General features: G+C 62.2%; 85 protein-coding genes, 1 tRNA gene and 5 pseudogenes. 55 read left to right on the plus strand and 36 right to left on the minus strand.

Annotation, left to right across the window (positions count from 1 at the left end; translation table 11 throughout):
• Positions 1 to 589 precede the first annotated feature (589 nt).
• The 6 genes from ACF8EF_RS07425 to ACF8EF_RS07450 all read left to right on the plus strand — a co-directional run bounded on the left by ACF8EF_RS07425 (position 590) and on the right by ACF8EF_RS07450 (position 7,342).
• Positions 590 to 1,285: a 3-oxoacid CoA-transferase subunit A gene (locus ACF8EF_RS07425; protein WP_103469815.1), complete on the plus strand. Its 696-nt coding sequence runs from the start codon at positions 590 to 592 to the stop codon at positions 1,283 to 1,285.
• Between the two features lie 8 nt (positions 1,286 to 1,293).
• Positions 1,294 to 1,935: a 3-oxoacid CoA-transferase subunit B gene (locus ACF8EF_RS07430; RefSeq protein ID WP_176682313.1), complete on the plus strand. Its 642-nt coding sequence runs from the start codon at positions 1,294 to 1,296 to the stop codon at positions 1,933 to 1,935.
• A 429-nt stretch (positions 1,936 to 2,364) separates the two neighbouring features.
• A complete protein-coding gene (locus ACF8EF_RS07435) occupies positions 2,365 to 3,819 on the plus strand; it encodes a TrkH family potassium uptake protein (protein WP_176682312.1) in 1,455 nt (484 codons plus the stop codon).
• Between the two features lie 104 nt (positions 3,820 to 3,923).
• On the plus strand, positions 3,924 to 4,874 hold the full coding sequence (locus ACF8EF_RS07440; RefSeq protein ID WP_176682311.1) for a TAXI family TRAP transporter solute-binding subunit: 951 nt from the start codon (positions 3,924 to 3,926) through the stop codon (positions 4,872 to 4,874).
• 27 nt (positions 4,875 to 4,901) lie between these two features.
• Positions 4,902 to 6,929 (plus strand): TRAP transporter permease, encoded by a 2,028-nt coding sequence (locus ACF8EF_RS07445; protein ID WP_176682310.1) that lies wholly within the window; start codon positions 4,902 to 4,904, stop codon positions 6,927 to 6,929.
• Complete coding sequence (locus ACF8EF_RS07450; RefSeq protein ID WP_209967007.1) at positions 6,926 to 7,342, plus strand: DUF1850 domain-containing protein; 417 nt, start codon at positions 6,926 to 6,928, stop codon at positions 7,340 to 7,342. The genes ACF8EF_RS07445 and ACF8EF_RS07450 overlap by 4 nt, the downstream gene beginning before the upstream one ends.
• A gap of 27 nt (positions 7,343 to 7,369) precedes the next feature.
• Here ACF8EF_RS07450 and ACF8EF_RS07455 read toward each other — a convergent pair whose 3' ends face one another.
• Positions 7,370 to 9,343, minus strand: a complete 1,974-nt coding sequence (locus ACF8EF_RS07455; RefSeq protein ID WP_176682493.1) for a choline BCCT transporter BetT — start codon at positions 9,341 to 9,343, stop codon at positions 7,370 to 7,372.
• Between the two features lie 303 nt (positions 9,344 to 9,646).
• Between ACF8EF_RS07455 and nhaA the strand changes: the two genes are divergently transcribed.
• Both nhaA and ACF8EF_RS07465 read left to right on the plus strand, forming a co-directional pair.
• Entirely contained in the window at positions 9,647 to 11,008 is a 1,362-nt protein-coding gene (gene nhaA / locus ACF8EF_RS07460; RefSeq protein ID WP_176682308.1) for a Na+/H+ antiporter NhaA, read from the plus strand.
• 138 nt (positions 11,009 to 11,146) lie between these two features.
• Entirely contained in the window at positions 11,147 to 12,508 is a 1,362-nt protein-coding gene (locus ACF8EF_RS07465) for a chloride channel protein (protein ID WP_392529061.1), read from the plus strand.
• A 62-nt stretch (positions 12,509 to 12,570) separates the two neighbouring features.
• Here ACF8EF_RS07465 and ACF8EF_RS07470 read toward each other — a convergent pair whose 3' ends face one another.
• The 3 genes from ACF8EF_RS07470 to ACF8EF_RS07480 form a co-directional block, all read right to left on the minus strand.
• Positions 12,571 to 13,176: a TetR/AcrR family transcriptional regulator gene (locus ACF8EF_RS07470; protein ID WP_176682307.1), complete on the minus strand. Its 606-nt coding sequence runs from the start codon at positions 13,174 to 13,176 to the stop codon at positions 12,571 to 12,573.
• A gap of 153 nt (positions 13,177 to 13,329) precedes the next feature.
• Positions 13,330 to 14,538 carry an MFS transporter gene (locus ACF8EF_RS07475; RefSeq protein WP_392462033.1) on the minus strand — a complete coding sequence of 403 codons (1,209 nt, stop codon included), beginning with the start codon at positions 14,536 to 14,538 and terminating at the stop codon, positions 13,330 to 13,332.
• Between the two features lie 435 nt (positions 14,539 to 14,973).
• A complete protein-coding gene (locus tag ACF8EF_RS07480; protein WP_392529063.1) occupies positions 14,974 to 17,190 on the minus strand; it encodes a TonB-dependent siderophore receptor in 2,217 nt (738 codons plus the stop codon).
• 206 nt (positions 17,191 to 17,396) lie between these two features.
• Between ACF8EF_RS07480 and ACF8EF_RS07485 the strand changes: the two are divergent.
• Positions 17,397 to 17,512: pseudogene (locus ACF8EF_RS07485) on the plus strand (single-stranded DNA-binding protein); the annotation flags it as partial.
• A gap of 625 nt (positions 17,513 to 18,137) precedes the next feature.
• On the opposite strand, the gene ACF8EF_RS07490 reads toward ACF8EF_RS07485, so the two are convergent.
• The 4 genes and pseudogenes from ACF8EF_RS07490 to ACF8EF_RS07505 form a co-directional block, all read right to left on the minus strand.
• On the minus strand, positions 18,138 to 18,590 hold the full coding sequence (locus ACF8EF_RS07490; RefSeq protein WP_176682304.1) for a PACE efflux transporter: 453 nt from the start codon (positions 18,588 to 18,590) through the stop codon (positions 18,138 to 18,140).
• A gap of 665 nt (positions 18,591 to 19,255) precedes the next feature.
• Positions 19,256 to 19,609 (minus strand): RidA family protein, encoded by a 354-nt coding sequence (locus tag ACF8EF_RS07495; RefSeq protein ID WP_176682303.1) that lies wholly within the window; start codon positions 19,607 to 19,609, stop codon positions 19,256 to 19,258.
• Positions 19,610 to 19,646: 37 nt separating this feature from the next.
• Positions 19,647 to 19,814: a hypothetical protein gene (locus ACF8EF_RS07500; protein WP_392529064.1), complete on the minus strand. Its 168-nt coding sequence runs from the start codon at positions 19,812 to 19,814 to the stop codon at positions 19,647 to 19,649.
• 329 nt (positions 19,815 to 20,143) lie between these two features.
• Positions 20,144 to 20,569: pseudogene (locus ACF8EF_RS07505) on the minus strand (FAD/NAD(P)-binding oxidoreductase); the annotation flags it as partial.
• Between the two features lie 281 nt (positions 20,570 to 20,850).
• Between ACF8EF_RS07505 and ACF8EF_RS07510 the strand changes: the two are divergent.
• A pseudogene (locus tag ACF8EF_RS07510) lies at positions 20,851 to 21,135 on the plus strand (transposase); the annotation flags it as partial.
• A gap of 203 nt (positions 21,136 to 21,338) precedes the next feature.
• Here the strand turns inward: ACF8EF_RS07510 and ACF8EF_RS07515 are convergent.
• The 4 genes and pseudogenes from ACF8EF_RS07515 to ACF8EF_RS07530 form a co-directional block, all read right to left on the minus strand.
• Positions 21,339 to 21,920 (minus strand): MliC family protein, encoded by a 582-nt coding sequence (locus ACF8EF_RS07515; protein WP_392462030.1) that lies wholly within the window; start codon positions 21,918 to 21,920, stop codon positions 21,339 to 21,341.
• 185 nt (positions 21,921 to 22,105) lie between these two features.
• Positions 22,106 to 22,942, minus strand: a pseudogene (locus ACF8EF_RS07520) (transposase); the annotation flags it as partial.
• Between the two features lie 75 nt (positions 22,943 to 23,017).
• Entirely contained in the window at positions 23,018 to 23,854 is an 837-nt protein-coding gene (locus ACF8EF_RS07525) for a PhzF family phenazine biosynthesis protein (protein ID WP_339536171.1), read from the minus strand.
• A gap of 161 nt (positions 23,855 to 24,015) precedes the next feature.
• Positions 24,016 to 24,897: pseudogene (locus tag ACF8EF_RS07530) on the minus strand (DNA polymerase V subunit UmuC); the annotation flags it as partial.
• A 141-nt stretch (positions 24,898 to 25,038) separates the two neighbouring features.
• Between ACF8EF_RS07530 and ACF8EF_RS07535 the strand changes: the two are divergent.
• Complete coding sequence (locus ACF8EF_RS07535; RefSeq protein ID WP_392462028.1) at positions 25,039 to 25,275, plus strand: hypothetical protein; 237 nt, start codon at positions 25,039 to 25,041, stop codon at positions 25,273 to 25,275.
• 110 nt (positions 25,276 to 25,385) lie between these two features.
• On the opposite strand, the gene ACF8EF_RS07540 is transcribed toward ACF8EF_RS07535, so the two are convergent.
• A tRNA-Ser gene (locus ACF8EF_RS07540) sits at positions 25,386 to 25,473 on the minus strand.
• 133 nt (positions 25,474 to 25,606) lie between these two features.
• On the opposite strand from ACF8EF_RS07540, the gene ACF8EF_RS07545 reads away from it, so the two are divergent.
• Positions 25,607 to 26,278, plus strand: a complete 672-nt coding sequence (locus ACF8EF_RS07545) for a Bax inhibitor-1/YccA family protein (protein WP_176682290.1) — start codon at positions 25,607 to 25,609, stop codon at positions 26,276 to 26,278.
• Positions 26,279 to 26,471: 193 nt separating this feature from the next.
• Here ACF8EF_RS07545 and ACF8EF_RS07550 read toward each other — a convergent pair whose 3' ends face one another.
• Positions 26,472 to 26,624 (minus strand): hypothetical protein, encoded by a 153-nt coding sequence (locus tag ACF8EF_RS07550; protein WP_176682289.1) that lies wholly within the window; start codon positions 26,622 to 26,624, stop codon positions 26,472 to 26,474.
• Here ACF8EF_RS07550 and ACF8EF_RS07555 point away from each other — a divergent pair.
• From ACF8EF_RS07555 to ACF8EF_RS07585, 7 genes are all read left to right on the plus strand, one after another.
• Positions 26,615 to 27,994: a nucleobase:cation symporter-2 family protein gene (locus ACF8EF_RS07555; protein ID WP_003251186.1), complete on the plus strand. Its 1,380-nt coding sequence runs from the start codon at positions 26,615 to 26,617 to the stop codon at positions 27,992 to 27,994. The two genes, ACF8EF_RS07550 and ACF8EF_RS07555, sit on opposite strands and share 10 nt — an antisense overlap.
• 95 nt (positions 27,995 to 28,089) lie before the next feature.
• On the plus strand, positions 28,090 to 28,482 hold the full coding sequence (tusD, locus tag ACF8EF_RS07560) for a sulfurtransferase complex subunit TusD (protein ID WP_176682288.1): 393 nt from the start codon (positions 28,090 to 28,092) through the stop codon (positions 28,480 to 28,482).
• A 1-nt stretch (position 28,483) separates the two neighbouring features.
• Entirely contained in the window at positions 28,484 to 28,843 is a 360-nt protein-coding gene (tusC, locus tag ACF8EF_RS07565) for a sulfurtransferase complex subunit TusC (RefSeq protein WP_176682287.1), read from the plus strand.
• A complete protein-coding gene (tusB, locus tag ACF8EF_RS07570) occupies positions 28,843 to 29,139 on the plus strand; it encodes a sulfurtransferase complex subunit TusB (protein WP_252458284.1) in 297 nt (98 codons plus the stop codon). The genes tusC and tusB overlap by 1 nt, the downstream gene beginning before the upstream one ends.
• Positions 29,136 to 29,471 (plus strand): TusE/DsrC/DsvC family sulfur relay protein, encoded by a 336-nt coding sequence (locus ACF8EF_RS07575; RefSeq protein ID WP_392462026.1) that lies wholly within the window; start codon positions 29,136 to 29,138, stop codon positions 29,469 to 29,471. Before tusB ends, ACF8EF_RS07575 begins: the two co-directional genes overlap by 4 nt.
• A complete protein-coding gene (locus ACF8EF_RS07580; RefSeq protein ID WP_392462024.1) occupies positions 29,468 to 30,469 on the plus strand; it encodes a glycosyl transferase family protein in 1,002 nt (333 codons plus the stop codon). The genes ACF8EF_RS07575 and ACF8EF_RS07580 overlap by 4 nt, the downstream gene beginning before the upstream one ends.
• A 94-nt stretch (positions 30,470 to 30,563) precedes the next feature.
• Positions 30,564 to 31,523 (plus strand): glutathione S-transferase family protein, encoded by a 960-nt coding sequence (locus tag ACF8EF_RS07585; protein WP_176682284.1) that lies wholly within the window; start codon positions 30,564 to 30,566, stop codon positions 31,521 to 31,523.
• A 33-nt stretch (positions 31,524 to 31,556) separates the two neighbouring features.
• Here the strand turns inward: ACF8EF_RS07585 and cysG are convergent, their stop codons facing one another.
• From cysG to ACF8EF_RS07615, 6 genes are all read right to left on the minus strand, one after another.
• On the minus strand, positions 31,557 to 32,948 hold the full coding sequence (gene cysG, locus ACF8EF_RS07590; protein WP_209967035.1) for a siroheme synthase CysG: 1,392 nt from the start codon (positions 32,946 to 32,948) through the stop codon (positions 31,557 to 31,559).
• On the minus strand, positions 32,949 to 34,229 hold the full coding sequence (serS, locus tag ACF8EF_RS07595) for a serine--tRNA ligase (protein WP_101196159.1): 1,281 nt from the start codon (positions 34,227 to 34,229) through the stop codon (positions 32,949 to 32,951).
• Positions 34,230 to 34,259: 30 nt separating this feature from the next.
• Entirely contained in the window at positions 34,260 to 34,634 is a 375-nt protein-coding gene (crcB, locus tag ACF8EF_RS07600; RefSeq protein WP_392462022.1) for a fluoride efflux transporter CrcB, read from the minus strand.
• Entirely contained in the window at positions 34,631 to 35,956 is a 1,326-nt protein-coding gene (locus ACF8EF_RS07605) for a replication-associated recombination protein A (protein ID WP_176682281.1), read from the minus strand. The genes crcB and ACF8EF_RS07605 overlap by 4 nt, the downstream gene beginning before the upstream one ends.
• 12 nt (positions 35,957 to 35,968) lie before the next feature.
• On the minus strand, positions 35,969 to 36,592 hold the full coding sequence (gene lolA, locus ACF8EF_RS07610) for an outer membrane lipoprotein chaperone LolA (protein WP_176682280.1): 624 nt from the start codon (positions 36,590 to 36,592) through the stop codon (positions 35,969 to 35,971).
• 62 nt (positions 36,593 to 36,654) lie between these two features.
• Positions 36,655 to 39,147 (minus strand): DNA translocase FtsK, encoded by a 2,493-nt coding sequence (locus ACF8EF_RS07615; protein WP_176682279.1) that lies wholly within the window; start codon positions 39,145 to 39,147, stop codon positions 36,655 to 36,657.
• Positions 39,148 to 39,542: 395 nt separating this feature from the next.
• On the opposite strand from ACF8EF_RS07615, the gene aat reads away from it, so the two are divergent.
• The 3 genes from aat to infA all read left to right on the plus strand — a co-directional run bounded on the left by aat (position 39,543) and on the right by infA (position 41,307).
• Positions 39,543 to 40,223: a leucyl/phenylalanyl-tRNA--protein transferase gene (aat, locus tag ACF8EF_RS07620; RefSeq protein WP_176682278.1), complete on the plus strand. Its 681-nt coding sequence runs from the start codon at positions 39,543 to 39,545 to the stop codon at positions 40,221 to 40,223.
• Between the two features lie 56 nt (positions 40,224 to 40,279).
• Positions 40,280 to 40,987, plus strand: coding sequence for an arginyltransferase (locus ACF8EF_RS07625; RefSeq protein ID WP_176682277.1), 708 nt, complete (start codon positions 40,280 to 40,282; stop codon positions 40,985 to 40,987).
• Between the two features lie 101 nt (positions 40,988 to 41,088).
• Positions 41,089 to 41,307: a translation initiation factor IF-1 gene (infA, locus tag ACF8EF_RS07630; protein ID WP_002553999.1), complete on the plus strand. Its 219-nt coding sequence runs from the start codon at positions 41,089 to 41,091 to the stop codon at positions 41,305 to 41,307.
• An 85-nt stretch (positions 41,308 to 41,392) separates the two neighbouring features.
• Here infA and clpA read toward each other — a convergent pair whose 3' ends face one another.
• Positions 41,393 to 43,663: an ATP-dependent Clp protease ATP-binding subunit ClpA gene (gene clpA / locus ACF8EF_RS07635; RefSeq protein ID WP_012051826.1), complete on the minus strand. Its 2,271-nt coding sequence runs from the start codon at positions 43,661 to 43,663 to the stop codon at positions 41,393 to 41,395.
• A gap of 30 nt (positions 43,664 to 43,693) precedes the next feature.
• Positions 43,694 to 44,056 carry an ATP-dependent Clp protease adapter ClpS gene (clpS, locus tag ACF8EF_RS07640; RefSeq protein WP_003251220.1) on the minus strand — a complete coding sequence of 121 codons (363 nt, stop codon included), beginning with the start codon at positions 44,054 to 44,056 and terminating at the stop codon, positions 43,694 to 43,696.
• A gap of 230 nt (positions 44,057 to 44,286) precedes the next feature.
• Here clpS and cspD point away from each other — a divergent pair, with 230 nt between their 5' ends.
• A complete protein-coding gene (cspD, locus tag ACF8EF_RS07645) occupies positions 44,287 to 44,553 on the plus strand; it encodes a cold shock domain-containing protein CspD (RefSeq protein WP_176682276.1) in 267 nt (88 codons plus the stop codon).
• A gap of 71 nt (positions 44,554 to 44,624) precedes the next feature.
• On the opposite strand, the gene icd is transcribed toward cspD, so the two are convergent.
• A complete protein-coding gene (icd, locus tag ACF8EF_RS07650; RefSeq protein WP_176682275.1) occupies positions 44,625 to 45,881 on the minus strand; it encodes an NADP-dependent isocitrate dehydrogenase in 1,257 nt (418 codons plus the stop codon).
• A gap of 413 nt (positions 45,882 to 46,294) precedes the next feature.
• On the opposite strand from icd, the gene ACF8EF_RS07655 reads away from it, so the two are divergent.
• The 12 genes from ACF8EF_RS07655 to ACF8EF_RS07710 all read left to right on the plus strand — a co-directional run bounded on the left by ACF8EF_RS07655 (position 46,295) and on the right by ACF8EF_RS07710 (position 60,881).
• The gene (locus ACF8EF_RS07655) at positions 46,295 to 48,520 is read left to right on the plus strand and encodes an NADP-dependent isocitrate dehydrogenase (protein ID WP_392462020.1); all 2,226 of its coding nucleotides are present in this window, start codon (positions 46,295 to 46,297) and stop codon (positions 48,518 to 48,520) included.
• Positions 48,521 to 48,722: 202 nt separating this feature from the next.
• Positions 48,723 to 49,163 carry an NUDIX hydrolase gene (locus tag ACF8EF_RS07660; RefSeq protein ID WP_176682273.1) on the plus strand — a complete coding sequence of 147 codons (441 nt, stop codon included), beginning with the start codon at positions 48,723 to 48,725 and terminating at the stop codon, positions 49,161 to 49,163.
• A gap of 59 nt (positions 49,164 to 49,222) precedes the next feature.
• Positions 49,223 to 50,347, plus strand: coding sequence for a tRNA 2-thiouridine(34) synthase MnmA (gene mnmA / locus ACF8EF_RS07665; protein ID WP_176682272.1), 1,125 nt, complete (start codon positions 49,223 to 49,225; stop codon positions 50,345 to 50,347).
• Complete coding sequence (hflD, locus tag ACF8EF_RS07670) at positions 50,344 to 50,970, plus strand: high frequency lysogenization protein HflD (RefSeq protein ID WP_010954818.1); 627 nt, start codon at positions 50,344 to 50,346, stop codon at positions 50,968 to 50,970. Before mnmA ends, hflD begins: the two co-directional genes overlap by 4 nt.
• Before the next feature lie 215 nt (positions 50,971 to 51,185).
• On the plus strand, positions 51,186 to 52,556 hold the full coding sequence (gene purB, locus ACF8EF_RS07675) for an adenylosuccinate lyase (RefSeq protein ID WP_003251234.1): 1,371 nt from the start codon (positions 51,186 to 51,188) through the stop codon (positions 52,554 to 52,556).
• Between the two features lie 81 nt (positions 52,557 to 52,637).
• Positions 52,638 to 53,804 (plus strand): cupin domain-containing protein, encoded by a 1,167-nt coding sequence (locus ACF8EF_RS07680; protein WP_176682271.1) that lies wholly within the window; start codon positions 52,638 to 52,640, stop codon positions 53,802 to 53,804.
• Positions 53,797 to 54,225, plus strand: coding sequence for a GNAT family N-acetyltransferase (locus ACF8EF_RS07685; RefSeq protein WP_003251237.1), 429 nt, complete (start codon positions 53,797 to 53,799; stop codon positions 54,223 to 54,225). Before ACF8EF_RS07680 ends, ACF8EF_RS07685 begins: the two co-directional genes overlap by 8 nt.
• Positions 54,226 to 54,432: 207 nt before the next feature.
• On the plus strand, positions 54,433 to 56,394 hold the full coding sequence (locus ACF8EF_RS07690) for a DNA topoisomerase III (RefSeq protein ID WP_392462018.1): 1,962 nt from the start codon (positions 54,433 to 54,435) through the stop codon (positions 56,392 to 56,394).
• 192 nt (positions 56,395 to 56,586) lie between these two features.
• Positions 56,587 to 57,876: an NAD(P)/FAD-dependent oxidoreductase gene (locus ACF8EF_RS07695; protein WP_392462017.1), complete on the plus strand. Its 1,290-nt coding sequence runs from the start codon at positions 56,587 to 56,589 to the stop codon at positions 57,874 to 57,876.
• 194 nt (positions 57,877 to 58,070) lie between these two features.
• On the plus strand, positions 58,071 to 58,901 hold the full coding sequence (locus ACF8EF_RS07700; RefSeq protein ID WP_392462015.1) for an alpha/beta fold hydrolase: 831 nt from the start codon (positions 58,071 to 58,073) through the stop codon (positions 58,899 to 58,901).
• Positions 58,902 to 59,103: 202 nt separating this feature from the next.
• The gene (locus tag ACF8EF_RS07705) at positions 59,104 to 59,967 is read left to right on the plus strand and encodes an RHS repeat-associated core domain-containing protein (protein ID WP_176682266.1); all 864 of its coding nucleotides are present in this window, start codon (positions 59,104 to 59,106) and stop codon (positions 59,965 to 59,967) included.
• A gap of 134 nt (positions 59,968 to 60,101) precedes the next feature.
• Positions 60,102 to 60,881: a TSUP family transporter gene (locus ACF8EF_RS07710; RefSeq protein ID WP_176682265.1), complete on the plus strand. Its 780-nt coding sequence runs from the start codon at positions 60,102 to 60,104 to the stop codon at positions 60,879 to 60,881.
• Here ACF8EF_RS07710 and nudC read toward each other — a convergent pair.
• Together nudC and ACF8EF_RS07720 are read right to left on the minus strand one after the other, a co-directional pair.
• On the minus strand, positions 60,849 to 61,679 hold the full coding sequence (gene nudC / locus ACF8EF_RS07715) for an NAD(+) diphosphatase (RefSeq protein ID WP_176682264.1): 831 nt from the start codon (positions 61,677 to 61,679) through the stop codon (positions 60,849 to 60,851). The genes ACF8EF_RS07710 and nudC overlap by 33 nt on opposite strands.
• Positions 61,680 to 61,715: 36 nt before the next feature.
• Positions 61,716 to 62,528, minus strand: a complete 813-nt coding sequence (locus ACF8EF_RS07720; RefSeq protein WP_339535134.1) for a crotonase/enoyl-CoA hydratase family protein — start codon at positions 62,526 to 62,528, stop codon at positions 61,716 to 61,718.
• A gap of 150 nt (positions 62,529 to 62,678) precedes the next feature.
• Here ACF8EF_RS07720 and nhaB point away from each other — a divergent pair, with 150 nt between their 5' ends.
• The 3 genes from nhaB to ACF8EF_RS07735 all read left to right on the plus strand — a co-directional run bounded on the left by nhaB (position 62,679) and on the right by ACF8EF_RS07735 (position 65,920).
• A complete protein-coding gene (gene nhaB / locus ACF8EF_RS07725) occupies positions 62,679 to 64,181 on the plus strand; it encodes a sodium/proton antiporter NhaB (protein WP_176682262.1) in 1,503 nt (500 codons plus the stop codon).
• Positions 64,182 to 64,327: 146 nt separating this feature from the next.
• Positions 64,328 to 64,873: a lipocalin family protein gene (locus ACF8EF_RS07730; RefSeq protein ID WP_176682261.1), complete on the plus strand. Its 546-nt coding sequence runs from the start codon at positions 64,328 to 64,330 to the stop codon at positions 64,871 to 64,873.
• Positions 64,874 to 64,960: 87 nt separating this feature from the next.
• Positions 64,961 to 65,920 carry a ribonuclease Z gene (locus ACF8EF_RS07735; RefSeq protein WP_176682260.1) on the plus strand — a complete coding sequence of 320 codons (960 nt, stop codon included), beginning with the start codon at positions 64,961 to 64,963 and terminating at the stop codon, positions 65,918 to 65,920.
• On the opposite strand, the gene ACF8EF_RS07740 is transcribed toward ACF8EF_RS07735, so the two are convergent.
• Together ACF8EF_RS07740 and ACF8EF_RS07745 are read right to left on the minus strand one after the other, a co-directional pair.
• Complete coding sequence (locus ACF8EF_RS07740; protein ID WP_209967059.1) at positions 65,917 to 67,200, minus strand: Zn-dependent hydrolase; 1,284 nt, start codon at positions 67,198 to 67,200, stop codon at positions 65,917 to 65,919. The two genes, ACF8EF_RS07735 and ACF8EF_RS07740, sit on opposite strands and share 4 nt — an antisense overlap.
• An 11-nt stretch (positions 67,201 to 67,211) precedes the next feature.
• Complete coding sequence (locus ACF8EF_RS07745) at positions 67,212 to 68,729, minus strand: NCS1 family nucleobase:cation symporter-1 (protein ID WP_209967060.1); 1,518 nt, start codon at positions 68,727 to 68,729, stop codon at positions 67,212 to 67,214.
• Positions 68,730 to 69,070: 341 nt separating this feature from the next.
• Here ACF8EF_RS07745 and hydA point away from each other — a divergent pair, with 341 nt between their 5' ends.
• The 3 genes from hydA to preA all read left to right on the plus strand — a co-directional run bounded on the left by hydA (position 69,071) and on the right by preA (position 73,315).
• Entirely contained in the window at positions 69,071 to 70,510 is a 1,440-nt protein-coding gene (gene hydA / locus ACF8EF_RS07750; protein ID WP_176682257.1) for a dihydropyrimidinase, read from the plus strand.
• A 162-nt stretch (positions 70,511 to 70,672) separates the two neighbouring features.
• Positions 70,673 to 72,040: an NAD(P)-dependent oxidoreductase gene (locus ACF8EF_RS07755; RefSeq protein ID WP_392529066.1), complete on the plus strand. Its 1,368-nt coding sequence runs from the start codon at positions 70,673 to 70,675 to the stop codon at positions 72,038 to 72,040.
• On the plus strand, positions 72,041 to 73,315 hold the full coding sequence (preA, locus tag ACF8EF_RS07760; protein WP_176682255.1) for an NAD-dependent dihydropyrimidine dehydrogenase subunit PreA: 1,275 nt from the start codon (positions 72,041 to 72,043) through the stop codon (positions 73,313 to 73,315).
• Positions 73,316 to 73,448: 133 nt separating this feature from the next.
• On the opposite strand, the gene ACF8EF_RS07765 is transcribed toward preA, so the two are convergent.
• The 5 genes from ACF8EF_RS07765 to gnd form a co-directional block, all read right to left on the minus strand.
• Positions 73,449 to 74,069, minus strand: a complete 621-nt coding sequence (locus tag ACF8EF_RS07765) for a TetR/AcrR family transcriptional regulator (RefSeq protein ID WP_176682254.1) — start codon at positions 74,067 to 74,069, stop codon at positions 73,449 to 73,451.
• Positions 74,069 to 74,425: a VOC family protein gene (locus ACF8EF_RS07770; RefSeq protein ID WP_003251273.1), complete on the minus strand. Its 357-nt coding sequence runs from the start codon at positions 74,423 to 74,425 to the stop codon at positions 74,069 to 74,071. The genes ACF8EF_RS07765 and ACF8EF_RS07770 overlap by 1 nt, the downstream gene beginning before the upstream one ends.
• A 67-nt stretch (positions 74,426 to 74,492) precedes the next feature.
• Positions 74,493 to 76,289, minus strand: coding sequence for a glycoside hydrolase family 15 protein (locus tag ACF8EF_RS07775; protein ID WP_392462013.1), 1,797 nt, complete (start codon positions 76,287 to 76,289; stop codon positions 74,493 to 74,495).
• 116 nt (positions 76,290 to 76,405) lie between these two features.
• On the minus strand, positions 76,406 to 77,911 hold the full coding sequence (gene zwf, locus ACF8EF_RS07780) for a glucose-6-phosphate dehydrogenase (protein ID WP_176682252.1): 1,506 nt from the start codon (positions 77,909 to 77,911) through the stop codon (positions 76,406 to 76,408).
• A complete protein-coding gene (gene gnd / locus ACF8EF_RS07785) occupies positions 77,908 to 78,891 on the minus strand; it encodes a phosphogluconate dehydrogenase (NAD(+)-dependent, decarboxylating) (protein WP_176682251.1) in 984 nt (327 codons plus the stop codon). Before gnd ends, zwf begins: the two co-directional genes overlap by 4 nt.
• A 203-nt stretch (positions 78,892 to 79,094) precedes the next feature.
• On the opposite strand from gnd, the gene ACF8EF_RS07790 reads away from it, so the two are divergent.
• The 9 genes from ACF8EF_RS07790 to ACF8EF_RS07830 all read left to right on the plus strand — a co-directional run bounded on the left by ACF8EF_RS07790 (position 79,095) and on the right by ACF8EF_RS07830 (position 92,948).
• Positions 79,095 to 79,262: a DUF6026 family protein gene (locus tag ACF8EF_RS07790; RefSeq protein ID WP_176682250.1), complete on the plus strand. Its 168-nt coding sequence runs from the start codon at positions 79,095 to 79,097 to the stop codon at positions 79,260 to 79,262.
• A 652-nt stretch (positions 79,263 to 79,914) separates the two neighbouring features.
• The gene (gene glgA, locus ACF8EF_RS07795) at positions 79,915 to 81,474 is read left to right on the plus strand and encodes a glycogen synthase GlgA (protein WP_176682249.1); all 1,560 of its coding nucleotides are present in this window, start codon (positions 79,915 to 79,917) and stop codon (positions 81,472 to 81,474) included.
• Positions 81,475 to 81,488: 14 nt separating this feature from the next.
• A complete protein-coding gene (treZ, locus tag ACF8EF_RS07800; protein ID WP_176682248.1) occupies positions 81,489 to 83,231 on the plus strand; it encodes a malto-oligosyltrehalose trehalohydrolase in 1,743 nt (580 codons plus the stop codon).
• Entirely contained in the window at positions 83,228 to 85,297 is a 2,070-nt protein-coding gene (gene malQ / locus ACF8EF_RS07805) for a 4-alpha-glucanotransferase (RefSeq protein WP_392462011.1), read from the plus strand. The genes treZ and malQ overlap by 4 nt, the downstream gene beginning before the upstream one ends.
• On the plus strand, positions 85,294 to 88,068 hold the full coding sequence (locus tag ACF8EF_RS07810) for a malto-oligosyltrehalose synthase (RefSeq protein ID WP_176682246.1): 2,775 nt from the start codon (positions 85,294 to 85,296) through the stop codon (positions 88,066 to 88,068). Before malQ ends, ACF8EF_RS07810 begins: the two co-directional genes overlap by 4 nt.
• Before the next feature lie 14 nt (positions 88,069 to 88,082).
• The gene (locus ACF8EF_RS07815; RefSeq protein ID WP_176682245.1) at positions 88,083 to 88,349 is read left to right on the plus strand and encodes a DUF2934 domain-containing protein; all 267 of its coding nucleotides are present in this window, start codon (positions 88,083 to 88,085) and stop codon (positions 88,347 to 88,349) included.
• Positions 88,350 to 88,485: 136 nt separating this feature from the next.
• Positions 88,486 to 90,639: a glycogen debranching protein GlgX gene (glgX, locus tag ACF8EF_RS07820; protein ID WP_176682244.1), complete on the plus strand. Its 2,154-nt coding sequence runs from the start codon at positions 88,486 to 88,488 to the stop codon at positions 90,637 to 90,639.
• Between the two features lie 121 nt (positions 90,640 to 90,760).
• Complete coding sequence (locus ACF8EF_RS07825; RefSeq protein WP_176682243.1) at positions 90,761 to 91,555, plus strand: endonuclease/exonuclease/phosphatase family protein; 795 nt, start codon at positions 90,761 to 90,763, stop codon at positions 91,553 to 91,555.
• 316 nt (positions 91,556 to 91,871) lie between these two features.
• Positions 91,872 to 92,948 carry an autotransporter outer membrane beta-barrel domain-containing protein gene (locus tag ACF8EF_RS07830; protein WP_176682242.1) on the plus strand — a complete coding sequence of 359 codons (1,077 nt, stop codon included), beginning with the start codon at positions 91,872 to 91,874 and terminating at the stop codon, positions 92,946 to 92,948.
• 211 nt (positions 92,949 to 93,159) lie between these two features.
• Here ACF8EF_RS07830 and glgB read toward each other — a convergent pair whose 3' ends face one another.
• The 3 genes from glgB to ACF8EF_RS07845 all read right to left on the minus strand — a co-directional run bounded on the left by glgB (position 93,160) and on the right by ACF8EF_RS07845 (position 100,860).
• Positions 93,160 to 95,370 carry a 1,4-alpha-glucan branching protein GlgB gene (gene glgB, locus ACF8EF_RS07835; protein ID WP_176682241.1) on the minus strand — a complete coding sequence of 737 codons (2,211 nt, stop codon included), beginning with the start codon at positions 95,368 to 95,370 and terminating at the stop codon, positions 93,160 to 93,162.
• Complete coding sequence (treS, locus tag ACF8EF_RS07840; RefSeq protein WP_392462007.1) at positions 95,367 to 98,687, minus strand: maltose alpha-D-glucosyltransferase; 3,321 nt, start codon at positions 98,685 to 98,687, stop codon at positions 95,367 to 95,369. The genes glgB and treS overlap by 4 nt, the downstream gene beginning before the upstream one ends.
• A 154-nt stretch (positions 98,688 to 98,841) precedes the next feature.
• Positions 98,842 to 100,860: an alpha-1,4-glucan--maltose-1-phosphate maltosyltransferase gene (locus ACF8EF_RS07845; protein WP_392462005.1), complete on the minus strand. Its 2,019-nt coding sequence runs from the start codon at positions 100,858 to 100,860 to the stop codon at positions 98,842 to 98,844.
• Positions 100,861 to 100,999: 139 nt separating this feature from the next.
• Here ACF8EF_RS07845 and ACF8EF_RS07850 point away from each other — a divergent pair, with 139 nt between their 5' ends.
• Complete coding sequence (locus ACF8EF_RS07850; RefSeq protein ID WP_015271006.1) at positions 101,000 to 101,161, plus strand: hypothetical protein; 162 nt, start codon at positions 101,000 to 101,002, stop codon at positions 101,159 to 101,161.
• A 216-nt stretch (positions 101,162 to 101,377) separates the two neighbouring features.
• On the opposite strand, the gene ACF8EF_RS07855 is transcribed toward ACF8EF_RS07850, so the two are convergent.
• On the minus strand, positions 101,378 to 103,060 hold the full coding sequence (locus tag ACF8EF_RS07855; protein ID WP_392462003.1) for an AMP-binding protein: 1,683 nt from the start codon (positions 103,058 to 103,060) through the stop codon (positions 101,378 to 101,380).
• A 320-nt stretch (positions 103,061 to 103,380) separates the two neighbouring features.
• On the opposite strand from ACF8EF_RS07855, the gene ACF8EF_RS07860 reads away from it, so the two are divergent.
• Genes ACF8EF_RS07860 through ACF8EF_RS07875 form a run of 4 tightly spaced genes read left to right on the plus strand, consistent with a single transcriptional unit; the run spans position 103,381 to position 108,939 of the window.
• Positions 103,381 to 104,544 (plus strand): isovaleryl-CoA dehydrogenase, encoded by a 1,164-nt coding sequence (locus ACF8EF_RS07860; protein WP_003251317.1) that lies wholly within the window; start codon positions 103,381 to 103,383, stop codon positions 104,542 to 104,544.
• A gap of 19 nt (positions 104,545 to 104,563) precedes the next feature.
• Complete coding sequence (locus ACF8EF_RS07865; protein ID WP_176682237.1) at positions 104,564 to 106,171, plus strand: carboxyl transferase domain-containing protein; 1,608 nt, start codon at positions 104,564 to 104,566, stop codon at positions 106,169 to 106,171.
• Positions 106,172 to 106,174: 3 nt separating this feature from the next.
• Complete coding sequence (locus ACF8EF_RS07870) at positions 106,175 to 106,990, plus strand: gamma-carboxygeranoyl-CoA hydratase (RefSeq protein ID WP_176682236.1); 816 nt, start codon at positions 106,175 to 106,177, stop codon at positions 106,988 to 106,990.
• Positions 106,987 to 108,939 carry an acetyl/propionyl/methylcrotonyl-CoA carboxylase subunit alpha gene (locus ACF8EF_RS07875; RefSeq protein WP_176682235.1) on the plus strand — a complete coding sequence of 651 codons (1,953 nt, stop codon included), beginning with the start codon at positions 106,987 to 106,989 and terminating at the stop codon, positions 108,937 to 108,939. The genes ACF8EF_RS07870 and ACF8EF_RS07875 overlap by 4 nt, the downstream gene beginning before the upstream one ends.
• Positions 108,940 to 109,429 lie beyond the last annotated feature (490 nt).

The raw sequence follows: 109,429 nt of genomic DNA on the forward strand, positions 1-109,429 counted from the left end.
CATCCGGCAATTGCCGGATAGCCTGAAGCCCGACACTTTGCAGTGACCTGCAAGAGCCACTGTCATGCTCCACAGCTCAGGCCTACCCATCTCAGAATCAAGCGGTTCTCATCTATATCTGTCCGGTAGTTGGAGCGCGCCATCACGTTGCGCGCCCGTACCCCAAGCCCGGCCAGCGACCCGCATCGCCCCAGGTAATTGAGGAAGGTGGCCGGCAGGTCACATTGCAGGTGGGTATTTCAGCCTGCATGGCCACAACAGCTTTACCGTGCGGCGCTTTACTCTGGCAGCGACGCCTTGTTCGCCATCATCGCTGACTTCGAACTGCCCCAGCAGCTTCTGCAACTTGCTCGGCCAGGTCGGTCAGGTGCTCCCACTACTCGGGTGCAGCAGCCTCCAGTACTGCTCGCAGATCGCACAACAGTTCGATAATCGCACAAATTCAGCCAAACCCTCTCTACTGTTGCCCTATCTTGCGGCACGCTATAGCGAAAGTCAGCAAGCCATATCAAGTGCTGACAGGCCCCATCGCTTCACGCGCTCCGGCCAGCCCGACAACCACAACTCCAGGAACAACCAGGAGCTCGCCTTGATCAATAAAACGTACGAGTCCATCGCCAGCGCGGTGGAAGGGATCACCGACGGTTCGACCATCATGGTCGGTGGCTTCGGCACGGCTGGCATGCCGTCCGAGCTGATCGATGGCCTCATTGCCACCGGTGCCCGCGACCTGACCATCATCAGCAACAACGCCGGCAACGGCGAGATCGGCCTGGCCGCCCTGCTCATGGCAGGCAGCGTGCGCAAGGTGGTCTGCTCGTTCCCGCGCCAGTCCGACTCCTACGTGTTCGACGAGCTGTACCGGGCCGGCAAGATCGAGCTGGAAGTGGTGCCGCAGGGCAACCTGGCCGAGCGTATCCGCGCCGCAGGCTCCGGCATTGGTGCGTTCTTCTCACCAACCGGCTACGGCACCCTGCTGGCCGAGGGCAAAGAAACCCGTGAGATCGACGGCCGCATGTACGTGCTGGAAATGCCGCTGCACGCCGACTTCGCACTGATCAAGGCGCACAAGGGTGACCGTTGGGGCAACCTGACCTACCGCAAGGCCGCCCGCAACTTCGGCCCGATCATGGCCATGGCCGCCAAGACCGCCATTGCCCAGGTCGACCAAGTCGTCGAACTTGGTGAACTGGACCCGGAACACATCATCACCCCGGGTATCTTCGTCCAGCGTGTGGTCGCCGTCACCGGTGCTGCCGTTTCTTCGATTGCCAAAGCTGTCTGAGGCCTGCCATGACCATCACCAAAAAGCTCTCCCGCACCGAGATGGCCCAACGCGTGGCCGCAGACATCCAGGAAGGCGCTTATGTAAACCTGGGCATCGGCGCACCGACCCTGGTGGCCAACTACCTGGGCGACAAGGAAGTGTTCCTGCACAGCGAGAACGGCCTGCTGGGCATGGGCCCAAGCCCTGCGCCGGGCGAGGAAGACGATGACCTGATCAACGCCGGCAAGCAGCACGTCACCCTGCTGACCGGTGGTGCTTTCTTCCACCATGCCGATTCGTTCTCGATGATGCGTGGCGGCCACCTGGACATCGCTGTACTGGGCGCCTTCCAGGTGTCGGTAAAGGGCGACCTGGCCAACTGGCACACCGGTGCCGAAGGTTCGATCCCGGCCGTAGGCGGCGCAATGGACCTGGCCACCGGCGCCCGCCAGGTATTCGTGATGATGGACCACCTGACCAAGACCGGCGAAAGCAAGCTGGTGCCCGAGTGCACCTACCCGCTGACCGGTATCGCTTGCGTCAGCCGCATCTACACCGACCTGGCCGTACTGGAAGTGACACCTGAAGGACTGAAAGTGATCGAGATCTGCGCGGACATCGATTTTGACGAGCTGCAGAAGCTCAGTGGTGTGTCGCTGATCAAGTGATCCAGGAAGCCTTAGGCTCTGTACGAAAAGTCTTGAGACGCAGGTCAGGCAAGGCGAAAACAGCCGAGGAACGGCCGGGGTCGCGCCCGACTGTACTGGAGTACATGAGCATTCCGAGGCTGTTTTCAACGCAGCATGAACAAGTATCAAGGCTTTTCGTACAGAGCCTAGGGCTTTCCATGCCCTCTGCGGCATTATCGATAGTGCCGCACAAGCGCCGCGAGCAGGGAGCACGCGGTGCTTGAGGCCGCCTTTCCAACCGCTTCGGAGCCGATAGACGAGAACTCTCGGAGAGGTCAACCCAATGAGCCATTGAGCAGGAGCCAGATAACGGCGTAAAAAATCCCAGCCCACGACTTTACGCCTTTTTTACTCGACATTACCGTAAAGCAGGCAATACTGCCGGCATTGTCCCAACGAGCTCCCTCAATGCCGCTTCCCGCATTGCGTTTCATCGCGTTCATTATTGGTGTATTCCTGATCACGTTGGCCGTCAGCATGGTGATTCCGATGCTGACGCTGCTGGTGTACGACCGCAGCGACGACCTCGGTGCATTCGTCTGGTCGAGCCTGATCGTTCTGTGTGCCGGCCTGCTCATGGTAGCCCGCGGCGTCCCCGACACACCGCAACTGCGGACCAGGGATATGTATCTGCTCACGACGGCAAGCTGGGTCATCGTGTGCGCATTCGCGGCGCTGCCAATGGTGTTCATTCGACACATCAGTTACACGGATGCGTTCTTCGAGACCATGTCGGGAATCACCACCACCGGCTCGACCGTGCTGACCGGCCTGGACAGTGCATCACCGGGGCTGCTGATATGGCGTTCCCTGCTGCACTGGCTGGGAGGCATTGGTTTTATCGGCATGGCCGTGGCGATCCTGCCACTGCTGCGCGTGGGCGGCATGCGCCTGTTCCAGACCGAGTCTTCGGATTGGTCTGACAAAGTGACGCCGCGTTCGCATGTGGCAGCCAAGATGATCCTGCTGGTCTACCTGGGCCTGACAGCATTGGGGACATGCGCGTTGTGGGCTGCCGGCATGACCCCGTTCGAAGCCATCAATCATTCGATGTCGCTGGTTTCAACCGGTGGTTTCTCTACCTCGGATGCCTCTCTGGGTCATTGGAGACAGCCTGCGGTGCATTGGGTAGCCGTGGTCATCATGATACTCGGCAGCCTGCCCTTCACGCTGTATGTCGCCACGCTGCGGGGCCATCGACGCATCCTGCTCAAGGACCATCAGGTTCGCGGTTTCATTGGCTTTCTCGCCTTCGTCTGGCTCACGGTCGGAACCTGGCTCTGCTGGCACAGCGATCTGGCCTGGTGGGATGCGTTTCGTATCGTTGCGGTCAATGTGACCTCGGTGGTGACCACCACGGGCGTTGCCGTGGGTGATTACACGCTCTGGGGCAGCTTCGCCATCATGCTGTTCTTTTACCTGACGTTCATCGGCGGGTGCTCGGGCTCTACCGCCGGCGGTTTGAAAATATTCCGTTTCCAGGTGGCCGCTGCCTTGCTTGTCAGCAGCCTGAAACAGTTGATCCATCCACGGGCAACGATCTCGAAGAAATACAATGGGCACCCCATCGATGAAGAGATCGTTCGCTCATTGCTGACGTTCTCGTTCTTCTTCTCCGTCACCATCGCGATCATCGCCCTTGGCCTCTCTCTGATAGGGCTCGACTGGATGACGGCGTTGAGTGGGGCTGCCACCGCCGTATGCAACGTCGGCCCAGGCCTGGGCACACTTATCGGTCCTGCAGGTAATTTCGCCTCCTTGCCGGACGCAGCGAAATGGTTACTGACCATCGGCATGCTGCTTGGACGGCTCGAAATCCTCACCGTACTGGTACTGGTCTCGCCAGTCTTCTGGCGATTCTAAGGCGGAGGTCATCCGGCCAATCAGCCATAAAATTGGGCAGGGACTGCATATTCGTTCTAGGTTTACTGGCGCAGGAATAACAACAACAAGCGGAGAACGACGCCATGAACCGAGCCCTTCGCCTGGCATTGGCCAGCACCTTGTTTACGGTCTGCGCGGCTGCCCAGGCCGCACCGACCTTCATCAACATCCTCACAGGCGGTACCAGTGGTGTCTATTACCCGGTAGGCGTAGGCATTTCACAGATCTACAGCCACGGCATCGAAGGCAGCAAGACCACGGTGCAAGCCACCAAGGCCTCGGTAGAGAACCTCAACCTGTTGCAAGCCGGTCGAGGGGAGTTGGCATTCGCGCTGGGGGATTCGGTGTCAGATGCCTGGAAGGGCGATGCAGAGGCTGGATTCAAAACGCCCTTGAAGAAACTCCGCGCCATCGCCGGCACCTACCCGAACTACATCCAGATCGTCGCCAGCAAGGAGTCGGGGATCACCTCCCTGTCAGACCTCAAAGGCAAGCGTATCTCGGTTGGGGCACCCAAGTCCGGCACCGAGCTGAATGCCCGCGCCATCTTCAAAGCCGCAGGGCTTACCTACCAGGACATGGGAAAAGTTGAATACCTGCCCTATGCGGAGTCCGTCGAACTGATCAAGAACCGTCAGCTTGACGCCACGCTGCAATCCTCAGGGCTCGGTCAAGCAGCTATCCGGGACCTGGCCGCGACCTTGCCGGTAGTGTTCGTGCCTATCCCTGCCGACGTCGTGACCCGCATTGGCAACAACGCCTACCAACCCGCCACCATTCCTGCCAACACCTATGATGGTCAGAGTGCGGACGTATCAACGGCGGCCATCAACAACATCCTCGTCACCCGCGCCGATATCGGCGATGACCTGGCCTATCAGATGACCAAGCTGATATTCGAGAACCTTCCACGCCTGGTCACGGCCCACGCTGCAGCGAAAGATATCCAGGCAGAAAATGCCGCCAAGAACCTGCCCATTCCGCTGCATCCAGGAGCAGAGAGGTACTTCAAGGAGAAAAACCTGCTCCCCTGATGACATCCTCGAGCCATGGAGCAGCGTATGAATGATACCGCGCAAGGTCTTCACGCCAGCACCGATCGCTGGCCTGCCGCGCTTTTTGCCGTGGCGCTGGTCTTTTCGGTATTCCAGATCGCCACAGCGGCCTTCCCCCTGATTTCCACCCAAGTACTGCGTGCAATACACGTGGGGTTCCTGTTGCTGGTGGTGTACCTGAGCTATGCATGCGTTGGCCACCATCGGCCCTGGCAACCTCTTGCCTGGCTGCTGGGTCTTGCGGGAATGGCGACGGCCGCATACCAGTGGTACTTCGAAGGGGATCTGATTCAACGCTCCGGCGAACTGACCACCAGTGACCTGATCGTGGGTCTGTTGCTTATTGGTTTGGTCTTTGAAGCCGCGCGGCGCGTCATGGGCATAGCGTTGCCCATCATTTGCGCCCTGTTTCTGGCCTATGGGTTGCTTGGCCAACACTTGCCAGGCGAACTGGCGCATCGAGGCTACGGCCTCGATCAGATCGTCAATCAGTTGGCCTTCGGCACCGAGGGGCTGTATGGCACACCGACCTATGTCTCAGCCACCTACATTTACCTGTTCATCCTGTTCGGCGCATTTCTTGAGCAAGCGGGCATGATTCGTCTGTTCACAGATTTCGCCATGGGGCTGTTCGGCCATCGCAGCGGGGGGCCGGCCAAAGTGTCGGTGTTCTCCTCGGCACTGATGGGTACCATTACCGGCTCGGGGGTGGCCAACGTCGTCACCACCGGACAGTTCACCATTCCGCTGATGAAGCGCTTCGGCTACAAACCTGCATTTGCCGGTGGCGTCGAGGCGACCTCCAGCATGGGCAGCCAGCTGATGCCGCCGGTGATGGGCGCTGTGGCGTTCATCATGGCCGAGACGATCAACGTGCCCTACGCCGAGGTGGCGAAAGCCGCGCTCATCCCAGCGTTGCTGTACTTCGGCTCGGTCTACTGGATGGTCCACCTGGAGGCTCGGCGCAGCCATCTGCATGGTTTGCCGCGCGAACAGTGCCCGAGTGCCTGGGATGCGTTGCGACAACGCTGGTTCCTGCTCGTACCGCTGATGGTCTTGGTCGCGCTGTTGTTTTCCGGGCGAACACCTTTGTACTCGGGAATGGTCGGCCTGGCCCTGACCGCCATCGTCATCCTTGGCTCGGCCATCATCCTGCGCGCTCAAAAAACCTGGCTGCGCGCGGCTTTCTGGGTTGCACTCGGGATACTGTGTTCAGGTTTTTTCCGCATGGGGATCGGGGTGATCCTGATGGTCATTGCCGGCCTGGCCATTGCGTGCTGCTTCGTCCAGGGCGGCCGCGCCACCCTGCACGCATGCGTCATGGCCCTCGCGGAGGGTGCCCGTCATGCGGTACCGGTGGGTATTGCCTGTGCGCTGGTCGGTGTCATTATCGGCGTCATCTCGCTGACCGGCCTGGCCACCACCTTTGCCGGATACATTCTTGACCTGGGACGCGACAACCTGTTCCTTTCGCTGGTGTTGACCATGCTCACCTGCCTGGTACTGGGTATGGGCATTCCGACCATCCCCAACTACATCATCACCAGCTCCATTGCTGCCCCGGCCCTGTTGGAACTCGGGGTCCCGCTGATCGTCTCGCACATGTTCGTGTTCTATTTCGGCATCCTGGCCGACCTGACGCCGCCCGTGGCATTGGCGTGCTTTGCAGCTGCCCCGATTGCCAAGGAAAAAGGCCTGTTGATCAGTTTCTGGGCGGTGCGCATTGCCTTGGCCGGTTTCGTTGTACCCTTCATGGCAGTCTATGACCCGGCGTTGATGATGCAAGGTGAAGGCATGGGCAGCACGCTGTACATGGTGATCAAGGCGGCGTTCGCGGTTGCCCTTTGGGGGTGTGCGTCGATCGGGCATTTGCGTGCCCCCATGCCTTGGTGGGAGCGCCTGCTGGCGTTCACTGCTGGCGTGTCATTGATACTCGCCCTGCCCATCAGCGATGAGGTCGGTTTTGTTTTGGGTGCGGCAGTGCTGGGTTGGCACTACTGGCGAAGCCGACCGGCTTCTGGACACCCCGCATGATCAGCCTTTGCGTTGGGCTGGCCGGTGTGGTCTGGGTCAGCCTGCCACTGAACGAGTTTACCCTCGCGTGGCAGCACAGTATCGAAAAGGTCCGCTGGGAAGAGGATTATCAAGTGACCCCGGCTGGCCTGGTACTGGTAGAGGCACGGGTCAAAGGCAGCGGGGCCGGCATGGAGATTCCGGACGACGCTCAACTGCGCGACGGCACTTGGCACTATCGTCGTCATCTACCACCGCTGCAGCCCTTGCATGCCGGGCGAACGCCCGAGGCTGGCGACTATCAGGTCTGCACGACAACCGGGTGCCAGCCGCTGTCCCATTGGTTAGGACCGCCGAGCGAACGCATTGCTGCAGTAGACTTCTGGGCCTGCGAAAATCCGCCTTTGGACAGCAGGCGAACCGCCCTGCCCTGACTGCGCCAGGGCAGGACCGAATCCAGTTCAGCCCACCACGTGCAAGTATTGCAGGTGGCGTTCGTACTGATCCAGGATGTCACCAATCACATCGTCGCGGCTCCACCCCATGATGTCGTAGTCCTGGCCCCCTTCTCGCAGATGCACTTCCGCACGGAAATACTTGCGCGCATCGCCACCGTCTTCGGTGTCCTGCATGACGAAGCTTGGCGTATTGAAGGCCCGTGGCCGCACCTCGTAGAGGAAACGCCCTTCACCGGCATGGGAGAGCTCCAGGGATACCCGTCCATCATCGCGCTCATTCACGCTCACCTCGTAGCCTTGCTTACGCAACTCCTGGGCGACCTCTTCGCAGGCAGGCCTCACCACCTCGGCGATAAAGCGGGTGACATGAACCCGGCGCGGCATCAATGCAATATTGCGCAGCCTCCGCTGCCAGCCGCCGTGTGGGTGGCGGGTATGGCGTGGGCCTGGCAACGCTTGATTGCGCAACCCGCGGCGAGTCGCATCAAGACTCAGCGCCTTGAACAAGCCCCAAATCGCAACCAGCAAGATGACCGCGAACGGCAGAGCGCTCGCAATGGTCGCGGTCTGCAGCGCCTTGAGGCCGTTCGCCAGCAGCAACGCGATCGCGACCGCGCCGATGCAGATTGACCAGAAGATACGTTGCCACAGGGGTGAATGACCTTTTCCGGAGGAGGCGAGCATATCCACGACCAGCGCACCAGAGTCCGCCGAGGTCACAAAGAACACGACCACCATAAGCACCGCGACCAACGAAATGATGCTGGAGAACGGGAAATGCTCCAGGAAAGCGAACAAGGCGAGGGAACTGTCTTCACTGACCACAGTAGCCAGATCCTTTACACCATCGTTGAGGATCATATGGATTGCCGAGTCACCGAACACCGTCATCCACAGCAAGGTGAAACCCGCCGGTACGAACAATACGCCGCAGACGAATTCCCGGATGGTCCGCCCTCGCGAAATACGTGCGATGAACAAACCCACGAAGGGCGACCAGGACAACCACCAGCCCCAGTACAGCAAGGTCCAGCCACCGATCCAGTCGGTGGGCTCGTAAGCGTAGAGATTGAAGGTTTTATTGACGATATCCGAAAGGTAAGCGCCGGTATTCTGTACATAGGTCTGCAGCAGGAACACCGTAGGCCCAAGCAGCAGCACGAACAGCATCAGAATCACCGCCAGGCTCAGGTTGAGCTCGGACAGGATGCGAATACCTTTGTCCAGGCCGCTGGCCACTGAAAGCGTCGCCAATGCGCAGGTGGCGGTGATGAGGATGACTTGCACGGTAGTGTTTACCGGCAAACCGAACACATGATGAAACCCGCTGTTGATCTGCAATACCCCGTAACCCAGCGAGGTCGCCACACCGAACACCGTGCCGAGGATGGCAAAGACATCCACGGCATGGCCTATAGGGCCATAGATTCGCTCACCAATCAGCGGATAGAGTGCCGAACGCAAGGTTAACGGCAGGCCGTTGCGGAAGCTGAAGTAGGCCAGGATCAGCGCGACGATGGCATAGATCGCCCACGCATGCAGGCCCCAGTGGAAAAAGGTGATTTTCATGGCTTCCCGTGCCGCAGCGACGGTGCCAGGATCGCCCACGGGCGGTGTGGCGAAATGCATGACCGGTTCGGCCACGCCGAAGAACATGAGGCCAATCCCCATACCCGCCGAGAACAGCATGGCGAACCAACTGCTCTTGCGGTAATCCGGCTCACTGTGGTCAGGGCCTAGCTTGATGTCGCCATAGCGGCTGACAGCCAGAAACACCACACTGATCAACACCAGCGCTACAACAAGAATGTAGAACCAGCTGGCATTGGTGATGATCCATCGCTGGACTTGCTCGAACAGCGTCTGGGCGTGCTCCTGAAATGCCGTGGCGTACAGGACCAGCAGAAAGATAAGTATCGCACTGGTGTAGAAAACGGGTGGATTGAGGGTGCTCCTGGGTTTGGGGGCTGCAGTCATAGCGGCCGTTCTCCTTGCAAGGCGATGAGCACAGCGTGCCTGAGCACGACGACATTTACCAAGGCTAGCAGTTGGATAAATTCCCGTTTGCCAAGCCTCGTGTGCTCGGAAATAACCACAAACCCTAACGTCTGCAGGAAAAAATCTCAAACCGACATGCCTTTGGAGTGAATGGTTTGGCGCTTTTTGTTCATCTGAGAGTGGTTATTCGGTAGACTAGCGGACGGGTGCCAGCTGCACGGTGCAGTGAGGCAGGTTAAAGAACAGCGCAGGTCGGGCCGCCATGCGGGAGCACCTGCGCCTATGCATAAAAAAGAATTACCTCGCGCCCAAGACCTGGCCGAGCGAGCCTTCGCCAACCTTGAGCGCTTTTTGCACATTGAAGCGGTCAGCGGCATCGTTCTGTTGATTGCCGCAGTCGCTGCACTGATCTGGGCGAACTCCCCGGCTGCCGACAGTTATGAAGCCCTTTGGCATACGCCGTTGACATTCGGCGTGGGCTCGCATGTCTATTCGCAGTCCCTGCACTTCTGGATCAATGATGGCTTGATGACCATCTTTTTCCTGGTCGTGGGCATGGAGATCCGCCGCGAGATCCACGAGGGCGCACTGTCCAGCCTGCGCCAAGCCACGCTTCCCATGGCAGCCGCTGTCGGCGGCGTAGCGGTACCCGCACTCCTCTACCTGAGTTTTGGTCACGCGCCAGCAGACCAACAAGGTTGGGCAGTGCCAACGGCGACGGATATCGCCTTTGCGGTGGGCGTACTGGCACTGCTCGGCAAGTCGATCCCGTCCAATGTACGTGTGTTCCTCCTCGCCCTGGCAATCATCGATGACATCATCGCAGTCCTGATCATCGCGTTCTTCTATTCTGGCGGCCTTGATTACACCGGTTTCGGCGTTGCACTGATCGGCCTGCTCATGGTGATCGGGCTTCAGAAGATCGGTGTGGGTTCAGCCTTCGCCTATGTCATTCCTGGCGCGATCGTCTGGCTGGGCATCTTGTTGACCGGCGCCCACCCGACTCTCGCAGGTGTTGTGCTAGGCCTGATGACACCTGTCACCGCAATGCCCATGCGTGAGCGCCCGCTGGATGCCATTACCCGCTTCACCGGCGAATTGCTGGGGCGCGCCAAGGCGCCTGAGCAAGATGCCAGCGACCTCATTGATCCTTTGAAACGGCTGCGCCTGGCACAGCGCGAACTGCTGCCGCCGGTGGTGCGTATGCAAGGGACCCTGCACCCTTGGGTAGCCTACGGCATCATGCCCGTGTTTGCCTTGGCCAATGCCGGGGTAAGCCTTTCGGGTGTCGACCTGTCCGCTGAAGGCCCCCAGTGGGTCATGATCGCCGTCGCTGTCGCCCTGGTCGCAGGAAAGCCCTTGGGCATCGTCAGCGTTAGCTGGCTGATGGTCCGCCTGGGCTGGTGCGAGCTTCCCGCCGAGGTCAACTGGCGTAGCATCATGCTGGTCGGGCTGCTGGCCGGCATCGGTTTCACCATGTCGATCTTCATCGCCAACCTCGCTTTCGTCGACCCTGGCTCACTCGGGGCTGCGAAACTCGGTGTGCTATCCGCGTCATTGATCGCGGCCGTGCTGGGTTTGACCTGGGGGATGTGGAGCATGCGTAAGGCAGCACCTGCTACCAAAGCAAGTTCGGCCACCTAGCCACATTCTGGCACTGGCGATCCGTTGCATGTGAGCAAACGGATCGCCACGCCTGGCACGACTACAACCTGTGTCGGGTAGGCCTGCCTGGGAAAACACGCCATACTCACGGCTTTCCAAGTCAGCCATGTGTGGACCATGCCCGAACCTACCCGTCCTGCACCTTCACTCTCCCGCCGTTCACGCTGGCGAGAATGGCGTCAGCGACTGGCGTTCTGGATCGGGGCGTTGCTGGTGGGGCTGGTTGCGCTGGCATTCGCCTGGCTAGCCGACGCGGCGTTCGCTTCGTTCAAGCGTTTGCTGGAATGGGCACCCTGGTCACCTCTTCTAATCACTCCGCTTGGTTTCGCGCTCCTGGCTTATCTGACGCAACGGTGGTTTGAAAATGCCAAGGGTAGCGGCATTCCCCAAGTCATAGCCGCCCTGGAAGTGCCCTCTCGCCGGCTGCGCGCCCGATTACTCTCGCTCCCTGTGGCTGCAGTACGCATGAGCCTGACGTTGGGCGCCCTGCTGGTCGGCGGTTCGGTTGGCCGGGAAGGCCCGACCGTCCACATCGGCGCCGCTGTGCTCTATTCCTTTGGCCGACGTTTAGGCCTGCATGGCCGGCGCACCATCGCTGGCCTGGTGCTCGCCGGAGGCGCCGCGGGTATTGCGGCAGCCTTCAATACACCTTTAGCGGGGGTGGTCTTTGCCATTGAGGAGTTGAGCCGCACGTTCGAGCAACGTTTCAGCGGCCTGGTGCTCACTGCGGTGCTGATCGGTGGGGTCGTCACGCTGGGGCTGATGGGGCATTACGCCTATTTTGGAGAAATCAGCGGTCGAATGCCGGTGGGCTGGGGCTGGAGCGTCGTGCCTGCCTGTGCAGTCCTGGGCGGGCTGCTGGGTGGTTTTTACGCCAAGCTTGTGCTGCCCACCGACAAGGGCATACTCGGCCAGGTCTGTGCATTACGCGGACGCTATCCAGTGCGCTTTGCTGCCATCTGTGGCTTGTTGCTGGCCACGTTGGGGCTCGTCTCTGGCAATCATGTATTCGGCACCGGGTACGAAGAAACGCGAGCATTGCTGGAGGGGCAACCGATCACGGACGCAAGCTTTCTCCTCTGGAAGTTTCTGGCCAACGTCGCGTCCTATCTTTCCGGGATTCCTGGCGGGCTCTTTTCGCCTTCGCTGAGCATCGGCGCCGCCTTTGCGCCCCTGTTGAGCTTGCTGCCCGATGTTGATCCCCAGGCAGGCGCACTACTCGGCATGGGCGCATACCTGGCCGGTGTGACACGCTCGCCACTGACCGCCTCGGTCATCGTGCTTGAATTGACACACAGCCCGGACCTGGCCATTCCCATGTTGGCATCGACACTGATGGCGGCGGCCATCTCTGGATGGGTGTCTCCGGTCTCGCTTTACCATGCCTTGGCCAAGCAGATTACCGACAAGCTTCATGCTGCCGCGTCTTCTTCCACAGAGCCCGCCCCTAGCCAAGCAAGCGCTACTGAAAAACCTTGAGCAGCACCAAGCCTGCCCTGAGGGGGACAGGGCTCCCAACAGGGCGGAACTGTCGCGCGCATTCACGCCTCCGTAGAGTCTGTTGGCTGCTTTAGCACCCCGAGCAACAGCAGGTCGAACGCCTTGCCAGCCTGCGCCAAGCATGCATTGCCGTCTTCGGCCTCCGCGATCCACACAGCCGCTTCAGCCAAGCTGCCGTAGATCAACGCAGCCAGCGCTTGAGCGTGCGCGTTGACGAAAACGCCCTGTAGCACCAGGTTGTCGATCAACTGGCGCAGCGACTCTATGCAATACCGCTGGGCCTCAGGCGAGCCGCCACCCAACACCGCTCTGGCGTCGCGCAGCACGATGCGCTGGATCTCGGGCTCCAGCGCCATCTCCAGGTAGGCGTGGCAGCGCTGGCGGAAGCCGTCCAAAGCGTTATCGGCGGTCTCGGTAATGGCACGCAGGCGCTCGTCCATTTCAGCGTCGAGCTGCTCGACGACGGCTGCCAGCAACCCCTTCTTGTCGCCAAAGTGGTGGTACAACGCCCCCCGCGTCAAGCCCGCCCGGGCGGTCAGATCATCCATCGAGGCGTGCGCAAACCCCTGCTCGGTGAACATCTGGCGGGCGGTGGCCAGTAACAGGGCTCGGGTTTCTTGCATTGCGGCGCGGGTGCGGCGAACCATCCAGCTATTCCTTGTGTTCTGGCAGCATAGGGCGGGCGTATACGAGTATTCATACCGCTTGCACGCATTGTCTTGGGCGCGAGGCGCACTGACAAGCCTGTCGTATCGTCGCGCGGTGACCGAGCCCCCAAGCCTGGCGGTCCCTGAAGCCGATCAAAGCGAATACGACGCCTGTCGGGCCCGGTCGCGCATGCGCTGGTAGCCCCAAAGCGCGACCAACAACACTGCGGCCCCGGCGGCCAAGGCCACGTTGAATCCGGCCTGGGCACCCCACACATCGACCACCTGCCCAGATGCTGCGGCACCGCCGGCAACTCCAACGTTGAGACCGGCGAGCAACCAGGTCATCCCTTCGGTCAGCTTGCTTTCGGGCACGATGCGCTCTACCAGCGACATCGCCACGATCATGGTCGGGGCGAAGAACAGGCCCGCGACCAGCACGGCGATGGCCAGCCCGATGATGTTTCCCACCACCAGCAGCGGCAAGGTTGTCGCCGCAGTCGCCAACCCACCCAGCAGTAGCAGCTTGTGTAGCGGGGTATCGAGTTTCAGGACACCGAACACCAGCCCCGCGACACAGGAGCCGATGGCATAACAGGACAGCACCACGCTAGCCGCAGCCGGCATGTCCATCTGCTCGGCGAATGCCACGCTGACGATGTCGACCGTACCGACGATCAAGCCCATAGCAACCATTAGCAAGGTCAGCAGGCGTACGTCGGCCAGCCTGAACACCGACATGCTGTCTTGCCCGGTGGCGGCATCGGCCTCTACTGGCGGCTCGGTGCCGACCTGCACCGCCAAGGCGAACACGCCGATGGCCAGGAAGATGGCAGCAACCAGTGTACCGGCCTGCGGAAGTACCGCCACGCTCAGCCCCACCGAAATCGGCGGGCCAGCAATGAAGGTGACTTCGTCAAGAACGGTTTCCAGCGAGTAGGCTGTCTTCAGTTGCGCCTTGCCGCGGTAAATCGCGGTCCAGCGCGCGCGCACCATCGCCGACATGCTGGGCATGAAGCCGGCGAGCGCGGCCCCGACGAACAGGGTCCAGTCCGCCAACTGCCAATAGCTGCAAGCCAACAGCAGAAGGATGCCCAGCACGCTGAGCCCGGCGGCGGCCGGCAATAAGCGGCCCTGGCCATGGCGGTCGACCAGGCGCGAGATCTGCGGCGACATCAGTGCATAGGTCAGCACGAAGGTGGCCGCCACCGCACCGGCCAGGCCGTAACTGCCGGTGATCTGCGACAACATGGTGATGATCCCGATACCGGTCATCGGCAACGGCAACCGGGCCAGCAGGCCGGCCAAGGCGAAGCCCTTGGCGCCTCTGGCCTGGAACAACTCGCGGTAGGTACTGAACACGCTCGACTCTCCTTATCGAAAGGCCCTTGGGCAGTCACGCTCAAGGTAAATTACATGCAGCTCGTATGATTAAAACCTTATTATCATACGCACTGAATGTAAACTCTCATGATCCGCCGAGAACGCCCTTATTCAGCCACCCTGCCCTGTGACGCCTTGCGTGTCGCGAGCGGTCGTTCGCCGTTGAGCGTGAGTTGATCAGTGTGGGCGATGCCCTCCGCGCTTAGGAGGCGCGGGTCAAAAAGGTGGGCAATCTGCGCAACAAGCCCACCGGGACTTGGCTTGCATCACCCATTAGAGGAAGGAGTGCGGAACGATGGTACCGTCCCAATTTCAAGCGATTGAGTAGAGATGAGAAAGGCCCATCATTCCATGAGCCCTGTCAGGCGCCTACGTGCAAAGGCATCAGGCGGCACGCCCGGCGGCACCAAAGCCTTACAACTTCCAGTCCAGGCTGACCATCATTGTCCGTGGCTCACCTTGGTAAACGCCGTTGTAGAATCCAACGTTGTTGTAGTAATGCTCATCGAACAGATTCTTCACGTTAACCGACGCTGACAGGTGTTCATCGATTTGATAGCGTGCCATCAGCCCAACCACCGAGAACGCCTTCTGGCCGATCTTGTCTTTGGCAGTGATGATCCTGTCACCATCGCGCCCCACTGGGCGGTTGGCCATTTTGAAGTTGTCGCTCTGCCAATCCAGGCTCGCCCCAACGGTCAATGCCGGGGTCATCTTGTAGGTGCTGGAGAAGCGCACAAGGTTCAATGGCTGCTCGGTATTCTTTCGCTTTTTCTCGGCTGTGGCGGCATGGGTGTAGCTGTAACCCAGGCTCATCTGCCAATCGGTCATCACCTCGCCCGCGACTTCAGCTTCGAAACCTTCAACGACTACACCTTTACCGCCACTTTTGTAGAAAACTTCATTGCCATTGGGCGGCACCGAGTCATCCTGTTCCGCCACGTTATCCTGTTTACTGCGGAACACGGCAGTACTCAGGTTCAGCCTTTCTTCGAACATACTGCCCTTGAGACCTACCTCATAGACTTTGCCAACGATAGGTTCGATGTACTGCTTGTTGACGTCTCTCACGGTCTGCGGGTTAAAAATGTCGGTATAACTGACATAGGCGGTGAACTGGTCATTCAGGTCAAAGAGCACACCAGCGTAGGGTGTCCACTGATCGTTTTGCGTCTGCTTGGTAGTGGACTGACCGGCGACATTCAGGGCGTCGTCATAGTCCCATTCCCGACGCTCCGTTTCCCAACTGCCGTAGCGGCTGCCAACCACGAAGTGAAGGCGGTCTGTCGGGTTCAGCCGTGTTGCGATGTAACCCGCTTTCTGACGGGTGTAGGAGCGCGAACTGTCCAGTCCGGTATCGATGTCATTGAACTTGGGGATAGACCCCATGTACTTCCAGTCAGGAATCTTGTTGTAGTCTTGGGGCACTGGAAGACCAAGGCGATATGGCTCACTATTGCGCCGTTCTGACTCGCCGTAGCCGATCATGAAGTCATGACTGCGCCCCATCAATTGGAAGGGGCCAGCGAGGTTGAAGTCGATCGCATCCATCTTCTCCTCCCCACCAAAATGCGCGTACCAGGCCCGCATGCCACTGCGATCAGCCTCCGGGAAACCATTACCTCCGTAGTACACCTTGCCGTCACTGTCGGTTTGCCGATGGGTGTAGGCCACTTTCATCAGCCAGTCGTTACCCAGGCGCTGATCAAGGGTTGCGAATACCGTCTGGTCTTTCAATGGCCAGGAGGACCATGGGGCGCTGAGGTTGGTCGAGCGTGGGAGATTGGCTTTACTGCCATCGGCATTCCAGAAAGGCACCGTACCCCATGAGGAACCTTGGACGTGCTTGTTCTGATAGTCATATCCCACCGCCAGGACCGTGCTGTCGGTCAGGTCGGCTTCGAGCACGCCATACGCCACCTCACGCTGGGTGGCATATTTATTCATGAACGACTTGTTGTCGCGATACGCCAACACTGTGCGACCGCGCAGCCGCCCCTCCCAGCCTAATGGGCCGCCGACATCCAGGTAGGTGTAGTAGTTGTCGTAGCTGCCCCCACTGACACCGCTCTTGACCGCCAGCTCATGCGTTGGCCGCTTGCGCACCATCGCGATAGTGCCCGAGGGATCACCAGCGCCTGTCGTCAGCCCAGTGGCTCCGCGAACGACCTCAATTCGATCGTAGATGATGGTATCCGAGTCGGACTTAAGCCCCGAGAACGTATTGAGCATTCCATCGATCTGGAAATTATTGATCGCGTAACCACGTGAGTAGTAGCTAGGTCGCTCCGAGTCATTTCGCTGAACCGTTACCCCCGTCACATGGGCCATGGCCTCGGACAGCGTGTTGAGCTGGAAATCGTCCAGCTGCTGCCGGGATATCACCGAGACCGATTGGGGTGTTTCCTTGATCGAGAGATTCAAGCGCGTGGCTGCGCTCATGCTCCCGGTAGTGTAGGAGCCACTGTTCTCAGTGGTACTACCCAAGCTGGTAGCGACCACATCAGTGGAACCAAGCTCCAGCACACTGTCCTCGGATTTGGTTTCTGCCTCAGCCAGCGAAAACGGGCAGAAGACGGAAGCACACAGGCCGAGAGTGAGTGTCATGGAAGGGTTGATCGACGGGGGCATCGCGGGCTGACTCCTTGTTCATGAAAAATCCTTGGCGCAGGAATCTACATGAAAATCATCCGCATGTGATAATTAATATCATCTTCGTGATGGCAGCCCTTCCCCATCGCCCCTCTTGGGAGCAGGGTTCTTTGAGGGTTGAGGGATTCCATCGTCCGCGGCGACAGTTGCCAAAGCGCGTGAGATCTACTGCTCCACTCAGGCTCAAGCGCTCAGGCGAGAAGGTCGAGCACACCAGTGGCGCCGCGTATCGCTGCTCGGGAAGGTCGCCGAGATCGTCGGCGAGTCTCTGCGCAAAGGCGCCCAATGCCACATCGAGGGCAATGGGGCATACCTCGACGGCAATGATCTTCAAGCATTGCGCGAAGTGAGTCAGCCAGGACGGCCGGGATGCGGGGGATGAACCAGGCGCTCAGGCGGGCCTGAACCCAATAAAGGGGGCCGCAAGGGCTAATGCCAGTCAGTTAAGGTTTCATCCTCATTAACTGGGGCCGCTTTGCGGCCCTTCGCGGGCAAGCCCGCTCCCACAGGTACAGCGCAAGCTTGAGATTTTGCGCAATCCTGTGGGAGCGGGCTTGCCCGCGAAGGGCTGCAAAGCAGCCCCATTTGGCTTAACTGACCGGCATTAGCCGCAAGGGCCCCTTTCTTCTGCCTGTCATTCCCAAAGTGTTCCCAAAACGCTCCCATTTGAGGGTCAAGCGGCTGCGAACATCAATGAAATCAAGTACTTGTATGGCGAAAGCGTAGAGATTCGAACTCTAGGATAGTTGCCCATCGACGGTTTCAAGACCGTGGCACAAATCCACGCCCTGTGTGGACTGCACGGCAAAATCGCTTCCAAAACATTGACGAAACGGCACAACTACAGGCCGCAAAATCCAAGGGTCGCCGTTTCAGTTTTGGAATCGATTTTTGTGCTTTCAGAGTTCGCCAATAGTCATACATGTCTAATTTTCAGTAGAACTCGCCGTTAACGAACGTGCGCTGACCGGCAAACCGAACAGACGGTCAAACAACCAGCTGAAAGAGAAAGAATAGACTAAGAAAAACACCAGAATGGCGATTTCCATTCGAATGGCATTATAGAAGCCAATCTGGTACCACCACATGTACACCGGGATTATGAAGCATATCAAACCAACCTCGAAGCCAATCGCCTGGGTAGCTCGCCTTAACAAGCTGCGGGCTTTGATAAGCTGTCGAGACTCCCAGTATTCAAATGCGGTGTTGTAGACGAAATTCCAAGTTGTGGCGATGACAGAAATACATATTGCGACTGGCGTCGATTCAATTGGCTTACCGCCGGCTAAGTAGGCCAATATAAAAGAAGAAAATGCAATCGCGAAACATTCGTACAAACTCACATAAAAAACACGACGCTGCCAAGGTTTTAGAGCCATAGTCAGACATTCCTTGATGGACTTTGTGGCGGACCCCCTATCTTAGATTATTTCGATAATCGATCAGCCTTCCGGGCCGATTGAGAGATAAGCTTTCGAAGCTCCATTTTTACCAGATCCGCCAGCAACTGTCAAAGCACTTAAAGCTCGCCAATAGGGGTTATATCAATGCTCATAATTTGTGATGGCGCTTCAGGATGATGAAAGAAGTAACTCACCCAGCTCGAAACCGGACTTTCCCCAAGGAGGCTTTAAGCATCACAACGAGAAACCCTATAACTTAGATTAATTTTATTTCGCGCCATGCATTCATCATTCTTCAGCGCAACTCCAAATCCTGGAGCAGGCTTAGAACCTTGCTCAGCAGATAAATCATTACAAGATAGAACCTGTGACTCCCTCTCGCTTCTTAGGTATGCTCCAAAACTTAAGCAAGGACTTGAACCATAATAAAAATACCCATTTAGACCGACTGTTGCCCTTCACGAAGGGCAACTAACGGCCAGGATAGATCATTCGAAGTAGTCTACAGAAACAGGGGCTGACTGGTAATACAGCCCCTCCTCATAACAGGTCAACCGGTTTTCTTACTGTGTCCGCCGCGGTCTTACTCTGAAAGCTGAGCAGGCAGTAAGTGAATAAGAGCCAGCGCGCAGCAGATGAAACTACTGAGGAATGGCTGCAATCACCGAGATTTCTACCAGCAACTCTGGGCTGGCCATCTTAGCCTCGACACAGGCACGCGCAGGGGCGAAGCCTGACGGCACCCAGCTGTCCCATACACTGTTCATTTCGGCAAACAGGCTCATATCCTTCAGGTAGATGGTGGCCGACAGCAACTGCTCACGGTTGCTGCCGACCGACTCCAGCAGCGCATCGACCTTAGCCAGCATGGTGCGTGTTTGCTCGGCGATGCCGGCGCTACGGTCCTCTGCGACCTGGCCGCATAAGTAGGCAGTCTGGTTATGAACCACGACTCGGCTCATGCGCGCGGCTGTTTCATATCGGCTAATGCTCATCACTTCTCCTATTGAAGTTTCATGTTGAAATGACAGGCTACTGCTTGCCCCCACGGCTCACAAGCGAAGCCAGCTCCCCCAGGGAAAGCAGCTTGATCGGCGCACGGATGGTGTAATACCCCACTTGCTCGATGTCGACATTGCGCTCGGCGGCAATGATCTGCGCCAAAGTAAGGCCACACATGCGGCCCTGACAGAGCCCCATGCCCGCACGACTAAAAGCCTTGGTCTGATTCGGACCGCTACAGCCCCCCCCACGAAGCGGCGGATATCGCCGGCACTGACCTCCTCGCAACGACAGACGATTGTGTCATCAGCCGGCTGCAGAAATTCGGCTGCCGGTTGGTAAAGCACATCCAGAAACGGCCTGATAGCCATCAACCCGCCCAGGGTCTGGCGCACCGGCCGTGCCAACCTGTCCCGTTCAGTGCTGGAGAGGCGTCCCAGTTGGCAGGCAACTTGACAGGCCGTCAGGCGCCCGAAGTGCTCTGCAGCTAATGCGCCACCTATCCCCGCTGAGTCGCCGGCGACGAAAACACCGTTGATCGAAGTTTCGCCCCAGGCATCGATCTGCGGATGCCAGCATTGCTGTTGTTCGTGCCATGAATGTCGCGCATCCATCACGCAGGTCAACTGGACATTGGGCACCACGCCCTGATGCACCAGGAGTGACTGGCAGTTAATCAACTGGCTACGGCCCTGATGCTGAAAGTGCACTTGCGCCAGGCGGCCGCTGCTGTCGGCGTAGGCGCGCAGCTGCGTCACCCCGCTGCGCATCTTGATCCCAGCCTTGCGCAGCGAGAGTAGATAGCCCAGCCCCTTGAGCAGCATGCGCCAGCCCCGGAGCGCCCCGACCCCATGGCGCAGTGCCTTGAAGTAGTTGGCTGACGGCGTGGTATCCAGCACTGCGCTGATCGGCCCGCCAGCTTTGTGCAGTTGCCAGGCAATCAACAGCAACATCACGCCGGGTAGGGTCCAGCCCGGGAAGGGGACCGGCCGCTCCTGTGCGCCGGTGGCCAGCAAGATTTTCGCCGCACGCAAGGTGCGACTCTGGCCGCCGATCTGCCCACCCGGGACGGCTTGTTCGTCAAGCAGGGCGACATCCAGACCATGCTGGCAGGCCGAAGTCGCGGCGGCCACACGCGGGCCGATCTCGGGTACCAGAGCTTTGAGTTGGGCATATTCGAGCACCTTGAATGACTAATCGCCCCCCGTCTGTTTGCGCATCGCACAGAGCATGCGACTACGCGACACACAAGACTGACAAAGTAAAAGCGTGGCTGGCAGCGTATCCGCGCTACCCGGTGCATTTCACGCCTACTTCGGCATTTTGGTTGAATCTGGTGGAGCGCGTCTTCTCGACACTGAGCGAGAAATGGATCAAGCGCCAGGCACATACCAGCGTGAAAGATCTAGAGGAGTCTATTGAGTACTACCTGTCCACTCATAACGCCAACCGCCGCCCCTTTCGCTGGCATCGAAAGGCCGATCACATCTTGGCGAGCGTCGGCCGTGCAGCCGAGGCTGCTAGGCCGAAAAATATGAGCGTTACTTGCGAAACACCACAGAAATTGCGACTGGCTTCGCGGGTTCTCTCGGGTTTCATCCTGCAGTCGGCGTAGTTCCGCCTCCGCATTGTTGGCGGCCTGGGTGGTTTACGACAGCACCAGACTGCTGGTCAGCAGGCTGTGTGATAGAAATCGGTGCATAGGCTCCCTCCAGATGGCTTTCAACGCGCTGTACAGCGCATTTCCGGCCCCTGATAGCCCCACACTACGATGGCCTCGCCATGGTGCTCCCATAAACTCTCATTTTGTCCCTGGTAGCGCGCGCCGCTTGCCGTCTGTTCTAGGTACATCAGCGAACTGCGGTCACCGAACTCGACGATGGCCGTGGGCGGCTCGGTGCGGAAGAAGCTGGCAACCACTTCCTTGGCCGGGTTGCCGTCACACTGGTAGAACACCGGGCCGTTGGCCTCGACCAGCCGGTAGCGCGCCTGCAGTTCGGCGATGCGCAGGCGATAGCTGTCGGCGATGCAGGTAGGCTGGTCCGCGCTTTTCCAGCAATCGTTGCGGCCCTTGATCCAGCCCCGTTGCTTGGTCTTGAGCACCGGCGGATGTTCATTACCGGCCTTCTGCTGCGCGGCCGTATAGACCTCGGCCATTTGCCGGTCTAGTGCCGAGAGCGGCTCGCTCTGGCAGATTTGTTGTTCGATGCTGCCGGCCACGACCTGAGTGCAGTTGAAGGCAGGTCCCGCAGCTTGGGTGTGCGACAGAGGCAGAGTGAGCAGCAGGGGAAGCCAGTGCTTCATGGGAACCACCATTAGCGATTAAAAATACTGGGCTCAGTCTAACTCTTTTGAATAACGTGGAGGCTGGCCTAGCTTTCCTCGGCGGCTCATTACTGCCGTTGGCCGATCGCGGTACTTTGCGAAGGGCCACTTTGGGTCCAGGCTGTGTGAAAACGCAAGTAAGTAGGTCGAGTAGCGAAAGAAGCTAACCGGCGTTCCTTACCCGTCGTACACTGCTTCTGCATGGAACAACTCTGGCAGCCAGAGAACCAGTAGGAGTGCAGCAACATGTCGTCTTCCACCGAAGAATGCCTGCGGGTCAGTAGTTGATCCGCAGGGCATCGGTATTCAGCCGATGCAGCGATGTAGATGAAGTCCTGCTTGCCGAATCGGCCTTCCGCTTTGCTGCTTGATGTCAGCGGCTTCGGTACAAAAGTGGTGATCCCGGCCTGCTCCCAAGCAAGGATTTCCGGACCTTTGTAATAGCCTCGGTCGGCTACCACTGTCAGCGACTCAGCGCCGATCTGTTCGCGTGCCTGGTTCGCCATATTGCTCAGCTGCGTTCGGTCATTTCCAACATTGGTGACTTCATGGGCAATGATCAAATGGTGTTTGTCATCGACTGCTGTTTGTACGTTGTAGCCAACCGTGCCAGTACCTCGGCCGCTCGTGGCCATTGAGCGTGCATCAGGATCGGTAAGAGCGATTTGCTGATCTGGGCTGGCGTGAAGCTGCGCTTCAATGTCCTTGAGCTTCATCATCTGCTGTTTCAGCTTTTCTATTTTTTCGCTCAGCCGTTCAGCCTTGGATTCGGCGACCTCGGGCGCTGCCCGATCCGCCGAATCCATCGCTGCAAGATAGCGGTCAATGCTCTGCTCGATCTGCTGCATGCGCGCCTTGATCTTGCCCTGGATGAAGTTGCGATCGCGCTTATTCACGGCTTTGAATTTGCTGCCGTCAATGGCGATGATCGACTGGGTGAAGAGATTGAGGTTACGGCAAAGCACTACGAATTGCCGGCAGACGCTGCGAATGGCTTCACCACGGCTATCGGCCAATACCGGACAGCGGCCTAAGCTGGCAAGGCAAAGGGGAATGGACACATGACGCTGTAGTAGTTAGAACGTTACCCGTCCCGACATACCCGGTTGAACTTCACCTCCGACCCAGATATCACTTCCGAGCTTCTCAATTTTTATCCGGCCTCGACGACCTAATACAGTGCCTTGGCTCGCAGTGTAGTGGTCAGGCATGACCCCAGTAGAAATCAGCCATTGCGCCAGGCTCGCATTGAGACTTCCGGTCACAGGGTCTTCATTCAACTCTTCACCCATAAAGGCGCGCACTTCGACATCTGCGTCCGCATGAGAACCTTGCCAAGGCGCGACCACTCCTACATTGAGTCCATTGAGTTTCGTGTAGTCCGGACGAATCGCCAAAACGTCATCACGCGACGCCAACAGTACGGCAACCCAGCCAGGGCCGTTATCGACCCACTGACTGGCAAGGATGCGTTCAGGGGTTAGACCTAACCCGCTCTCAATCTGCCGCAGCGTAGCGTCCTCTAACGCCCCGCTCCGTAATAGGGGGGGCGCCGCAAACGCCAGACAAGCACCATTGCGCCGAATACGGATCAGGCCAGCCAAGCACTCCTGGATAATCTCTTTATCGGTATTGCCGGCACTTTGATTTAGCCATACATGACAGCTTCCCAGTGTTGGATGCCCGGCAAAGGGGAGCTCTCGTAGCGGGGTGAAAATTCGTACGCGGTAATGTGCTTCTGGAGAGTTTGGCTTCAGTAGAAAGGTTGTCTCGCTAAGCTGTGTCCAGGCCGCAAAGTCACGCATTTGTTGGCTGGTCAGGTCATCGGCACCAATTACGACAGCAACGGCGTTACCTTTGAAGGATTGTTCGGAGAAAACATCAACTTGCTCGAATAGTAACGAAATCGGCATGTAGCCTCCTTTGTCGATACTGCGGGGAAACGAGTAAGGATATGCCAGGCGGCACGCTTGCGAAATCGAGTTTTACAGGCTTTTGAGCGCCTTATTCGAGTCGAAAGTCGCCATGCATGACTGACTGCTTCTGGCCGATTGCTGCTGCTCGCGACAGGCGCTCGGGTCGATACCACCGGCTGCTTGAGCGCGAACAAATCCTCTGTGAATTCGCCTGGCTGCCGCAGATCCATTAACAGCACCTCAGCCTTGTTGTATCGAAACCCATGCCTGAAGATCCGGCCAACCGCGTCGGTAGCCAACCTGGTCATCAGCAGCGTGCGCAGGTTGGGTACGGCAGCGCTACCAACGCCCCTTGGGCGTGATGGGCCTAGTCGGGGTTGAACATACCGGTGCGGATGCTGACGCGCATGCGCTTGCAAACCGATCCCCGGGCACGGAGCTTTTCCGCTGCGTGACCAACGTAGGTGGCCACTGCCTGCTTGATCGGTGCCAACTCGGTCAGGCGCATGCCGAACATCCGGATGCAGCAGATTTCCTGCTTCGGGGGCTCGGCCTCGTCCAGCTCCAGGCAAGGCGTTCAAGCCAGTTCATCACCACACTAAACTGCCGTCGAAGAGTCCTGGCATCAGCCTTGGCCAGATCCATCACCGTGTGAATGCCCATCGCTTCAAGGTGGGCAGTCATCCGCCGAGCAACGCCCCGCACCGCTTTCACTTCGGTGTTGCGCAGCACCCAATCCCGCTTGAACGAATCGGAGATATCGACCACGCCGCCGGTCTGGGCCTGCAGGCGCTTGGCCGTGTGATTGGCCAGCTTGGCCAAGGTTTTTGTCCCGGCGATCCCGCCCCCCCCACAGGTATGCCGGTGCACTGGAAGATCCTGGACCTCAGCTTTCGCCCGAATTGGGTCAGGTTTTCCTGAATACCGAACAGATAAGCGAAGCACTCGCCGATGCTGTAGATCTCGGTGGCAGGCACCATCGACTCGATCTGCGACATGACACGCTCAAGGCCCTCGGCGTGAAACAGAAGAAGCTCCAAAAGAAGCTGAGGATCATGCTTGAGGTGGATGGGGTTGAAAGCGGCCTTGGCGCCTTGATCCGAAAGATACTGGCGCGCAACGCGCAGCACGGATCGCCTTACCTGCTGCTGACCGAGAAGGCAAAACGTGTTACGGCAGCCATGCTACGCCATCGTTGGGACGACGCCCGGGAGGAAGCAGTGAAGGAAACCGTAGCCGCCGGAGACCAAGTGCTGGCTGGTCGTATCAGCCAATTCCAGTTCCGCGACATCCGACCAAGCGCTGCGTCCGAAATCGTCGATGTCGACCACGCCAGCGTACTTCTAGGCCACACCAAGGGCGACATAACCGAGCGGGTTTATCGCCGAGTCGGTGCCTTGGCAAAGCCTACCAGGTAAGGAAGTATCGGAAGCGCTTCCGAAATAAACCATCCCCAAGGGTGCTCCCATGGGTAGATTTTCTATGCCCCAGAAACGCAAAAAGCCCTGAATAATCAGGGCTTTGAATATGGCGGAAGCGTAGAGATTCGAACTCTAGGATAGTTGCCCATCGACGGTTTTCAAGACCGTTGCCTTAAACCACTCGGCCACGCTTCCAGCTCGTTTTGCGGCCGCCATAATACCTTAATGAAACACGCTGTCAAACTCTCTGTGTCGCGGGTTGCAGGAGCTCTGATAGACTCCTAGCATCTGAACGTCCGAAACCACAGGTTTACCAAGGAGTGTCGCCATGCGCGAACAGGATTACGCCGTCCACCACGGCCAGCAGGTCGAGCAGCAGGAGATCAGCAAGGTCCTGCGCAACACATACAGCCTGCTGGCGCTTACCCTCGCCTTCAGCGGCGTCATGGCTTTCGTTGCCCAGCAGATGCGCGTCGGCTACCCGAACGTGTTCGTGGTGCTGATCGGCTTCTACGGGCTGTTCTTCCTTACCAACAAGCTGCGTGATTCGGCCTGGGGCCTGGTGTCCACCTTCGCACTCACCGGTTTCATGGGCTTCATCCTTGGCCCGATCCTCAACCGTTACCTCGGCATGGCCGGTGGCGCCGAGGTGGTCAGCTCCGCCTTTGCCATGACTGCGCTGGTATTTGGTGGTCTGTCGGCCTACGTGTTGATCACCCGCAAGGACATGAGCTTCCTGAGCGGCTTCATCACTGCTGGCTTCTTCGTCCTGCTGGGTGCTGTCGTTGCCAGCTTCTTCTTCCAGATCAGCGGCCTGCAACTGGCAATCAGCGCTGGATTCGTGCTGTTCTCGTCGGTCTGCATCCTGTTCCAGACCAGCGCGATCATTCATGGTGGCGAGCGCAACTACATCATGGCGACCATCAGTCTGTATGTGTCGATCTACAACCTGTTTGTCAGCCTGCTGCAGTTGTTCGGCCTCATGGGTCGTGATGACTGATAGATTGCCGCGCCGCAAGAAGCCCGCTTCGGCGGGCTTTTTTGTAGGCGCTGGAAATGGGTTGGGCTGCGGGACGTTCATCGGAACAGGTTCAGCGCCTGATAGATCGAGCGCCGCCCACGCGGCGCATCGCGAGCAAGCCCGCTCCACATCAGTTTCAAGCGAGATATGCCTGTAACTGCACCTGCCCCCCTCAGCCAATCGCAATAACTGACCAAAAAGTCAGATAAGCAGGCAAATGGTCGTCGATCATGCCGACATCCTGCTTTTCTCTACCGCTATCCATCATCACCCCGTAGAATGCGCTCCTTTTTTCTTCCGGGGCAGCTTTCAGCAATGAGCTCACACGAACACAGCCCAGGCGCAGCGGCGCCTGCCAATGAACTGGTGCTTGGTCTGGAGGACAAGCCACGGCTGTTGATCGGCCTGCTGGCAGCCCTGCAGCACTTGCTGGCGATCATCGTGCCGATCGTCACCCCTGGCCTGCTGATCTGCCAGGCGTTGGGTGTATCTGCACGTGATACCAATTTGATCGTTTCAATGTCGCTGGTGATCTCGGGTATCGCCACCTTCGTCCAGTGCAAGCGCTTCGGGCCATTTGGCGCGGGGCTGCTGATCGTTCAGGGCACCAGCTTCAACTTCGTCGGCCCGCTGATTGCCGGTGGTGCGCTGATGGTCAAGCAAGGCACGCCGGTAGAGGGCGTAATGGCAGCCATTTTTGGCGTAGTAATCGCAGGCTCGTTCGTCGAGATGGGCGTGTCGCGCATCCTGCCCTTCGTCAAACGCCTGATCACCCCGCTAGTGACTGGCATCGTGGTGTTGATGATCGGCCTGACGCTGATCAAGGTCGGCCTGATCAGCATGGGCGGTGGTTTTGGGGCCATGGCCAATGGCACCTTTGCCAATGGCGAAAACCTGCTGATGTCCGGCGTGGTACTGGCGATCATCGTCGTTCTCAACCGTATCCCGGTGGTGTGGATGCGCAGCTGCGCCATCGTCATCGCCCTCGCGGTCGGCTATGCGCTGGCCGGATTCCTGGGCCGTCTGGACTTTACCGGCATGCACGAGGCCGCGCTGTTCCAGGTGCCGACACCACTGCACTTTGGCTTGGGCTTCTCGTGGGCGCTGTTCATTCCAATGCTGGTGATTTACCTGGTCACTTCGCTGGAAGCCATCGGTGACGTTACCGCCACCAGCAAGGTGTCGCGCCAGCCGGTCGAAGGGCCGGTGTGGATGCAGCGGATCAAGGGGGGCGTGCTGGTCAACGGCGCCAACTCACTGCTGGCCGGTCTGTTCAACACCTTCCCTAGCTCGATCTTTGCCCAGAACAACGGGGTGATTCAGCTGACCGGTATCGCCAGCCGCCATATCGGTATGTGGATTGCCGTGATGCTGGTGTTGCTGGGGCTGTTCCCGAGTGTTGCCGGGGTGATTCAGGCTGTGCCGGAGCCAGTGCTGGGCGGCGCGGCGATGGTCATGTTTGGCGCGGTTGCGGCGTCGGGGATCAATATTCTGGCCAGCACTCGGCTGGACCGTCGTGCCCTGCTGATCATCGCCGTGTCGTTGGCACTGGGCCTGGGTGTGGCACAGGTGCCGGAATTCCTGGCGCACATGCCAGCGGCGATTCGCAATGTGCTGGAGTCGGGTGTGGCTACCGGGGGGATTTGTGCGCTGGTGCTGAACTGGTTCTTGCCGGAGGGCAAGGAGCAGGCTTGAACCTTGAGACTGAATGAGTAGCCCGCGCCCGCTTGCACAAGCGAGCGCGGGCTTTTTTGCTTTATCATGGCACCATTCCTTTGCATGAGTTAGCCATGAAATTCGCTATCGCGGTGTTCTCCCCGGCCCACGTGCCCTCTTCGCGGCGCGCCCTGCGTTTCGCCGAGGCAGTGCTGGCCGGCGGGCATGAGATTGCCCGGCTGTTCTTCTATCAGGACGGGGTACACAGTGCCTCGGCCAACGTGGTCGCTCCCCAGGACGAACTGGACGTGGCTGGCCAGTGGCGCACATTCATACAGACCCATCAGTTGGACGCCGTGGTGTGTATCGCCGCCGCCCTGCGCCGTGGCGTGCTCGACGAAGCCGAGGCCAACCGCTACCAGCGCCCGGCCGTGAACCTGCCCAAGCCCTGGGAACTGTCGGGGCTGGGCCAACTGCACGAGGCCGCGCAAGTGGCCGATCGCCTTGTCTGCTTCGGAGGCGACTGATATGGCCAAGTCCTTGTTGATCATCAGCCGTCAGGCACCGTGGAATGGCCCCTCTGCCCGCGAGGCGCTGGACATCGCCCTGGCCGGCGGCGCGTTCGACCTGCCGTTGGGCATGCTGTTCCTCGACGATGGTGTGTTCCAGCTCGCGCCGGACCAGCAACCCGCCGCCGTGCAACAGAAGAACCTGGCTGCCAACCTGCAGGCGCTGCCGATGTTCGGTGTCGAAGAGCTGTTCGCCTGCAACCACAGCCTGGCCCGTCGTGGCCTGGCAGCCCATACCCTGGCGCTGCCGGTGCAAGTGCTCGATGACGCAGCGCTGGCCGCGCTGATAGCCCGTTTCGACCAGGTGATAACGCTCTGATGAAGACCCTGCATGTAATTGCCCATTCCCCGTTTGGTGACGAGCGCCTGGCCAGTTGCCTGCGCCTGCTCGGTGCCGAAGATGCCCTGCTGCTGTGCGGCGATGCCGTGTATGCCCTGCGCAGCGGCAGCGAGCCGCACGGCCATTTGCAAGCCGCCGGCCTGGCCCAGCGCCTGTTCGCCCTGGACGAGGATTTACAGGCCCGCGCGGTCGGCAACGACCTGGCAAAGGCCGTGGACTACGCCGGGTTCGTCGAACTGTCGCTGCAATACGACAAGGTCAACAGCTGGCTATGAATACGCTCACCGTTGGCAATCAGGTGATCGCCCTGGACAAGGATGGCTTCCTGGTCGACCTGCAAGATTGGTCCCACGACGCCGCCGAGGCGCTGGCCAAGCGCGAAGGTATCCCGTTGACGGCAGACCACTGGGAAATCCTCGAACTGCTCCGTCAGTTCTACCAGGAATACCAGCTGTCTCCGGCCACGCGCCCGCTGATCAAGTACACGGCCCTCAAGCTGGGCCCTGAAAAGGGCAACAGCCCGCACCTGAACCGCCTGTTCAACGGCACCCCCGCCAAACTTGCCGCCAAGCTGGCGGGCCTGCCCAAGCCGACCAACTGCATATGACCGAACCTCGTCCGCTCACTCTGGAAACCCCCGCCGAACACCCGTTCGCCGAATTCGTGCGCATTCTCGGCAAAGGCAAGCGCGGCGCGCGTGGCCTGACCCGCGAAGAGGCCCGCGCAGCCATGACCCTGCTGCTGGAAGGCAAGGTCGAAGACACCCAGCTCGGTGCCTTCCTCATGCTGCTGCGGCACAAGGAAGAAAGCGCCGAAGAGCTGGCAGGCTTCACCGAGGCCCTGCGCGCCCACCTGCAGGCGCCGCGCATCGTCGTCGACCTGGACTGGCCCACTTACGCCGGCAAGAAGCGTCACCTGCCCTGGTACCTGCTGGCCGCCAAATGCCTGGCCAACAACGGCGTGCGCATCCTGATGCACGGCGGTGGCGCACACACTGCCGGGCGTATGTACACAGAGCAACTGCTCGGCCTGCTGCAGATTCCGCTGTGCCGCGACTGGGCCGCGGTCGGCAACGCGCTGGACCAGCATCGACTGGCATTCTTCCCGCTGCACGACTGGGCGCCGCAACTGCAACGCATGATCGACCTGCGCAATACCCTGGGCCTGCGCTCGCCCATCCATTCGCTGGCTCGGGTGCTCAACCCGCTGGGCGCTCGCTGTGGACTGCAGAGCATCTTTCACCCTGGTTACCAGGCAGTGCACCGCGAGGCCAGCCGCCTGCTGGGCGACCATGCCGTGGTGATCAAGGGTGATGGCGGCGAAATCGAGGTCAACCCCGATGTCATCAGCCATCTCTACGGCACCACGGCAGGTGAAGCATGGGATGAAGAGTGGCCAGCGCTGAGCGAACGCCGCCATGTCAAGCCGCCCAGCTTGCAGGCCCAGCACTTGCTGGCGTTCTGGCGTGGCGAAGTAGAAGACAGTTATGGCGAAAAGGCCCTGATCGCGACCATGGCCCTGGCCCTGCGTGGCCTGGGACAACACCGCGAGCAGGCGTTCGTTACAGCGCAAGACTACTGGAATGCTCGAAACAAATCGATTTAGCCGATAATAGAACCCCGATCTTTGCGCTATTTCTTCGAACGTTTTTCCCTAGACTGGGCTCCAACGACAAACAACTTTGTTTCAGGAGCTCACCATGGGCCTATTGATCGACGGTCGCTGGCACGACCAGTGGTATGAAAACGGCAAAGACGGCACGTTCAAGCGAGAGAACGCCCAGCGCCGCAATCAGCTGCCCGCCCCCGAGGCAGGCCGCTACCACCTGTACGTGTCGCTGGCCTGCCCATGGGCCCACCGCACCCTGATCGTTCGCGCGCTGAAAGGCCTGGAGCCATTGATCGACGTGTCGGTGGTCAGTTGGCTGATGCAGGACCATGGCTGGACCTTCGACCAGCAGCAAGGCTCCAGCGGGGACCACCTAGACGCGCTGCACTACCTGCACCAGCGCTACACCCAGGATGACCCGCACTACACGGGGCGCGTGACGGTGCCTGTGCTGTGGGACAAAAAAGAGAAGCGCATCGTCAACAATGAGTCGGCGGAAATCATCCGCATATTCAACAGCGCATTCAACGAGCTGACTGGCAATACCCTGGACCTTTACCCCGCATCGCTGCGCCCGAGCATCGAAGCATTGAACGAGCGCATCTACCCGGCGGTGAACAATGGTGTGTACCGCGCAGGCTTTGCCACCACGCAAGACGCCTACGAGGCTGCCTTTGACGATGTGTTCAACGAACTGGATTACCTGGAAGCCTTGCTAGGCCGCAATCGCTACCTGGCGGGTGAGTACCTGACCGAGGCTGATGTACGCCTGTTCACTACACTGGTGCGCTTCGACGCGGTGTACCACGGGCACTTCAAGTGCAACCTGCGCCGCCTGAGCGACTACCACAACCTGTCGAACTGGCTGCGTGAGCTGTACCAATGGCCAGGGGTGGCAGGTACGGTGAACATGGAGCATATCCAGAAGCACTATTACATGAGCCACAAGACCATCAACCCGAACGGGATTGTGCCCAAAGGGCCTTTGCAGGACTTTGGCTTGCCGCATGATCGAGAACGGTTGGTGGGCAAAGGGATTTGGCAGGCTTGAGGAAGCCGGGGCTGCTTTGCAGCCCCAACTATTTCAGCTGTTCTGCGAACCTTCGAACCAGGCCAGCTTGTCACGCAACTGCACCACCTCCCCCACAATCACCAGGGTCGGCGCATGCACCTCATGCTGGGCCACCAGGTCTGGCAGGTCCGCCAAGGTACCGGTGAATACTCGCTGATTACGCGTGGTCCCCTGCTGCACCAACGCCGCCGGGGTACTCGCGGCACGCCCATGGCGAATCAGCTCGGCACAGATGGTCGGCAAGCCCACCAACCCCATGTAGAACACCAAGGTCTGCGCCGGCGCCACCAGGTCATTCCACGGCAGGTTGCTGGTGCCATCCTTGAGGTGCCCGGTGACGAAGCGTACCGATTGGGCGTAATCACGGTGAGTCAGCGGAATGCCGCCATACGCGGAGCAGCCGCTGGCCGCAGTAATACCCGGCACCACCTGGAACGGAATGCCATGCTCGGCCAGCTCTTCGATCTCTTCGCCGCCCCGGCCGAAGATGAACGGGTCGCCACCCTTCAGGCGCAGCACCCGCTTGCCCTGCCGGGCCAGGTCGACCAACAGGCGGTTGATCTGGTCCTGCGGCACAGAATGGTCAGCGCGGCGCTTGCCTACATAGATGCGCTCGGCATCACGACGACACATATCGATGATGGCGGGCGCAACCAGGCGGTCGTACAGCACCACGTCGGCCTGCTGCATCAGGCGCAAGGCACGGAAGGTCAGCAAGTCCGGATCACCCGGGCCTGCACCAACCAAGTACACCTCACCGCCCTGCTGCACCGGTGCGCCGTCTACCATCGCCTGCAACAGACGTTCGGCTTCAGCACCCTGCCCGGCCAGCTGACGCTCGGCGATCGGCCCCTGGAATACGGTCTCCCAGAAGCCTCGACGCTGGTTGACGTCCGGGTACAGGGATTTGACCTTGTGCCGGAAGCGTGCCGCCAGCCCGGCCAACTCACCATAGGCCGAAGGGATCCACGCCTCGAGCTTGGCTCGAATCAGGCGCGCCAGTACCGGGGCATCACCGCCGCTGGAAACAGCAATTACCAGCGGCGAACGATCCACGATCGCCGGGAAGATCACCGTACACAAGGCCGGCGCATCCACCACATTGACCGGCAGGCTAAGGGCCTGCGCATCGGCCGACACCTGAGCATTCAGCCCAGGGTCGTCAGTCGCCGCGATCACCAGCCGGCAACCGACCAGGTCAGCAGCCCGATAGCCACGCACCAGCACCTCACCGCCACCTTCCCGGGCCAACGCGGCCAACTGGCCGTCGACGTCCGGTGCCACCACGCGCAGCACACCGCCGGCATCGGCCAGCAGGCGCGCCTTGCGCAAGGCGATCTCACCGCCACCGACGACCAGCACACGGCCGCCCTGTAGCTTGTGGAACAGCGGCAGGTAATCCATTTAGCGGATGACCTCGACGCCGCCCATGTACGGTTTCAGCACTTCCGGCACCAGGATCGAACCGTCGGCCTGCTGGTAGTTTTCCAGCACCGCAACCAGGGTACGGCCTACGGCCAGACCGGAACCGTTGAGCGTGTGTACAAGCTCTGGTTTGCCGGTTTCCGGGTTGCGCCAGCGAGCCTGCATGCGGCGCGCCTGGAAGTCACCGCAGTTGGAGCACGAGCTGATCTCGCGGTACTTGTCCTGGCTTGGCACCCACACTTCCAGGTCGTAGGTTTTCACCGCACCAAAGCCCATGTCGCCAGTGCACAGGGCCAGCACGCGGTATGGCAGCTCAAGCAACTGCAGCACACGCTCGGCGTTGGCAGTCAGGCCTTCCAGGGCCTCCATCGACTTGGCCGGCTCTACCACCTGCACCATCTCGACTTTGTCGAACTGGTGCTGGCGGATCATGCCGCGGGTGTCACGGCCGGACGCGCCGGCTTCGCTGCGGAAGCATGGGGTGTGGGCAACCAGTTTCAGTGGCAACTGCTTGGCGTCGAGGATTTCACCCGCCACCAGGTTGGTCAGCGACACTTCGGCGGTCGGGATCAGGTAGAAGTCTGCCTCACCTTCACGGGTGATCTTGAACAGGTCTTCCTCGAATTTCGGCAACTGGCCAGTGCCCTGCAGCGCCGGGGCCTGCACCATGTACGGGGTGTAGTGTTCCTCGTAGCCATGTTCGCCGGTGTGCAGGTTGATCATGAACTGCGCCAGGGCGCGATGCAGACGGGCAACCGGACCACGCAGCACAGCAAAACGGGCGCCGGACAGCTTGGCAGCCGCTTCGAAGTCCAGGCCACCGCTGATTTCACCAAGGGCCACATGGTCCTTGATTTCGAAGTCGAACGCCTTCGGCGTGCCCCAACGGCGCACTTCGACGTTGTCGTCCTCGCTGGCACCGACCGGTACGCTGGCGTCCGGCAGGTTGGGAATGGTCAACAGGATGCCATCCAGCTCGGCCTGAATGGCGTCCAGCTCGGCCTTGCCGGCAGTCAGTTCGTTGGCCATGCGCTCGACGTCAGCCATCAGCGGGGCGATGTCTTCGCCCTTGGCCTTGGCCTGGCCGATGGACTTGGAACGGGCGTTACGCTCAGCCTGCAGTTGTTCGGTGCGGGTCTGCACCGCCTTGCGGCGCTCTTCCAGTGATTCGATGCGCGCGACATCCAGGCTGAAGCCACGGGAGGCCAGGCGGTCCGCCACTTCCTGAAGTTGGCCGCGTAACAGTTTGGAATCGAGCATATCGTTCTCTCGTTATGTGTAGGTGTTGGTTCAGAATCGGGTCAGGGACAAGCCAGCCCAGGTTGCGAGCAGCCCGCCCACCACGCTGATACTGGTATAGCCCAAGGCAAGGAGCACTTGCCCGCTTTCCATCAGGCGCACGGTATCGAGCGAGAAGGAGGAAAAGGTCGTCAGGCCACCGAGAAAGCCGACAATCAGGCTGGCGCGCAACTCAACCGGCGCCAGCGGCTTGTGCAAGAACAGGCCATAGAGCAAGCCGATCAGCAGGCAGCCAACCAGGTTGACCGCCAGCGTACCGACATAGAAGTGCCGTGGCCAGTGGGCCGCCACCCAGTTGGTGGTAGCAAAGCGCAACAAGGTACCGGCGATACCACCCGCGCTGACCGCGGCGATAAGTGCAATCATGATTTTCTCCGCTGGCGGGGGCTGTTGCGGTCGAGATCGGCCAGGTGGCGCAGCTTCTCGCCAATTTTCAGTTCCAGGCCACGGGGCACCGGCTGATAGTACTGGCGTGGCTCCAGCTCGTCGGGGAAGTAATCCTCACCAGCAGCGTAGGCGTCGGGTTCATCGTGGGCATAGCGGTACTCGTCGCCATAGCCCAACTGCTTCATCAGTTTGGTCGGGGCATTGCGCAGGTGCAACGGCACCTCCAGCGAACCGTGCTCGGCCGCTTCGCGCAGGGCAGTCTTGAAGCCCACGTACACCGCGTTGCTCTTGGGCGCACAGGCCAGGTAGGTGATGGCCTGGGCCACCGCCAACTCGCCCTCGGGACTGCCAAGGCGCTCCTGCACATCCCAGGCTGCCAGGCACAGGCTAAGCGCACGCGGGTCAGCATTGCCGATGTCCTCGCTGGCCATGCGCACCACACGGCGGGCGATGTACAACGGATCGCAGCCGCCGTCGAGCATGCGTGCAAACCAGTACAGGGCGCCATCGGGGTTGGAGCCGCGCACCGACTTGTGCAGCGCGGATATCTGGTCGTAGAACGCCTCGCCGCCCTTGTCGAAACGGCGGCGACTGTCACCCAGCAGGCTCTGCAGCATCTCGACGTCGATCTCGCTGCCGTCTTCAGCCAGGTCCGAGGCGTTCTCGAGGAAGTTGAGCATGCGCCGGCCATCGCCGTCGGCGGCGGCCATCAGCATCTTGAAGGCGTCGTCGCCCACCCGCAGGTTACGCTTGCCCAGGCCACGCTCTTCTGTCAGCGCACGGTTGACCAGCTTGCGCAGGGCCGCTTCGTCCAGGCTCTTGAGCACATACACCCGCGCCCGCGACAGCAGCGCATTGTTCAGCTCGAACGACGGGTTTTCGGTGGTGGCACCGATGAACAGCAGGGTGCCGTCCTCGACATAGGGCAAAAAGGCGTCCTGCTGCGACTTGTTGAAGCGGTGCACCTCGTCAACGAACAGGATGGTGCGACGGCCATATTGGCCAGCCTGCTGTTTGGCCACCTCCACCGCCTGGCGGATCTCTTTCACCCCGGCCAGCACTGCCGACACCGTTTCGAAGTGCGCATCACAGAACTGCGCCAGCAACCGCGCCAGCGTGGTCTTGCCGACCCCGGGAGGGCCCCAGAAGATCATCGAATGCAGCGCACCTTGCTCCAGCGCCTCGCGCAGCGGTTTGCCGCGCGCCAGCAGGTGCTCCTGGCCGACGTACTCGTCCAGGCTGGAGGGGCGCAGACGGGCGGCCAGGGGCTGGGCGACGGGTTCGCTTCGAAACAGGTCCATGGCGAGCTCTGGTTACTCCTTGATCACATCCGCGCCCTTGGGGATGTCGAACTTGAACTTGCTGTCCGGCACCGCCTGGTTGGCCTTGACGCCATTGAACAGGATGTTGGTGCGCTGGCCGACGCTGTCGATCAGTTGCATGTCGTTGATCAGGCCTTTGCGGAACGACACGCGCAGCGAGTCGAACAGGGTGTCCTTGGTCTTTGGCTTGAGGGTGAAGTCCATCACTTCGCCCTGCTCCTTGGACGCAATGTCAAAGCTCTGGCTGATCTTCGACACATCACCGGACAGCAACAGGGCTGGGGTCTGGTTCAGCCGCACGTCGAGCTTCTTGATGGTGGCCTGCTCCAGGTCCGGGTCCCACAGGGTGACGTTCTTGCCGTCCGAGACCACCACTTGCTCCTGTGGCGCATCGGTATGCCAGTAGAACAGGCCAGGGCGCTTGACCGCCATCTTGCCCGAGGTTTCCTGCAAGCTGGTGCCATCGGCGCCCAGGGTCAGCTGGGAGAAGTTGGCCTCGATGGTCTGCGACTTTTCCAGCAGCTGCGTCAGGCGTTGTACGTCTTGCTCACCGGCATAAGCAGTAACCGAGCCCAGGGTCAGGGCAGAAACCAACAGCATGCGAATCGCGCGCATGGGAATCCTCATTGAGCGTTGAAAAGGCCGGACGCCACCGTTGGCGCCCGGCAGGGTGTTCATCAGTCGCGCGGGCCGCCCGGGGCAATCACTTCCCGCGAGCCGTTGCTGTTCATCGGGGTGACTACGCCGGCCATCTCCATCGACTCGATCATGCGCGCGGCACGGTTGTAGCCGATCTTCAGCTTGCGTTGCACGGCAGAAATGGAGGCACGACGGCTCTCAAGCACGAATTGCACCGCTTCATCATACAGGGCGTCGGTTTCGGCATCGTCACCGTCGCCACCACCGCCACCGCCATCAAAGCCGCTACCGGCTTCTTCGACGCCGTTGAGGATATCGTCGTTGTAGTCCGGGGCGCCACGCAGCTTCCACGCCTCGACCGTGCGGTGCACTTCGTCGTCGGACACGAATGCGCCGTGTACCCGGATCGGCAGGCTGGTGCCCGGCGGCATGTACAGCATGTCGCCATGGCCCAGCAACTGCTCGGCACCGCCCTGGTCGATGATGGTACGCGAGTCGATCTTGCTCGACACCTGGAACGCCATACGGGTCGGGATGTTGGCCTTGATCAGGCCGGTGATCACGTCCACCGACGGGCGCTGGGTGGCGAGGATCAGATGAATACCGGCCGCCCGTGCCTTCTGCGCGATACGGGCGATCAGCTCCTCGACCTTCTTGCCGACGATCATCATCATGTCGGCGAATTCGTCCACCACCACCACGATGGTCGGCAGGGTTTTCAACGCAGGCGGCTCATCGTCCATGCTCTCACGGCGATACAGCGGGTCATGGATGATTTCGCCAGCCTCCTGGGCGTCCTTGATCTTGCGATTGAAACCGGCCAGGTTACGCACGCCCATGGCCGCCATCAGTTTGTAGCGCCGCTCCATCTCGGCCACGCTCCAGCGCAGGGCATTGGCGGCGTCCTTCATGTCGGTGACCACCGGGCACAGCAGGTGCGGAATGCCTTCGTAGATCGACAATTCAAGCATTTTCGGGTCGATCATGATCAGCCGCGCGTCTTCCGGGCTGGACTTGAACAGGATCGACAAAATCATCGCGTTCACACCCACCGACTTACCGGAACCGGTCGTACCGGCCACCAACAGGTGGGGCATCTTGGCCAGGTCGGTGATCACCGGCTTGCCGCCGATATCATGGCCCAGCGCCAACGTGACGGGCGATTTCTGCTCGTCATACTGCGACGTGGCCAGCACTTCGGAGAAGCGCACCATCTGGCGGTTTTCGTTGGGTATCTCGATACCCACTGTGGTCTTGCCAGGGATGACCTCGACCACTCGCACACTGGTCACGGCCAGCGAACGCGCCAGGTCCTTGGCCAGGTTGGCGATGCGGCTGACCTTCACGCCTGCGGCCGGCTGGATTTCGTAACGGGTAATCACCGGGCCGGGGTGGATCGAATCCACCGCCACTTCCACACCGAACTCCTTGAGCTTGATTTCCAGCAACTGGCCGACGCCGGCCAGGGATTCTGGCGAATACTCGATCTTCTTCTGTTCAGCCGGGTCGAGAATGGAAATCGAAGGCAAGGTGCCCTCCACGGCGCTGTCGACGAACAGCGGCGCCTGCTTTTCCTTCATCGCCCGCTTGCTCGGCTCCGGCGCCCTGGCGGCTGACGGCGGCACAATGGTGGGCGCTGGGTGCTGCTGGCGGGGCACCACGGTTTCACGCGGCGCCAATGCCTCAGACGCCGTTTCACGCGGCGGTACAATCGGTTCGCGTGCAAGGGTCGGCTCAACCGGCTGGGCGGTTTTTTCTTCACGCTTGAGGATGCGCTCGCGCAGCGAAGGCTTGGCCGGCTCGCGCTTCTCGGCAGCCATCGGCGCGGCCTTGAACACCGGTTCGTCCTCGCGCAGTTGCGCCTCAAGGCGCTTGCGCTCGTTGCGCGCTTCCCACCAGCGGGTGGCAGCCCCTTGCACCAGCTCGCACAGGTCGAGGGTGATCTTGCCGGTCAGGTCCATCACCTTGAACCACGACAGGTCGGTGAAGACGGTCAGGCCGAACAGGAACAGGGCAATGAACATCAGCGTGCTGCCCTGCACGTTCAGCAGATTGCGCGCCAGGTCACCCAGGCTTTCGCCCAGCGCACCACCGGCGGAGAACGGCAGGCCGGCTGACGGGTGAAAGTGGATATGCGCCAACGCCGCCCCAGACAGCACCAGGAACACCAGGCCAATCAGCCGCCAGGAGAACAGCCAGCCGCTCCAATCCCACGGCTGGTGGCGTTCGCGGAAAATCTGCCAGGTCTTGACCGCCAGCAGCAGCGGGAAAATATAGGCGAAGTAACCCAGCACCATGAACAGGATGTCGGCGAAGTAGGCACCGGCACGCCCGGCTGCATTCTGCACCTGGTCGACGTTGCTGGTGTGGCTGAAGCCCGGGTCCGAGGTGTCGTAGGTCAGCAGCGCCATCCACAGGTACAGGCACAGGGCGCCGACAGCGATCAACGCACCTTCCTTGAGGCGATAATGCAGCTGCTGCCGCCACAGTGGCACAGGCAATGGAGCTGGAGTTGCGGTGGATTTCTTCAAAACGCGTCTATTCCTGCGCGTGGTGCGCGTCCAATAGTGATCGGCCGCTGCGCGACCAACGAACCACTACTTTTAACATTACTGCCCGCCAGCCGCCATGGCGGCACGCCGTATGGGGGTTTGGCCGGAGGCGAATTCGTATAGCTGCAATTTGAGCACGCATTTTCTTTTGTGACAAAGGCTTATGCTGTGTTTTTGCACAGGTGTGACAGCAAATGTAGCCGATGGTGCCTGCGGTTTGATGAATGTGTAGGAAATTGCCTAAATTGCCGTGCCCCTCTGTAGGGGTAGCCTTGTGCAGGGGACCGCGCCGGCGTTGAGGCACCCAAAGAGATTGACCCCGCTTTTGACCCAAGCCATGCTGCCCTCTCCCCTCCCCCACCGCACGATAGACCATGCTCACCTGGCTGACCCGCGACTCGCTGACCTTCCCCCCCCTGGAAAAGGCGCTGCACGACCCCAACGGCCTACTGGCCGCCGGCGGAGACCTGAGCCCCGAGCGCCTGGTGCAGGCGTATCGCCACGGCTGCTTCCCGTGGTACCAGGACGGCCAGCCGATCCTGTGGTGGTCACCTGACCCGCGCACGGTGTTGTTGCCTGACCAGTTGCATGTCTCGCGCTCGCTGGCCAAGCTGATGCGCCAAGGCCGCTACCAGGTCAGTTTCGACACCGACTTCCCGGGCGTGATCGCCGCCTGCGCCGCGCCGCGCGATTACGCTGACGGCACCTGGATCACCGACACCATGCGCAACGCCTACTGCGAACTGCACCGCCGTGGCATCGCCCATTCGGTTGAAGTTCGCCAGGATGGCGAACTGGTTGGGGGCCTGTACGGCCTGGCCATGGGCCAGCTGTTCTTTGGCGAATCGATGTTCAGCCGCGCCGACAACGCCTCCAAGGTCGGTTTCGTAACCTTGGTCAACCACCTGCGAGACGCCGGTTTCGTGCTTATCGACTGCCAGATGCCCACCAACCACCTGCACAGCCTGGGCGCCCACGCCATCAGCCGTGCCGAGTTCGCCAGCTACCTGGCACACCACCTTGACCAGCCCAATAGCGCTTCATGGGTTGCCTAGGCGAGTTCCCGTAGCTGGCTTACACTTAACTCAAAGTCTCACCGAAGGGGTTGATCATGACAGAGTTGGCGCGGTTGAAGTTCTATGCCACTCAGCCCCACTCCTGCAGCTACCTGCCGGAGGAGCAGGCGACCACGCTGTTCCTCGACCCCAGCCAGCCGATGGACGTGCATGTGTACGCCGATTTATCGGAAATGGGCTTTCGCCGCAGTGGCGACCACCTGTACCGCCCGCACTGCCAGAACTGCAATGCCTGCGTGCCGGCGCGCATCCCGGCGGCGCGCTTCATCCCCAACCGCCAGCAGCGGCGCATTCTCAAGCGTAACGCCGACCTGACCGTAACCGCAGCACGCCCGGCGTTCAGGGAAGAGTATTTCGAGCTGTACCGGCGCTATATCGAAACGCGCCACGCCGACGGCGACATGTACCCGCCCAGCCGCGATCAGTTCTCCACCTTCCTGGTGCGCGACCTGCCGTTCTGCTGGTTCTACGAGTTTCGCCTGGAAGGCCGGTTGATGGCGGTGGCAGTGTGCGACCTGCTACCCAATGGCCTGTCGGCGGTGTACACCTTCTACGAGCCGGACGAGGAGCGCCGCAGCCTTGGCCGTTTCGCCATTCTCTGGCAGATCACCGAAGCGCTGCGCCAGGACCTGGAGGCGGTTTACCTGGGCTACTGGATCAAGAACTGCAAGAAGATGAACTACAAGACGCAGTACCGCCCCATCGAGTTGCTGATAAACCAGCGCTGGGTCACCCTCAACTGAAAGCATTGGCTTGACACGCAGTTTTCCGGCATAATCCACGCCACTTTTTTGCCCGGTGCGGATATGCGTCGGGCTAACACTGGATCCGAGGGCTCAACTGCATGTCGAAAGAAGACAGCTTCGAAATGGAAGGTACTGTCGTCGACACCCTGCCCAACACCATGTTCCGCGTGGAGTTGGAAAACGGGCACGTCGTAACCGCGCACATCTCCGGAAAGATGCGCAAGAACTACATCCGTATTCTCACTGGCGACAAGGTCCGCGTCGAGCTGACGCCGTACGACCTGAGCAAGGGCCGCATCACCTACCGTGCGCGCTAAGCTCAAGCCATGAAAAAGCCCGGCCAGGTGCCGGGCTTTTTTGTGCCTCAAGAAATTGCAGGGGCTGCAAGGCAGCCCCTGCACATCACGCGACCTCAGCCGTGGTTTCGAAGTCGAACACCAGTTCGCCATCGCGCAGGTCGACATGCACCACGCCACCATGCTCGGCCAGCTCGCCAAACAGGATCTCCTCGGCCAGCGGCCGCTTGATCTTGTCCTGGATCAGCCGCGCCATTGGCCGCGCACCCATCTGCACGTCATAGCCCGACACCGCCAGCCAACCGCGCGCTTCATCGCTGACCTCCAGCAGCACACGCTTGTCTTCCAGCTGCGCCTGCAGTTCGATAAGGAACTTGTCGACGATGCTTTTGATCGTCTCCGTGCTCAGGCGGCCAAACTGGATGATGGTATCCAGACGGTTGCGGAACTCTGGCGTGAAGCTTTTGCGGATCACTTCCATGGCATCGGACGCGTGGTCCTGATGAGTGAAGCCGATCGACGCCCGCGCCGCGGTTTCTGCACCGGCGTTGGTGGTCATGATCAGGATCACGTTACGGAAGTCGGCCTTGCGCCCGTTGTTGTCGGTCAGGGTCCCGTGATCCATCACCTGCAGCAGCAGATTGAAGACTTCCGGGTGGGCCTTCTCGATTTCGTCGAGCAACAATACGCAGTGCGGCTGTTTGGTGATTGCCTCGGTCAACAAGCCACCCTGGTCAAAACCGACATAACCCGGCGGCGCACCAATCAAACGCGACACGGTGTGGCGCTCCATGTACTCAGACATGTCGAAACGCACCAATTCCACACCCAGTGCCTTGGCCAGCTGCCGCGCCGCTTCGGTCTTGCCGACGCCGGTAGGGCCGGCGAACAGGAACGAACCCACCGGCTTGTCTGGCGACTTGAGGCCGGCACGGGACAACTTGATCGCGGTGGCCAGCGAGTCGATTGCCTGGTCCTGGCCAAACACGGTCAGTTTCAGGTCGCGCTCAAGGTTGCGCAGCAGCTCCTTGTCGGAACTGGTGACGTGCTTCGGCGGAATTCTCGCGATCTTGGCAACGATGTCTTCCACTTGCGGCACATCGATGCGCTTGACGCGATTGGCCTCCGGCTGCAGGCGCTGGTAAGCACCAGCCTCGTCGATCACATCAATGGCCTTGTCAGGCATGTGCCGGTCATTGATGTAGCGCGAGGCCAGTTCGGCGGCGGCGCGCAGGGCTTCGTCGCTGTACTCGATGTTGTGGTGGCTTTCGAAACGGCCTTTCAGGCCGCGCAGGATGCCCACGGTGTCTTCGACCGATGGCTCGCTGACATCCACCTTCTGGAAACGACGCGCCAAGGCACGATCCTTCTCGAAGATGCCGCGAAACTCCTGGAACGTGGTCGAACCGATGCAGCGGATTTCACCCGACGACAGCAACGGCTTGAGCAGATTGGAGGCATCCATCACCCCGCCCGACGCCGCGCCGGCACCGATAATGGTGTGAATCTCGTCGATGAACAGGATGGCCTGCGGACGCTTGCGCAGCTCACCGAGCAGCGCCTTGAAGCGCTTCTCGAAGTCACCACGGTACTTGGTTCCGGCCAGCAAGGCACCCAGATCGAGGGAGTACACCACGCTCTGTGCCAGCAGGTCAGGCACCTGACCATCGACGATGCGCTTGGCCAGGCCTTCGGCGATGGCCGTCTTGCCCACGCCTGCCTCACCCACCAACAGCGGGTTGTTCTTGCGCCGACGGGCCAGGATTTGCGCCACGCGCTCCACTTCCTGCTCGCGACCTACCAGCGGGTCGATACGGCCAGCACGGGCCAGTTCGTTCAGGTTGCTGGCGTAGGCGTCCAGCGGGTTGCTCGAAGAGGAGGTTTCACCGCCCTCTTCGTCCTGCATGTCCTGGTCGCTTTCAGATTGCGCACCATGCCCTGGCACCTTGGAGATGCCATGGGCGATGTAGTTGACCACGTCGATACGGGCCACGCTCTGCTGCTTGAGCAGGAACACGGCCTGGCTTTCCTGTTCGCTGAAGATCGCCACCAGCACGTTGGCGCCGGTCACTTCGCGCTTGCCAGAGCTTTGCACGTGGAACACGGCACGCTGAAGCACGCGCTGGAAGCCCAGGGTCGGCTGGGTTTCACGGTCTTCGTCGTTCACAGGGATCAACGGCGTGGTGGAATCGATGAACTCTTGCAGGTCGTGCTTGAGCTTGTCGAGATTGGCGCCACAGGCGCGCAGAACGGTCGCGGCAGCCTCATTGTCAAGGAGTGCCAGCAGCAGATGTTCGACGGTCATGAACTCATGACGCTTCGAACGGGCCTCCTTGAAGGCAAGATTGAGGGTGACTTCGAGCTCGCGGTTTAACATAGCTTCACCTCATACCCAAGTGGTCGGCGATTAACCGTCCTTCTCGATTTCACAGAGTAGCGGATGCTGGCTTTCCCTGGCGTATTGGTTGACCTGCATAGCCTTTGTTTCGGCGATGTCACGGGTAAACAATCCGCACACTGCCCGCCCTTCGGTATGGACGGTCAGCATGATCTTGGTCGCCAGCTCGCGGTTCAGACTGAAGAACGTCTCGAGCACTTCGACGACGAAATCCATTGGCGTGTAGTCATCGTTGAACAAAACCACCTTGTACATCGGTGGCGCCTGCAGGATCGGCTTGGCTTCCTGGACTGCAAGACCTGAGCCATCGTCCTCATTCGATTGCGGGCGATCCTGATTGAATGTTAGTCGAATCTCACTAGGTGCATGCATGGAAAGAATTTCATCATGAGCGTCAGGTTAAGGTTGCGGGTTGACTGCACAGGCCACCGCCAGCGCAGGCGCCGCGTGACCTTGACTATCGGCAAAACGGTGTTACAACCAATAAGAACCCACCGTGGGCGATAAAGATCCGCGCAGTCAACCAGATTTTTCGCAAGGTTCGTATGCGGATGAAGTGGATGATACTCCAGTGATGGAGTCCTTTGCAGAGGGACATAGGGATGGCAAGCGGTAAAGTCAAGTGGTTCAACAATGCCAAGGGCTATGGATTCATCAATGAGGAAGGTAAATCCGATGACCTGTTCGCCCATTATTCCGCCATCCGAATGGACGGTTACAAGACCCTGAAGGCAGGCCAGGCCGTGGTATTCGACATCGTCCAGGGCCCCAAAGGCTTGCACGCCGTCGAAATCAAGGATGCCGCGGCCGCAGCAGCAGAGGCTGCCAGATCCTTGGGCGAGCCGCAAAGCGAAACCGCAAAAGCCTGACTGCCTGCGCTGTGCCGGTATACGAAGCAACCGACCGCTTCTTTACAGGAGGCGGCCGGTTTTCTCTTGCTTTACATGTGCTTGATCATTTCGTCGCCAAAGCCTGAGCTGCTCACCAGCCTGGCGCCGTCCATCAGCCGCTCGAAATCGTAGGTCACGGTCTTGGCCGCAATAGCGCCATTGGTACCCTTGATGATCAGGTCGGCGGCTTCGGTCCAACCCATGTGGCGCAGCATCATCTCTGCCGAGAGGATCACCGAGCCCGGGTTGACCTTGTCCTGCCCGGCATACTTGGGCGCAGTGCCGTGAGTAGCCTCGAACATGGCCACGGTGTCGGACAGGTTGGCGCCCGGCGCAATGCCGATTCCGCCCACTTCCGCCGCCAGGGCATCGGACAGGTAGTCACCGTTGAGGTTGAGGGTGGCGATCACGTCGTACTCGGCCGGGCGTAGCAGGATCTGCTGCAGCATGGCGTCGGCAATGGCGTCCTTGACGATGACCTCGCGGCCGGTCTTGGGGTTCTTGAACTTCATCCACGGGCCGCCATCGAGCAGTTCAGCACCGAACTCATCACGCGCCACTTCGTAGCCCCAGTCCTTGAAGGCACCTTCGGTGAACTTCATGATGTTGCCCTTGTGCACCAGGGTCAGCGATTCGCGGTCGTTATCCACCACGTACTGCAGGGCCTTGCGCACCAGTCGCTTGGTACCCTCCTTCGACACCGGCTTGACGCCAATGCCGCAGTCCTGGTCGAAGCGGATCTTGGTGACACCCATTTCCTCCTTCAGGAACTTGATCACCTTGTTCGCCTCGGGCGATCCGGCCTTCCACTCGATGCCGGCATAGATGTCTTCGGAGTTCTCGCGGAAAATCACCATGTCGACGTCGCCAGGCTTTTTCACCGGGCTCGGTACACCCTGGAACCACAACACCGGCCGCAGGCACACATACAGGTCCAGTTGCTGGCGCAGGGCTACGTTGAGTGAGCGGATGCCGCCACCGACCGGGGTGGTCAGCGGGCCCTTGATCGATACCACGTAATCACGCACGGCATCGAGGGTTTCCTGTGGTAGCCAGGTATCCTGGTCATACACCTGGGTGGCTTTCTCGCCAGCGTACACCTCCATCCAGGCAATCTTGCGCTTGCCGCCGTAGGCCTTCTCCACGGCGGCATCGACCACCTTGATCATCACTGGCGAGACATCGACGCCGATCCCGTCGCCTTCGATGTAAGGAATGATCGGATGATCAGGCACATTAAGCGAATGATCTGCATTGACGGTGATCTTGCTGCCGTCGGTCGGAACCTTGATTTTCTGGTATCCCATGCTTGCACTACTCCGCTGTCGGGTGTGGTTTGGACATCGTGCGATCCACTGAGCCTAAACCACATCTGCCGACCTGCAAGGCATGCGACAACCCGCCGCATTGCCGCTTAGTCTTTGGTCTTATAAATGGGCCGATATCACTTGGCCTTGCTGATTAGCCCAAATGGTTTGGTATACTCCGCCGCGACCGAAGGGTCATCGGGGCGAATCCCAGGAAATGCGGACCGCCCTAGGCCATCAACGGCCACTAAGCCTGGGTTGTTACCGCACCCCAGCACTTGACGCTCGACTGATGCATCCACCATCACCGCTCGCAGCCTCTCGACTTTCCGCTCATGGCGCTGCCAGGGCGATGCGCCTACCCTGCGCACCACGAGACTCGAGCACGCTCAGCACACAGAGAGTTAACCCGCATGCCCACCCGTTCCAAGATCATCTATACCTTCACCGACGAAGCCCCCGCCCTCGCCACTTACTCGCTGCTGCCGATCATCGAAGCGTTCACCGCCTCGGCTGACATCGCTGTCGAAACTCGCGACATTTCCCTGGCTGGCCGTATCCTTGCCGCCTTCCCGGAGCAACTGGGCGCAGAGAAGCAAGTAGGCGATCACCTGGCGGAACTGGGCCAGCTGGCTACCACCCCTGAAGCCAACATCATCAAGCTGCCGAACATCAGCGCCTCGGTACCGCAGCTCAAAGCCGCGATCAAGGAACTGCAAGGCAAGGGCTTCAACATCCCTGACTACGCCGACGAGCCGGCCACCGCGGAAGAAAAAGAATCCCGTGCCCGCTACGACCGCATCAAGGGCTCCGCCGTGAACCCGGTGCTGCGCGAAGGCAACTCCGACCGCCGCGCGCCGCTGTCGGTCAAGAACTACGCCCGCAAGCACCCACACAAGATGGGCGCCTGGGCCGCTGACTCCAAGTCGCACGTTGCCCACATGACCCAGGGCGACTTCTACGGCAGCGAAAAAGCCGCACTGATCGAAGCTGACGACAGCCTGCGCATCGAGCTGGTCGGCAAAGACGGCAGCACCACCGTGCTGAAAGAAAAGACCGCCGTCAAAGCCGCCGAAGTCATCGACTGCGCCACCATGAGCCGCAAGGCCCTGAAAGCCTTCATCGCCGAGCAGATCGCCGATGCCAAGGCCGCCGGCGTGCTGCTGTCGGTGCACCTGAAAGCCACCATGATGAAGGTCTCCGACCCGATCATGTTCGGCGTCATCGTCGAAGAATTCTACAACGACGTGCTGACCAAGCACGCCGCTGCCCTGGCCGAAGTAGGCTTCAACGCCAACAACGGTATCGGCGACCTGTACGCCCGTATCAAGGACCTGCCAGCCGACAAGCAGGCCGAGATCGAAGCCGACATCCAGGCCCTGTACGCCGAGCGCCCGGCCCTGGCCATGGTCAACTCCGACAAAGGCATCACCAACCTGCACGTGCCGAGCGACGTGATCGTCGACGCCTCGATGCCGGCCATGATCCGTGACTCGGGCAAGATGTGGAACACCGCAGGCGAACTGCAAGACGCCAAGGCCGTGATCCCGGACCGCTGCTATGCCGGCATCTACCAGGCCACCATCGAAGACTGCAAGGCCAACGGTGCCTTCGACCCGACCACCATGGGCAGCGTGCCGAACGTTGGCCTGATGGCGCAAAAGGCCGAAGAGTACGGCTCCCACGACAAGACCTTCCAGATCAAGGCTGACGGCGTGGTTCGCGTAGTCGATGGCAAGGGCAACGTCGTACTGGAGCAGAACGTCGAAGCCGGTGACATCTTCCGCATGTGCCAGACCAAGGACGCGCCGATCCAGGACTGGGTCAAGCTGGCCGTCAACCGTGCCCGCCTGAGCAACACCCCGGCGGTGTTCTGGCTGGACCCGGCTCGCGCCCACGACGGCGTCATGATCGAGAAGGTGCAGCAGTACCTGAAAGATCACGACACCACCGGCCTGGATATCCGCATCCTGGCACCGGTCGACGCCATCAAGTTCTCCCTGGCCCGCATCCGCGAAGGCAAGGACACCATCTCGGTGACCGGCAACGTGCTGCGCGACTACCTGACCGACCTGTTCCCGATCATGGAACTGGGCACCAGCGCCAAGATGCTGTCGATCGTGCCACTGATGAACGGCGGTGGCCTGTTCGAAACCGGCGCCGGCGGTTCGGCTCCGAAGCACGTGCAGCAGCTGGTTGAAGAGAACTTCCTGCGTTGGGACTCGCTGGGTGAATTCCTGGCCCTGGCCGCTTCCCTGGAGCACCTGGGCAACACCTACGACAACCCGCGCGCCAAGGTTCTGGCCAACACCCTGGACCAGGCTACCGGCAAGTTCCTCGACACCAACAAGTCGCCGTCGCGCAAAGTCGGCGGTATCGACAACCGCGGTAGCCACTTCTACCTGACCCTGTACTGGGCCGAAGCCTTGGCCGCTCAGACGGACGACGCTGCCCTGCAGGCACGCTTCGCACCACTGGCAAAAACCCTGGCCGAGAACGAAGCGACCATCGTCGCCGAGCTCAACGCCGTTCAGGGCAAGCCAGCCGACATCGGCGGCTACTACGCCCCGGATGCCGAGCTGACCGCCAAGGTGATGCGCCCGAGCCAGACCCTGAACAGCGCCATCGCTGCCCTGTAAGGTTCGCTTGAAGTAACAGCACAAACCCCGGCCACGCACCGGGGTTTGTGCTTTCTGGATCGGGGCCGCTGCGCAGCCCTTCGCGGGCTTGCCCGCTCCCACAGGAAAGGTGCTGCCAGCAAGACCTGCACTGCACCTGTGGGAGCGGGCGAGCCCGCGAAGGACCGCAAGGCGGTCCCGGCAACCTGAAAGGACATGGCAAATGACCTGGCAACCCCACATCACCGTAGCGACCATCGTCGAGCACGAAGGCAAGTTCCTCTTCGTCGAGGAATTCAAAGCCAACCAGCACGTCTTCAACCAGCCTGCCGGCCACCTCGAACCCAACGAGACCCTGTCCCAGGCCGCCCTGCGCGAAACCTTGGAAGAAACCGCCTGGGAGGTCGAGCTGATCGGCCTGGTCGGCATCTACCTGTACACCGCCCCCAGCAACGGCGTGACCTACCAGCGCGTCTGCTTCGCCGCCCGCCCCGTACGCCACCATGCCGACCTGGCACTGGACAGCGACATCGTCCGCGCCGTGTGGCTGACCCGCGACGAACTGCTGGCCGACCCCACTCGCTGGCGCAGCGAGCTGGTGCCACGCTGCCTTGATGACTACCTCAAAGGCCCGCTGCACAGCCTCGACCTGCTACGCGACTGACGCGGCGCCACGGGTTTGATAGAATCGGCGTTTTTCCCCCTTGATACACACCGGTACCCATGACCAGCCCAGCACTTAAAGACCCCGCCAAGACCCGCGTCATCGTCGGCATGTCCGGCGGCGTGGACTCTTCCGTCTCAGCCCTTCTGCTCATCGAGCAGGGCTACCAGGTGGAAGGGCTGTTCATGAAGAACTGGGAAGAGGACGACGGCACCGAATACTGCACCGCCCGTGAAGACCTGGCCGACGCCCAGGCCGTGTGCGACCGTATCGGCATCAAGCTGCACACCGCCAACTTCGCCGCCGAATACTGGGACAACGTGTTCGAGCACTTCCTTGAGGAATACAAGGCTGGCCGCACCCCTAACCCCGATATCCTCTGCAACCGCGAAATCAAGTTCAAGGCGTTTCTCGACTACGCCCTGTCGCTGGGTGCCGACCTGATCGCCACCGGCCACTACGTGCGCCGCCGCGATACTGGCGCGCTCACCGAACTGCTCAAGGGCCTGGACCCGAACAAGGACCAGAGCTACTTCCTGCACGCCGTCGGCGGCCAGGAAATTGCCCGCACCCTGTTCCCGGTCGGCGAACTGGAAAAACCCGAAGTACGCGCCATTGCCGAGAAACACGGCCTGGCCACCGCCAAGAAGAAAGACTCCACCGGCATCTGCTTCATTGGCGAGCGCCGCTTCAGCGACTTCCTCAAGCAGTACCTGCCGGCCCAGCCGGGCGACATTGAAACCACCGAAGGTGAAGTGATCGGCCGCCACCATGGCCTGATGTACCACACCATCGGCCAGCGTCAGGGCCTGGGCATTGGCGGCCTGAAGGATGCCAGTGACGAGCCGTGGTACGTGCTGCACAAGGACCTGGCTCGCAACGTGCTGGTGGTCGGCCAGGGCAACGAGCACCCATGGCTGTTCTCCCGCGCCCTGCTGGCCTCGGAAATTTTCTGGGTCAACCCGGTCGACCTCGACAGCCCGCGCCAGCTGACTGCCAAGGTGCGCTACCGCCAGAGCGACCAGCGATGCACCCTGGAACGCACCGCCAGCGGCTACCGCGCCGTGTTCGACGAGCCTCAGCGCGCCGTTACGCCGGGCCAGTCGGTGGTGTTCTACGACGGCGAAGTGTGCCTGGGCGGTGGCGTGATCGAGGCTGCCGAGCCATGGAGCCCGCGCGCATGAGCAACCTGCAGGAGCAGCTGATTGCGTTGGGTGGCGTGTTCCAGGCCGCCGTGCTGGTCGACCGCATCGCCCGCACCGGCCAGGCCAGTGAAGCCAATATCGGCTGCATGCTGGGCAGCCTGCTGGTGCGCGACCCCAAGGACACCCTGGAGGTGTTCGGCGGTGACGACCTGAACCTGCGCGACGGCTACCGGGCACTGATCGGCGCCCTCGAGCGCGACCCCAACAGCCTGCAGCGCGAGCCGCTGCGCTACGCCCTGTCGATGCTGGGCCTGGAGCGCCAGCTGAACAAGCGTGGCGACCTGCTGGACACCATCGGCAACCGCCTGCCGCAAATCCAGTCGCAGGCCGAGCATTTCGGCCTGGTTCACGAAAACGTCATTGCTTCCAGTGGAGCCTTGTACCAGGACACCCTGAGCACCTTGCGCCAGCGCATCCAGGTGCACGGCGACATGCGCTTCCTGCAGCAGCCCAACAACGCCTCGAAGATCCGCGCCCTGCTGCTGGCCGGCATCCGCGCCGCGCGACTGTGGCGGCAGCTGGGCGGGCACCGTTGGCAACTGGTGTTCAGCCGGCGCAAGTTGCTGAACGAACTGTACGACATGATGCGCAGCCCGAACTGACGGGCTGGGCTGCCCTTTGTGGGAGCGGGCATGCCCGCGAAGCAGGCGACGCGGTGTATGGCACCGGCTACGCCGGTGTTCGCGGACATGCCCGCTCCCACAGGGTCTGCCACCTGATCCAAATTGGGCCGACCTTTGGTCAGCCACCCGACCCTGGCGCATTTTTCATGTATGATATGCGCCCTTCCAAAAGCCTGACTGTCCGAGAACACCCCATGCAGCTTTCTTCGCTCACTGCGGTTTCCCCTGTAGACGGCCGTTATGCCGGCAAAACCCAGGCCTTGCGCCCCATTTTCAGCGAATTCGGCCTGATCCGTTTCCGCGCCCTGGTCGAAGTGCGCTGGCTGCAGCGCCTGGCCGCCCACCCGCAAATCGGCGAAGTGCCGGCGTTCTCCGCCGAAGCCAACGCCCTGCTGGACAGCCTGGCCAACGATTTCAAGCTGGAGCACGCCGAGCGCGTCAAGGAAATCGAGCGCACCACCAACCACGACGTCAAGGCCATTGAATACCTCCTCAAGGAGCAGGCCGCCAAGCTGCCTGAGCTGGCCAAGGTCAGCGAGTTCATCCACTTCGCCTGCACCAGCGAGGACATCAACAACCTGTCCCACGCCCTGATGCTGCGCGCCGGCCGTGACGAAGTGCTGCTGCCGCTGATGCGCCAGGTCGCCGACGCCATCCGCGCCCTGGCCCACGCCCACGCCGAAGTGCCAATGCTGTCGCGCACCCACGGCCAGCCGGCTTCGCCGACCACCCTGGGTAAAGAACTGGCCAACGTCGTGTATCGCCTGGAGCGCCAGATCGCCCAGGTTGCCGCCGTACCGCTGCTGGGCAAGATCAACGGCGCCGTGGGCAACTACAACGCCCACCTGTCGGCCTACTCACAGATCGACTGGGAAGAGAACGCCCGCGCCTTCATCGAAGACGAACTGGGCCTGCAGTTCAACCCGTACACCACCCAGATCGAGCCGCACGACTACATCGCCGAGCTGTTCGACGCCATCGCCCGCTTCAACACCATCCTGATCGACTTCGACCGTGATGTGTGGGGCTACATTTCGCTGGGTTACTTCAAGCAGAAGACCGTCGCCGGCGAAATCGGTTCGTCGACCATGCCGCACAAGGTCAACCCGATCGACTTCGAAAACTCCGAAGGCAACCTGGGCATCGCCAACGCGCTGTTCCAGCACCTGGCCAGCAAGCTGCCGATCTCGCGCTGGCAGCGTGACCTGACCGACTCCACCGTGCTGCGCAACCTGGGCGTGGGCTTTGCCCACAGCGTCATTGCCTTCGAGGCCAGCCTGAAAGGCATCGGCAAGCTGGAAGTCAACGAAGCTCGCATCGCCGCCGACCTGGACGCCTGCTGGGAAGTGCTGGCCGAGCCGATCCAGACCGTGATGCGCCGCTTCAACATCGAAAACCCTTACGAGAAGCTCAAAGAGCTGACCCGTGGCAAGGGCATCACCCCAGAAGCGCTGCTGACCTTCATCGACGGCCTGGACATGCCAGCCGAAGCCAAGGCCGAGCTCAAGCAGCTGACCCCCGCTACCTACATCGGTAACGCGGCAGCCCAGGCCAAACGCATCTAAGCTGAGCGTCGCGTACAACGCCCGGCCTGGCCGGGCGTTTTTATTCCCGTACGAAAATTACGTTTTTTCAATAGGTTGAACATGAATCCTGATACTCCACTGCAGCTGCTCGGCGGCATCTCGGCCCGCGAATTCATGCGCGACTACTGGCAGAAGAAGCCGCTGCTGGTGCGCCAGGCCTTCCCGGACTTCATCAGCCCGATCGACCCCGACGAACTCGCCGGCCTGGCCCTGGAAGATGAAGTCGAGTCGCGTATCGTGCTGGAGCACGGCGCGCATCCGTGGGAGCTGCGCCGCGGCCCGTTCGGCGAAGACACCTTCGCCGAACTGCCGGAAAAAGACTGGACTCTGCTGGTACAGGCCGTTGACCAGTTCGTTCCGGAAGTGGCCGAACTGCTGGAAAACTTCCGCTTCCTGCCCAGCTGGCGTATCGATGACGTGATGATCAGCTTCGCCGCCCCGGGTGGCAGCGTCGGCCCGCACTTCGACAACTACGATGTGTTCCTGCTGCAAGGCCACGGCCAGCGCAACTGGAAGATCGGCCAGATGTGCAGCAGTGACAGCCCGCTGCTGGAGCACGCCGACCTGCGTATCCTGGCCGAGTTCGAGCAGAGCGGCGAGTGGACCCTGGAGCCTGGCGACATGCTCTACCTGCCACCGCGCCTGGCCCACTACGGCGTGGCCGTGGACGACTGCCTGACCTACTCGGTAGGCTTCCGCGCACCGAGCGCTGCCGAAGTGCTGACCCATTTCACCGACTTCCTCGGCCAGTTCCTGCCCGACGAAGAGCGCTACAGCGACGCCGACGCCCAGCCGGTCAGCGACCCGCACCAGATCCAGCACGATGCCCTCGACCGCCTCAAGGCGCTGCTCGACAAGCACATGGGCGACAAGGACCTGCTGCTGACCTGGTTCGGCCAGTTCATGACCGAGCCACGCTACCCCGAACAGATCGTTGGCGAAGAGCTGAGCGAGGAAGAGCTGATCAATGCCCTTGAGCAAGGCGCCATCCTGATCCGCAACCCCAGCGCACGCCTGGCCTGGTCCGAATTCGAAGATGACCTGCTGCTGTTCGCCAGCGGCCGTAGTTGCCCACTGCCCGGCAAACTGCGCGAGCTGCTGAAGCTGGTATGCGCGGCCGACGCCTTGCACATCGATAACCTGGCCGAGTGGCTGCAGGACGAAGATGGCCTTATGCTGGTACAGCAGCTGGTCAAACAAGGGAGCCTGGGTTTCGCCAATGAATAAGATCAGCGTTCGCCTCGCCGATTGGCACAAAGACAACGCCGACATCCGCCGTATCCGTGAAGCCGTGTTCGTCGCCGAGCAGCACATTCCGCCAGAGCTGGAGTTCGACTCGGAAGATCAGGACGCCTTGCACTTCCTGGCCCTGGAAGGCGACTATCCGATCGGTACTGCGCGCCTGCTGGCCGACGGCACCATCGGGCGCATCTCGGTGCTCAAGGACTGGCGCGGCCTGAAGGTGGGCGATGCGTTGGTCAATGCGGTCATCGTCGAAGCGCAGAACCGCGACCTGAAACAGCAGATGCTCAGCGCCCAGGTGCACGCCACGCCGTTCTATGAGCGGCTGGGCTTTCGCGTAGTCAGCGAGGAATTCCTCGAAGCTGGCATCCCGCATGTCGACATGGTGCGCGACTCGCGCGCCTGATCCATAACCTGCACTGGCCGCTTCGCGGACAAGCCCGCTCCTGCATGGGAATACGATTCATGTGGGAGCGGGCTTGCCCGCGAAGAGGCCGGCACAGGTAAAGACACTTCTCCTGACAAAAACCTGTACATCCATCCAGATAAAACTTGCCTCTGCGCCCCCGCTTGCGCATCCTATGGCCCACCACCCCGATGAAGCGTCCCGGCCATGCGCCTGTTCCTCTGTGAAAAACCCTCCCAGGCAAAAGACATCGCCAAAGTGCTCGGCGCCAACCGCAAAGGCGACGGCTGCTGGCAAGGCACCGACATCTGCGTCACCTGGTGCATCGGCCACCTGCTGGAAACCGCACCGCCCGACAGCTACGACGAACGTTACAAGCGCTGGAACCTGGCCGACCTGCCGATCATTCCAGACAAATGGAAGATGGTGGTAAAGCCCAAGACCGCCAGCCAGTTCAAGGCGGTCAAGCGCCTGCTCGGTGAAGCGCGGGAACTGGTGATTGCCACCGACGCCGACCGCGAAGGCGAAATGATTGCCCGCGAGCTGGTCGAGCATTGCCGCTACCGGGGCCCGGTGCAGCGCCTGTGGCTGTCGGCGCTGGATGACGCCTCCATCCGCAAGGCCCTGGCGCGCCTGCTGCCAGGCCACGAGACGTTCAACCTGTACCACTCGGCGCTGGGGCGCTCGCGCGCCGACTGGCTGATCGGCATGAACATGAGCCGGCTGTTCACCTTGCTGGGCCGCCAATCCGGCTACCAGGGTGTGCTGCCGGTAGGCCGCGTGCAAACGCCGACCTTGCGCCTGGTGGTCGACCGCGATCGCAGCATCGCCGACTTCGTGCCGGTGCCGTTCTGGGCCATCGAGGTGCAACTGGAACACGCCGGCCAACGCTTCAATGCCCAATGGCGCGCCCCCGAAGACGCCTGCGATGACCAAGGCCGCTGCCTGAAGCAAGGCCTGGCACAGCAGGCCGCCACCGACATCGGCCATGCCGGCACTGCCCGAGCGGTAAAGGTAGCGACCGAGCGTGTGCGCGAAGCAGCACCGCTGCCCTTCGACCTTGGCACCCTGCAGGAGCTGTGCTCGAAAAAGTTCGGCCTCGGCGCCCAGGAAACCCTCGACATTGCCCAGGCACTGTACGAAACCCACAAACTGATCACCTACCCGCGCAGCGATTGCGGCTATTTGCCACAAAGCCAGCACGTCGAGGCACCCGCCATCCTCGCCGCCCTGCAACGGGCCGATGCCAGCCTGGCGCCGCTGCAGCCCTACCTGGAGCCGCAACGCCGATCGCGGGCGTGGAACGACGCCAAAGTCAGCGCTCACCATGGCATCATTCCCACCGTCGCCGCCAGCGACCCCTCGCGCCTGCCGGCCAAACACAAGGCCGTGTATACCCTGATCCGCGCCCGCTATCTGGCGCAGTTCCTGCCCAACCATGAATACGACCGCACCCAGGCCGACTTCGACTGCGCCGGTCATGCGCTGCGTGCTGTGGGCAAACAGATCGTCGAGCCGGGCTGGCGCCGCGCCTTGCCCGAAGCGCTGACCCCGGCCAAAGGCCGCGAGGCCCCCCCGGCCCAGGTGTTGCCAGCGCTGCGCGAAGGCCAGGACTGCAACGTACACGGCCTGCAGTTGAAAGACCTGTGGACCCAGCCACCCAAGCCGTTTACCGAAGGCGACCTGATCAAAGCAATGAAGAACGTGGCCAAGCTGGTGGATGACCCTCGGCTGAAGCAGAAGCTCAAGGAAACCACCGGCATCGGCACCGAGGCCACCCGCGCCAGCATTATCCAGGGCCTGCTCGACCGCGGTTACCTGGTAAAGAACGGCAAGGCGCTGTCGGCCACACCTGCGGCCTTCAGCCTGATCGACGCCGTTCCCCGCGCGATTGCCGACCCCGGCACCACGGCAATCTGGGAGCAGGCGCTGGACATGGTGCAAAGCGGCGAGATGCCCCTGGAAGAGTTCGTCGCCCGGCAGTCGGCGTGGATGGGCAAGCTGGTAGAGCGTTGCAGCGGCATGCGCATGACCATCAGCGGGCCAGCGGCCGGGGCGGCGCCGCCCTGGAAGAAGAAACGTCGCAGTGCAGGTGGCAAAAGCAAAACGGCCGGAAACAAGGCAACTCCGAGCAAGCCACGGCAGCCGCGGAAAAAGGCAACGTCCTGAAATTTCCGCCTTCTCACGTCCGGTCTCTCTGCGCGTGCCCCCTGTAGGAGCGGGTTCACCCGCGAAGAGGCCAGCCCAGGCAACACATTAACCACAGGCAAACCACAAACCCCGACCAACACATTGGCAACGTGAAATTTAACTGCTAACTTTTCATGAAAATAAACACAATAATTTTCACGGAAACCCGGCATGTTCAAACAATCCGCCCAGCACGTCGCCAGTTACTACGCCCAGACCTACCCCGCCAACATCCCATTACGCCCTACCCTGCAAGGCCCCCACGACACCGACGTACTGATCATCGGTGCCGGTTTCAGCGGCCTGCATACTGCCCTGCGCCTGACCCAGGCCGGCAAACGCGTAACGCTGCTGGAAGCCAGCCGGGTTGCCTGGGCGGCCTCCGGTCGCAACGGTGGCCAGGCGCTGTTGGGCTGGTCGTGCGACATGCCGCCGCTGGAGCAGGCCCTTGGCATCGAACGTACCCAACGGCTGTGGGCCAGCATGTGCTGGGCCGCCGACGAGATGCGCGAGCTGCCCCAACGCCACGGTTTCGACATCGACTACCGGCAGGGCAGCCTGTGGACTGCAGTATTGCCACGCCGGGTGAAAATGCTCGAAGAGGCGCTGCATGATGCCGAGCATAAATGGGGTTACGACGCCCTGCGCCTGATCGGCCGTGACGAGTTGCCGCAATGGATCGACAGCCCGCGCTACCAGGCCGCGCTGTACGATGCCAAAGGCGCCCACCTCAACCCACTGAAACTGGCGCAGGGCCTGGCCAGTACCATCGAGGCTGCTGGCGGGCGAATCTACGAACAGAGCCAGGTGCTCAGCTACCAGCAGGCTCGCGACGGCTATGTCGCCCGCACCGACCGTGGCGAAGTTCGCTGCCAGGTGTTGGTGCTGGCCTGCAACGCCTACATCGACCGCCTTGACCGCGGCCTGTCGCGCCGCCTGTTGCCCGTCGGTTCCTACCAGGTAGCCACTGCGCCTCTGGATGCCGACTTCGCCCATTCGTTACTACCTCGCAACAGTTGCGTGATCGACAACCAGTTCGTACCCGACTACTTCCGCCTGACCCCGGACCACCGCCTGCTGTTCGGCGGTGGCTGCACTTACCTGGGCGGCATTCCCAAGGACGTCGCCAGCGCCACCCGCCCGTACCTGGAGCGGGTATTCCCGCAACTGGCCGGGGTGGCCATCGACTATGCCTGGGGCGGCCACATCGATTGCAGCATCAAGCGCACCCCGGACGTCGGCCGCGAGGGCCAGCGCTACTGGCTGCAGGGTTTCTCCGGCCATGGCGTTCTGCCGACCCTGGCGGCGGCGCGTGCGGTCAGCGATGCCATTCTCGGCGATGAAGACCTGTTGGCGCTGTACCAAGGCATCGAAAACGGCCGCTTCCCCGGCGGCGACCTGCTGGCTGCGCCATTGGAAGCTGCGGCAAAGGCCTGGTACCGCATGCGCGACCGTGTCTGAAGGACATGAGTGTTGCTTGTGCGGGCCTCTTCGCGGGTGAACCCGCTCCTGCGCATTCAAAATCCATGAGATCCCTGTAGGAGCGGGTTCACCCGCGAAGAGGCCCGCACAGGCAACACAACTTCCTGATACCCGCCAAAATTCCTCCTATTCTCAATAGCTCCCTTCGCTTCCTGCACTCAGGAGACACGACCATGAGCTATGTAACCACGAAGGACGGCGTACAGATCTTCTACAAGGACTGGGGCCTGCGCGATGCGCCGGTGATCCACTTCCACCACGGCTGGCCGCTCAGTGCCGATGACTGGGACGCGCAGATGCTGTTCTTCCTCGCTGAAGGCTACCGGGTGGTCGCCCACGACCGGCGAGGCCATGGCCGCTCCAGCCAGGTATGGGACGGCCACGACATGGACCACTATGCCGACGATGTAGCCGCCGTGGTCGCCCACCTGGGCACCCAGGGTGCCGTGCATGTCGGCCACTCGACCGGCGGCGGCGAGGTGGTGCGCTACATGGCCCGGTACCCTGAAGACAAGGTGGCCAAGGCCGTGCTGATCGCGGCCGTACCCCCCTTGATGGTACAAACCCCCGGCAACCCCGGTGGCCTGCCCAAGTCGGTATTCGACGGCTTCCAGGCCCAGGTTGCCAGCAACCGGGCGCAGTTCTACCGGGATGTGCCAGCAGGGCCGTTCTACGGCTACAACCGCCCAGGGGTCGAAGCCAGCGAAGGCATCATTGGCAACTGGTGGCGCCAAGGCATGATCGGCAGTGCAAAGGCCCATTACGATGGCATCGTGGCGTTTTCCCAGACCGATTTCACCGAGGACCTGAAGGGCATCAAGCAGCCGGTGCTGGTGATGCACGGCGACGATGACCAGATCGTGCCCTATGAAAACTCCGGGGTACTGTCGGCCAAGCTGCTGCCCAATGGCACGCTGAAAACCTACAAAGGCTACCCGCATGGCATGCCCACCACCCATGCCGATGTGATCAATGCGGATTTGCTGGCGTTTATCCGTAGTTGATGTTTTCGCCAGTACCGGCCCTTTCGCGGGTAAACCCGATCCGGGATTACGCCATCTTCGTAGGAGCGGGCTTGCCCGCGAAAGGGCCGGCACTGGCAACACATATAGAGTGCCTGCATGCAACTGGCAAATATACCAGTTGCACGCATGGCTAAATTATCCGAAGGTAGCATCAATACATTACATTGCCGGCAGGCTGATCATGCAACAGAACCTAAAGCAGCACTTATTCTATAATATCGACCAGTTATCAACAGCAGTTGGCATCAACCAATCTATTACACTGTTTTCAGCCACAGGCACTCCACTCGCGGAGCGCGCTGCCGAAACGCTGATAACGGCAGTAAATGCGCAGAACTCCATAACCAACAGCATACATCGTGACCGCATTCAAAGTCTGACCTACAGCGCTTATGGGCACAGCCACATTGAGCATATCCTGGGATACACCGGGCAACGTTGTGATCGCTTCACGAAACTGTACCTCCTTGGCAACGGCCACCGTGCATATAGCCCTTATCTCATGCGCTTTTATTCGCCTGACAACCTCAGCCCTTTTGGCAAGGGGGGGCGAAATGCATATGCCTATTGCGAGGGCGACCCAACGAACAATCTGGACCCATCCGGCCAGATGCTGAGGAGAATTTTGGATTTCTTCAAGATAAAACGCGACACCTCGACGCTCTCACCGAACAATGAAAACCCGTACTACAACGATGCTGTCAAGGCTACTGAAACCTTCCCTGCACTGGCCAAATTCCCCAAGTGGTATGATAGCCCACACACCCAAGGAAAACATTTAGAGAAAGCTGCAAACCTAATCAAATACAAAGAGACGCTAGAAAATTGGGAGCCTAATAACGATGCCAGGTATCTGCTCAACGATGAGGCGCAAGCAGATAACATAACCACCATTTACATGAGGAAGATCAATAAAACCGCAAAACGCATTGAAAAAGTATATACCCCTCCAGAAGAGGCAGTCGTCATTCATAAGCTACCATCACCCCCTGCGAATTTTTCATTTCAGCCCGAACAATCGAACGTGAGGGGTCAAACCAAGTGAACTGCCAGAGGTTAAAGCGCAAGGGCAATCTCGCAAACACCTGGCACTGGCAAGCCTAACCGGTGAGTATTACCATCTCAGCCTTCAGAGCGACCTTTGCTCACCTTTTGCCTTTCTCCCTGCGCCCAAACCCCATGCCCTTCGAACTCACCGTAGAACCCCTGACCCTGCTCATCCTGGCGCTGGTCGCCTTCGTCGCCGGATTCATCGACGCCATCGCCGGTGGCGGGGGCCTGCTCACCACTCCGGCCCTGCTCACGGCCGGCATGCCACCGCATCTGGTGCTGGGCACCAACAAGCTCAGTTCCACCTTCGGCTCGGCCACCGCAAGTTTCACTTACTACAAACGCAAGCTGTTCCATCCGGCGCAGTGGCGCCCGGCATTGTTCGCCACCCTGGCCGGGGCGTTGCTCGGCGCTGTCATCGCCCACTACATGCCAGCTGAATGGCTGAACAAGATGCTGCCGGTGGTCGTCTTCGCCTGTGGCATCTACCTGTTGTTCGGCGGCACGCCCAAGGCACCGCTGGATGCCGATGCGCCAATCAAGAAGAAGTGGCAAGTGCCGCAAGGCTTCACCCTGGGCTTCTACGACGGCGTGGCCGGCCCGGGTACCGGGGCGTTCTGGACCGTCAGTACCCTGCTGCTGTACCCCATCGACCTGGTACGCGCCAGCGGCGTGGCGCGCAGCATGAACTTCGTCAGCAACATCGCGGCGCTGACGGTGTTCATCATTTCCGGGCAGGTGGACTACATCGTTGGCCTATGCATGGGCCTGTCGGTGATGGTCGGCGCCTTTTTCGGCGCACGCACGGCAATCAGCGGTGGCAGCAAGTTCATCCGCCCGGTGTTCATCACCGTGGTGCTGGCGTTGACCGTGCGCTTAGCGTGGCAACACTGGTTCGGGCAACCCTAGGCGCCTGGCTACATACAGGTCGATCAGGTACCGGGCAATGGACCGCCCGGCCGGCAGCGGCGGCAGGTCGTGGACGCTGAACCACTTGGCGTCCTCGATCTCGTCCGGCTGCATGACAATCTCGCCACCGGCGTACTCGGCATGAAAACCGAGCATCATCGAATGCGGAAACGGCCAGCACTGGCTGCCGACGTACTGGATGTTCTGCACCTCCACCGCCACTTCTTCGCGCACTTCGCGCACCAGGCAGTCTTCGGCCGATTCACCCGGTTCGGCAAAACCTGCCAAGGTGCTGTACACCCCGGTGACGAAGCGCGGCGAACGCGCCAGCAGGATTTCATCGCCGCGGGTCACCAGCACGATCATGCTGGGTGAAATGCGCGGATAGCTGCGCAGGTCGCAGGGCTGGCAGTACATCGCCCGCTCCCAGCGAATTTGCGTCATCGCCTGGCCGCAACTGCCGCAGAAGCGATGCTCGCGGGCCCAGGTGCCGATTTGTGCGGCATAGCCCAGCACCTTGTAGGTGTCGAAGTCGCCTTCGAGCATGAACGCACGCAGGCCGCGCCAGCTGCAGCCGGGCACATCGGTGGCGCTGCGCAGTTCCAGCAAAAATACCGGCTGGCCGTCAAAGTGGCCGATGCCGTGTTCGCACAGCACGTCGAGGTCCTGGCGCTTGAGCCAGTCGCGGGGGAACAGCGCGCCGTTGGCGTCCACCAGAAACCCTTCAGGGCTGCGGGCCACGGCCAGCCCCCCGATCATCTGTGGGTCGAGTACTGCGGTAGTCCAGCGTGCTGACATCTCGGGGGTTCCTTTACTGCGCGTCCCCCGGCCCGATCAGTCGGCGAACGTCGGTTTCTGTTTGCTCATGTGCGCCGCCACAGCCACGCGCAGGTCTTCGGACTGCAGCATTGCGGCGTTCCAGGTGGCAATGTAGTCCAGGCCATCGTCGATACGATGGTCACGCATGTAGCTGAGCATTTCCTTGGTGCCGGCCACAGCGATCGGCGATTTTGCGGCAATTTCGCGGGCGATGGCAAAGACGCCGTCCATCAGTGCGGCCTGATCATCATAGACTCGGTTGACCAGGCCGATACGCAGCGCCTCGTCCGCCTCGACATTGCGGCCGGTAAATGCCAGCTCACGCATGATGCCGTCGCCGATGATGCGTGGCAAACGTTGCAATGTGCCGACATCGGCAGCCATGCCCATGTCGATCTCCTTGATCGAGAACTGCGCGTCACTGCTGCAGTAGCGCATGTCGCACGCCGAGATGAGGTCGATGGCGCCGCCGATGCAATAGCCCTGAACCGCCGCCAGTACCGGCTTGCGGCACGTGTCTACAGCGGTGAACGAGGCCTGCAGCCGCTGGATGGTCTTGCGCAGGAAGCGTGCATTGCGGCCCACGTCCTTGCCCATCTGGCCGGCCAGCGAAGCCAGCATCATCAGGTCGATACCGGCGGAGAAATGCTTGCCGGCACCGCTGATCACCACAGCACGCACGGCATCGGTGTCATCGATCCACTGGAAGATGTCGATGATCTCTTCCCAGAAAGCCGCGTTCATCGCGTTGACCTTCTCCGGGCGATTGATCTGAACGTGGGCGATGCTGTCGGTCAGTTCGACCTTGAATGCACTGTACTCGGTCACGGGCGGCACTCCTGTGGGTGAAAGGCTCATGGCAGCGATGGTAACCCAGCCCAATGACCGTACTTGTGCCAAAAACGGGACTGTGCGCCTTGCCTAAGACGCGCAGATCCGGCACCGTGCGCCATCGCTGAATTATAAGGATACATATTTATGTCACGCCCCCTGACCGGCGCAATCGCCCACGGTTTTCTGGGCAAGTCGCCGATTTGGTACAAGGTGGTCATCTGCCTGTTTCTGGTGCTCAACCCGCTGTTGTTGGTAACCATTGGCCCGGTTGCGACCGGCTGGGCACTGGTGCTCGAATTCATCTTCACCTTGGCTATGGCCCTGAAGTGCTACCCGTTGATGCCCGGTGGCTTGTTGCTGATCGAAGCCATGCTGTTGCAGATGACCACGCCCCAGGCGCTGTACGAGGAACTGCAGCACAACTTCCCGGTCATCCTGCTACTGATGTTCATGGTCGCCGGCATCCACTTCATGAAGGAACTGCTGCTGTTCCTGTTCTCACGCATTTTGCTTGGGGTGCGCTCAAAAGCCATTCTGTCGTTGCTGTTTTGCGTGCTGTCGGCGTTCCTTTCCGCGTTTCTCGATGCACTCACCGTCACGGCGGTGATCATCAGCGCTGCGGTCGGCTTCTACGCGGTGTACCACCGCGTCGCGTCCGGGGCCAATCCGCGCGAGGAGAGCGCACTGGAGAGCGACCAGCAAGTCGCTCACCTGCACCGTGAAGACCTCGACCAGTTCCGCGCCTTCCTGCGCAGCCTGCTGATGCATGGCGCTGTGGGTACCGCCCTGGGCGGCGTTTGCACGTTGGTGGGCGAACCGCAGAACCTGCTGATCGGCCACGAGATGAGTTGGCACTTCGTCGATTTCTTCTTCAAGGTGGCGCCCGTATCGCTGCCAGTGCTGGGTGCCGGTCTGGTGACCTGCGTACTGCTGGAAAAGGTGCGCCTTTTCGGCTACGGCACGTTGATGCCCGAACCGGTGCGCCAGGTGCTGACCGCCTATGCGGTCGAAGACGATGCCGCGCGTACCCAGGCCCAACGCATCGCGCTGTGGGTACAAGGGCTCGCTGCACTGATCCTGATCATCTGCCTGGGGCTGCATGTGGCCGAGGTCGGCCTGATCGGTCTGATGGTGATCGTACTGATCACGGCCTTCACTGGCATCACCGACGAGCACCGCCTGGGCCGTGCCTTCCAGGAGGCCCTGCCATTCACGTCGCTGTTGGTGGTGTTCTTCGCCGTGGTCGCGATGATTCATCAGCAGCAACTGTTCAACCCATTGATCAACTGGGTGCTGACGCTGCCGGCCGAACAGCAACCGGGCATGCTGTATCTGGCCAACGGCTTGCTGTCGGCGATCAGCGACAATGTGTTCGTTGCCACCATCTACATCACCGAAGTGAAGCAGGCATTTCTCGATGGCAGCATGAGCCGCGAGCATTTCGAAACACTGGCAGTGGCGATCAACACCGGCACCAACCTGCCAAGCGTGGCGACGCCGAACGGGCAGGCGGCGTTCCTGTTCCTGTTGACCTCGGCCATTGCGCCGCTGATCCGGCTGTCGTATGGGCGGATGGTGTGGATGGCGCTGCCCTATACCGTGGTGATGGGCGGGTTGGGTTGGTGGGCGGTGACGTACTGGCTGTGAGGCAGGCCTGTGCGGACCCGTGCGGGCCCTTTCGCGGGTAAACCCGCTCCTGCACGGGTTTCACCGCAGGCAAAACCACCTACAACTTTTTCCCCGCACAGGCGTCGAAACTCAGGTACGCCCCATCCGCTCCAAGGAGGTCACCCATGGTGCTGCGCACTACACTGCTGTTTTCCTGCATGACCCTGGCCCTGCTCGGCTGCGCCGGCAACGATCACCCGGCACCGCCGCGTACCCAGCAGGTGGACCTGCAACGCTATCAGGGTACCTGGTACGAACTGGCGCGGCTGCCGATGTTCTTCCAGCGCAACTGTGTGAAGTCCGAGGCGCGCTACGGCTTGCGCGAGGACGGCCGTATCGATGTAACCAACCGCTGCCAGGAAAAGGACGGCCAGTGGAATGAAGCCAAGGGTATTGCCGAGCTCCAGCAGCCAGGCAGCACCGACAAGCTGTGGGTGCGCTTCGACAACTGGTTCAGCCGCCTGGCACCGGGCCTGACCAAGGGCGAGTACTGGGTGCTGTACCACGACAAGGACTACCGCGTGGCACTGGTCGGCCACCCCAACCGGGAGTACCTGTGGCTGCTTTCGCGCACGCCAGCAGTCACCGACCAGCAGCGCGAGCAACTGCTGACGATCGCCCGGGAGCAAGGTTATGACACCAGCAAGCTCATCTGGCGACAGGGTAACTAGCAGGCCGTCGACGGCGGGCGGCAATCCGGCTAAGGTGTGCGCCCCGTATCACCTTGGCCGCTTCTGGCCTGAAACAGGAGCCTGAGCATGGACCTGCTGTTCCTCGGCACCTCCGCCGGGGTGCCCACCAAGGCACGCAATGTCAGCGCCACTGCCGTGATCGAAGCCAGTGGCAGCCACTGGTATCTGGTCGATTGTGGCGAAGGCACCCAGCACCGGCTGCTACACACCCCGCTTTCGATCCGCGACCTGCGCGCGATCTTCATCACCCACGTGCATGGTGACCATTGCTTCGGCCTGCCCGGCCTGTTGGCCAGCGCGGGCATGAGCGGGCGCACCCAGCCGCTGGAAGTGATCCTGCCCGCCGCACTGCACGACTGGGTACGCCAGGGCCTGCTTGCCAGCGATACCTTCCTGCCGTTCGAGCTGCGCCTGCTGCCCGTGGAAACGTTGAGCACATGGCGCAGCGAGACCCTGCAGGTAACCACCGTGCAACTGTCGCACCGGGTGCCCAGCGTGGGTTTCGTATTCACCGAAACCAACCCTGAGCCACGCCTGGACATCCAGCGCCTGGACGCCGAGGGCATACCGCGTGGTCCGCTGTGGGGTGAGCTGGCCAAGGGGTTGACCGTGAAGTACAACCGGCAACTACTGAACGGCAACGACTACCTGCGGCCTTCGCGTCCGCCACAGCGGGTGATCGTGTGCGGGGACAACGACAAACCAGAACTGCTGGCAGCCGTCGCCAGGGGTGCGGATGTACTGGTGCACGAAGCCACCTTCACCCAGGCGGTGGTCGAACGCACCGGGGGCACGTTCGGCCACAGCACCGCCGCTGAAGTGGCACGCTTTGCCGAGGCCGCTGGCGTGCGCAACCTGGTACTGACGCATTTCAGCGCCCGCTACCAGAACGACCCACGGCGCAGCCCGCACATCGACAACCTGCGCGACGAGGCCCTCGCCCATTACAGCGGGCAGTTGACCCTGGCGCAGGACCTGCAGCGCTATCACCTTGGCCGTAACGGCCGTCTTGAGGCCAGTGGTTAGGCCGCCAGTCGCCCGCTGGCAATTGCCTCCGACGCCGCCAGCATCGCCCGCAGCAACACCGCGCAGCCTGCCGCCAGGTCATCAGGCGTGGCGTTCTCGATTTCGTTATGGCTGATGCCGTTTTCGCACGGCACGAAAATCATCCCCGCCGGCCCCAGCTCGGCCAAGAAGATGGCGTCATGCCCCGCGCCACTGACGATGTCCATGTGCGGCAGGCCCAATGCCTTGGCCGATTCGCGCACGGCGTCGACACAGCCTTTGTCGAAGTAAAGTGCCGGGAAGTCGGCCGTGGGCACCAGCTCATGGTTCAGACCATGCTTGGTACAGGTCGCCTCGATCACCTCGCGCACATCGGCAATCATCGCATTCAACTGCTCGCCCTCGAGGTGGCGGAAGTCCAGGGTCATGCGCACTTCGCCCGGGATCACGTTACGCGAGCCCGGGTACGCCTGAAGGCAGCCCACCGTGCCACACGCGTGCGGCTGGTGGGCAAGCGCCGTGCGGTTGACCGCCTCCACCACAGCGGCTGCCCCTACCAGGGCGTCCTTGCGCAGGTGCATGGGCGTAGGGCCGGCATGGGCTTCAACACCCCGCAGGGTCAGGTCGAACCACTTCTGGCCCAGGGCGCCGAGGACCACGCCGATGGTCTTGGCCTGGTCCTCAAGGATAGGCCCCTGCTCGATATGCGCCTCGAAATACGCCCCCACAGGGTGCCCCGACACTGCACGCGGACCGGCGTAACCAATGGCGTTCAACGCTTCGCCAACGCTGACACCCTGGGCATCGCGCTTGGCCAGGGTTTCTTCCAGGGTGAACTTGCTGGCGAACACCCCTGAACCCATCATGCACGGCGCAAAACGCGAACCTTCTTCGTTGGTCCACACCACCACTTCGAGCGGCGCTTCGGTTTCCACGCCCAGGTCGTTGAGGGTGCGGATCACCTCCAGCCCGGCCATCACCCCGAAGCAGCCATCGAACTTGCCGCCGGTGGGCTGGGTGTCGATATGACTTCCGGTCATCACCGGCGGCAGCTTGGGGTTACGGCCCGGGCGGCGGGCGAATATGTTGCCGACGGCGTCGATGCTGACCGAGCAACCGGCCGCCTCGCACCACTGCACGAACAGATCGCGAGCCTGGCGGTCGAGGTCGGTCAAGGCCAGGCGGCAGACGCCGCCCTTGGCGGTGGCGCCGAGCCGGGCCAGGTCCATCAGCGATTGCCACAGGCGGGTACTGTCGACGTGATGGGCGTTGGTCTTCAGGATCTCTTTGACGGGGGTCACGGGTTTCTCCTTCAGGCTTTTTTTGTTGTCTGTTCAGGACGCTTCGCGGGCACACCCGCTACCACAGGACTGCGTACCGCCATACCGCCAAGCACGTAGTACAGTGCACCGCCCAGCAACGAGCCGGTGAACCAGCCGTAGTCATAGAACCAGCTGAAACTGCTGTTGCCAATCGCCATTACCGTCAGCCCTACCGGCAAGGCGAAGGCGGCAAAACCGGCCCAGTTCCACGCGGGATACACGTCGTCGCGGTATAGCCCGGCCAGGTCCAGCTTCTGCCGGCGGATCAGGAAGTAGTCCACCGCCATGATGCCGGCAATGGGCCCCAACAAGCTGGAATAGCCCAGCAGCCAGTTGGAATACACGCTCTCCAGGCTAAGGTCGGAGACAATCAGGCCCAGCTTCTTCAGCAGCTCATGGCCCATCAGTGCCAGGCCGATGAAGCCGGTCAGCCATATCGCGCGGCTTCGCCCAATCAGGCGTGGGGCAATGTTCTGGAAGTCATTGGTCGGCGACACGATGTTCGCCGCAGTGTTGGTCGACAGCGTGGCGATCACGATCAGCGCCATGGCCAGGGCCACCCAGAACGGGCTTTGAATCTTGCCGATCAGGCTGACCGGGTCGGACACCGTCTCGCCCACCAGCGACGCCGACGCGGCGGTCAGTACCACACCCAGCGCCGCGAACAGGAACATGGTCAGCGGCAGGCCGAAGATCTGCCCGAGAATCTGGTCCTTCTGGCTGCGGGCGTAGCGGCTGAAGTCGGGAATGTTCAGCGACAATGTGGCCCAGAAGCCGACCATGGCCGTGAGCCCCGCGCAGAAGTAACTGACCACGCTCGCCCCTTCCGGGCGCTTGGGCGGCTGTGCCAGCAGTTCGGACATCGACATATGGGGCAAGGCCCAGAACAACAGACCGACGCCCACTGCGACCAGCAGCGGTGCCGACAGCGTTTCCAGCCACTTGATCGACTCGGCGCCGCGCAGCACCACCCACAGGTTCAGGCACCAGAAGATCATGAAGCCAATCACCTCGCCTGTCCCACCCAGCGCCTTCCAGCCGTCGAACACCGAACCCAGGAACAGGTGAATGGCCAGCCCGCCGAACATGGTCTGGATACCGAACCAACCACAGGCCACCACCGCGCGGATCAGGCACGGTACGTTGGAGCCGAGAATGCCGAACGACGAACGCAGCAATACCGGAAACGGGATGCCGTACTTGGTACCGGGAAAGGCATTGAGGGTAAGCGGTATCAACACGATAACGTTGGCCAGCAAGATCGCCAGCAGCGCTTCGCCAACGCTGAGGCCGAAGTAGGCCGTGAGCACGCCGCCGAGGGTGTAGGTGGGTACGCAGATGGACATGCCCACCCACAGGGCGGTGATGTGCCATTTGTTCCAGGTACGCTGGTGCACCTTGGTCGGTGCAATGTCAGGGTTGTAGCGCGGGCTGTCGAGAACATCGCTGCCCTCGGACAGCTCGAACAGGCCATCTTGCTCGACCACTTCCGATCTGCTCTGTTGCATAGGCCCTTCTCCAGTTTTTCTTCTATTTTTCGCTCATCAGGCTGATTCGATGACCGGAGTTCGCACGCGGAATGTGCTTAGAAATCTCGACCAGATTTTCATCTTGTCAAGCCAGTCAAATAGCCTGAAAGCCCCGTCCTGCGTACGCTCACTGAATTTAACCCTTGAATATCAGCTACTTAAAAACCACAAAATTAATGGGAAAATTTTCTTGCTGAATCAAGAATCAGCATCTAGCCTCGAATCTTGTCAGGCCTGACAGGATTGACCGCCCTGCCCGCCCTGCATCCATGACAATGCAAAGAACCGGCCAAGACCGGTCAGCCTGCGAGGAAAACGGCATGTCCCTGTTGATCCGTGGCGCCACCGTGGTTACCCACGAAGAGAGTTACCCCGCCGATGTCCTGTGTGCCGATGGCCTGATCCGAGCCATCGGGCAAAACCTCGAACCACCCACCGACTGCAAGATCCTCGACGGCAGCGGCCAGTACCTGATGCCCGGCGGCATCGACCCACACACCCACATGCAGTTGCCGTTCATGGGCACCGTGGCCAGCGAGGACTTCTTCAGTGGCACCGCTGCGGGCCTGGCAGGCGGCACCACCTCTATCATCGACTTCGTCATACCCAACCCGCAGCAATCGTTGCTGGAGGCCTTCCACACCTGGCGTGGCTGGGCGCAGAAAAGCGCCAGCGACTATGGCTTCCACGTCGCCATCACCTGGTGGAGCGAGCAGGTGGCCGAAGAGATGGGCGAGCTGGTGGCCAAGCACGGGGTGAACAGCTTCAAGCATTTCATGGCCTACAAGAATGCGATCATGGCCGCCGACGATACCCTGGTGGCCAGCTTCGAGCGTTGCCTGCAACTGGGCGCGGTGCCCACCGTGCATGCCGAGAACGGCGAGCTGGTGTACCACCTGCAGAAAAAACTGCTCGCCCAGGGCATGACCGGGCCGGAAGCCCACCCGCTGTCGCGCCCCTCGCAGGTTGAAGGCGAAGCGGCCAGCCGCGCCATCCGCATTGCCGAAACCCTCGGCACGCCGTTGTACCTGGTGCACATTTCCAGCCGCGAGGCACTGGATGAAATTGCCTATGCCCGAGGCAAGGGCCAGCCGGTGTATGGGGAGGTGCTGCCCGGCCACCTGCTGCTGGATGACAGCGTCTACCGTGACCCGGACTGGGCCACCGCCGCCGGTTATGTGATGAGCCCGCCGTTCCGCCCACGCGAGCACCAGGAGGCGCTGTGGCGCGGCTTGCAGTCGGGCAACCTGCACACCACCGCCACCGACCACTGCTGCTTCTGCGCCGAGCAGAAAGCCATGGGCCGCGACGACTTCAGCCGCATCCCCAATGGCACCGCCGGCATCGAAGACCGCATGGCGGTACTGTGGGATGCCGGGGTCAACAGCGGGCGACTGTCGATGCACGAATTCGTCGCGCTGACCTCCACCAACACGGCGAAAATCTTCAACCTGTTCCCGCGCAAGGGCGCTATACGCGTGGGTGCCGATGCCGACCTGGTGCTGTGGGACCCGCAGGGCACCCGCACCATCTCTGCCCAAACCCACCACCAGCAGGTGGACTTCAACATTTTCGAAGGCCGCACCGTGCGCGGCATCCCAAGCCACACCATCAGCCAGGGCAAGGTGCTCTGGGCCGATGGCGACCTGCGCGCCGAACCGGGCGCGGGGCGGTATGTGGAACGGCCGGCGTACCCGTCGGTGTATGAAGTGCTGGGGCGCCGGGCCGAGCATCAGCGGCCGATGCCAGTTCAGCGCTGAAACCATTGGGGCTGCAGTGCAGCCCATCGCGACGCAAGGCCGCTCCCACAAGGAGCGCGATCGCCTGTGGGAGCGGCCTTGCGTCGCAATGGGCCGCGCAGCGCCCCCAGAATCCACCGCAATACCTGTCGCCTGCACCATAAAAATAGAGAGGCTACAACCGTGATCGACGCCCTGAACCATTTGCCGCGCCCCCGGGCCGGCGCCGACCAGTTGGCCGAGCGCTTCAGCGATCTGGCCCCACCCCTCACCGCGCGCCAGGCTGCCCTGGAAAGTGCACGCTGCCTGTACTGCTACGACGCCCCCTGCGTCAACGCTTGCCCTAGCGAGATTGACATCCCCTCGTTCATACACCGCATCAGTGACGAAAACCTGCAAGGCGCCGCCGAACGCATTCTTTCGGCCAACATCCTTGGCGGTAGTTGCGCCCGCGTGTGCCCCACCGAAATCCTCTGCCAGCAAGCCTGCGTGCGCAACAACGCCCAGGAATGCGCGCCGGTGCTGATCGGCCAGCTGCAGCGTTACGCCCTGGACAACGCCCAGTTCAGCGCACACCCGTTCAAGCGCTCGGCAGCCACCGGCAAGCGTATCGCCGTGGTCGGCGCCGGCCCGGCAGGGCTGTCCTGCGCGCACCGCCTGGCCATGCACGGGCATGACGTGGTGGTGTTCGAGGCCTGCGACAAAGCCGGCGGCCTCAACGAGTACGGTATCGCCCGCTACAAGCTGGTAGACGACTATGCCCAGCGGGAGGTGGATTTCTTGTTGGGCATTGGCGGTATCGAAGTCCGCCATGGCCAGCGCTTGGGTGACAACCTCAGCCTGGGCGAGCTGCGCGATCAGTACGAAGCGGTGTTCCTGGGCCTCGGCCTGAATGCCGTGCGCCAGCTAGGCCTGCCCGACGAGGAAGCCCCCGGCGTGCTCGCCGCCACCGAATACATCCGTGAGCTACGCCAGGCCGATGACCTGAGCCAGCTACCGCTGGCCGACCGCTGCCTGGTGATCGGTGCTGGCAACACGGCCATCGACATGGCCGTGCAAATGAGCCGTCTGGGTGCCCGTGACGTCAACCTGGTTTACCGCCGTGGTCAGGCAGACATGGGCGCTACCGGCCACGAGCAGGACATCGCCAAGGCCAATCAGGTGCGCCTGCACACCTGGGCCCGCCCTGATACCGTGCTGCTGGATGACGCCGGCAAGGTCCGCGGCATGCGCTTTGCCCGCACCGAGTTGGCGGAAGGCCGCCTGCGCGATACCGGCGAAACCTTCGAGCTGGCTGCGGACGCCATCTTCAAGGCCATTGGCCAGCGCTTCGACGACACCAGCCTCCACGACCCGGTGGCTGCGCAACTGGCCCGCGAGGGTGAGCGCATCCGCGTTGACGAAAACCTGCAGACCAGCCTACCGGGCGTATACGCAGGCGGCGACTGCACCGCGCTGGGCCAGGACCTTACCGTGCAGGCCGTGCAACACGGCAAGCTGGCCGCCGAAGCCATCCATGCCCAACTCATGCTCAACGTGGAGGCAGCGTAAATGGCCGACTTGTCTATCGTATTTGCCGGCATCAAGGCACCCAACCCCTTCTGGCTGGCCTCCGCACCGCCAACCGACAAGGCCTACAACGTGGTCCGCGCCTTCGAGGCCGGCTGGGGTGGCGTGGTCTGGAAGACCCTGGGCGAAGACCCTGCGGCGGTCAACGTGTCGTCGCGCTACTCGGCGCACTATGGTGCCAACCGTCAGGTACAGGGGATCAACAATATCGAGTTGATCACCGACCGCTCCCTGGACATCAACCTGCGCGAAATCACCCAGGTGAAGAAAGACTGGCCCGACCGCGCATTGATCGTGTCGCTGATGGTGCCGTGCATAGAGGAGTCGTGGAAGTTCATCCTGCCGCTGGTGGAAGCCACCGGGGCCGATGGCATCGAGTTGAACTTCGGTTGCCCGCACGGTATGCCGGAACGGGGCATGGGGGCGGCCGTTGGCCAGGTACCGGAATATGTGGAAATGGTCACCCGCTGGTGCAAGACGTACTGCGCGCTGCCGGTGATCGTGAAGCTTACGCCGAACATCACCGATATCCGCCAGTCGGCCCGCGCCGCGCACCGGGGCGGGGCCGATGCCGTGTCGTTGATCAATACCATCAACTCCATCACCAGCGTCGACCTGGACCGCATGGTGGCCCACCCGATTGTCGGAGACCAGAGCACCCATGGTGGTTACTGCGGTTCGGCAGTGAAGCCGATTGCCTTGAACATGGTGGCGGAAATCGCCCGCGACCCGGAAACGCGTGGCTTGCCGATTTGTGGCATTGGCGGCATCGGCAACTGGCGTGACGCAGCCGAGTTCATGGCCTTGGGCAGTGGCGCCGTGCAGGTGTGCACGGCAGCGATGCTACATGGCTTCCGTATCGTCGAGGACATGCAGGACGGCCTGGCACGCTGGATGGACCAGCATGGGCACCCCAACATCGAGGCGTTCCGCGGGCAGGCGGTGGGCCATACCACCGACTGGAAATACCTGGACATCAACTACAAGTCGGTGGCGCACATTGACCAGGAGGCGTGCATTGGCTGCGGGCGTTGCCACATTGCGTGTGAGGACACCTCGCACCAGGCGATTGCCAGCACGCTGAAAGCTGACGGCACGCATGCCTACAGTGTGATCGAAGAGGAATGCGTAGGCTGCAACCTGTGCCAGATCACCTGCCCGGTGGAAAACTGCATCGAAATGGAGGCACAGGATACCGGCAAGCCGTACCTGAACTGGACGCAGGATCCGCGTAACCCGTACCGCGAGGCCAGTTGAAGCAATGGGGGCTGCCATGCAGCCCTTCGCGGGCTTGCCCGCTCCCACAGGACTGCGCCATTTCTGAGGACAGCGCAGAACCTGTGGGAGCGGGCAAGCCCGCGAATGCCGCGCAGCGGCCTCCATCGCCGGTTCACGGCGCCAGCCCTATCCCCCGCAAGATCACGCTGGTCACCGTCTGCACGGCACTCTCGAACGCCATGTCCGACAGCATCTCGCCGCCGTTCAGCAACTGCACCTGGTAACCGAAGTCGGCGTAATGCTGGGTCGAGGCCCAGATCATGTACAGCAGCGCCGACGGCTCCACCGGCAGGATGCGCCCCTCTTCCACCCAGCTGCGGATCTTGGCTTCTTTCATCTTCGCCCAAGGCACCAGGCTTTCGTCGAGGTTAACCCCCAGCACCGGCGCGCCGTGCAGCATCTCTTCGGCCCAGATTTTCGAGCCCAGCGGCCGCGAGCGCGAATGGCCCATCTTCGCCCGGATGTAGCTGGTCAGCACCACACGCGGATCGTCGAAGTTCTCGAAGCACAGGGCGTCCTGCTTCCACACATCCAGCAGGTCCTGCAGCACCGCGCGGAACAGCTCGTCCTTGGTGCTGAAGTAATAATGCAGGTTGGAGCGTGGCAACTCAGCCTGCTCTGCGATATCCCCCATCGAGGTGGCGCCATAGCCCTTCTCGGCAAACACCTTTTCCGCCGCTTGCAGGATTTTTTCGATATTGCGTCGGCGGATTTCGATCTTGTGATTGGCCATCAGGCTTGGGCCGTCCACACCGCCAGTTCATAACCGTCCGGGTCAATGAAATGAAAACGCCGCCCGCCGGGAAAGGCAAAGGTCGCCCGGCTGATTTTCGCCCCGGCGGCTTCGATCCGCTGCTGCGTGGCCTCCAGGTCGTCGGCGTACAAGATGACCAGCGGCCCACCCGGACGCACCGGCTCACCCGTGGTGAAGCCACCCGTCAACCGGCCGTCACTGAACTCGGTGTAGGTCGGCCCGTAGTCGGTGAATGCCCAACCAAACACGCTGCCATAGAAGGCCTTGCTCCGTGAAATGTCGCTGACATTGAACTCGATGTTGTCGATTTGCCGGTCAGTACCGCGAATGCCCATGTGTGCTCCGTGCCGAAGGGTGTTTGGCCTAGTCTACTCCGGTCAAGGCAGTCGCCCCACTCATTCGCTACCCACAACGCGCCCGGTCGCGCGCCGGGCACTGTGCGCGGTGCAGATTCAGCGCGGTGTTGATGATGCCTATCTGGCTGAAGGCCTGGGGGAAGTTGCCGAGCATGCGCTGGCCGGCCGGGTCGTATTGTTCGGCCAGCAGGCCAAGGTCGTTGCACAGGCCGGCCAGGTGTTGGTACAGCGCTTCGGCTTTGGCCTGGCGCCCCAGCAATACATAAACGTCCGCCAGCCAGAACGAACACACCAGGAACGTGCCCTCGCCCGGCGTCAGGCCGTCGCTGCAACTGTCACTGTCATAGCGCAGCAACAGGCCGTTCTTCAGCAGGCGCTGTTCGATCTGCTCGAGCGTGCGCATGAAGCGTGGGTCATCCGCCGGCAGGAAGCCGGTCAGGGCGATCTGCAGCAGGCTGGCGTCCATTTCGGTCGAACCATAGGCCTGGACGAAGAACCGGCCGCTGGCGTCCAGGCCGCGCTCGCACACTTCGCGGTGAATCTCGTCAGCTACCTGGCGATAATGCTGCCCGCGCTCTTGGCCTTCTTCTGTGGTGTCGGCCAGCCCTGCGGCGCGGTCGAAGGCGACCCAGGCCATCACTTTGGAGTGCACGAACTGCTGTCGGCCGCCGCGCATTTCCCAGATGCCTTCGTCCGGCTCGCGCCAGATACGTTCGACATAAGGCAGTATCAAGCGCGAAATGGCGGCGCTGCGCGGGTGGCGGGGCAACCCGCCCTTGATCGCCTGGGTCATCGCATCGGCCAGTTCGCCATAGATGTCCAGCTGCGTCTGCGCCGAGGCGGCGTTGCCCACCCGCACCGGCTGTGAATGCTCATAACCGACCAGCCACGGCAAGGTGTACTCCTGCAGGTCGCGCTCGCCGGCCAGGCCATACATGATCTGCATCTGCTCGGGGTTGCCGGCCACCGAGCGCAGCAGCCACTCGCGCCAAGCCTGGGCTTCGTCGAAATAGCCAAGGTTCATGAAGGCCAGCAGGGTCATGGTCGCGTCGCGCAGCCAACAGAAGCGGTAGTCCCAGTTGCGCTCGCCACCCACACGCTCGGGCAGCGACGTGGTGACGGCTGCGACAATACCGCCGGTGGGGGCGTAGGTCATGGCCTTGAGGGTGAGCAGCGAACGGCGCACCAGGGCGGTATATGGCCCTACCTGCGGGCAGCGGTCGGCGAAGGCCTGCCATTGCTCGCAGGTGTTCGCCAAGGCTTGGTCGATGTCGCAGTCGGGCTGCACCGGCAAGTGCGAGGGCTGGTGGCGCAGGCTGAAGACCTGGCGCTGGCCCGTGCTGACGCGAAAGCGGCAGCCGGTATGGTGGTCGCGGGCTTGCGGGGGCACGGTGCTGCACAGGATCAGCCGGTCAGGGCCGGCGACTGCGCTGAGGGTCAGTGGGTCGAGCCGTTCCACCCAGGGCACGCTGCGGCCGTAGTCGAAGCGCATGACCAGGTCCATTTCGAAACTGGTTTCGCCAGACAAGCCTTCGACGATGCGCACCACCGAATTGACCTCGCCCAAAGGCATGAAGTCGAGCACCCGGGCACGACCGCTTGCGGTCACCCAGGTGGTTTCCAGCACCAGGGTGTCGCCCAGGTACTGGCGGCTGCTGTGCGCTACCGGGTCGCAAGGGGCCAGGCGCCAGCGGCCGTTTTCTTCATTGCCCAACAGGGCCGCGAACACGGCGGGGGCGTCGAAACGTGGCAGGCACAGCCAGTCCAGCGAGCCATCGCGGCTGACCAGCGCCGCACTACGGCAGTTGCCCAGCAGGGCGTAGTCTTCGATATGGGCAGGCATTGGGTCTCCTTTGTGTGGTTGCCTGTGCTGGCCTCTTCGCAGGTGCCTGAGGGAAATGGAATTCCCTGTAGGAGCGGGCTTGCCCGCGAAACGGCCGGCACAGGCTTGCAAACCTCTCACCCCAACCGGTGCCACTCGCGCTTGTCGCGGGCCAGCAATTCATTGCCGGCCTCCGGCCCGTCCTCGCCAGCCGAGTACTCATGCACTTCGCCGCCCTGGGCCCAGGCATCGAGAAACGGCTGCACCGCCCGCCAGCCGTTCTCGATGTTGTCTGCCCGCTGGAACAGGGTCTGGTCACCGGTCAGGCAGTCATAGATCAGCGTCTCGTAGCCAGTGGCCGGGGTCATCTTGAAGAAGTCCTTGTAGGCAAAACCCAACTCGACATTCTCCATCACCAGTTCCGGCCCGGGCCGTTTGGCTTGCAGGTCGAACCACATGCCTTCATTGGGCTGGATCTGGATTTTCAGGTAGTTGGGCTTGGGCCGCTCCAGCTCCGACTCGCGAAACTGCGCATACGGCGCGGGCTTGAAGCAGATGGCAATCTCGGTGTCACGCACACTCATGCGCTTGCCGGTGCGCAGGTAGAACGGCACGCCGGCCCAGCGCCAGTTGTCGATCATCACCTTCAGCGCCACGTAGGTCTCGGTCTGGCTATCCGGCGCGACGTTGGCCTCCTGGCGGTAGCCTGGCAACGGCTTGCGCCCCTGCTTGCCGGCACTGTACTGGCCTCGCACGGAGTTTTTCAGGGCCATTTTTGCCGACCATGGGCGGATAGCGCCGACCACCTTGGCCTTTTCACCGCGCACCGCATCGGCGCCGAACGCGGCCGGCGGCTCCATGGCCACCATCGCCAGCAGCTGGAACAGGTGGTTGGGCACCATGTCGCGCAGGGCGCCGGTGCTGTCATAGAAGGCACCACGGGTCTCGACACCGACGGTTTCCGCTGCGGTGATCTGCACGTGATCGATGTAGTGATTGTTCCAGAACGATTCGAACAAGCCGTTGGAAAAGCGGCTGACCAGAATATTCTGCACCGTCTCTTTGCCCAGGTAATGGTCGATGCGGTAGATCTGCCGCTCGCCCATCACCTTCAGCAGGCAGGCGTTGAGCGCCTCGGCGCTGGCCAGGTCAGTGCCGAACGGTTTTTCAACCACCACCCGGCGAAAACCGCCGGCAGACTCGTCCAGCAGGCCGGCCTGCCCCAGGCGCTGCGCCACCTCGGGGAAGAAGCGCGGCGACGTGGCCAGATAGAAAATGGCATTGCCGTGGCTGGTCTTGTCGATGCGCCTGGCCAGGGCCTGGTAGGTGGCCGGATCGAGAAAGTCGCCCGTCTGATAATCCAGGCGCTTGGCCAGGCGGGCCCATAGCTTCTCGTCCAGGCACTTGGCGCTGCCCTCGCTTCCTTTGTCGCGCTCGACCATGAACGCGTGCAGGCGCGCGGCGAATTCTTCGGCGCTGGCCGGGTTATGGTCAACACCGACGATGCGCAGGTTACGGTCCAGCAAACCGTCACGGCTGAGGTTGTACAGCGCGGGCATCAGCAGGCGCTTGACCAGGTCGCCATTGGCGCCGAACAGGAACAGCGTACAAGGGGGGGCGGACGCGGTGGTCTGTGTAGTCATTCGCCTTTCTTCTCGATGTGGCCACCGAAGCCCAGGCGCATGGCCGAGAGGATCTTGTCACCGTAGGTGCCCTGTTGCTGGCGCGAACGGAAGCGCGCGAACAGTGCGCTGGACAACACCGGCACCGGCACCGCCTGCTCGACGGCGGCGTCGATGGTCCAGCGGCCTTCGCCACTGTCGGACACCGAGCCACTGAATTGCGACAGCTGCGGGTCGGCCACCAGCGCATCGGCAGTGAGGTCGAGCAGCCACGAGGTCACCACGCTGCCGCGACGCCACACTTCGGCAATTTCGGCCACGTTCAGGTCGAAGCGCTGGTCTTCCGGCAGCTCGTTGCCACCTTTGCTGCGCAGCAGGTCGAAGCCTTCGGCATAGGCCTGCATCAGGCCGTACTCGATGCCGTTATGCACCATTTTCACGTAGTGCCCGGCGCCGGGTGGGCCGGCGTGGATGTAGCCGTGTTCGGCACGCTGGTGCTCGCCGCTGCGGCCATGGGTACGCGGGATGTCGCCCACGCCCGGCGCCAGCGCCTTGAACAGCGGTTCCAGGCGCTCGAACACGTCCTTTTCGCCACCGATCATCATGCAGTAGCCGCGGTCGAGGCCCCACACGCCGCCGGAAGTCCCGACGTCCAGATAATGCAGGCCGCGCTTGGCCAGCTCTGCAGCGCGGCGCATGTCGTCCTTGTAGAAGGTGTTGCCGCCGTCGATGATCGCATCGCCCGGCTCCAGCAATTCGGCCAGTTGGGCGATGGTCTGCTCGGTGGGGTCGCCAGCCGGCAGCATCACCCATACCGCGCGCGGTGCTTTCAGCTTTTGCACCAGTGCACCGAGGTCGTGCGCGCCCTGGGCGCCCTCGCCCTCCAGGCCGGTGATGGCTTCGCGGTTGCGGTCGTGCACCACGGTGCGATGGCCGGCGCGCATCAGGCGCCTTGCGATATTGCCGCCCATACGGCCCAGCCCAACGATTCCCAGTTGCATGAGCCAATACTCCCTTTCGAAATGGATGACGACGTAGTCCAGCTTTTCAGATTAGTCCAGCATGCCGCCCGAGGGTTCAGCGACGAACGGCAAGACCACGATATACAAAAAAGTTCCCAAGGCCTGCGAAAGAATTCAAAATGCGCCCCGCGTGAAGCGTCTACGCTTTGACTTGTCACCAGCCAAAACCGCGAGGTGTGCTCATGGGTACATTGATGCCAGCAACTCCACCCCAGACCCTCTATGTCTCCGTGCGCCGTGATGAGTTGCGTAAACTGAAGGACGAACGTGACCAACTCCGCGAGCAGGTCGCCCAGTTGAACCTGCTGCTGGCGCAACAGCGCGCTGGCGATAAAGCTGTCAGCCTCTGATCGATCCCCTTGCCGCCTGTGGGAGCTGCATGGCTCCCACCCGTCTGCTCCTCAATCCAGTCGCCCTCTTGGAACCCTGCCGGGCAACCGGAGCAGGCGAGTGCCCAGAAAGCGCCTGTATTGAAAGCAGCATTTTCCGCCCATCCAACCGCTTCGCAGCATAAAGCTGCCCTCACCCTTACGCCCCAAAAAGGTGCGTTGTACGTAGCGAGCCACAATTTGGCGCAGCTCGAAAACCCTTTGCCCCACGCTCGCCCACCCCTTTTCCCACCCCGTCACAAACGCCAACGTTTGCGTCTATTCCGCACATAACAATAGTGACCAGTGGGTCACCTTTTTATCACTTTCTCTCCTACACTCGGTTTTCGGCCCGCCATTTGCTCAACGGAAGAGTGACCCCAAAAAAGTCGAACTTTCAGGAAACCCGGCAGGTCATGAATATAAGTCGGCCAGGCGCATTGGGCTATTCCCGATCCCCGGCCCACACCCCCCAACCAGTCCAAGCGCCTTCGGCCGGAATGCTGATCGCGTAGTGCCTGCGCGCACGACCCTGGGGCATGGAACGCACTAAGCAGATTCAAACTAGAGAGAACCAGCACGAAACATCGCCACGGGTGCCAGCACCCGACCAAGCATAGGGACGGAGAGAAGTATGATCAGTGCCGCTGTCGAGCCTCACGTAGACGCTTTCAAACCGGATAACCGCGAGCCGCTCACCCCGGATTTCGCCACGACAGGCAAGGCACCCGGCGCCCAGCGCCAGCACAACCCGAACATGCGCAAGATTCTGTTCGTGACTTCGGAAATCGCCGACCTGGTGAAAACCGGCGGCCTGGGTGACGTGTCCGCTGCCCTGCCCCGTGCCCTGGCGCACCTGCACGATGTGCGGGTGCTCATCCCCGGCTACCGCCAGGTGATGGAAAGCGACAACCCGATACATATCGTGGGTGAGCTGGGCGGCCATGCGGCCCTGCCGCCATGCAAGATCGGGCGCATGGACATGGCCGACGGCCTGGTCATCTATGTGTTGATCTGCCCTGAACTGTACCAGCGCGACGGCACACCCTATGGTGCCAACAATGGCCGCGACTGGCCCGACAACCACATCCGCTTCGCCCGCCTGGGCCTGGCTGCCGCCGAAATCGCTGCCGGCGAAGGCAAGATCCACTGGACGCCGGAAGTGGTGCACGCACATGACTGGCCCGCCGGCCTTGCCCCCGCCTACATGCACTGGCGCGGCCTGAATACGCCCACGCTGTTCACCATCCACAACCTGGCTTACCAAGGTGTGTACAGCCGCGGTTGCAGCCCGGAGCTGGCGATACCCGAACATGCCATGCAGCAGGAAGGCATGGAGTTCTACGGCAAGCTGTCGTTCCTCAAGGCCGGCCTGGCCTACTCCAGCCACATCACCACAGTCAGCGCCACCTATGCCCGGGAAATCACCACCCCGGAATTCGGCTGCGGCCTGGACGGGTTCCTCGCCAGCAAGGCCCAGCAAGGCCTGCTTGGTGGCATCCCCAACGGCATCGACGAAAGCTGGGACTCGGCCACCGACAAGCACCTGCAGCACAACTTCAGCATCAACGACTGGGAGGGCAAAGCGCGTAACGCCCAGGAGGTGCGCGAACTGTTCGGCCTGGAAGATTCCGAAGGCCCGCTATTCGCCGTTGTGTCGCGGCTGGTCTATCAAAAGGGCCTGGACCTGACCTTGGGCGTGGCCGACTACATCGTCGAGCAAGGCGGGCAGATCGCGATCATCGGCCGCGGCGAACCGGAAGAGGAACAGGCCATGCGCGAGCTGGCACTGCGTCACCCGGGCCGCATCGGTGTGCGTATCGGCTTCAATGAAACCGATGCCCGGCGCATGTTCGCCGGCAGCGATTTCCTGCTGATGCCATCGCGCTATGAGCCGTGCGGCCTCAGCCAGATGTACGCGCAGCGCTTCGGCTCGCTGCCGGTGGCACGCAATACCGGTGGCCTGGCCGACACCATCGAGTGCGGCGTGACAGGCTTCCTGTTCAACGAATCTACCGTCGAGAGCTACCGCGAGGCACTCAGCCGCGCCTTCTATGTATACGGCAAGAAGGACCTGCTGAACGCCATGCGCTGCCTGTCGATGACCCAACCGTTCAACTGGTGCCAGGCGGTTGAACCCTACGCCCGCCTGTACGAGGACCTGGTCAAGCAGGCACAGCTGAGCCACTACTGAGCGGGGGTCGGAAGATGCACAGACATGGCGCACACTTGCTGGACGCCACGTCGGCGCGCTTCGCCCTCTGGGCGCCGGATGCGCGCAGCGTGAGCGTGGAACTGGAGCGGCAGCCGGCCATCGAACTGCTGCCGGATGACGAGGGCTGGTACAGCGGCGTGGCGCCATGCCAGGCCGGTGACCGTTACCACTACCGTATCGACGGTGAGCTGCAGGTGGCCGACCCGGCTTCGCGCTACCAGCCCAACGGCGTACACGGGCCGAGCCAGGTCGTGGATGTGGCCGGTTATGCCTGGCAGCACCCGTGGCAAGGCCGGCCTTGGCATGAGGCCGTGATCCAGGAGGTACATGTCGGCCTGCTCGAGGGTTACGCCGGGGTTGCCAGGCAATTGCCGCGCCTGGCCGAACTGGGCATCAGCGCGGTCGAATTGATGCCGCTGGGGCAGTTCCCTGGCGAACGCAACTGGGGCTACGACGGTGTGCTGCCATACGCCCCACAGAATACCTACGGCAGCCCCGAGCAGCTGTGCGCACTGGTCGACCAGGCCCACGGCTACAGGCTGATGGTGCTGGTCGACGTGGTGTACAACCACTTCGGCCCCGACGGCAATTACCTGCACCAGTACGCCAGCCCGTTCTTCCGTGAAGACCGGCAGACACCCTGGGGCGCGGCCATCGACTTTCGCCGCCCGCAGGTGCGCGAGTACTTTATCCAGAACGCCCTGATGTGGCTGTGCGACTACCGCTGCGACGGCCTGCGCCTGGATGCCGTGCATGCCATCGACCAGCCCGATTTTCTGATCGAGCTGGCCCAACGGGTGCGCGCCGCCATAGAACCAGGCCGGCACGTGTGGTTGGTGCTGGAGAACGAGCACAACCAGGCGGAGCTGCTGGAACAGGGTTACGACGCCCAGTGGAACGATGACGGCCACAATGCCCTGCATGTGCTGCTGACCGGTGAAACCGAAGGCTACTATGCCGACTACCGGCATCGCCCCATCGACCAACTGGCACGGTGCCTTGGCGAAGGTTTCGTGTTCCAGGGCCAGGCCAACCGGCATGGCAAACCACGCGGTGAACCCAGCGGGCATTTACCGCCCAGCGCCTTCGTGTTGTTCCTGCAGAACCACGACCAGATCGGCAACCGTGCGCTGGGTGAGCGCCTGACCCGCCTGTGCCCCGCGCCAGCCTTGCGTGCAGCCACCGGCCTGTTGCTGCTGGCACCGATGATCCCGCTGCTGTTCATGGGCGACGAAGCCGGCAGTTGCCAGCCGTTCCTGTTTTTTACCGACTTCCATGACGCGCTGGCCGACGCGGTACGCGAAGGCCGTCGTGGCGAATTCGCCCACTTCAGCGCGTTCGCCGACCCCAAGCAGCGTGAGCACATTCCCGACCCCAACGCCGAACAGACGTTCGCCTCTTCACGCCCGCAGAACAAGGCGGTGATCGCCGGCTGGCATGGCCTTTACCAGCAACTGCTCGACCTGCGCCGCCGCCATGTCATCCCGCACTTGCCCGGCAGCCGTGCCCTCGGCGCCGAGGTGCACGCTGACAAAGCGCTGACCGCGCGCTGGCGGCTGGGCAATGGCAACACGCTGCGCATCGACCTGAACCTGGCCGACACCCCGCAGGCGGTCGAACTGCCCGCGCCATCCACACGGCTGTTCGACAGCAGCGACACCCGCCACCCGGATACCCACCTGGCTGCGTACAGTTGCGTGGTCAGCCTGCTTCCCCCTGCCCAGGAGCGCCCATGAGCGAAACTGCCCTGCATCGTCTGGCAACCAGCGTCGGGCTGAACCGCGACTGGATTGACGCCAATGCCAGGCCCCAGCGTGTCAGCGACGAAGTGCTGCGCAACATCCTCGAAGGCCTTGGCCATCCGGCCGGCGATGACGCGGCCGTTGCCGCCAGCCTGCGTGCGGTGGAAACCGCCGAAGACAGCGAACACCTGCCGCCCTTGCTGACCGCCGACCTAGGCCAGCCGCTAGCGCTGGCGCGCTACTTCAGTGCCGCCAGCGTGGCCCACTGCACCCTGGAAGATCACACCTCGGTCACCCTCAGCCTCGATGACCAGGCGCGCCTGCCCGGCGAGCTGCCTATCGGCTATCACCAGGTGGAAATCGACAGCCGCCGCTTCACCGTAGCGGTGGCGCCAACACGTTGCCACAGCCTGGAAGACACGGTGCAACAGCCGCCACCACGCTGCTGGGGCCTGGCAGTGCAGCTGTACAGCCTGCGCCGCCCCGGCGACGGTGGCTTCGGCGACTGCCTGGCGCTGGAGCAGTTGGCCCGCTCGGCCGCCGAGCGCGGCGCCGACGCCTTGGCTATCAGCCCGATTCACGCCCTCTCGGCCATGGACCAGGAACACTACAGCCCCTACTCACCTTCCAGTCGGCTGCTGCTCAACACCCTGTACACCAGCCCCGCGGCCCTGCTGGGTGAACGGGAGGTGCGTATGGCCATCGAAGCGTGCGGGCTGGAGCAACAACTCGAAGAGCTGGAACAACGCCCTCTGGTCGACTGGCCACGCGCCGCCAGCGCCCGGCTGCGTTTGCTTGAAGCGCTTTACCAGGGTTTCAGCCAAGGCGACCACCCGCTACGCACGGATTTTGACAGCTTCCGCGAAGCCGGCGGCCAGACGCTGGAGCACCACTGCCGCTTCGAGGTGCTGCAGGCCCAGGCGGTGGAGCACGGCCTCGGTGCCGACTGGCGCAACTGGCCCAAAGCCTGGCACGACCCCTACCACCCGGAAGTGGAGGCTTTGGCCAACGCCTACCCGGCCAAGGTCGAGTTCCACGCCTTCTGCCAGTGGTTGACCGAACGTGGCCTGCAACGTGCCCAGGAAGCGGCCCGCAGCAACGGCATGGCCGTGGGTTTGATCGCCGACCTGGCGGTAGGCGCCGACGGTGCCGGCAGCCAGGCGTGGAGCCGCCAGGACGAACTGCTGGCCGGCCTGAGCGTGGGTGCGCCGCCCGACATCCTCAACCACACCGGGCAGGACTGGGGCATTTGCGCCTTCTCGCCCGAGGGCCTCAAGCGCAATGGCTATCGCGCCTTCATCGAGATGCTGCGGGCCAACCTCGCCCACGCTGGCGGCCTGCGCATCGACCATGTGATGGGCCTGCGCCGGCTATGGCTGATCCCGCAGGGGGCCAACCCCAGCGAAGGCGCCTACCTCGACTACCCGCTAGACGACCTGTTGCGCCTGCTGGCGCTGGAGTCGGTGCGTCACCAGGCGATCATCCTCGGCGAAGACCTGGGCACCGTGCCCGACAGCCTGCGCGAAAAGCTGGCCGAGAAGGCAGTGCTGGGCATGCGCGTGCTGCCGTTCGAGCAGACCCAGCCGGGCCAGTTCAAGCCGATTCTCGACTGGCCCGACAATGCCCTGGCCACGACCGGCACCCACGACCTGGCGCCACTGGCCGGCTGGCTGGCAAACCGCGACATCGACTGGAGACACCGTTTGCAACTGATCGACGCCGCTACCGAGTTGCACTGGCGACACGAGCGTCAGAAAGAACGCGACGGCCTGCGCCGCATCCTGGAAGCCAACTACGGCGAACTGAAGGACAATGACGCGCTGATCGATGCGGCCATCCGCTTCGTTGGCCATACCCGTGCGCCGCTGGTGCTGGTGCCGTTGGAAGACCTGCTGGGCTGCGACGAGCAACCCAATTTGCCGGGCACCACCAACGGCCATCCCAACTGGCGGCGGCGCTTTGCCCGTCCGGTTCGCGAACTGCTCGACGACGAGGACGCCGCACGGCGCCTGGAGCTGCTGGCCCAGGCCCGCGAACAGGCGTGGGAGCGTGACCGATGAAGCCACTGACCGCGACCCTGCGCCTGCAATTTCACAGCGACTTCACCCTCGATCACGCCGTGCCGCTGGTGCCGTATTTCGCCCAACTGGGCATCAGCCACCTGTATGCCTCGCCCATACTCAAGGCCCGCGCAGGCTCGCGCCATGGCTACGACGTGGTCGATCCTACCTGCGTCAACCCGGAACTGGGTGGCGAGGCCGCGCTGGAGCGCCTGGTCGCCGCCCTGCGCCAGCATGGCATGGGGCTGATCCTCGACACGGTGTCCAACCACATGGCCGTGGGCGGTGCCGACAACCCCTGGTGGCAAAGCCTGCTGGCCTGGGGGCGGCGCAGCCCGTATGCAGAGTTCTTCGACATCCAGTGGCACTCCAGCGACCCACTGCTGGCCGGGCAGCTGCTGTTGCCGTTCCTCGGCAGCGACTACGGCGTGGCGCTCAAAAATGGCGAGATACCGCTGCAGTTCGACAAACAGCAGGGGCTGCTGCAAGTGGCCCATTACGCGCATCGTTTCCCGATCTGCCCGGTCGATTACGGCTGGATTCTCGCGCTCAGCCCAGAGCCTGCGCTCAATTTGCTGGCCGAGCGCTTCACGGCATTGGGCGACTCGTCCACCCCGCTGGCCGATAGCCTGCCGCTCCAAGCCGAACTGGCACGCTTGGTGCGCGAAGGTGCCGACCTCGAATCGGCCCTGGTGGCCTTCGACAGCCGCAGCGAGGCCGGTTTCAGGCGCCTGCACCTGCTGCTGGAGCGCCAGACCTACCGCCTGGCCAGCTGGCGCACCGCTGCCGACGACATCAACTGGCGGCGCTTCTTCGACATCAACGAATTGGGCGGCCTGCGCGTGGAGCGCGCCGTGGTGTTCGAAGCCACCCATGCCAAGCTGTTCGAACTGATCGAACGCGGCTTGGTGGACGGCCTGCGCATCGACCATATCGACGGCCTTGCCGACCCGCGTGGCTACTGCCGCAAACTGCGCCGGCGGGTTGATGGCCTGCTGGCGCGGCGGCCGCTGAATGCAGGGCTGGAGCACTTCCCCCTGTACGTGGAAAAGATCCTGGGTGCCGACGAGCACCTGCACCGCGACTGGCTTACCGACGGCACCACCGGCTACGAGTTCATGAACCAGGTGTCGCTGCTGCAGCATGATCCGGCCGGCCAAGCGCCGCTGAGCGAGCTGTGGAGCAACGTCAGCGAGCGCCCGGACTTCCCCGAAGAAGTGCGCCAGGCCCGCCACCTGGTGCTTAACGCCAGCCTGGCCGGTGACTGCGAATCGGTGGCCCAGGCACTGTTGCAGGTGGCGCGCAACGACCTGATGACCCGTGACCTGACCCTGGGCGCGATTCGCCGGGCCTTGCAGGCATTGGTAGCGCATTACCCGGTGTACCGCACCTACTTCAATGCCTGCGGGCGCCCGGCGCAGGACGAAGGGTTCTTCCAGCAGGCGCTGACCAACGCCCGCCAAGACCTTGCCGAAGCTGACTGGCCGCTACTGGACCAACTTGAGCGGTGGCTGGGCGGGCAAGCCTGGCGGCACCTGCCACCGGGGCGTGCCCGCAAGCAACTGCGCCACGCCTGCGTGCGCTTCCAGCAGTTGACTGCGCCCAGCGCCGCCAAAGCCGTGGAAGACACCGCCTTCTACCGCAGCGCCAGGCTGCTGTCGCGTAACGACGTGGGCTTCGAGGCAGAGCGCTTCAGTGCCCCGCCCATGCATTTCCACAACGAGGCCCAGCGGCGCCTGCGCGATTTCCCCGACAACCTGCTGACCACCGCCACCCACGACCACAAGCGTGGCGAGGACACGCGTGCACGCCTGGCCGTACTCAGCGAGCGCGGCACGTGGCTGGCCAGCCGGGTGGAGCATTGGCGGGAGCTGGCCGCCCCCCTGCGCGCGCAGTTGGACGACGGGCTGGCACCCAGCCCCGGCGACGAGTTGATGCTGCTACAAACCCTGCTCGGCAGTTGGCCCTTGGACCTCGACCTGCACGACGACAATGCCCTGCGTCACTACGCCGAGCGTGTTCGCCAGTGGCAGCAGAAGGCCCTGCGCGAGGCCAAGCTGCGCAGTAGCTGGAGCGCGCCGAACGAGGCCTATGAAGGCGCCTGCGCTCATTACCTCCACGGCCTGCTGCTGGACAGCGAGAACCAGCAACTGCGCAAGTCGCTGGCCGACGCGGCGCAGCTGCTGGCCTGCCCCGGCGCTCTCAACGGCTTGGTCCAGGCCCTGTTGCGCATGACCACACCCGGTGTGCCCGACCTGTACCAGGGTAACGAATACTGGGACTTCAGCCTGGTCGACCCGGACAACCGCCGCGCCGTGGACTACGCTTTGAGGCGTCGCACGCTGGACGACGCCACGCCGGCCGCCGAACTGTTGGCCCACTGGCGCGACGGCCGCGTCAAACAGGCCTTGATCGCGCGGCTTCTGGACTGCCGCCAGGCCCACGCCGAGCTGTTCCGCCGCGGTGCCTACCTGCCACTGACCGTACAGGGCCGCCATGCTGACAAGGTCATTGCCTTTGCTCGCCAAGGGGAAGGCGAGCACGCCATCGTCGTCGCCCCGCGCCTGGCCAGCAGCCTGCTCGGAGGGGCCACTACACCGTTGATCCCGGCACAGAACTGGGACGACACCCGGCTGGTATTACCGTTTGCCTTGTCACCTGCCAACTCGACGGGACTTTTCTCCAGTGCGGCGGTCAGCTCTTCAAAGGAGTTGCTGTTGAGCGCCGTGCTGGCGGAGTTTCCGGTCAACGTGTTGATACAACAATCTTGAGCATCAGGAGCGTCATGATGAGTGTCGATGAAAAGCGTATTCGCGAATTTGCCTACCAGATCTGGGAATCCGAAGGTAAGCCTGTAGGGGAGGAAGAACGCCACTGGGAAATGGCCCGCAAGCTGGCCGAGGCCGAAGCGCTGGCGCCCAAGGCAGCCCCGCGCAAGAAAGCAGCAGCCAAGCCAAAGGCGCCTGCAGAACCCAAGGCGGCGGCCCTGCCGGGGGTCAAACCTGCTGCGGCGAAAAAGCCCCGGGCGGCGAAAAAGCCTGCTGCCGGTTAAGCCTATCCTGGCCTCTTCGCGGGTAAACCCGCTCCTACAGGTTCATCACAGGTGCATGTAGGAGCGGGTTTACCCGCGAGGAGGCCAATGCAGGCCAGCACAATTCCCCTTCCATCACGGCCACTCGAGGATCGTCATGAGCCCCCGCACCCCGAAGAAAACCCGCTCGGTCGCACCATCGCGCATCCGCGAAGGCCTGCCCTTCCCCCTCGGCGCCACCTGGGATGGCCTAGGGGTCAACTTCGCCCTGTTCTCGGCCAACGCCACCAAGGTCGAGCTGTGCCTGTTCGACTCCACAGGCGAGCAGGAAATCGAGCGCATCGAACTCCCCGAGTACACTGATGAGATCTACCACGGTTACCTCCCCGACGCTCACCCCGGCCTGGTCTATGGCTACCGGGTATACGGCCCCTACGAGCCGGAAAACGGCCACCGCTTCAACCCCAACAAACTGCTGATCGACCCGTATGCCAAACAACTGGTCGGCAGCCTGAAATGGTCCGAGGCACTGTTCGGCTACACCATCGGCCACCCCGACGACGACCTGTCGTTCGACGAGCGCGACAGCGCGCCTTTCGTGCCCAAATGCAAGGTCATCGACCCGGCGTTCACCTGGGGCCGCGACCAGCGCGTGCAGATCCCATGGGAGCGCACGATCATCTATGAAGCGCATGCCCGCGGCATCAGCATGCGCCACCCGGCAGTGCCTGAAGAACTGCGTGGCACCTTCGCCGGCTTGGCCAACGACGAGCTGCTCAAGCACATCAAGGACCTTGGCGTGTCGAGCATCGAGCTGCTGCCGATTCACGCCTTCGTCAACGACCAGCACCTGCTGGACAAGGGCCTGAACAACTACTGGGGCTACAACAGCATCGCCTTTTTCGCCCCGCACCCGCGCTACCTGGCCAGCGGCAAGATCGCCGAGTTCAAGGAGATGGTCGCGCACCTGCACGACGCCGGGCTGGAGGTGATCCTGGACGTGGTCTACAACCACACCGCCGAAGGCAACGAACGCGGCCCGACCCTGTCGATGCGCGGCATCGACAACGCCTCGTATTATCGCCTGATGCCGGACGACAAGCGCTACTACATCAACGACTCGGGCACCGGCAACACCCTGGACCTGAGCCACCCCTGCGTGCTGCAGTTGGTCACCGATTCGCTTCGCTACTGGGCCGGCGAAATGCACGTGGACGGCTTTCGCTTCGACCTGGCGACCATCCTTGGCCGTTACCACGATGGCTACAGCGAGCGTCATGGCTTCCTGGTCGCCTGCCGCCAGGACCCGATGCTGAGCCAGGTCAAGCTGATTGCCGAACCGTGGGATTGCGGCCCCGGCGGCTACCAGGTGGGCAACTTTGCCCCGGGCTGGGCGGAATGGAACGACCGCTTCCGCGATACCGCACGCGCTTTCTGGAAAGGCGACGAAGGCCAGCTGGCCGATTTTGCCGCGCGCTTGACCGCCTCGGGCGACATGTTCAACAACCGCGGGCGCCGCCCCTATTCCTCGGTCAACTTCATCACCGCCCACGATGGTTTCACCCTGCGCGATCTGGTGTCCTACAACCACAAGCACAATGAAGACAACGACGAAAACAACCAGGACGGCACCGACAACAACCTGTCCTGGAACTGCGGCGTCGAAGGGCCGACCGACGACCCGGGGATCAATGCCCTGCGCATGCGCCAGATGCGCAACTACTTTGCCACCCTGCTGTTGGCGCAGGGCACGCCAATGATCGTTGCCGGCGACGAGTTCAGCCGCACCCAGCACGGCAACAACAACGCCTACTGCCAGGACAGCGAGATCGGCTGGGTGAACTGGGACCTGGACCAGGAAGGCGAAGAGCTGCTGGCCTTCGTCAAGCGCCTGACGCGTCTGCGCCTGGCCTACCCGGTGCTGCGCCGCTCACGCTTTCTGGTGGGTGACTACAATGAGGCAATTGGGGTCAAGGACGTGACTTGGCTGGCACCCGATGGCAGCGAGATGAGCGTTGAGCAATGGGAAGACCCGCACGGGCGCTGCCTGGGCATGTTGATAGATGGCCGAGCGCAGGTCAGCGGTATCGCCCGGCCAGGTGCCGAGGCCACCGTGCTGCTGATCGTCAATGCCCACCATGACATCGTGCCATTCAAGCTGCCGGCCGTGCCTGAAGGCGATTACTGGAGCTGCCTGGTCGATACCGACCGGCCAGAGTTGCGCAAGGGGCAGCATTTGCAGTTCGACAGTACCTTCGAGGTGAAGGGTCGGTCGATGCTGCTGATGGTGTTGCAGTACGACGAGGAGTGAACAGTGATAGCCCTGGCAGGTCCTACGTTGTAATCGCCACGCCAAACCCGGTGGGAACGGTGTATTGGCCTCCACAGGGTCTGGCGGCGACAGTGAGGCAGGGTTAACTTCAGGAGGAATTGTGAACCTCGAAGCCGGCAGTAATGGTTTCGCCAGCGTCAGCCAGGCCCCGGCCGTGAAACGCCTGCGGGTACTGACGGTGAACACCCACAAGGGTTTCACCGCCTTCAACCGGCGCTTTATCTTGCCGGAGCTGCGCGAGGCCGTGCGCAGCACACAGGCCGACATTGTCTTCCTTCAGGAAGTGCTCGGCAGCCACGATCGCCACGCGGCGCGCTACCCCGGCTGGCCGCAGACCTCGCAGTACGAATTCCTCGCCGACAGCATGTGGAGCGACTTCGCCTATGGTCGCAACGCGGTCTACCCTGACGGCCACCACGGCAATGCGTTGCTGTCCAAATACCCGATCATCGAGCACCGCAACCTTGACGTGTCGATCACCGGCCCCGAACGCCGCGGCCTGCTGCACTGTGTGCTGGAGGTGCCGGGGCAAGGCCAGGTGCATGCGGTCTGCGTGCACCTGTCGTTGCTGGAAAGCCACCGGCAGAAGCAACTGCAGTTGCTGCGTAAACTGCTGGACTCCCTGCCCGGCAACGCCCCGGTGATCATCGCCGGCGACTTCAACGACTGGAAAAGCCACGGCAACCGCACCCTTGGCCTGCAACGTGACTTGCACGAAGCCTTCGAGCGCCACCATGGCCACCTCGCCCGCACCTACCCTGCCCGCCTGCCATTGCTGCGCCTGGACCGCATTTACCTGCGTAACGCCGAAAGCCATGGGCCACGGATTCTGGGGCACAAACCTTGGTCGCACCTGTCAGATCACCTGCCACTGGCGGTAGAAGTGCGGCTTTAGCAATCATTCTTCATAGCCACGGCACGGCAAATAGCGAACCCCGCTATACCCGGAAACTTTACTCAAAAAAACAATGAGTTAAGCGTCACAACGCACATTGAACAGATGATTCACGCTTTCTTGACGCAAGCGGTGACCTCTCCTTAGCTGAACAATACCAAGCTGTAAAAATCTTGAGCCGGGCCTCTAGCTCGCGCCTTCGTGCGCGCTTGCGATTACCGGCGTGCTGGTTTGGGTCGCCCACTGTTTTTGCCGTACAGCTCGTGACAACAGGCCAGGTTCTCGGGCTGCACCACAAAAACAAAGGAGATCCGCCATGAAAAGCACCTCGAACCCCTTGCGCTTCGACAGCATTTTCTACGCGGTTTCCACGTCGCTGCTTCTGGCAACCCCGGTGGAAACGATCGCGTACGAACTGCAGGGTGACCCCACCTCCCCCGGCTTTCTGCAGCAGCCCGTGGCGGCGCAACTGTCACTCGACCCGCTCAGTGCCGGTGGGTTGAGCCTCGGTACCCTCAATACGTTTTCGCAGCAGATGAGCGAACGCCACCGGCAGGCGGCACCCGACCTGGTTGCCAGTCAGTGGGCGCAGTTCTTCCCCACCAGTGCCCGCAACCGCGCGCTGCCCCCGGCACAACTGGAGGCGCCCAGCCAGCAACTGATGATCGGCCCGGACCTGTTCGTGCGTGAAACGGCAGCGGGCAATGTGCACCGCGCGGGGATTTTCGTGGGGCACAACAACCTGCAAAGCAGCTTCAAGGGCACGCGTCCTTTGCTGGGCGACAAACAGCGCAAAGCGGTGAACCTGAGCGGGGAAAGCCTGGGGGTGTACTGGAGCATGACCCATGAACAGGGTTGGCACCTGGATGCCGTGGCGATGGGATCGCGGATCGACGTGATGGGCCGTGGCGAAAACGGCCAGCGCCTGGACGACAGTGGCCACGCAATGACCTTCTCGGTTGAGGGCGGTTACCCGATCCGCCTGGGGGGCAACTGGGTCATCGAGCCCCAGGCACAGTTGATCAACCAGCAATTCTTCCCTGGCAGCCAGGTGCAGGAGGAGACCTTGCAAGCCTTCGATAGCCAGCCGAGCTGGAGCGGCCGGGTCGGTGCCAAGTTGTCCGGGCGCTACGAAGTGCGCGGCATGCCCATCGAACCCTATGTGCGCACCAACGTGTGGTATGACTTCAGCAATGCCGATGAGGTGAAGCTGGACCAGGTCGACAAGATTTCCAGCTCGCGCTATTCGACCACGGTGGAGTTGGGCTTGGGCCTGGTGGCGCGGGTGACGCCTTCGGTGGCTTTGTTCGTCAGCGCCGATTACAGCAATGATGTGGACGACAATGACCTGAACGGGCTGATCGGCAGCCTTGGGGTGCGGATGCGGTGGTAGGCAGGCCGGCCCCTTCGCGGGTAACCCGCTCCTACACACTGATCGGGGGTGCACACGCATCGGTGGCTCGGCACAGGCCGTTGTAGGAGCGGGTTCACCCGCGAAAGGGCCGGGCCTGCCGGCCAATTTCCAAAGCCCATTCACGGTTGCCGCCGCTACCGGATTCGCGGGCAAACCCGCTCCAGGCGAAAGGGCCAGTGCGGTCAACCGGTCAGGCGGGCTTCATGATCAACACCCCCAGCGGCGGCAGGTTCAAGGCCAACGACAATGGCTGCCCATGGCTGGCCACTGCCTCACTGGCCACTGCCCCCAAATTGCCCACGTTCGACCCGGCATACAGCTCGGCATCGCTGTTCAGCAGCTCTTGCCAACGCTCGCCGAACGGCACGCCAATGCGGTAACCCTCACGGGGTACCGGGGTGAAGTTGGCCACCACCAGCACCGGCTCGCCGCTGCTGCTCCAGCGCAGCCAGGCGTACACGCTGTTCTGCGCGTCGTCACCGATCAGCCACTGGAAGCCCTGCGGCTGGCAATCCTGCTCGTGCAGCGCCGGCTCTTCGCGGTACAGGCGGTTGAGGTCGCCCACCAGGCGCTGCACACCCTGGTGCTCGGGATACTGCAGCAGGTACCAGTCCAGTTCGCTGTCGTGGTTCCACTCACGCCACTGGCCGAACTCGCAGCCCATGAACAGCAGCTTCTTGCCCGGGTGCGCCCACATGAAGGTGAGGTAGGCGCGCAGGTTGGCGAACTTCTGCCAGCGGTCGCCGGGCATCTTGTCGATCAGCGAGTGCTTGCCGTGTACCACTTCATCATGGGAGATGGGCAGGATGAAGTGCTCGGAATAGGCATAGATCAGCCCGAAGCTCATCTCGTTGTGGTGGTAGGTGCGATGCACCGGGTCGTTCTGGATATAGTGCAGGGTGTCGTGCATCCAGCCCATGTTCCACTTGTAGGCAAAACCCAGGCCGCCCTGTTGGGTAGGCTGGCTGACCCCGGGCCAGGCGGTGGACTCTTCGGCGATGATCAGCGCGCCCGGGGCTTCGTGGGCAGCCACGCCGTTGAGGTGGCGGATGAAGTCGATGGCTTCCAGGTTCTCGCGCCCGCCGTGGCGGTTGGGTACCCATTCGCCCGCCTTGCGCGAGTAGTCGCGGTACAGCATCGAGGCCACCGCATCGACGCGCAGGCCGTCGATATGGAAGTGCTTGAGCCAGTGCAGCGCCGAGGCCATCATGAAGCCGCGTACTTCGTTGCGGCCGAGGTTGTAGATCAGCGTGTTCCAGTCCTGGTGGTAGCCTTCCAGTGGGTTGTCGTATTCGTACAGGGCCGTGCCGTCAAAGCGAGCCAGGCCGTGTTCGTCGGTGGGGAAATGCGCTGGCACCCAGTCCAGCAGCACACCAATGCCTCCCTGGTGGCAGGCGTCGATGAACGCGGCGAAATCTTCGGCACTGCCGTAGCGCGAGGTGGGCGCGAACATCGACAGTGGCTGATAGCCCCAGGAGCCGCCGAACGGGTGTTCCATGATCGGCAGCAGTTCGATGTGGGTAAAGCCCAGTTCCTGCACGTAGGGCACCAGCCGCTCGGCCAGTTCGCGCCAATTGTAGAAACGGCCGATTTCCCCCGCTTCGTCCAGCTCGCAGCGCCATGACCCTGGGTGCAGCTCGTAGATCGACAATGGTGCGTTGTAGGCATGGCGCTGGGCGCGCTGCGCCATCCAGTCATGGTCCTGCCAGGCGTGGCTGAGTTCACCGGCAACCTTGGACGCCGTGCTCGGTGGCAGCTCGGTGGCACGGGCCAGCGGGTCGGCCTTCAACGGCAGTATGCCGTCCTTGCCGAGCACTTCGAACTTGTAGGTTTCGCCCACGCCCAGACGCGGAATGAACAGCTCCCAGACCCCGGCGCCGTGGCGCAGGCGCATGGGGTGGCGGCGGCCGTCCCAGTTGTTGAAATCACCCACCACCGACACCCGCCGGGCATTCGGCGCCCAGACCGAGAAACACACGCCGTCGATGCCATCGACCTGAGTCGGCTGGGCACCGAAACGCCCGGACAAATCGCGATGATTGCCTTCCGCGAACAAGTGAAGGTCCATGTCACCCAATTGCGGGCCGAAGCTGTAGGGGTCTTCGGTAACCTGTTCGCCACCGGCCCAGACGATATGAAGCTGGTAGGGCTGTGCCTCATCGAGGTGCGCGCTGAACAACCCGGGCAGGCTGCCCTGCTCCATTTCGGCAAGTACCCGCCCGTCATCCCGGGCCTGGACGCGCACTTTCAGGGCATTGGGCAAAAAGGCGCGGACCACCTGCCCACCTGCGCCATCGCCGTGGGGGCCGAGTACCGCAAAGGGATCGGCGTGCTCGGCGCGGGCCAGGGCGTCGAGGTCCCGTTGCCGAAGGCCACCGTTTTCACGCGTTGTAACGTTCATTCTGACTCTCCCCAGGTACTGATCAGTCCATGCAGACCATGCAAAGGCACGGCCAGCCAGCTCGGACGGTTTTCGGCTTCGTATGTGATCTCGTAGGCGGCTTTTTCCAGGCAGAACAGCTCCAGTGCCGCGCGCTCGCCCTCGGCGTGCTGCCAGGCGTGAGGCATGGCGGCGGTGGCCAGGCCATAGGCTTCGACAAAGGCATGCCGGGACTGGTGCAGGTACTGCCGGGCAACCCGCTGCCGGGCTTGCCGCGCCGGCTCGGAAAGGTCCACCGCAGACGCGCTGCGCAAGATCATCGCAGCAGCATAGTCGAAGGATCGCAGCACGCCGCTGACATCCTTGTAGGGGCTGTGTTTTGCCCGGCGCTCTTCAAGTGGCCGGGCGGGTTCGCCTTCAAAATCGATGAGGTAGGCATCACCCTGCACCACCAACACCTGACCCAGGTGCAGGTCGCCGTGCACACGCATCAGCAGGCCACCCTGAGCCTGCTCGGTCAGCTTGTCGATGTGCTGCGCCAGGCCGTCACGCTGTTGCTGCAGGTCGTCGACCAAGGCCTGGCTATCGCTGTCCAGCGTGTCGCGGTGCTGGGCCAGCAGGTCGAGGGCGTGGATCAGTTCGGTGCTGATCTGTGCACGCCAGCGCTCGCTGTCCTGTGCATCGCTGGGGCGCGGCTGGAAGGCCGGGTCTTCGGTGGGTGCAGCCAGCAGCAGGTGCATCTCGCCCAGGCGCTGGCCAAGCAAGGCCGCAAAGCCGCTGAGCTCGGCCAATGCGTCAGTGTGCGCCTCGCCGTCGTTGCGGGTGGGCTCCATCTGGTCGCGGATGGCCCGTTCAAGGGTGTTCTGGGTCCAGCCCCAGGCATCGCCCTGGTTACTCAGGTAACCCTGGGCAATCATCAGCAGGTGCGGCGCGTGTTGCTCGTCCACCCGGCTGACCCAGGCCAGCAGCGGCGAGATATTGGCAAAGCCGGCGGCGGTCAGGTAGGCGCTCATTTCCAGCTCTGGATGGATACCCGGATTGACCCGGCGGATCAGTTTGAGCACCACGCGGTCGCCGATGACCACCGAGCTGTTGGACTGCTCGGCACTGAGGTAGCGCACTTCGCTCTCGTCGTCGAGCGCCAGGCCGGCCAGCGGCTCTGTGCATTCGAAGCGCAATTCACCCTCACCGTCGCCACACGGCACGCGCAGGCCATCCTGGCAGGCTTGCATCACCGCGTGAATGAACGGTTCGAGGACGAAGGCGTCTGTGATCAAGCCAACCTGATGGGCACGGCGCACCCGCGACAACGCCAGCTGCTGCGGCAGCGCGGTATGGATCTGTTCCTCACGCAGCAGGCCGAACGGCAATTGGTAGCGGGTGGCCGTGCCGTCGCTGAGGACTTCGATTTCGCTGAGCAACACCGGCGTGGTGGCGGTACCGAAACGCACGCCGTAACACAGGCGCACGGCATCGATCGGCCCTTCCTTGCCGGCGAACCAACGGCGTTTGGGCAGGTACTGCGGCAGGATGGTGCTTTGCAGCGTATCGCTTGCCGGGGCTTGCAGCAGCTCTTCCATGCGCTTGCGCAGTACCAATGTGGTCAATTCGGGTAACCCCTCGGTGGGCTGGATGTGCCAGCTGGGCATGCGATCGCGGCTGGCCAGCAGGAACCAGTAGAAGGCATAAGGTGGCAATGTCAACAGAAACGGCAGTTGGCCGATTGGCGGGAACGCGCTGCCGCCAAGCATCTCCACCGGTACTTTGTCGGCGTATTGTGACAATTCGAGTTCGGCAGCCTGAGCGGCGCGGGACACGTTGGCCACGCAGAGGATGACCTCGGTATTGCCGTCGGCATCGGTGTACTCGCGGATATAGGCAAGGATGCGCCGGTTGCTGGGCGTAAGGGTGCGCAGGCTGCCGCGGCCAAAGGCCTTCTGCTGCTTGCGCACCGCCAGCATGCGCCGGGTCCAGTTCAGCAGCGAATGCGGGTCGTGGCTTTGCGCCTCGACGTTGACGGTCTGGTAACCGTAGAGCGGGTCCATGATCGGCGGCAGCACCAGGCGCTGCGGGTCAGCGCGGGAAAAACCGCCGTTGCGGTCTGGCGACCACTGCATGGGTGTGCGAACGCCATCGCGGTCCCCCAGATAGATATTGTCGCCCATACCCAGTTCGTCGCCGTAATACAGGGTTGGCGTGCCGGGCATCGACAATAGCAGGCTGGTCAGCAGCTCTATGCGCCGCCGGTCACGCTGCAGCAGGGGCGCCAGGCGCCGGCGAATGCCCAGGTTGATGCGCGCGCGGCGGTCTTCGGCATAGTAGTTCCACAGGTAGTCGCGCTCGCGGTCGGTGACCATTTCCAGGGTCAGTTCATCATGGTTGCGCAAAAAGATCGCCCACTGGCAGTTGGCCGGAATTTCCGGGGTCTGGCGCAGGATATCGGTGATCGGGAAGCGGTCTTCCATGGCCAGGGCCATGTACATGCGCGGCATCAACGGAAAGTGGAAGGCCATATGGCATTCGTCGCCGTCGCCTTCACCGAAGTACGGGCGCGTGTCTTCCGGCCACTGGTTGGCTTCGGCCAGCAGCATGCGATCGGGGTAGTTGGCGTCGATCTCGGCGCGGATCGCCTTGAGCACGTCGTGGGTTTCGGCGAGGTTTTCGTTGTTGGTGCCGTCGCGTTCGATCAGGTAAGGGATCGCGTCCAGCCGCAGGCCATCTACACCCAGGTCGAGCCAGAAGCGCATGACGCCGATCACCGCCTTGAGCACCTGCGGGTTGTCGAAATTGAGGTCCGGCTGGTGGGAATAGAACCGGTGCCAGAAGTACTGGCCGGCGACCGGGTCCCAGGTCCAGTTGGACTTTTCGGTGTCGAGGAAGATGATGCGCGTACCGTCATACTTCTGGTCATCGTCCGACCACACGTAGAACTCACGCGCCTTGCTGCCGCGCTTGGCGTGGCGGGCGCGCTGGAACCACGGGTGCTGGTCGCTGGTGTGGTTGATGACCAGCTCGGTGATCACCCGCAGGCCGCGCTTGTGGGCCTCGGCGATGAAACGGCGGGCGTCGGCCATGCTGCCGTAGTCGGGGTGCACGCCCTTGTATTCGGCGATGTCGTAGCCGTCGTCACGGCGTGGCGAGGGATAGAACGGCAGCAGCCACAGGGTGTTGACGCCCAGTTCGGCGATGTAGTCGAGCTTGCTGATCAGGCCGGCGAAGTCGCCGATGCCGTCGTTGTTCGAGTCGAAGAACGACTTGATGTGCAGCTGGTAGATGACGGCGTCCTTGTACCACAGCGGGTCGTCGATGAAGGCTGCCGGGCGGGAACGCTTGGCCATGTGCGACTCCTTTCAATTGCATGTTTGCCCCTTCTTGCACCATCGCTGTGGGAGCGGGCGTGCCCGCGAATCAGCCACCGCGGTGCTTGGCACCGGCTCTGCCGGTGTTCGCGGGCGTGCCCGCTCCCACAGGGGAAAAGGCTACAGACCGGTTTTACCCGGCTTTCTCGATGCGCCAGATGCCGAACGGCAGGTGCCAGGGCTCTATGCGCATCCATTGGGTCTTGCCGTACCACGACCAGCGGTGGCCGTTCATCAGGTCTTCACCCTGGGTTTCGGCGTTGTCGTCCAGCCCCAGCTCCCACAGTGGCAACTCGAAATGCGCCTCCTGGGCGTTGTGCGGGTCGAGGCTGATGGCCACCAGGATGTAGTTGTCACGCTCAGGCGTACGCTTGGCGAAATACAGAATGTTGTCGTTCCAGCAATTGAAGAAGGCCACACCCAGGTGGGTTTGCAAGGCACGGTTCTGCCGGCGGATGCGGTTGAGCTGGGCGATCTCGGCAATGATGTTGCCGGGCTGGGTGAAATCACGTGGGCGGATTTCGTACTTCTCCGAATCCAGATATTCCTCCTTGCCCGGCAACGGCGTGCCCTCGCACAGCTCGAAGCCCGAATACATGCCCCACAAGCCTGAGCCCATGGTCGCCAGCGCCGCACGGATAAGGAACCCTGCGCGGCCTGAGGTGTGCAGGAAAAACGGGTTGATATCCGGTGTATTGACGAAGAAGTTGGGCCGGTAGCACTGGCTCCAAGGCGGCTGGTTGAGCTGCTCGAAATATTCGCGCAGCTCCTGCTTGTGGTTGCGCCAGGTGAAATAGGTATAGCTCTGTGCGTAGCCGACCTTGCCCAGGCGCGCCATCATCGCCGGCTTGGTAAAGGCTTCGGCGAGGAAGATGACGTCGGGGTGCTGGCTGCGCACATTGCCGATCAGCCATTGCCAGAACGGCAGCGGCTTGGTGTGCGGGTTGTCGACGCGGAAGGTCTTCACGCCCTCCTCGACCCAGCCGACCACCACATCGCGCAGGGCCAGCCACAGCGAGGGCACGGCCTCTGGGGCGTAGAAATCGACGTTGACGATGTCCTGGTACTTTTTCGGCGGGTTTTCGGCGTAGCGGATGGTGCCGTCCGGGCGCCAGCTGAACCAGCCCGGGTGCTCCTTGAGCCAAGGGTGGTCCTGGGAGCACTGGATGGCGAAATCGAGGGCGATTTCCAGGCCGTGTTCCGCAGCCGCAGCCACCAGACGGCGGAAGTCATCGCGGCTGCCCAGTTGCGGGTGGATGGCCTCATGGCCGCCCTCCGGGCTGCCGATGGCATACGGGCTACCCGGGTCGCCCGGCTCGGCCTTGAGGGCGTTGTTGCGGCCCTTGCGATGTTGCATGCCGATGGGGTGGATGGGCGGGAAGTACAGTACGTCGAAGCCCATGTCGCGGATCATCGGCAGCCGTTCGTGCACGTCGTTGAAGGTGCCGTGACGCTGCGGGTCGTCGGTAACCGAGCGCGGGAACAGCTCGTACCAGCTGGCGAACAATGCGGCCGGGCGGTCGACATCAAGGGGGAAATCAGGGCTGCGGGTCAGGTAGCTGCGGTGTTCGGCCTCGCCCATCAGGCGGGCGGTGGTCGGGTCGAGAAACAAGGCCACCTGGTCATCGGTGCTGAGCGTGGGCAGGCGCTGCTGCAAGGCCTCTAGCGCCTCGCGCAGGGCACCGCTGCACAGCTCGATGCCTGTGCCGAGCATCAAACGGCCTTCTTCCAATTCCAGTTTTACCTCGACGCCGGCGTGGTACTTCTTCTCCAGGTCGTGGCAATAGGTGGCAAACGGGTCGATCCAGGCCTCGATACTGAACCGGTGCGGGCCCAGCTCGGTGGGGGTGAATTCGGCCTGCCACAGGTCGTTGCCCGCCGACTGCATCGGCACGCAATGCCAGCGCCTGCTGTGCGCCTGGCGCCAGTTGAGCATCACCGCCAGGCGGTCGTGGCCGTCGCTGTAGGCCTTGGTGCTGACTGCCACTGGCTGGCCACTGACGGCCTTGGCGGCGAAGCTGCCGGCGTCGAGCACGGGTTGGGTGTCTTCAATCACGATACGCGGCGCCAGCAGCGCCTGGGACAGGCTGATGGGCTGGTCCGGGTGATCGTTCGCCATGGGCACGCTTTCAAAGGGCTCGTTTCGTGACATCGACCTTGCTCCCTCAGGCTGGTGGCGGTAAGGGTTCAGAGCCGGGCACAGGCGGGGGGTTCAAAATAATTGAGCGAACGGCAGCTGCCAGCGGTCAGAGCCTACAGCACCTCTTCACCCACCCACGCGAGGTCAGGCCATGAACATTCCCATTCCACCGGAGACACCCGATCCCAATATCGACGACCCGAGCTTGCCGCCACCCGTACCGGAAGAAGAGCCGGACGAGCTGCCGATCAAGCCGACCGTGCCGCCGACAGTGGGCGACCCGCCGAGCCAGGAGCCACCGGTGAAGGCTTAAGGGTAGACCACGGCACCGGCATGAACAGCTGATCTCCTCTGCTCCATTGAAAGGTTGAGGATGACCGGGTGCTTGGCAAGGTGAAGATCTTGCATTGATCGGGCCGGCCTCTTCGCGGGTAAACCCGCTCCTACCAGCGACCGTGCCGGCCTTGAATGCGGCGCTGTCCCTGGTAGGAGCGGGTTTACCCGCGAAGAGGCCGGCCGCGCCCGCACATCAACCCGCAGATGCAGCCGCAATCTCCGCCACACTGATCTCACGCATGCGGAACTTTTGCACCTTCCCTGTCACCGTCATCGGGTACTCGTCGACAAAACGGATATACCGCGGCACTTTGAAGTGTGCGATGCGTGCCTTGCACCAGCCCTGCAGCTCCTCGGCCGTGGCGCTATGCCCAGGGTGCAGCTTGATCCAGGCGACGATCTCTTCGCCATAGCGGCTGCACGGAATGCCAATCACCTGCGCATCGGCCACCGCCGGGTGGGTGTAGAAAAACTCTTCCAGCTCACGCGGGTAAATGTTCTCGCCGCCGCGAATGATCATGTCCTTGTTGCGCCCGACGATGCGCACATAGCCCTGCTCGTCCATCACCGCCAGGTCACCCGAATGCATCCAGCCGGCCGGGTCGATGGCATCCGCCGTGGCCTGGGGGTTGTCCCAGTAGCCAAGCATCACGCTGTAACCGCGGGTGCACAGTTCGCCAATCTCTCCGCGCGGGACGATGCAGCCATCGGCGTCCAGCAGTTTGTTCTCAAGCTGCGGCTGGGTGCGGCCGACGGTGGTCACGCGCAGTTCCAGATCGTCGTCCGGGCCGGTCTGCAGCGACACCGGGCTGGTTTCGGTCATGCCGTAGGCGATCTGCACTTCTGCCATGTGCATCTGGTCGATGACCCGGCGCATCACCTCGATCGGGCAGGTGGCGCCGGCCATGATGCCGCTGCGCAGGGTCGACAGGTCCATGTGAGCACGCGACGGGTGGTCGAGCATGGCGATGAACATGGTCGGCACACCATAGAGGATAGTGGCGCGCTCTTCGGCCACGGCGCGCAAGGTCAGTTCGGCGTCAAAAGCGTCGCTGGGGTAGATCATGGTACTGCCGTGGGTGATGCAGCCGAGGTTGGCCATGACCATGCCGAAGCAATGGTATAGCGGCACCGGGATCACCATACGGTCGCGGGCCGTCAGGCCAAGGCTTTCACCCACCATGAAACCGTTGTTGAGGATGTTGTAGTGACTGAGCGTGGCACCTTTGGGCGCACCGGTGGTGCCGGAGGTGTACTGGATGTTTACCGGCTGGTCGAATTGCAGGCTTTGCTGACGGGCTGTGCAAGCCTCGACAGACGTCTGCCCTGCCCGCTCGGCCAATGCGTGCCAGGGCAGGAAGCCGGCAGGCGGGTTGGCGGCCAGGCTGATGACGCCACGCAACTCGGGCAGGCATTCACTGGCCAGCTCACCAGGCCGGGTGCTGGCCAGTTCAGGCACCAGCTCCTGCAGCATGGCGTGGTAATCAGACGTCTTGAAGGCTTCAGCGCAGACCAGCCAGTGGCAGCCAGACTGGCGCAACACATATTCCAGCTCACCCACACGGTAGGCCGGGTTGATGTTGACCAGGATGGCGCCGACCTTGGCACTGGCCAGCTGCAAGATGCACCACTGGGCGCAGTTGGGCGACCAGATGCCAACACGATCACCGGTGTTCACGCCCAGAGCAATCAGGGCGCGGGCGTGTATTTCGACCTGTTCGGCCAACTGCCGCCAGCTGTAACGCAGGCCCTGGTGGCGGGACACCAAGGCCTCGCTGTCGGAACAGCGGGCTACGGTGGCATCGAAGGCCTGGCCGATGGTCTGGGTCAGCAAGGGTCGGTCCTGGCGACCGCGGGTATAGCTTGGTTGACTCATGGGTGTCCCTTCTTGTGGTTGTTTTGGGCACGGCTGAAGCAAGCGGGAATACTCTGGCGCAGATTTACGTTTACGTAAAGGTGACAAGTGGATTGACAGTGCCTACTTGCAGGTTTACGTTAACGTAAAGGTGATGAACGACACCCACTTGAGGCGCCACGCCGCCCCCTGTGGGAGCGGGCTTGCCCGCGAATGCGACCGATCAGGTAATGACGGTGACCCTGCTGACGTATTCGCGGGCATGCCCGCTCCCACAGGGGGCGGGGCTGGATCCCAAGCTATGGTGTAACCCAATTTCAAGAACAAGAAGGTGCCCCAGCATGCATTACCCCTCCCTGAACTTCGCCCTGGGCGAAACCATCGACATGCTCCGTGACCAGGTCCGCACTTTCGTCGCCGCCGAACTGGCCCCGCGCGCCGCACAGATCGATCACGACAACCTGTTCCCCGCCGACATGTGGCGCAAGTTCGGTGACATGGGCCTGCTGGGCATCACCGTACCAGAAGAGTACGGCGGCGCTGGCCTGGGCTACCTGGCCCACGTGGTGTCGATGGAAGAAATCAGCCGTGGCTCAGCGTCGGTGGCGCTGTCCTACGGCGCCCACTCCAACCTGTGCGTCAACCAGATCAACCGCAACGGCACCCACGAGCAGAAGCTCAAGTACCTGCCCAAACTGATCAGCGGCGAACACATCGGCGCCTTGGCCATGAGCGAGCCCAATGCCGGCTCCGACGTGGTGTCGATGAAGCTGCGCGCAGAAAAACGCGGCGATCACTACGTGCTCAACGGCAGCAAGACCTGGATCACCAACGGTCCCGACGCCAACACCTACGTGATTTACGCCAAGACCGACCTGGACAAGGGTGCGCACGGCATCACCGCGTTCATCGTCGAGCGAGACTGGAAAGGCTTCAGCCGCAGCAACAAGTTCGACAAGCTGGGCATGCGCGGGTCCAACACCTGCGAGCTGTTCTTCGATGGCGTGGAAGTGCCGGCAGAGAACATTCTGGGCCAGCTCAACGGCGGCGTGCGCGTCCTTATGAGCGGCCTGGACTACGAACGTGTGGTGCTGTCCGGCGGCCCGACCGGCATCATGCAAAGCTGCATGGACCTGGTGGTGCCGTATATCCATGACCGCAAGCAATTCGGCCAGAGCATCGGCGAGTTCCAGCTGATCCAGGGCAAGATTGCCGACATGTACACCCAGCTCAATGCCAGCCGCGCCTACCTGTATGCCGTGGCCCAGGCGTGCGACCGCGGCGAGACCACCCGCAAGGACGCTGCCGGCGTGATCCTGTACACCGCCGAGCGTGCCACGCAAATGGCCCTGGAGGCGATCCAGATTCTTGGCGGCAACGGCTATATCAACGAATTCCCGGCTGGCCGCCTGTTGCGCGACGCCAAGCTGTACGAAATCGGTGCCGGCACCAGCGAAATCCGCCGGATGCTGATCGGCCGCGAACTGTTCAACGAAACCCGCTGAACATAAGGGACGGGCGCACATGGCTACCTTGCACACCCAGATCAACCCGCGTTCGGCAGAATTTGCCATCAACAGCGCGGCCATGCTCGAACAGGTCCAGGCCCTGCGCGGCCTGCTCGCCCAGGTTGCCCAGGGCGGCGGGCCCAAGGCCCAGGAACGGCATACCTCACGTGGCAAACTGCTGCCACGCGAGCGTATCGACCGCCTGCTGGACCCAGGCTCGCCGTTCCTCGAGATCGGCCAGTTGGCCGCCCATGAGGTGTATGGCGAGGACGTGCCGGCTGCGGGCGTGATTGCCGGCATCGGCCGAGTCGAGGGCGTCGAATGCATGATCGTGGCCAACGACGCCACGGTAAAAGGCGGTTCGTACTACCCGCTGACGGTGAAGAAGCACCTGCGTGCACAAACCATCGCCCAGCAGAACCGCCTGCCGTGCATCTATCTGGTGGACTCCGGCGGCGCCAACTTGCCACGCCAGGACGAAGTGTTCCCCGACCGCGAGCACTTCGGGCGCATCTTCTTCAACCAGGCCAACATGAGCGCACAAGGCATCCCGCAGATCGCCGTGGTGATGGGCTCGTGCACCGCTGGCGGCGCGTACGTGCCGGCCATGGCCGACGAAGCGATCATGGTCCGCCAGCAGGCGACCATCTTCCTCGCCGGGCCGCCGCTGGTAAAAGCCGCCACCGGTGAAGTGGTCAGCGCCGAAGACCTCGGCGGCGCCGATGTGCACTGCCGCACCAGTGGCGTCGCCGACCATTATGCCGACAACGACGAACACGCCCTGGCCATCGCGCGACGCAGTGTGGCCAACCTCAACTGGCACAAGCTCGGCAAGCTGCAGCGGTTGGCCCCAGTGGCGCCGCTGTATGCCGCCGACGAGCTGTACGGCGTGGTACCGGCGGATGCCAAGCAGCCGTTCGATGTGCGCGAAGTGATCGCCCGCCTGGTCGATGGCTCGGTGTTCGATGAATTCAAGGCGCTGTTCGGCACCACCCTGGTGTGCGGCTTCGCCCATTTGCACGGCTACCCGGTGGCCATCCTGGCCAACAACGGCATCCTGTTCGCCGAAGCCGCGCAAAAAGGTGCGCATTTCATCGAACTGGCCTGCCAGCGCGGCATCCCGCTGCTGTTCCTGCAGAACATCACCGGTTTCATGGTCGGCAAGAAGTACGAAGAAGGCGGCATCGCCAAGCACGGCGCCAAGCTGGTCACCGCCGTGGCCTGCGCCCAGGTGCCGAAGTTCACGGTGATCATCGGCGGCAGCTTTGGTGCCGGCAACTACGGCATGTGCGGCCGCGCCTACGACCCGCGCTTCCTGTGGATGTGGCCCAACGCGCGGATTGGCGTAATGGGCGCCGAACAGGCCGCCGGCGTGCTGGCCCAGGTCAAGCGTGAGCAAAACGAGCGCAGCGGCCAGCCCTTCAGTGCCGAGGATGAGGCCAGGCTCAAACAACCGATCCTCGACCAATACGAGCATCAGGGCCACCCCTATTATTCCAGCGCCCGGCTGTGGGACGACGGTGTCATCGACCCGGCACAGACCCGCGACGTCCTCGGCCTGGCGCTGTCTGCCGCGCTGAACGCGCCGATCGAACAGAGCCGCTTCGGCATTTTCCGGATGTGACCCATGAGCGATTTCAGCACCCTCGAAGTGATCCGCGACCCACGCGGCTTCGCCACCCTGTGGCTAAGCCGCGAGGACAAGAACAACGCCTTCAACGCGCAGATGATCCGCGAGCTGATCGTGGCCATCGACCAGTTGGCCGAAGACATCAGCCTGCGTTTTGTGCTGCTGCGCGGCCGTGGCCGGCACTTCAGCGCCGGTGCCGACCTGGCCTGGATGCAGCAGTCGGCGCAACTGGACTTCAACACCAACCTGGATGACGCCCACGAACTGGGTGAGCTGATGTACGCCCTGCACCGCCTCAAGGCCCCGACCCTGGCCGTGGTGCAAGGCGCAGCCTTCGGCGGCGCGCTGGGCCTGATCAGCTGCTGCGACATGGCCATTGGCGCCGAAGACGCGCAGCTGTGTCTGTCGGAAGTGCGCATCGGCCTGGCCCCGGCGGTGATCAGCCCGTTCGTGGTCAAGGCCATTGGCGAGCGAGCCGCGCGCCGCTACGCCCTCACCGCCGAACGCTTCACTGGCGTGCGCGCCCGCGAACTGGGCCTGTTGGCGGAGGTGTACCCAGCCAGCGAACTGGACGACCAGGTCGAAGCCTGGGTAAGCAACCTGCTGCAGAACAGCCCGCAAGCGTTGCGCGCCAGCAAGGACCTGCTGCGCGAAGTGGATGACGGCGAACTCAGCCCGGCCCTGCGCCGTTACTGCGAAAACGCCATCGCCCGCATCCGCGTCAGCGCCGAAGGCCAGGAGGGCCTGCGCGCCTTCCTGGAAAAACGCCGCCCTGCCTGGCAAACCGTTGACAAGAAGGAGCCGCGCCCATGAGCCGCCCCGCTTTGACCACCCTGCTGGTCGCCAACCGCGGCGAAATCGCCTGCCGGGTGATGCGCACCGCCAAGGCCATGGGCCTGACCACCGTTGCCGTGCACAGCGCCACCGACCGTGACGCCCGTCATAGCCGCGAAGCCGACATCCGCGTCGACCTGGGCGGCACCAAGGCTGCCGAAAGCTACCTGCTGGTCGACAAGCTGCTGGCCGCAGCCAAGGCCAGCGGCGCCCAGGCCATCCATCCAGGTTATGGCTTTCTGTCCGAGAACGCAGGTTTCGCCCGCGCCATCGAGCAGGCCGGGCTGATATTCCTCGGCCCACCGGCCAGCGCCATCGACGCCATGGGCAGCAAATCGGCAGCCAAGGCGCTGATGGAAGCGGCCGGCGTGCCGTTGGTGCCGGGCTACCACGGCGAGGCCCAGGACCTGGACACCTTCCGCGCCGCGGCCGAACGCATCGGCTACCCGGTGCTGCTCAAGGCCAGCGCCGGTGGCGGTGGCAAGGGCATGAAAGTGGTCGAGGAAGAAAGCCAACTGGCCGACGCCCTGGCCTCGGCCCAGCGTGAGGCACAGTCGTCGTTCGGCGATGCGCGCATGCTGGTGGAAAAGTACGTGCTCAAACCACGCCACGTGGAGATTCAGGTGTTCGCCGACCAGCACGGCAACTGCCTGTACCTCAACGAGCGCGACTGCTCGATCCAGCGCCGCCACCAGAAGGTGGTCGAAGAAGCCCCGGCCCCCGGCCTCTCGTCAGCACTGCGCCAGGCCATGGGCGAGGCCGCTGTGCGCGCGGCGAAAGCCATCGGCTATGTGGGTGCCGGCACAGTAGAGTTTCTGCTCGATGCCCGCGGCGAGTTCTTCTTCATGGAGATGAACACTCGTCTACAGGTGGAACACCCGGTCACCGAGGCCATTACCGGCCTGGACCTCGTTGCCTGGCAAATTCGCGTGGCCTGCGGCGAAGCCTTGCCGATCACACAGGAACAGGTGCCGCTGATCGGCCATGCCATCGAGGTACGCCTCTATGCCGAAGACCCGGCCAACGATTTCTTACCCGCGACCGGCAAATTGGCGCTGTACCGTGAATCGGCGCCCGGCGAAGGCCGCCGGGTGGACAGCGGGGTTAGCGAAGGCGATGTGGTGTCGCCGTTCTACGACCCGATGCTGGGCAAGCTGATCGCCTGGGGCGAAGACCGAGAGCAGGCGCGCTTGCGCTTGCTGGCCATGCTCGATGAGTTCGCCATTGGCGGGCTGAAGACCAACATTGCCTTCCTGCGGCGCATTCTCGCCCACCCGGCATTTGCTGCGGCGGAACTGGATACCGGATTCATTCCGCGTCATCAGGCGGTTCTGCTGCCTGCGCCGCAAGCATTGCCGGCAGCCTTCTGGGAAGCGGCGGCAGAGGCGTGGCTTCAGGGCCAGGGGGCACATCAGCGCGATGACGACCGCCATTCGCCTTGGGGCGGGCGTAACGGCCTGCGCTTGGGCTTGCCGGCACGCAGCAGCTTGCATCTGGTGAGCGCTGGCCAAGACCAGGCAGTGGCCCTGGAACGCAGCGCTGCTTCCACCTGGCAGCTACAAGGTGAGCAGTTGGTGCATGACCAGAACGGCGTGCGTCGCCAGCATCTGGCAATCCGTCGGGGTGGCACGCTGTACCTGCACTGGGATGGCGAAATGCATGCCATCGAAGCCTTCGATCCGATTGCCGAGGCTGAAGCCAGCCACAGCCACCAGGGTGGGCTGGGTGCGCCGATGAACGGCAGTATCGTACGGGTGCTGGTCGAACCTGGCCAGGTGGTGGAAGCCGGTACTGCGCTGGTGGTACTGGAGGCCATGAAGATGGAGCACAGCATTCGTGCGCCGCATGCCGGCACGGTGAAGGCGCTGTTCTGCCTGGAGGGGGATATGGTCAGCGAAGGGACTGTGCTGGTCGAACTGGTGGAATAACGGTGCCCGAGGGCCGCTTTGCGGCCCTAACGCAACACAAGGCCACCCCTGCAAAAGCCCGTAGGAGCGGGTTTACCCGCGAAAGGGCCGGCCCTGCTGGCCAATTTCCACCAGCCGTTCACGGTTGCCGCCGCTACCGTATTCGCGGGTAAACCCGCTCCTATGTATGGACTCGCATCGGTGATTGGGCGCAGGCCGTCGTGTAGGAGCGGGTTCACCCGCGAAAGGGCCGGCCCTGCTGGCCAATCTCCACCCGCCGTTCACCGTTGCCGCTGCCACCGTATTCGCGGGTAAACCCGCTCCTATCGGGGGTGGACACACATCGGCGATTGGGCGCAGGCCGCGTGTAATCGATGGACTCGCCCCCGCCGAGGCATCACAGTGCCACGGTGGTGTTCAAAGAAGCCAACGGCAGCGAGGGCGAGACCATGAAAAAGCATAGTTCGAAACAAGATTCCCTGTCTTCCACTGATGTGGAGCTTTGCACAAC

The sequence above is a fragment of the Pseudomonas sp. zjy_15 genome, from assembly GCF_043101865.1.
GTDB lineage: Bacteria > Pseudomonadota > Gammaproteobacteria > Pseudomonadales > Pseudomonadaceae > Aquipseudomonas > Aquipseudomonas putida_Y.

What these genes read in the sequence shown, in the direction of transcription:
- treS (WP_392462007.1), bottom strand. Translation starts at nt 98,687, where the DNA reads ATGGCCAAGCGTTCCCGCCCGGCAGCCTTCATCGACGACCCGCTGTGG.
- ACF8EF_RS07870 (WP_176682236.1), top strand. Translation starts at nt 106,175, where the DNA reads ATGAGCGATTTCAGCACCCTCGAAGTGATCCGCGACCCACGCGGCTTC.
- ACF8EF_RS07775 (WP_392462013.1), bottom strand. Translation starts at nt 76,289, where the DNA reads ATGCCTGCCCATATCGAAGACTACGCCCTGCTGGGCAACTGCCGTAGT.
- malQ (WP_392462011.1), top strand. Translation starts at nt 83,228, where the DNA reads ATGAGCGAAACTGCCCTGCATCGTCTGGCAACCAGCGTCGGGCTGAAC.
- ACF8EF_RS07850 (WP_015271006.1), top strand. Translation starts at nt 101,000, where the DNA reads ATGAACATTCCCATTCCACCGGAGACACCCGATCCCAATATCGACGAC.
- glgX (WP_176682244.1), top strand. Translation starts at nt 88,486, where the DNA reads ATGAGCCCCCGCACCCCGAAGAAAACCCGCTCGGTCGCACCATCGCGC.
- ACF8EF_RS07810 (WP_176682246.1), top strand. Translation starts at nt 85,294, where the DNA reads ATGAAGCCACTGACCGCGACCCTGCGCCTGCAATTTCACAGCGACTTC.
- clpA (WP_012051826.1), bottom strand. Translation starts at nt 43,663, where the DNA reads ATGTTAAACCGCGAGCTCGAAGTCACCCTCAATCTTGCCTTCAAGGAG.
- nhaB (WP_176682262.1), top strand. Translation starts at nt 62,679, where the DNA reads ATGTCACGCCCCCTGACCGGCGCAATCGCCCACGGTTTTCTGGGCAAG.
- ACF8EF_RS07625 (WP_176682277.1), top strand. Translation starts at nt 40,280, where the DNA reads ATGACAGAGTTGGCGCGGTTGAAGTTCTATGCCACTCAGCCCCACTCC.
- ACF8EF_RS07430 (WP_176682313.1), top strand. Translation starts at nt 1,294, where the DNA reads ATGACCATCACCAAAAAGCTCTCCCGCACCGAGATGGCCCAACGCGTG.
- ACF8EF_RS07440 (WP_176682311.1), top strand. Translation starts at nt 3,924, where the DNA reads ATGAACCGAGCCCTTCGCCTGGCATTGGCCAGCACCTTGTTTACGGTC.
- cspD (WP_176682276.1), top strand. Translation starts at nt 44,287, where the DNA reads ATGGCAAGCGGTAAAGTCAAGTGGTTCAACAATGCCAAGGGCTATGGA.
- ACF8EF_RS07790 (WP_176682250.1), top strand. Translation starts at nt 79,095, where the DNA reads ATGGGTACATTGATGCCAGCAACTCCACCCCAGACCCTCTATGTCTCC.
- ACF8EF_RS07605 (WP_176682281.1), bottom strand. Translation starts at nt 35,956, where the DNA reads ATGGACCTGTTTCGAAGCGAACCCGTCGCCCAGCCCCTGGCCGCCCGT.
- icd (WP_176682275.1), bottom strand. Translation starts at nt 45,881, where the DNA reads ATGGGATACCAGAAAATCAAGGTTCCGACCGACGGCAGCAAGATCACC.
- aat (WP_176682278.1), top strand. Translation starts at nt 39,543, where the DNA reads ATGCTCACCTGGCTGACCCGCGACTCGCTGACCTTCCCCCCCCTGGAA.
- ACF8EF_RS07555 (WP_003251186.1), top strand. Translation starts at nt 26,615, where the DNA reads ATGAGCTCACACGAACACAGCCCAGGCGCAGCGGCGCCTGCCAATGAA.
- gnd (WP_176682251.1), bottom strand. Translation starts at nt 78,891, where the DNA reads ATGCAACTGGGAATCGTTGGGCTGGGCCGTATGGGCGGCAATATCGCA.
- ACF8EF_RS07500 (WP_392529064.1), bottom strand. Translation starts at nt 19,814, where the DNA reads ATGGGGCTCTGTCAGGGCCGCATGTGTGGCCTTACTTTGGCGCAGATC.
- ACF8EF_RS07525 (WP_339536171.1), bottom strand. Translation starts at nt 23,854, where the DNA reads ATGCCGATTTCGTTACTATTCGAGCAAGTTGATGTTTTCTCCGAACAA.
- zwf (WP_176682252.1), bottom strand. Translation starts at nt 77,911, where the DNA reads ATGACTACACAGACCACCGCGTCCGCCCCCCCTTGTACGCTGTTCCTG.
- ACF8EF_RS07435 (WP_176682312.1), top strand. Translation starts at nt 2,365, where the DNA reads ATGCCGCTTCCCGCATTGCGTTTCATCGCGTTCATTATTGGTGTATTC.
- ACF8EF_RS07855 (WP_392462003.1), bottom strand. Translation starts at nt 103,060, where the DNA reads ATGAGTCAACCAAGCTATACCCGCGGTCGCCAGGACCGACCCTTGCTG.
- ACF8EF_RS07450 (WP_209967007.1), top strand. Translation starts at nt 6,926, where the DNA reads ATGATCAGCCTTTGCGTTGGGCTGGCCGGTGTGGTCTGGGTCAGCCTG.
- ACF8EF_RS07490 (WP_176682304.1), bottom strand. Translation starts at nt 18,590, where the DNA reads ATGGCTCTAAAACCTTGGCAGCGTCGTGTTTTTTATGTGAGTTTGTAC.
- nhaA (WP_176682308.1), top strand. Translation starts at nt 9,647, where the DNA reads ATGCATAAAAAAGAATTACCTCGCGCCCAAGACCTGGCCGAGCGAGCC.
- ACF8EF_RS07575 (WP_392462026.1), top strand. Translation starts at nt 29,136, where the DNA reads ATGAATACGCTCACCGTTGGCAATCAGGTGATCGCCCTGGACAAGGAT.
- clpS (WP_003251220.1), bottom strand. Translation starts at nt 44,056, where the DNA reads ATGCATGCACCTAGTGAGATTCGACTAACATTCAATCAGGATCGCCCG.
- tusD (WP_176682288.1), top strand. Translation starts at nt 28,090, where the DNA reads ATGAAATTCGCTATCGCGGTGTTCTCCCCGGCCCACGTGCCCTCTTCG.
- ACF8EF_RS07695 (WP_392462017.1), top strand. Translation starts at nt 56,587, where the DNA reads ATGTTCAAACAATCCGCCCAGCACGTCGCCAGTTACTACGCCCAGACC.
- cysG (WP_209967035.1), bottom strand. Translation starts at nt 32,948, where the DNA reads ATGGATTACCTGCCGCTGTTCCACAAGCTACAGGGCGGCCGTGTGCTG.
- infA (WP_002553999.1), top strand. Translation starts at nt 41,089, where the DNA reads ATGTCGAAAGAAGACAGCTTCGAAATGGAAGGTACTGTCGTCGACACC.
- treZ (WP_176682248.1), top strand. Translation starts at nt 81,489, where the DNA reads ATGCACAGACATGGCGCACACTTGCTGGACGCCACGTCGGCGCGCTTC.
- ACF8EF_RS07470 (WP_176682307.1), bottom strand. Translation starts at nt 13,176, where the DNA reads ATGGTTCGCCGCACCCGCGCCGCAATGCAAGAAACCCGAGCCCTGTTA.
- purB (WP_003251234.1), top strand. Translation starts at nt 51,186, where the DNA reads ATGCAGCTTTCTTCGCTCACTGCGGTTTCCCCTGTAGACGGCCGTTAT.
- ACF8EF_RS07845 (WP_392462005.1), bottom strand. Translation starts at nt 100,860, where the DNA reads ATGTCACGAAACGAGCCCTTTGAAAGCGTGCCCATGGCGAACGATCAC.
- mnmA (WP_176682272.1), top strand. Translation starts at nt 49,223, where the DNA reads ATGACCAGCCCAGCACTTAAAGACCCCGCCAAGACCCGCGTCATCGTC.
- ACF8EF_RS07735 (WP_176682260.1), top strand. Translation starts at nt 64,961, where the DNA reads ATGGACCTGCTGTTCCTCGGCACCTCCGCCGGGGTGCCCACCAAGGCA.
- lolA (WP_176682280.1), bottom strand. Translation starts at nt 36,592, where the DNA reads ATGCGCGCGATTCGCATGCTGTTGGTTTCTGCCCTGACCCTGGGCTCG.
- preA (WP_176682255.1), top strand. Translation starts at nt 72,041, where the DNA reads ATGGCCGACTTGTCTATCGTATTTGCCGGCATCAAGGCACCCAACCCC.
- ACF8EF_RS07465 (WP_392529061.1), top strand. Translation starts at nt 11,147, where the DNA reads ATGCCCGAACCTACCCGTCCTGCACCTTCACTCTCCCGCCGTTCACGC.
- ACF8EF_RS07580 (WP_392462024.1), top strand. Translation starts at nt 29,468, where the DNA reads ATGACCGAACCTCGTCCGCTCACTCTGGAAACCCCCGCCGAACACCCG.
- ACF8EF_RS07860 (WP_003251317.1), top strand. Translation starts at nt 103,381, where the DNA reads ATGCATTACCCCTCCCTGAACTTCGCCCTGGGCGAAACCATCGACATG.
- hydA (WP_176682257.1), top strand. Translation starts at nt 69,071, where the DNA reads ATGTCCCTGTTGATCCGTGGCGCCACCGTGGTTACCCACGAAGAGAGT.
- tusB (WP_252458284.1), top strand. Translation starts at nt 28,843, where the DNA reads ATGAAGACCCTGCATGTAATTGCCCATTCCCCGTTTGGTGACGAGCGC.
- tusC (WP_176682287.1), top strand. Translation starts at nt 28,484, where the DNA reads ATGGCCAAGTCCTTGTTGATCATCAGCCGTCAGGCACCGTGGAATGGC.
- ACF8EF_RS07480 (WP_392529063.1), bottom strand. Translation starts at nt 17,190, where the DNA reads ATGCCCCCGTCGATCAACCCTTCCATGACACTCACTCTCGGCCTGTGT.
- ACF8EF_RS07815 (WP_176682245.1), top strand. Translation starts at nt 88,083, where the DNA reads ATGATGAGTGTCGATGAAAAGCGTATTCGCGAATTTGCCTACCAGATC.
- ACF8EF_RS07705 (WP_176682266.1), top strand. Translation starts at nt 59,104, where the DNA reads ATGCAACAGAACCTAAAGCAGCACTTATTCTATAATATCGACCAGTTA.
- nudC (WP_176682264.1), bottom strand. Translation starts at nt 61,679, where the DNA reads ATGTCAGCACGCTGGACTACCGCAGTACTCGACCCACAGATGATCGGG.
- ACF8EF_RS07585 (WP_176682284.1), top strand. Translation starts at nt 30,564, where the DNA reads ATGGGCCTATTGATCGACGGTCGCTGGCACGACCAGTGGTATGAAAAC.
- glgA (WP_176682249.1), top strand. Translation starts at nt 79,915, where the DNA reads ATGATCAGTGCCGCTGTCGAGCCTCACGTAGACGCTTTCAAACCGGAT.
- crcB (WP_392462022.1), bottom strand. Translation starts at nt 34,634, where the DNA reads ATGATTGCACTTATCGCCGCGGTCAGCGCGGGTGGTATCGCCGGTACC.
- ACF8EF_RS07655 (WP_392462020.1), top strand. Translation starts at nt 46,295, where the DNA reads ATGCCCACCCGTTCCAAGATCATCTATACCTTCACCGACGAAGCCCCC.
- ACF8EF_RS07830 (WP_176682242.1), top strand. Translation starts at nt 91,872, where the DNA reads ATGAAAAGCACCTCGAACCCCTTGCGCTTCGACAGCATTTTCTACGCG.
- serS (WP_101196159.1), bottom strand. Translation starts at nt 34,229, where the DNA reads ATGCTCGATTCCAAACTGTTACGCGGCCAACTTCAGGAAGTGGCGGAC.
- ACF8EF_RS07765 (WP_176682254.1), bottom strand. Translation starts at nt 74,069, where the DNA reads ATGGCCAATCACAAGATCGAAATCCGCCGACGCAATATCGAAAAAATC.
- ACF8EF_RS07535 (WP_392462028.1), top strand. Translation starts at nt 25,039, where the DNA reads ATGCTACGCCATCGTTGGGACGACGCCCGGGAGGAAGCAGTGAAGGAA.
- ACF8EF_RS07700 (WP_392462015.1), top strand. Translation starts at nt 58,071, where the DNA reads ATGAGCTATGTAACCACGAAGGACGGCGTACAGATCTTCTACAAGGAC.
- ACF8EF_RS07865 (WP_176682237.1), top strand. Translation starts at nt 104,564, where the DNA reads ATGGCTACCTTGCACACCCAGATCAACCCGCGTTCGGCAGAATTTGCC.
- ACF8EF_RS07495 (WP_176682303.1), bottom strand. Translation starts at nt 19,609, where the DNA reads ATGAGCATTAGCCGATATGAAACAGCCGCGCGCATGAGCCGAGTCGTG.
- ACF8EF_RS07685 (WP_003251237.1), top strand. Translation starts at nt 53,797, where the DNA reads ATGAATAAGATCAGCGTTCGCCTCGCCGATTGGCACAAAGACAACGCC.
- ACF8EF_RS07745 (WP_209967060.1), bottom strand. Translation starts at nt 68,729, where the DNA reads ATGCAACAGAGCAGATCGGAAGTGGTCGAGCAAGATGGCCTGTTCGAG.
- ACF8EF_RS07515 (WP_392462030.1), bottom strand. Translation starts at nt 21,920, where the DNA reads ATGAAGCACTGGCTTCCCCTGCTGCTCACTCTGCCTCTGTCGCACACC.
- hflD (WP_010954818.1), top strand. Translation starts at nt 50,344, where the DNA reads ATGAGCAACCTGCAGGAGCAGCTGATTGCGTTGGGTGGCGTGTTCCAG.
- ACF8EF_RS07710 (WP_176682265.1), top strand. Translation starts at nt 60,102, where the DNA reads ATGCCCTTCGAACTCACCGTAGAACCCCTGACCCTGCTCATCCTGGCG.
- ACF8EF_RS07770 (WP_003251273.1), bottom strand. Translation starts at nt 74,425, where the DNA reads ATGGGCATTCGCGGTACTGACCGGCAAATCGACAACATCGAGTTCAAT.
- ACF8EF_RS07445 (WP_176682310.1), top strand. Translation starts at nt 4,902, where the DNA reads ATGAATGATACCGCGCAAGGTCTTCACGCCAGCACCGATCGCTGGCCT.
- ACF8EF_RS07680 (WP_176682271.1), top strand. Translation starts at nt 52,638, where the DNA reads ATGAATCCTGATACTCCACTGCAGCTGCTCGGCGGCATCTCGGCCCGC.
- glgB (WP_176682241.1), bottom strand. Translation starts at nt 95,370, where the DNA reads ATGAACGTTACAACGCGTGAAAACGGTGGCCTTCGGCAACGGGACCTC.
- ACF8EF_RS07455 (WP_176682493.1), bottom strand. Translation starts at nt 9,343, where the DNA reads ATGACTGCAGCCCCCAAACCCAGGAGCACCCTCAATCCACCCGTTTTC.
- ACF8EF_RS07660 (WP_176682273.1), top strand. Translation starts at nt 48,723, where the DNA reads ATGACCTGGCAACCCCACATCACCGTAGCGACCATCGTCGAGCACGAA.
- ACF8EF_RS07690 (WP_392462018.1), top strand. Translation starts at nt 54,433, where the DNA reads ATGCGCCTGTTCCTCTGTGAAAAACCCTCCCAGGCAAAAGACATCGCC.
- ACF8EF_RS07545 (WP_176682290.1), top strand. Translation starts at nt 25,607, where the DNA reads ATGCGCGAACAGGATTACGCCGTCCACCACGGCCAGCAGGTCGAGCAG.
- ACF8EF_RS07730 (WP_176682261.1), top strand. Translation starts at nt 64,328, where the DNA reads ATGGTGCTGCGCACTACACTGCTGTTTTCCTGCATGACCCTGGCCCTG.
- ACF8EF_RS07875 (WP_176682235.1), top strand. Translation starts at nt 106,987, where the DNA reads ATGAGCCGCCCCGCTTTGACCACCCTGCTGGTCGCCAACCGCGGCGAA.